This window comes from Streptomyces sp. NPDC025806, from assembly GCF_055558275.1.
The window spans coordinates 85,588-197,013 of the sequence record NZ_JBVHMU010000001.1 but is presented as its reverse complement, the minus strand read 5'-3'; the positions used below and the strand labels follow the sequence as shown (position 1 = coordinate 197,013).

The following is a 111,426-nucleotide window of genomic DNA, read 5'->3' as shown; positions in this document are numbered from 1 at the left end:
ATGACGGCCCGCAACCGCGTCTGGCTGGCCCGCCGCCGCCTCCCCCTCCCCCTCATCCCCCTCTACCTGACGACCTGGACCCTCCTCACCCTGGCCCGCACCCGCTCCCTCGGCGGCCTGCGCGCCTGGGCGGCGGGCTTCGTGGAGGGCGTCCGCACCTCGGCGGGCGAACGGAAGCCGATGCGATGGCGCACGGTATGGCACATGACCCGCCTGGGCCGTCCCCCACTGATCTGACGGCTTCCCCACGCCGTCTCCCGCCCCGTGGACGATCACGGCCCGGCCGTGCTTCGCTGACGCCATGGAAGTAGTCGCCACCAGCCTCGTCGCGATCCTCGGAACGCTGCTCGGCTCCTCTCTGACGTACGTGCTCCAGCGGCGCACCGCGCTGCGCGCCGAGCAGTTCACGCGCGGGGAGCGGCTGCGCCAGGAACGGATCGACGCCTACAGCGCGTTCGCGGGCGCCCTCGCGAACTTCCGCCGGGGGCAGATGGATTACTGGTTCGCGAAGCACGCAGGCCGCCTGACCGACGGCGAATCCATCCACGACCTGCAACGCGAGGCCCAACGTCTGCGGGCGGCGGCCCTGGAGGCGATGTTCCGCGCCGAGATGCTGACGCCGTCGCCCGTGCTGGACGCGAAGGGCCGGCAGGCGCTGCGCGCGATCGACCTGATCCGCGAGACGGACGACCGCGACGCCCTGGCCCCGGCCCGCGACGCCTCCCGCTCCGCGATCTACGACTTCGCGGCGGCGGCCCGACAGCACATCCCGGGGCTGGTCGACTCCCGGTGAGGGTCAGCCCCCGGCGGGGAGCAGCGCCAGGATTCCATTGACCGCGGCGAGCACGGGCTGCCCCAGCGTTCCGACGGTGGCGGCGACGCCGGCGATGGCGTGGAGCGCGGAGAGCCGGGACGGGGGTTCGACGGCGCCGGTGGGTTCCACGTCCGGCAGCGCGGCGTCGAGCGTGTGACCGGTGGCGGTCGGTACGTGGAGCCGTAGTTCCCGGACCAGGGTGATCAGTTCGGCGAGCGCGACCTGCGCCTCGGGGGAGAGTTCCTGAGGGCTCGCGGTGACCCGCTTGTCGATGCCGACGTGGCCGCTCCCGCCGTGGATGCTGACCGCGTCGCCGTAGTGGTACGAGTCTCCCGCCGTCACTTTGCGACCCCCACGTTTCCGGTTCCGCCGTACATGTTCACATTGTCCCCGATGTGGTAATGCCGTGGGTTGAGTGCCATTTTCTCCACCGTCACCTGGAAGTCGGCGCCGGGATTCTCCAGCGAGTGCGAGATGCGCCCGACCAGTTGGTCCAGGTGCGCGCGGTGCGGACTCGTGACCAGCGCGGTCGACATGCCGGAGGTGTCGACGGCCAGCACGTGCAGCGGCGGGGCGCTGAACACCCGTTGGAACGTGGCCACCTCCCGCACCACGAAGAAGCCGAGCACCACGTAGATCAGCACCCCCATCACGGGGAGCGGGCCCGGCCCCTCGAGGAGCATCGCCGGGAGGAAGCCGAAGACGAGCGTCGGGACCGCCACGGACATGAACCGCCGGGCCGCCTCGCGCTTACGGGGCTGAAGGGTGGTGGCGTAGATCCGGACGACGTTCTGGAGCGGGTAGACGGCGCCGTCAACCCACAACAGCCGTCTGCTCACTCCGAGTTTGATGTCCAGGGCCGATCCGGGCGGCTGCGTGGGCATCGGCGGAAGCCCGCCGGTTCCACCGCCCTGGGCCACCACACCATGGTTGACGTGCGGCGGATCCCCCACCGCACGTCCTTGCTCCTGCATGACGAGCACCTCCTGCTCTCCGTCGGCCGGTCAGGTCCAGAAGGATCGGCGACGGCGGGAGTTGTTCGCCATGTGGCGCGTGAGCCCATAATCAATGAATCAACCTGAACGTCCGGGGCGGTGGTGGGTGTTGGCAGGCAGGCCGGGCCGTCGGGAACAGCCGCTCGACCCGCAGGCGGGTCCCTTGGAGCGCTTCGCCCTGGACCTGCGCACACTGCGCGAGGAGGCCGGCCTCACCTACGCACGGATGGCCGCCTCGGCCCACTTCTCCGCCAGCACCCTGTCCCAGGCCGCCGCCGGGCAGCGGCTGCCGACCCGCGAGGTGCTCCACGCCTACGTCACCGCCTGTGCGGGAGACCCTCATCCGTGGGAGGCCCGCCGCGCGGAGTTGTGGGGTCTGCTCTACGGCACCCCGGACTCCACTCCCGGGGACGGCCGGCCCTCCTTCGCTCCGGCGGAGTCCACGAGCTTCGTGGGCCGGGAAGCGGAACTGGCCAGGGGTGGCGCCTTGTTGGACGAGTGGCGGCTCGTCACGCTGGTCGGGGTCGGCGGGGTGGGCAAGACGCGACTGGCCCGGGAGATCCTGCGCGAGACGGCCGGGCGGTTCGCGGACAACACCTACTGCGCCGAGTTGGCCGACCTGCGCGGCGACGACGCCGTGGCGGAGGCGATCGCCTCCGCCGTCGGGGTGCAGGCGGGCGCCGACGAGGATGCGCTGCCCGCGCTCGCCGGTGCGCTGCACGGCCGCCGCGTGCTGCTCCTTCTCGACAACTGCGAGCACCTGCTGAGCGGGTGCGCCCGTACCGTCCACGCGCTGCTCACACGACTGCCCGCCTTGCACGTCCTGGCGACGAGCCGCCAGCCCCTCGACATAGGCGCCGAGCACGTCCTCCGGGTGCAGCCGCTGGGCCTGAAGGGGGCCGAGACGCCGGGCGACGCCTTCACGCCCTCGCCTGCCATGGCCCTCTTCGCGGACCGGGCCGAGGCCGCCTGCCCCGGATTCCGGGTGACGGAGGCGAACCGGGAGACCCTTGCCCGGGTGTGCCGCCGCCTGGACGGCCTGCCGCTGGCGCTGGAGATCGCCGCACGCCGCCTGCGCACACTGTCCCTCGGCGAACTCCTGGAGCGGCTCGACCACCAGTTCCGACTGCTGGGGCCCGGCGGCCGCGACCGCTCGGCGCACCCCCGGCATCAGGCGCTGCGTGCGCTCTTCGACTGGAGCTACGAGCTGTGCACCGAGGCCGAGCGCATGGCCTGGCAGCGGTTGTCGCTGTGCGCGGGCGGGGTGCTGCTGAGCGACGCCGAGCATCTGTGCGGCGAGCCCGATGCGGCGGGCGAGGCGGCCGGTGAGGCATTCGAAGCCCTCGCCGGGCTCGTGGACAAGTCCCTGCTGACCAGCGTCGAGACGGCCGGTCACAGCCGGCTGCACATGCTCGAGACCGTTCGCGCCTACGGGCGGGAACGCCTTGAGGAGAGCGGCCGGGCCGCGCTCGCCGTGCACCGCCACCGCGCCTGGTACCTCGGCCTCGCGGCCCGCGCGGGCCTCGGCTACGGCTCGTCCGGGCAGGCGGCTCTGCTGCGGCGATTACGGCCCGAGCACCCCAACCTGCGCCAGATCATCGCGTCACCGCCCCCGCCCGGCGAACCGGCCGAGACCGTACTGCGCGCCACCCTCGGATTCTGGCTGCACTGCCTGACGTCGGCCCACGTCGGCGAGGGCGCACGCTGGATGCGGGCGATCCTGGAACGACACCCCCGGCCGCCGTCCCCCGAGAGCACCCTCATCTGGTGCCGGGCGGTCTGGGTGGCCGGATTCCTCCTGCTGCTCCACGGCGACCACGAGGGCACTCACGACGCAATCCACCGCGCCGAACAGGCCCTGGCCACGGCCCCCGACTCCCCCAGCACCACCGAACTCACCGCCGCGTTCCTCCAACTGCGCGGCCTGTCCGCGCTGGTGACCGGCGACATGACGAACTCCGAGCGGTACGCACGGGCCGCGCTGTCCCAGAGCCACACGTCGGACGCCCTGCTGACCCGCGCTCAGTGCGTCGCCCAACTCGGCTTCACCGCCGTCATCCAGGGCGACCACGCCCGCTCCACCGCCCTCCTGGAACAGGCACTCGCCCTGTCCGAGGCGCGCGGCGACACCTGGCACCGCTGCTACCTCCTGTGGGCCCTCGCCATCGACCACGGCGAGGCGGGGCGCCCGGCGATAGCGCGGGAACTCCTCCATCGGGCGCTCCGGCACACCGTCGAGATCGACGAGCGCATGGGGCAGGCGTTCATCAGCGAGACCCTGGCCTGGGTGCTCGCCTCCCACGGCGAGGCCCGCGCCGCCGCCCTCGTCCTGGGCGCCGCGGACCGCGTCTGGCACCCGTCGGGCGCCCCTCGCCTCTTCGGCTTCGCCCTCATGACGGCCCATCGCGAACGCGCCCTGTGCCAGTCCCGGGAAGCACTCGGCGACACCGAGTACGCACGGGCACACGAGGAAGGGGGGCGCCTGGGACTGCGGCACGCTCTGGAGAGGACGTTCCTGGACACGAGCGGGCGCCATTGATCACCGACCAGCCCGGCAAGCTCCTTGGCCTTGCGACTGACCACGCGCAAGGGGTTGCCGTGCGTCCACCGGCGGCCACCGGGCGTGGTCTGCACCCACGTGCGTTCTCGGACGTGACCGAGCCGCGCCAGTCCTTCAGCTCGATCATGCAGGCACCACCGGGGGCGACGACCAGAGATCCACCTCACGGACGTGCCCCGTGTTCGCGGTGAAGGTGAAGTTCGACCAGGCCCGCCAGGAGTCAACGTCCGGCAGCTGCGCCCGGATCCCCTCCAGGCCACGGCGTTCGTGATCGAACTCGGACTCGGCGATCCCGAAGCCGACGGCACTCGACACGCACATCACCAACCCCTCAACTGAGCGATGCACTAACGTGGTTACAGCTGCGCACCTTCCCGGAGGGTACGTCGGCGGTGTTCCTGGTGCCGTTCCTCTGCATTGAGCGACGAGTGGTCTCCACCGCGTCGAGCACGTGGTGTGACTGCGGATGCCCGGTAGGGCGATCCCTGCCATTCCCAGCTCACGCTCAGGAGTGGAAACCGATGAACCCCGTTGAGTACAAGCTTGCACGTCGCGACCGGCTTCGTCAGATTCTGGTCGACGTCACGGTAGGAGTCACCACCAATCTGGTGGTGGCGATGCTCACCGTGGTAGCGCGCCTGGTCTTTTGACCGGCAGGTGGCGGGCCCGGGAGCCCGCCACTCCATCGACCGGCCGACGCCTCAGAAGAGAAACAGCTCACCAGGCGGAGTGCCCTTCTTCGGTCGGACCCTACGGCGGCGCCGCCCTCGGGCCGGGCGAGGCAGGTGTGGCTGCCGCGCCTGCTCAGGGAGGTTCTTCCACGTGGGTCGCAGCCCGTGGATCTCCGTCTCGCCCACGACGCTTTTCAGATACTCCCTGGTCTCCTCGTCCGTGGAATAGAGCACGGTCGCTCGGCTCGCCCTGGTCATCAGTACGTGATAGGCGTGCCGAACGAGGCGAGCGAACTCGTCGTCGTCCACACTCTTCGACCGCACCTTGGGATCGAAAGATCCGGGAACGGCGACCCGCTTGACGCCTGCAGCCTTGTCCTCACGCTCCTTGCCCCGACGGAACACCCATCGATCGCCGCGTCGCACCATGTCGTCGCCCATGATCACGCCGCACCAATCCCACTCCAGCCCCTGTGCGGTGTAGACACAGCCGATCTGACCGAGACCGTCCTCATGCACGGACCAGATCTTGGAGGGCGGGACGGTCTTGTTCTCGCAGAATGACTCACTGTCCGCGTTCCACGGCCGGTGCCACTCACCGATCCGCACGTCGGGCTCGAGCCGCTTCTCCCTGCCCTTGGGCTTCGTCCAGGGCCAGCAGTATCCGGCGACCATACGCGCGGACGCTCCGGCGCGGGCCTCGGAGCCGATGATTCGCTCCAGCTCTTCCGGACTGTCCACGACCTCGACGTGCATCAGTCCGTCCGGGGTCCACTGCTCCGGCTCTCCGCCTGACACCCCCAGGACCCCGCGCACCCACCGGATGTAGGCGTCGCTGCCGCCACACCGGAACTGTTCCCGCAGGCGGTATTCGAGAAGCTCGGCGTCGTAGCGCCGTGCCGCATCTTTTACGAGGTCGACGCTACCGACTTCTTGCGGGCGCACGGACTGCCCTTCGTCGAGAAAGAACACAGTCAACCGGGATGCGTCGAGGAGTTCGTCCACCTGTGGCTTGGTGCCCTGATCCTCGGGCTTCCAGAAGCGATTGGTGGAGCGTTCGCGCAGGCGATGAGCCTCGTCGCAGATCAGCACGTCAAGGGGCGGATCGGGCGGGGTGACGAAGCTACTGAAGTAGGTGAAACTCTCCTTGAACTCCCTGTCTCCGTAACCGACATGTTCCTGCAGGGCTCCATTGAATGCCCTGCTGCCGCTCGCGTATTTGACCGTACGACCGCCGGCCTCCAGCTCAGCCTTGAGTTGAAGGCCGATGGCGCTCTTGCCGGTACCTGCTCCGCCCGTCACCAGGAAGACGACCCGTCTCCCATCGGGGAGGAGCGCCGGCTGCACCGGGTCGGGAAGCACCTGCGCAGCCGTGTCGAGAATTTGGTCTGCGACCTTCTTCTGGCGACCACGCAGCGTGAAGACCGTGTCCTCCCCGCTGGAGCGGATCATGGCGTCGAGCAGCGGAGTGTTACGCAGCCCCATGCTCCGTAGCAGTACCTCAGCCGCCGAATCGGCGGCATCGGCGGAGAAGGTGTTCCGCAGGTCCGACAACAGTTGGTCACGGCGGTCGTTGGTGTAGACGCGGGCGTAGGAACCGGTCGGCGCATCGACGCCGACCAGCGGGAGAACAGAAGCCTCGGTCGCGTTGTGCAGATAGGCGAAGCCGCCACACTCGAACTCCAATCCGTGCAGTGGCCCCCGGACGCCCGTGAACGCCTTGTAATACTCGCGTAGTTGCAGTGCGGGATGCTTCTTCTCTCCCATCCCGGGGACGTGGACCAACTCCGCGGTGGCTCGTTCCACGCGGGTCACCATCGACCAACGCTTCAGCTCGACGAGCTGGACCGACAGGTTCTTCTCTTCGGGATGCTGCCCCACGAGGACGACGTCGATGAGCCGTGGATCCCCCGCTCGGTCGACCTCATCGAGCGTCGCCGCACACTCGACGACCATCTCGACGTTCCCGCGATCTGCGGCGACCAGATCCTCTGCAAGGTGCACCAGGCTCTCTGCCCAGGCTGAGCGTTCACTCAACGAAACATCGGTGCTGAGAAAGTGCTTCCACCGGGCAGCGAGGTGCGGCACCATACGGCGTCTTGAATTCAGGTGCAGCAGATCCCGCGCTGCCAGTTTCAGCAGGAGCATGGACACGAGGTGGATCCCCCAGGGCACGAGTGACTCGTGCGGATGGGGGCGTGTCCTCGTGAGGAAGCCCGTCGGACCGCAATGACGCCTGGGATCTTAGGGACGCGATCCCCGAACTTGATACATACGCCATGCCAGAAGGCTGGAACCGCAGGGATCATGGCCGAATATGACGCGCTCAGCGCCGCAGCTCCGAAGCCCCCGACGCAGAAGGTCGCGCCTCCACTCGGCCAGGTACCAGTTCTCGGAGTTTCTCCCTTGTCTCCGGGTCGGTCGAGTACATGACCGTGCCGACCATGCCTCTCGTCAGCAGCACCTTGTACGTGTTCCGAATGAGTCGGTCCACGTCGGCATCCGACGTGGACTTGTTGAAGACCGGGTCCTTCGACGCGGTGCGGTCCGTGATCCAGCGGTCGCCCCGCCAGACCAGGTCGGGGCCGATGATGACGCCCGACCAGTCGTACTCGAATCCCTGGGCGGTGTAGACGCAACCGATCTGCCCGAATCCCGTGGGGTCGGTGGCCCACAACGCGGATGGCGGTGCGCCTGAAACCGACCGATCTCCGCGCAGGTTCCACGGCCGCGCCCACCCGCCGATGACGACGTCGAGGGGCAACGGATCGCCGGGCTTGGGTTCGGGAGACCACCGCCAGCAATAGCCTGCGGACATCCGGGCACCGTAGAGGTCTGCACGGCGGGCACCGAGAAACGCTTCCAGTTCTCCAGGGCTGTCGGCCACCAACAGCTGCATACGGTCGTCCGGATCCCACACGACCGGCCCACCGGCCTCGAGCCCGAGGAGCCTGACCACCCAGCGAAGGTAGGCATCGCTGCCCCCGCAACGGAACTGGCTGTCCAGGGGGACGACGTGGCAGTCGATTCCTCTCCTGGAGGCAGCATCACGGATCTCCCCCACAGACCCCATCTCACCGGGGCGCACCACTTGATGCTCATCGAGGAAGAACACTGGCACGCGGGCAACATCGATGAGTTCGTCGATCTGTGCCTTGCCGGTCCGTAGTGCCGCGCGCGTGTAGCGGTTGGCGGACGTCTCACGAATGCGGTGCGCCTCGTCGCAGATGATTGCGCCCAGGCTGTTCTTCTCCGTGGTCATGAAGCTGTTGAAGTACTTGAAGAGATCCTGGACTTCTCGCTTCCGGGAGCCGGCCACCTTACGCATGGTCTTGGTGAAGGATTGTGAGCCGGTTGCGTGGACCGCGGCCACGCCTCTGCGGTAGAGCTCGCCAAGCAGCTGGAGTGCGATCACACTCTTCCCCGTACCGGGGCCACCCGTGACGATGACGACTTCCTTGTGATCGGCCCGCTTTGCGCGCTCCACGGCATTGAGGACCATGCGGTACGCGACTTGCTGCTCGTCCAAGAGGACGAACTGCTGTTGCTCCCGTACCTCCTGCGCCGCCACAGACATCAGCTGCTTCGACGGAGCGGTGACTCCCGCGAGCAGCTCGTCCGCCGCGTGAGCACCGGCGTGCCTGTCACTCAGCTGCGAACGGAGGTGGTCCAGGAACGCAGCACGGCGTTCCCCGGTGAAGAGCAGCGCCCGTCCGTCCCGTTCGATCTCCCGCAGCCCCGCCACTCCGACCTCGGTGGCATTGTGCAGAAAGGCGACTCCCTGGAGCCGGTCGCCATGCTCGGCCACGGCGCCATTGAAATTGACGAGGTAGTCGCAGTACCGCCGGACCTGCTCGATCGGGTTGAGCGTGGGATGCGTGTAAGCATCGACATGACACAGCGTGGGGTCGTCCTCGTGCGGAACCGCCTGGCTCCACTGTTTCAACTCCACGACGACGTAGGACGGCTCCTGCGTGACCGGGTGTACTCCAGCGAGAACGACGTCGGCCCGCTTGCTGTTCAGTGGGAGCGCGTACTCCAACATGACCTCGACATCACCCAGGCCGGCGTCGATGAGCGCAGCGACCAGGAGGGGAATGCTGCGTTCCCAGGAACGCAGTTCCGACACGCCGGGCTGATAGCCATGCAGGTGGACAAAGTTCTCGTTGAGATGGAGAAACAGCGAACGGTCGAGGGCCATGACGGCGACCGTTTTCGCGGACGCGCGGAACAGCAAGAACTTCCCCCCGGGCAGCACGAAAGGACTCGCGCGGGTGGGGGCGTGTCCTTCGAGACTCCACCGAGGTGGAGCGGAAGCCCGTCGGGCCGCATTGACAGTATGTTGAGGGTACCTGGCACGCTCGATGCCGGTACGAGTGGTCGCTGTCCGAGGCAGGGCCGCTCGGCTGGTTGCACAAAGGGGCAGACGAGTCGGGCTGTACGCCGGGTTCTGTTCCCCGGGACCTCGCGGTCGTCGGGGTGACGGCCATCCATCTAGGGCCGGCGTTGCCACCGGCCTCGTGCGGTCTACCCGCGGACATCGGGCGGGCAGCCCTCGGTCGTCCGCGCAGAGCCACCGAGGTGGCTCCTCTTGACCTTGCTCCAGGTGGGGTTTACCTAGCCGCCTGAGTCACCTCAGGCGCTGGTGGTCTCTTACACCACCGTTTCACCCTTACCGGCGGCCGAAGCCTCCGGCGGTCTGTTTTCTGTGGCACTGTCCCGCGGGTCACCCCGGGTGGCCGTTAGCCACCACCTTGCCCTGTGGAGCCCGGACGTTCCTCGGGAGGTTCCTGGTGGAACCCCACGCGGCCGCCCGCCCGGCTCGTCTGCCGTGCGGGCCATCTTACCCGCCGCGCTCGTCGCTACGGGACGAGAGCCGCCGTCCCCGTCCGCCAGGCGCCGCTCAGGTCGGCGCCGGGCGGAAACCGGCCGTGGATCTCCAGGACGACCATGCCGTGGGCGAAGGCCCAGGCGGCGCGGGCCCGGTCGGCGTCGCCGCCGCAGGCCCGGACGAGGGGCGCCGCGGCCCGGTCCTCCAGGCCGGCGGGCAGCGCGGCCCGGGGCAGGGGCCGCTCGGTGGCGAGGCAGTACAGGTGCGGGTGGGCGAGGGCCCAGTCGCGGTACGCCCCGGCGAGGGCGTCGAACGACCCGGGGTGCGCCCGCTCCGCCTCCTCGCAGGCCGCCGCCGACTCGTCCAGCATCTGCGCGACCAGTTCGGCCTCGACAGCCTGCTTGTCGGGGAAGTGCTTGTAGAGGGAGGGGGCCTTGATGCCGAGGCGGTCGGCGAGGGCCCGCATGGTCAGCGCCTCGGGGCCGGCTTCCTCCAGCAGGGCGCGGGCCTCGGCGGCGATCTCCGTGGCGCGGGGCGTGAGCCGCCGGCCCTCCTTCAGGTCAGGCACGCTGGAAGCCCTCCTTGGTCCGCAGTCCGTAGCCGAAGGCGCGATCGTACGAGATGTGGGCGAGCCAGCCGCACATGCCCGCGAAGGCCGGCGTCCAGTCGCCGGGCAGGACCGTGCAGACGACGGCCAGGGCGAGGGGGACCAGGGCGCGGTGCGCCAGGTTGTAGAAGGGCACGGCCTTGGGCTGGAGCTGCCCCTTCTCCAGTCGGAGCCGGTGCGCCTCGCCCGCGCCCACCGCGAACGTCAGGTCCGGGGCGATGAAGAACACCACGGCGAGGAGTCCGGCGAACCACCCGTGATTGACCGCCTCCACGATCGTGAACGCCGACCAGAACAGTGCGCCCAGCAGCCATGCGGTGCGGCGGATCACGGTGAGCGGCCTGCTTCCGGTAGGGGCGGAGGGGGCAGTGGGTGCTGTGCTCGTGCTCATGGGGGCCTCCCTGATCCGATCACTGCGGCTAACGCCGTTAGCCCGACACCGGGAGCGTATGGCTAACAGTGTTAGCCGTCAAGGGGTTCTTGACCCTCACGCGACGTCAACGTTTCTACTGAAGGCATGCGGATCGGAGAGCTGGCCGCGATCGTCGGCGTCACCACGCGGGCGGTCCGGCACTACCACCACCAGGGGCTGTTGCCCGAGCCCGAGCGACGGCCCAACGGCTACCGGGAGTACACGCTGCGGCACGCCGTCGAACTGGCGCGCATCCGGCGGCTGACCGAGCTGGGGCTCGGCCTGGCCGAGGTGCGGGACGTGCTCGCGGACGACGCGGGGCGCGACCTCGCCGAGGTGCTGGCCGAGCTGGACGCCGACCTGGCCCGGCAGGAGGCGGCGATCCATGAGCGGCGGGCCCGGCTGCGGGCACTGCTGGCCGGAGCAGAGGAGGGGGCTTCGCCGGACGACAGGTTCGCTTCGGCTGAACTCGCCGCTTTTCTCAGCGAGTTGGGGGAGGTCGAGGGCGACTCGCCGATGGCCGTGAAGGATCGGGAGATGGTGACCTTGATCGATGCGACCGCTCCGCCCGAGGCCCGCGCGGAACTGATGGCCGCGCTGACCCGGGGGTTCGCCGCGCCGGGGGCGGCGGACGCGGCCCGCGCGGTCTACGCGCGGCTCGACGCGCTCGCCGACGCGGCGCCGGACGACCCTCGGGTCGCGGAGGCGGCCCGCGCCCTGGTGGCGTGGCTGCCGGCCGACCTGCCGGCGCCGGACGGGCCGGACCGGCCCGCGCTGCTCGACGCGTTCCTCGCCGACTTCTCCCCCGCGCAGGCGCAGGCCGTCCGGCTGGCGCTGCGCCTGGCCGCGGAAGGGGGTGCCCCGTGAGGCGGGGCCGGGCGGCGCTGCCGGAGCCGGTGCGGCGGATGGCCGGGCACGAGATGCGGGTGTTCGCGAGTTTCGGGATGTGGGTGGCGCGGCGCCGGCACGGCGTTCCGGCGGGGGCGAGCGCGTTCCCGTACGCCCGGGGGCAGGCCCTGATGATGTACGCGTTCGCGTTCGTGTGCGCCGTCGAGACGTTCGGGATGTGGGCGCTGCTGCGGGACTATCCGGTGCTGCACCGGGTGACGCTGGTGCTGGACGTGTACACGGTGGTGATGGTGCTGGGGATGCACGCGGCGTCGGTGACGCGACCGCACGTGGTGACGCGCGAGGCACTGCGAGTGCGACGCGGGGCCCATGTGGACCTGCGGATACCGGTGGAGCGGATCGCGCAGGTGCGGCGCGAGAACCGGTTCACGCACACCCCGCGCGAGGGCGAACTCAGCCTGGACGTGGGCGCGCAGACCAGCCTCACGATCGAACTCACCGAGCCCGTGCGGTACTTGACGCTGCTCGGCCGCCCGAAGGAGGTCGGCGTGGTGCGGCTGCACGCCGAGGACCCGGATCAGCTGGCCCGCGCCCTGGACCGGGTCAGGCGGGGGCGAACTCGACCTTCGCCCGTCCTGGATCGGCCTGGGTGAGCCGCACCCGCAGCCGCTCCCCCAGCGGCAGCGGCGACGTACCGCCCGCGATCCGGGCGACGACGGCGGGATCGTTCAACTGGACGGTGCCGACCGCCGGTTCGCGTTCCTTGACGTCCACGACGCAGGCGTCGAAGAACTCCCCGACGCGGTGCTGCAGCAGCGCCGCCTCCACGAGGTCGATGCTCTCGCGCTCCACGGTGTTGCCGCGCCGGGTGCCCTCGGCCATCTCCTTGGGCAGGGCGGGCAGCGCCTCGGTGACCCAGCCGGGCGGGGACTGTCCGGCGCTCGCGGCCAGGCACAGTTCGGAGGCGTAGCGGTCGACGAGGCGGCGCAGCGGGGCCGTGCAGTGGGTGTAGGGGGCGGCGACGGCGGCGTGCGTGCTGAGTTCGGGCAGGTCGCCGCCGCTGAACGCGGTGTATCCGGCGCCGCGCAGCAGGGTCGTGCACTCCTGGAGGAACGCGGCGTGGTGCGGGACCCGCGGGTCGAGGGAGCGGACCAGGTCCGAGTAGGAGACGTGGTGCGGCCAGTCGATGTGCAGGGCCTTCGCGGTGCGGCGCAGCCGGCCGACGGCGCCGTCGGGGGCGGCGGGCAGGGTCCGCAGGATGCCGGTGCCGGCGGCGAGCATCAGGTCGGCGCCGGCCATGCCGGTGAGCAGGGAGATCTGCGCGTTCCAGGAGTCGGCGGGGAGCGGGGCGCGGTAGGCGAGTTCGTACGTGCCGTCGGCGGCGACGATCTCCTGCTCGGGCACGTCGAGGGAGATGCCGCCGCGCTCGATCTCCAGGGCCTCCCGGAGCCGGCCGATGTCGGCGAGCAGGGCGACGGGCTCCTCGGCGCCGCCGTCGTCGATGGCCCGCTGCACGCCCGCGTAGTCGAGTCTGGCGCGGCTGCGGACGAGGGCGCGGACGACGTCGGTGGTCTCGGTGCGGCCGTCCGCGTCGAGGTCGATCGTCCACAGGACGGCGGGGCGGATCTGGTCGGGCAGGAGACTGGCGGCGCCCTCGCTGAGCACGGTGGGGTGCAGCGGGACGCGGTCGTCGGGGAAGTAGAGGGTGGTGACGCGCCGGTGGGCCTCGGCGTCGATCGCCCCGCCGGGGCGGACGAACGCGGCGACGTCGGCGATCGCGTACCGCACCCGGAAGCCGCCGCCGGGGCGCCGTGACAGGTGCATCGCCTGGTCGAGGTCGACGGAGCCGGGCGGGTCAATGGTGAAGAACGGGATCGCGGTCTCGTCGCGGGTGGGCAGCCCGGGCGGGTCGGCGGCGGCCCGCTCGGCCTCGGCGAGCACGGCGTCCGGGAACGCCCCGGGCACGTCCAGCGTTGTACGCAGCTCGCGCAGCAGGGCGCCGAGCGGCGCCTGCGCTGCGCCGGTCACACGGAGATGGCGACGGGGCATGCATCGAGCGTAGGGCCCTCCGGGCGGGGCGGCATTGTGGGCTCGGGGTGGGCGGGGGCGGGGGCGCCGTTGCGTCTGCCCGGTGCGGGTGGTCTGGCGGGTGCCGCTTTCGTCGTGGCTGGTCGCGCAGTTCCCCGCGCCCCTGAAATGCACACCCTTCGGGTGGCATTTCCCCGATGAGGCTCGGCTCTGGGCGAACGGGCGATGGCGGGGCCGGGCTGAAGGGCAGAGTGGGCGGGGAATGTGCGTGGGCCGGAGCAGCATGATCCGTCACAGGGGAGAAGCAGCGGCATGTCGTCGAGCGTCGAGTACATCCGTTATCGCATCGCACCGGACCGGCAGAAGGAGTTCGAGGGCGCCTATCGAGAGGCGGCCTCGTCGCTCGCCGCCGCGCCCGAGTGCGTCGACTACGAGCTGACGCACTGTGTGGAGGAGCCGGAGCGGTACGTGCTGCGGATCCGATGGACCTCCGTCGAGGACCATCTGCGGGGCTTCCGCGAGGGCCCGCACTTCCCGGCGTTCCTCGCCGCCGTGCGGCCGTACATCGAGTCCATCGAGGAGATGCAGCACTACGAGCCCACGGACATCGCCGGTACCGGGGACCGCACCCCGAGCATCTTCGCGTGGGCCGGTGGCGCCGAGGCGTTCGGCCGGCTGACCGAGGTGTTCTACGGGCACGTCCTGCGCGACCCGCTCCTCGCACCCGTCTTCGCCGGGATGGACGCGGGCCACCCGCAGCACGTGGCGCTGTGGCTGGCCGAGGTCTTCGGCGGCCCGTCCCGGTACACGCAACAGCGCGGCGGGCATCCGCACATGGCCCGGCAGCATCTGGGCCGCGGCATCACCGAGGAGCAGCGCCGCCGCTGGGTGGATCTGCTGCTGGACTCCGCCGACGAGGTGGGGCTGCCGTCCGACCCGGAGTTCCGCGCGGTGTTCGTCTACTACATCGAGTGGGGCACACGGATGGCGCTGGTCTACTCGGGCGAGAACCCGCCGCCGGTCGACGCGGCGGACGTGCCGCGCTGGCACTGGGGCCAGACACCGCCCTGGCAGCCGACCACAGGCTGAACGGGCACGGAGGCGAAGGCCCGGGGGCCGTACCCTGGGCGGTCGAGATCCGACCGCCGTATGAGGAGTGCCCGTGCTTGTGCTGTTGCCGCCGTCGGAGGGTAAGGCCGCTTCCGGGCGCGGGGCGCCGCTGAAGCCGGAGGGGCTGAGCCTGCCGGGGCTCGCCGCGGCGCGGGCGGCCGTGCTCGACGAGCTGGTGGAGCTGTGCGCCGCCGACGAGGAGAAGGCGCGCGAGGTGCTCGGCCTGAGCGAGGGGCTGCGCGGCGAGATCGCGAAGAACGTGGAGCTGCGCACGGCCGGCGCCCGCCCCGCCGGGGAGATCTACACCGGGGTGCTCTACGACGCCCTGGACCTGGCCTCGCTCGACGCGGCGGCGAAGAAGCGGGCGGCGCGCTCGCTGCTGGTGTTCTCCGGGCTGTGGGGCGCGGTGCGGGTGACGGACCGGATTCCGTCGTACCGCTGCTCGATGGGTGTGAAGCTGCCGGGTCTCGGCGCGCTGGGCGCGCATTGGCGGACGCCGATGGCCGAGGTCATGCCGGAGGCGGCGGGCGCGGGCCTGGTGCTCGACCTGCGGTCGTCGGCGTACGCGAGCGCGTGGAAGCCGAAGGGCGAGCTCGCGGGGCGGACGGCGACGGTCCGGGTGCTGCACGCGCCGACCCGCAAGGTGGTCAGCCATTTCAACAAGGCGACGAAGGGCCGCATCGTCCGTTCGCTGCTGACGTCCGGTGTCGCGCCTGCGGGGCCCGCGGAACTGGTCGATGTGCTGCGCGAGCTGGGCTATGTGGTGGAGGTCGAGGCGCCCGCGAAGGCGGGGCGGCCGTGGAGCCTGGACGTCCTGGTCGACGAGATCCACTGAGGGCCGCCCCACCTGCGTTGCAGCATGCGCAATGGGCTTTGCGCATGCTGCGTCACGCGCGGCAGGATGTCCCCATGACCTCCTCCTCCGTGCTTGACCTCGCCCCCGTCGTCCCTGTCGTCGTCGTCGAGGACGCCGCCGACGCCGTACCCCTCGCGCGGGCGCTCGTCGCGGGCGGCCTGCCCGCGATCGAGGTGACCCTGCGCACGCCCGCCGCGCTCGACGCGATCCGTGCGATCGCGGACGCCGTGCCCGACGCGGTCGTCGGCGCGGGCACCGTGATCTCGCCGGCGAACGTCGCGGACGCGGTGGCCGCCGGGGCCCGGTTCCTGGTCAGCCCCGGCTGGACGGACACCCTGCTCGACGCGATGAAGGGCTCGGGCGTGCCGTTCCTGCCCGGTGTCTCGACGACCTCGGAGGTCGTGTCGCTGCTGGAGCGCGGCGTGACGGAGATGAAGTTCTTCCCGGCGGAGGCCGCGGGCGGCACGGCGTACCTGAAGTCGCTGGCGGGCCCGCTCCCGCAGGCCCGCTTCTGCCCGACGGGCGGCATCTCCCCCGCGTCGGCGCCCTCGTACCTCGCGCTGAAGAACGTCGGCTGTGTCGGCGGCAGCTGGATGCTCCCCGCGGACGCCGTCGCGGCGAAGGACTGGGCCCGCGTCGAGGAACTGGCCCGCGAGGCGAGCCGCCTCGCGGGCTAGCGCAGGTGTGCGGTGTCGTTGAAGCAGCGGACGGTCGCGTTGCCGTCCGCGTAGTACGCGACCGTCGACAGCGACGCCGCCGACAGCTCCATCCGGTACAGGGCCTCCGCCGGAGCGCCCAGCGCCAGGCGCAGCAGCGTCTTGATCGGCGTCACATGCGATACGAGGAGGAGGGTGCGGCCCCGATGGGACGCCGAGAGGCGCTCACGGGCCGCGGCGACGCGTGTGGTGACCGTGTCGAAGGACTCGCCCCCGCCGGTGGGGCCTGCGGACGGTGACGCCAGCCACACGCTGAGGTCGTCCGGGTGGCGCTCCCCGACCTCCTTGAAGGTCAGGCCCTCCCAGGCGCCGAAGTCCGTCTCGCGGAGGTCGTCGTCGACGGTCACGTCCAGGCCGAGGAGGGCGGCGGCGGCCTCGGCGGTCCGGCGGCAGCGGGCCAGCGGGGACGTGACGATCGCGTCGATCGGCGGGACGTTCCGCTTCAGGGCGTCCGCGGCGCGGGCCGCCTGCTCGCGGCCCCGGTCCGACAGTTCGGGGTCGGCCCCCCGCCCCGACCCCGAGAACCGCTTCTCGAGCGTCAGCGCGGTCTCCCCGTGCCGCAGCAGCACGAAGGTGGTGGGCGGGGACATGTCCGGGCCGGGGTTCGATTGCCGGGTCATTCGTGTCCCCCTGTGTTGGCGCGGGTCGCGCCACGCGCCGTGGCCGGCTTCGCTCTCGTTGCCGGGTGCGACACCGTCGTGGCTGGTCGCGCAGTTCCCCGCGCCCCTGAGATGCGCACTTCGTGCGCCATCTCAGGGGCGCGTCGGAACTACAGCCCGGATTCGGAAGTGCGGACCAGGATGCGGTGGCAGTTCTCGCAGCGGACGACCGCGTCGGGGGCCGCGGCGCGGACCTCGTTGAGCTCCGTGATGTTGAGCTCCAGGCGGCAGCCCTCGCAGCGGCGCTGGAACAGCTTGGCCGCGCCGACGCCGCCCTCCTTCACGCGCAGCTTGTCGTAGAGCTTCAGCAGGTCGGCGGGGATGGACCCGGCGACGACCTCGCGCTCCTTGGTGACCGTGGCGGCCTCCGCGTCGAGCGCGGAGGAGGCCTCGTCGCGCCGGGACGTCGCGTCGTCGATCTTCGCCTGGACGGAAGCGAGCCGCTCACCGAGCTCGGCGGCGCGCTCCTGCGCGGACTCGCGGCGCTCCATGACCTCGAGGACGACGTCCTCCAGGTCCCCCTGGCGCTTGGCGAGCGAGGTGATCTCCTTCTGGAGGTTCTCCAGGTCCTTCGGCGAGGTCACCGCGCCGGAGTCGAGGCGCTGCTGGTCGCGGGCGGCACGCTGGCGGACCTGGTCGACGTCCTGCTCGGCCTTGGTCTGCTCGCGGGCGCAGTCACTCTCCTCCGTCGTCGCGGCGACGTGCAGGTCCCGCAGCTGCGTGAGGTCCTTGGTGAGCGACTCGATCTCGGCGTGCTCGGGCAGCGACTTCTTCTTGTGCGCGAGCTGCTGGAGACGGACGTCCAGGGCCTGGACGTCGAGAAGGCGGATCTGGTCGGCGGGCGCGGCGTTCAGTTGGGGGCTCCAAAGGTAGAGAGTGCTGCGGGGTTGGACGCCGCGTGGGCGGTCCAGGGGTCGGTGACCGTCCGGGAGACGTGGACCCGCAGGCCCCATCCGTGACGGTCGGAGATCTCGTCGAGCTGGGCGGCGGCCAGCTCGCACCAGGGCCACTCGGTGGCCCAGTGCGCCGCGTCGAGCAGCGCGAGAGGGGCGTGTTCGCGAGCCTCGCTCGCGGGGTGGTGGCGCAGGTCGGCGGTGAGGAAGGCGTCGACGCCGGCCGCGCGGACGTCGGCGAAGAGGCTGTCGCCGGAGCCGCCGGAGACGGCGATCGTGCGGATCGTGGCGTTGAGGTCGCCGGCGACGCGGATGCCCTGGGCGGTGGCCGGGAGGCGGTCGGCGGCGCGGCCCGCGAGTTCGCGCAGGGTCAGCGGGTGCTCCAGTTCGCAGATCCGGCCGAGGCCGCGGCGGCCCGCGGGGTCGGTCGGGTCCGGCACGAGGGGGCGTACGACGCGGACGTCGAGGGCGCCGGCGAGGGCGTCGGAGACGCCCGGGTCGGCCCGGTCCGCGTTGGTGTGCGCGACGTGCAGCGCGATGTCGTTCTTGATCAGCGTGTGGACGACGCGGCCCTTGAAGGTGTCCGCGGCGACGGTCGTCGTGCCGCGCAGGTAGAGCGGGTGGTGCGTGACCAGCAGGTCGGCGCCCAGCTTCACCGCCTCGTCGACGATCTCCTGAACGGGGTCGACGGCGAAGAGGACCCGGCCGACCTCGGCGTCCGGGTCGCCGGCGACGGTACCGACCGCGTCCCATCCCTCGGCGAGGGCCGGGGACCAGAGGGCGTCGAGCGCGGCGGTGACTTCAGACAGACGGGGCACGCAGACAGGTTACCTGCGCTGCGTGCCCGAGCCCCAAGCGTGGTCAGGTCCTGCCCGGTGGGTCAGGTCGCACTCGGGTGGCCTGTGCTGCTCCGTGCCAGACCCCGCGCCCGCGACAGGACCCGCCGGGCAGGGCCTTACTTGACGAGGTCGCCTCGGAGGTCGTCGAGGACCTCGTGGGCGGCGGTGACGCCGAGGCCGAGGTACCAGGTCTCGTCCGGGACGTCCTTGGCCTGCCCGTCCTTGACGGCCTTGAGGTTCTTCCAGAGCGGGTTGTTCTCGGCGCCGGCGCGCTGGGTCTTCTTGGCGTCGCCGTAGACGCCGGTGAAGATCCAGTCGGCGTCGGCGGAGTCGATCTTCTCGGGGCTGATCTCGGTCGCCAGGTCGTCGATCTGCTGGTTCTTCGGCCGCGGGATGCCGGCGTCGTCGAGGATCGTGCCGATGAAGGAGGCCTTGGCGTAGAGGCGGATGCGGTCCGGCATGTAGCGGAGCATCGTGACGGTCGGGGCCTTGCCGCCGTTCGCCTTCTTCACGTCGGCGCCGAGCTGCTTCACGTCCTTCTCGTACGCGGCGAGGTTCGCCTCGGCCTGCGCCTTCTTGTCGAGGGCGGAGGCGTTGAGGAGGTAGTTCTCCTTCCACGTGAAGCCGGGGCGGATGGAGAAGACGGTGGGGGCGATCTTGGAGAGCTGCGGGTAGAGCTTGGCGGCGCGCAGCTCGCTGCCGAGGATCAGGTCGGGCTTGAGGTTGGCGATCGCCTCGAGGTTGAGGGCGTTGATCGTGCCGACGTTCTTCGGGCTGCCCGCTTCCTTCTTCAGGTAGGAGGGGATGCCCTCGTCGCCCTCGGTGGGGGCGTAGCCGACGGGCTTGACGCCGAGGGAGGCGACGTTGTCGAGCTCGCCGACGTCGAGGACGACGACCCTCTTGGGCTGCGCCTTCAGCTCGGTCTTGCCCATGGCGTGCGTGACGGTGCGCGGGAACTGGCCGGCCTTCGCGGTCGTGCCCATCTTCGCGGTCTGCTCGGCGGCCTTCGAGAAGTCGTCGCCGCCCTGGGCGACGGCCTTGGAGCCCGTGCCGTTGCCGTCCTTCCCGCCGGAGCCGCCGGTGTCGCCGGAACCGCAGGCGGTGAGGGTGAGGGCGGCGGCCGCGGTGACGGCGGCGGCCACGATCCGGGTGCGGTGGTGGCGTAGGGACATCTCGGCTCGGCTCCAGCGGTCACGGGGGTACGGGCGTACGGACCTCCGCACACCCACAGGGTTTGGTTAGGCAAACCTTACAACCCTGCCCGCGGCGGGCCTCTCCGGGCCCGGCCGCGCTCCGTGAGCACACCCGGCACAGCGCTCTCAGCGGATTCGCCGCTTCGCCACCCTTTGGGGTGAAGCGTCGGGCGCCCGGTGCCACGGAGGTACGTGCGAAAACTAGCTTCGACCGCGAACGACCGGAGGCGACAGAACCGGAACAGAACCGGAGGTGGCAGATCCATGACGGCCTTGGCGATCGAGCCCACGACCGGGACGCGGCCGGAGCCGCCGCGCACCGGGTGCGTGATCACGGCGGACGGGTCGTACGCGGCCCGGCTCGCGCACAACGGGGCGGACGGCGCGGCCCTCTCCTGGTTCCCCGAGCGCTGGACGCTGGACGGACCGGAGCCGTACGCGGTCCCGCTGCCGACGAACCAGCCGGAGGAACCGGACACGGCGGTGCTGCCGCTGGCCGACGGCCGGGTCCTGGTCCGGCGCCGGGCGGACGGACGTCATCTGTTCTCGCTGCTCTACCCGACGGGCCCCGGCACCGGCGAGGTGCTCCTCGGGTCCGTGGAGTGCGAGGAGCTGACCCTGCTGCCGCCCGCGCCGGACGGCCGGTGCGCGTACGCGCTCGCCCCGGGTGAGACGAGCACCGACGTGTGGCGGGTGGCGGGCGGGGCGTTCGGGCCCGAGCACGTGGCCGCGGTGCCGGGGCGCTGCTCGGGCGGCGTGTGGCTGGACCGCACCGGCCGGCTGCTCGCCCTCGACCGCGAACCGGCCGACGGGGACGGCCCGGTGAAGACGGTCGCGGTGGATCTGGACCGGGACGGCGAGGTGTCGCCGCTGCTGCAGATCACCGAGGAGAGCGAGGACCGGCTGCTGCTCGCGGACCCCGACAGCGGCCTGATCCTGCTCCGCTCGGACGCCGCCACCCCGGGCGAACTCCGGCTCGGCTGGGGCGTGTTGGGCAGTACGCTGCCGATCCGCTTCCCGCAGGCGCTGCGGCTCGCGGACTGCGCGCTGACCCCGTTCGCCGTACAGCCCGGGCAGACCCTGCTGCCCGAGAGCTGCGCGGTGGCGCTGCGCATCGACGGGCCGACCGGGACCGAGGGCGGGGCGCCGTGGCTCGGCGTGTGGCGTCCCGCCGTGTCGCACCTGCATCAACTGGCGGCGCCTGTAGGGTGGTTGGCCGGTACGGGCTTCTGGTCGCGGGACGGGGTCCTGGCGCTGCCGTACGTCACGGAGGACGTGTCGTGCGGGCTCGCGCGCATCCCCGCACCCGAGCCGCCACAGCCCCGCGAACCGGTCGCGCAGGCACCTCAGGCACCTGCGGTGCGGCGCCCGGTTCCGTTGGGGCAGGCACCCCTCGGTGGGCGCCCGGCGGTTGGTTAGACTCGCCCGGCTGTATCGAGAAGGATCTTGTCCGGGACGTGCTGTCCGGGCAGGTGTTCAGTCAACGGGGACAAGAAGTTACGGGGTGAGCTCTCCCATGACGGAAGGCAACGGTTCGAACGTCGCGGTGTGCATGCCGGAGCAGGAACGATCCGGCTCCGGGCGGCACCGTGGAGCGGTCTCGACGCCCGCGCAGAGCGACAGCCACGAGCAGTCGCAGCCGCGCGGGCGGCACCGCGGGGCGCGCGCCGACGAAGCGTAGGCGCTCCGCTTCGGTGCGGGACGCGTGACGGGCCCGGCGACATCTCGGATGTCGCCGGGCCCGTCGTCATGTGCGGGTGCGGGTGCGCTGGTGCGGGTGCGCGGGTGCGGGTGCGCGGGTGCGCGGGTGCGGTGCGCCGTCTGGGGTCAGTCGTGCTTGAGGCCGAGGATCTCCGCCGCGGCGAAGGTCTCGTTCGCGGGGCGGTCCTTGTAGTGCGGGGTGAGCAGCGCGTCCAGTTCGTCGTACGTGAACGCCTCGTGCGCGGTGTCGAACTTGGCCTGGACGCGGGGGCGGTCGACGACGGCGACGATGCCGCCGTGCACGACGAGGAGCTGGCCGTTGATGTTCGCCGCGGCGGGCGAGGACAGGTAGCCGACGAGCGGGGCGACGTGTTCGGGGGCCAGCGGGTCGAGTCCCTCGTCCGGCTCGGCGAACCCGGCGAAGACGTCCTCCGTCATCCGGGTGCGGGCCCGCGGGCAGATGACGTTCGCGGTGACGCCGTACTTGGCCAGGGCCAGGGCGGTCGAGGTGGTCAGGCCGACGATGCCGCCCTTCGCGGCGGCGTAGTTGGGCTGGCCGGCGGAGCCCGCGAGGAAGGCCTCGCTGGACGTGTTCACGATGCGGCCGTAGACCGGGGCGCCGGCCGTCTTCGAGCGCTCGCGCCAGTGGCGGGCCGCGAAGTGGGTGGTGTTGTAGTGGCCCTTGAGGTGGACGCGGATGACCGAGTCCCACTCGTCCTCGGTCATGGAGAAGATCATGCGGTCACGCAGGATGCCGGCGTTGTTGACCAGGATGTCGAGCTGCCCGTAGGTGTCGACGGCCAACTGGACGAGCTCTGCGGCCTGTTGGTGGTCGGCCACGTCTCCGGTGTGGGGGGTCGCGTCGCCTCCGGCCGCGCGGATCTCCTGGGCGACCTGTTCGGCGGGGCTGGTGTCGGCCGCGCCGGAGCCGTCCCGGCCGGGCTGGCCGAAGTCGTTGACGACGACGTTCGCGCCGAGGCGGGCGAGTTCCAGGGCCTCGGCCCGGCCCAGGCCGCGGGCACCTCCGGTGACGATTGCCGTGCGGCCCTTGAGCGGCTGGTCCATGGTGGGGCTCCTTGTCCGTGTGCCTGTGCGGGTGTCGTCGTGGCGGGGCGGGTGTCAGGGCACGGCTCAGCGCCGTGGGGGGTGTGGTGTCTCGTTGCCGGGTGCGGCTTCGGTGGGGGCTGGTCGCGCAGTTCCCCGCGCCCCTGAAGGCGCACTTCGTGCGCCCCAGGGGCGGAGCTCCTTCGGGTGGTGCCCCAGGGGCAGCGCCCCTTGAAGGGAACGGCTACAGCTCGATGCAGGTCCTCAGGGCTACGCCCGTGCGCATCTGGGTCAGGGCCTCGTTGATGTCCGTCAGGGGGACGCGGTGGGTGATCAGGGAGGCCAGGTCGATGCGGCCCGCGCGCCAGAGGGAGATCGCGCGCTCGTAGGACGTCAGGACGTCGCCGCCGCCGTACATGGAGGGCAGGATCCGCTTCTCGTCGAAGAAGAGCTCGAACATGTTGAGCTGGAGGAAGTCGTCGAGGGCGCCGGCGCCGACGACGACGAGGGTGCCGCCGCGCCGGGTCGTCTCGTACGCGGTGCGGGCCGTGGCGGACTTGCCGACGACCTCGAAGACGTAGTCGAAGCCCTCCCCCGCGGTGATCCGCTGCTTGGCGTCCGCGAGTTCGTCCGGCGCGACGGCCTCCGTCGCCCCGAACTTGAGCGCCGCCTCCCGGCGCGAGGCGACCGGGTCGACGGCGACGATCTGGGCCGCGCCCTTGAGCCGCGCGCCCTGGATCGCCGAGATGCCGACGCCGCCGCAGCCGATGACCGCGACCGACGAACCGGCCTCCACGTCCGCCGTGTTGACCGCGGCGCCGAGTCCGGTCGTCACGCCGCAGCCGATGAGCGCGGCGATGTCGAAGGGCACGTCGTCGGGGATCGGCACGGCGCACCCGGCGTCGACGACGACCTCCTCCGCGAAGGTCCCGGTCCCGGCGAAGCCGAACACGTCGCCGCCGGGCCGCTTGAAGTTGGGCGTGCCCGCGTTCATGAACCCGGCGAGACACAGCTGGGTCTGGCCGCGCTTGCAGGCGGGGCAGGCGCCGCAGGAGGGCAGCCAGCACATCAGGACGCGGTCGCCGGGCTTGACGTGGGTGACGCCGTCGCCGACGTCGAGGATCTCGCCGGCGCCCTCGTGGCCGGGGATGAACGGGGCGGGCTGCGGCAGCACCCCGTTCATCGCGGACACGTCGGAGTGGCACAGGCCCGTCGCCCGTACCCGGATCTTCACCTTGCCCGGACCGAAGCCGACCGCCTCGACGTCGTCCAGTACCTCGAGTTTGTCCTGGCCTATCTCGTGCAGTACGGCTGCTCGCATGGGTGCGGCTCCTTCGCCTGAGTACCGGGGAGGTACTGATGCCTTCTGTCAGCTGTGCTCGATGAGGGTGTCCGCGAGGACCGGCGCCTCGTCCCGCTCCACCGCCGAGACCGTCACCTGGACCCGGCCCGGCTCCTGCCACATCCGCACGCGCAGCGTCTCGCCGGGGAAGACGACACCGGCGAAGCGCGTGCCGTAGCGGGTGACGCGGGAGACGTCGCCGCCGAGCGCGTGGTCGACGACGGCCTTGAGCGTCATGCCGTACGAGCACAGGCCGTGCAGGATGGGCCGGTCGAAGCCGGCGAGCTTGGCGAACTCGGGGTCGGCGTGCAGCGGGTTCCAGTCGCCGGACAGGCGGTAGAGGAGGGCCTGTTCCTCGCGGATCGGCCGGTCGACGGTGCGGTCCGGTGCGCGGTCCGGGACCTCCAGGCGCACGGAAGGCCCGCGGTCGCCGCCGAAGCCGCCCTCGCCGCGGACGAAGATCTGCGCGTCGCTGGTCCACAGCGGGCCGTCCTCGTCGGCGACCTCGGAGCGCAGCACGAGGACGGCGGCCTTGGTCTTGTCGTAGACGGCGGCGACGCGGGAGGTGGTGGTCGCCCTGCCCTTGACGGGGATCGGCCGGTGCACCTCGATGGTCTGGCCGCCGTGCAGCACGTGGGCGAGGTTGACCTCGACGCCGGGGCCGGACAGGCCGCCGACGACTCCCATGCCGGCGCCCGCGACGGTCGCGAAGCTGGGCAGGACGTGCAGCTTCGACTCGAGGGTGTAGCGCAGCTCGTCGGGGTCGGTGGCGGGGATTCCGGCACCGAGGCCCAGGTGGTAGAGCTGGATGTCCTTGTGGTCCCAGGTGATCTCGGCGGACCGGGGCTCGGCGGCTACGGCCTTCGCGGCGTCGATGGGCATGGGGCGAGCGCTCCTCACGTCGTACGTCCCGTACGGGTACTGCTGGGTGGTGCTCGGTGGTGCGGGTGGTGAAAGACCTCGGCGCGGCCGTCCGCACCGTCGGTCGCGCCGAGGTCGTCAGGGGCCGGATCTAGAACCTGTTTCATTCCGTCCGGCGATCCTCATGTATAGCCAAGAGGGCGGGGGTTGGGAAGGGCCGGGACCCGCCTTTCTGACTGAGTGTCAGAAACTGGCCGTGACATTTGTACCGCCGATGTCCGGACAAGCGGATCTGCCGCCGGGCCGCCCCTGCTCCGTAGCGTCTTGGACATGACGACGAAGACGACACACACCGGCCCGGGCCCCGCGCCCGCCGTGTCCTTCACGGGGGCCGTCAAGACGTTCGGCGAGGTCAGGGCCGTGGCAGGGCTCGACCTGACCATCGCCCCCGGCGAGACGGTCGCGCTGCTCGGCCGCAACGGCGCGGGCAAGTCCACCACCATCTCCCTGCTGCTCGGCCTCGACGAGCCCGACGCGGGCCGGGTCGAACTGTTCGGCGGGGCGCCGCAGGACGCGGTGCGGGCCGGCCGGGTCGGCGCGATGCTCCAGGAGGGCAAGGCGGTGCCCCGGGTCACGGTGGGCGAGCTGGTCTCCTTCGTGGCCGGGCGCTACCCGGACCCGATGGACGTGGGCGAGGCGCTGCGCCTGGCCGGGATCGAGGAGCTGGCCGGCCGCCGGGTCGACAAGCTGTCGGGCGGTCAGACGCAGCGGGTCCGCTTCGCGGTGGCGCTCGCCGGGAACCCGGCGCTGATCGTCCTCGACGAGCCGACCGCCGCCCTCGACGTGGAGGCGCGGCACGCGTTCTGGGCGTCGATGCGGGCGTACGCGCGGCGCGGCCACACGGTCCTGTTCTCCACGCACTACCTGGAGGAGGCCGACGCGCACGCGGACCGGATCGTGGTGATCGACCACGGCCGGGTGGTGGCCGACGGCACGGGCGAGGAGCTGCGCCGGGCGGCGGGCGGCAGCCTGGTCTGCTTCGACCTGGCCGGACGCGGCATCGAGGGCCTCGCGCTGCTGCCGGGCGTCGTGTCCGTCGAGGTGACGGGCGAGCGGGCCCGGCTGCGCACGGAGGACCCGGACGCGACGGTCATGGCGCTGGCCGCGCTGGACGCCGTACGGAACCTGGAGGTCGCACCGGCCTCCCTCGACGACGCCTTCATGGCGCTGACCGCGGACCCCCGCGACCTGGAGCGTGTGTGACATGTGGGACTACCTGCGGCTCGAAGTGCGGCGCACCCTGCGCGACGGCCGGTTCGTGATCGGCTCGGTCGCGATGCCGGTGATGATGTACCTGCTGTTCACCAACCTCGGTGACGTGGACGGCACATGGAAGACCGGCTCGATGATCGGCATGGCGGCCTACGGGGCGCTCGGCGCGGCGCTGAACACGGCGGGCGGGGTCGCCGAGGACCGGGCGATCGGCTGGCTGCGACAGCTGCGGATCACGCCGATGACCCCGCGTCAGGGCGTGATCGGGCGCGCCCTGACCGGCGCGGTGACGGTGCTGCCCGCCATCACGGCGGTGATGCTGGCCGGCGCGCTGGTCAACGGCGTACGGCTCGACTGGTGGAAGTGGCCGGTGATCGCGCTCGTGCTGTGGCTGGGCTCGCTGCCGTTCACGATGCTGGGCCTCGGCAACGGCTACCGGATGACCTCGCAGGCCATGGGCGGCATCAACATGCTCTGCTATCTGGGCCTCGCGGTCCTCGGCGGGCTGTGGTTCCCGGTGACCCTGTTCCCGGACTGGCTCCAGCGGGTCTCCTCCTTCACGCCCACGAACCGCTTCTCGCAGCTCGGCACGGCCGTCGCCGACGGGCACGTGCCCTCGCTCGCGGCGCTCGCCGTCCTGACCGCCTGGCTGCTGGCCTTCGGTTCGTACGCTGTGGTCTCGTACCGCAGGGCCGCGCGCACCATCTGATCGATCGACACGGGGAGTCGGACACATGGCCGGGACGAGGATCCGCCGGGGCTGGGCCGAGTGGCGGCGGTCGCTGGACCTCTGGAAGACCGAGCACGCCTACGCGAAGGCGGAGCTCAAGCGGGCGAAGGCCGAGGGGCGGGGGAAGCGGGAGCGGCTCCCGGAGGAAATGGCTCCGGCGCCGAACGGGTTCTCGCTGCTGCCCTGGCTGCTGATGGGCATGGGCGCGCTGTCCAACCTCTTCTCCGACCAGGCGACCGACCCGGTCATCGGCGGTCTGGGCCTTCTGACCTTCAACTCCCTCTACATCTTCGTCGTGTTCCGCGCCTTCAGGACCCAGTCCCGCGAGGCGCTGTCGACACGGCTCGCGCTGGTCGCGATGACGCTGTTGACCTGCGCTCTGGCCGGCGTCTACGGGGGCAGCTGGCTGGCGTTCTTCCCGCTGCTCGGCCTCGCCGTCGGCGCGGTCGCCCGGGGCCCGCACCTGGGCAGGATCGGTCTCGCCCTGACGGTCCTGTCGGCGGTGGTCGGCGGGCTGCGCGACGGCTGGGGCGCGATCGGCGTCGCGTACGGCACGTTCCTGTCGACGATGGTGACCGCCGCGATCCTGTCCCTGTCCGAGGCCGTACGGGAACTGCGGGCGGCCCGCGAGGAACTGGCGCGGCAGGCCGTGGAGAAGGAGCGGCTGCGCTTCTCGCGCGACCTCCACGATCTGCTCGGACACACCCTGTCGGTGATCGTCGTGAAGGCGGAGGCGGCCCGGCGGCTCGCCCCGCACGGCCTCGACGCGGCCCTGGAGCAGGTCTCCGACATCGAGGCGGTCGGCCGGCAGGCGCTCACCGAGATCCGCGAGGCGGTCACCGGGTACCGCGAGGGCAGCCTCGCCACCGAACTGGACCGGGCCCGCTCGGCGCTGACCGCGGCCGGGATCGAGCCCGTCGTACGGCAGTCGGGGGCGCCGCTGTCCGCGCAGAACGAGGCGCTGCTCGGCTGGGTCGTGCGGGAGGCGGTCACCAACGCGGTGCGGCACAGCAGGGCCGGGCGCTGCACCATCACCGTCGACAGTCCCGGCGAGCGGGTGCGGGTGCGGGTCTCCGACGACGGGGTGGGCGAGGCGGCCCCCGCGCCGGGCGCCGTCGGCGGGACCGGGCTCAAGGGGCTCACCGAGCGGCTCGCGACGGCGGGCGGTTCCCTGGAGGCCGGGCCCGGTCCGCGCGGCGGGTTCGTCGTACGGGCCGAACTCCCGGCCGGTGAACCGGAGTCGGCGCCGGACGCGGCGCTGGCGGAGCGGGCTTGACCGCGCCGGGCGCGCCCCGGGCCCGTAATCTCTCCCCTGTGACCGAGATGCCGCAGGACCACCGGCCCGCCAAGAGCGTGCGGGTGCTGCTCGCCGAGGACCAGGGCATGATGCGGGGCGCGCTGGCGCTGCTGCTCGGCCTGGAGCCGGATCTGGAGGTCGTGGCGCAGGTCGCGGCCGGTGACGTCATCGTCGACAAGGCCCTGGAGTGCCGGCCGGACGTGGCGCTCCTGGACATCGAACTGCCGGGCCGCAGCGGGCTCGACGCGGCGGCCGACCTGCGCGAGGAGGTACCCGACTGCCGGGTGCTGATCCTCACGACGTTCGGGCGGCCCGGGTATCTGCGCCGGGCGATGGAGGCGGGCGCCGCCGGGTTCCTCGTCAAGGACGGGCCGGTGGAGGAGCTGGCCGAGGCGATCCGGGCGGTGCTGCGGGGGGAGACCGTGGTGGACCCGGCGCTCGCCGCGGCGGCGCTCTCCGCGGGGCCCAGTCCTTTGACGGCGCGCGAGGCGGATGCGCTCCGCGCGTCCGTGGATGGTGCGACCGTGTCGGACATCGCCGGGAAGTTGCACCTGTCGGAGTCGACGGTGCGGAACTATCTCTCGTCGGCCATCGGGAAGACCGGGACGCGGAATCGGATGGAGGCGGTCAGGGAGGCACGCCAGAGGGGGTGGCTCTGACCGTCGGCCGCCGCGCCCCCGGTGGGGGCTGGTCGCGCAGTTCCCCGCGCCCCCAGAGGCGAACGGCTTCGCCGTTCAGCCTCTATCGGGGAAATGCGACCCGAAGGGTCTGCATTTCAGGGGCGCGGGGAACTGCGCGACCAGCCACACTCAACCCGCGGACTGCGACGCACGCGCCCGCGGCAGCCCCGCGATCAGAATGACCAGCGCCACCAGCAATATGGACCCACCCCACTGGAACGCCCCCGCATACCCATGGGTGAGGCCCGCCGGATCCGACCGACCCGCGGAGCGACTCGCCGCGACCGTCGACAGCACCGAGAGCCCCAACGCCCCACCCAACGTGCGGGACGTGTTGACGAGCCCGGAGACGAGCCCCGCGTCGGAGGCCGCCGCCCCCGACGTGGCCAGCGAGGCGAGCGGCGTCATGGCGAGCCCGGCGCCGGCCATCATCGCGATCCCGGGCAGCATGATCGTCGTCACGTACACCCCGTGCTCCGTCATGGTCGACTGCCAGAAGAACCCGGCGACGGTGACGGCGACCCCGAGCGCGGCCACGTTCCGCGCCCCGATCCGCCGCATCAGGCGCGGCGCGAGCTTGGAGCCGGCGACGACCGCGAGGGAGCTGGGCACGAGGGCGAGCCCGGCCTCGATCGGGGTGTACCCGAGCACGTTCTGCGCGTAGAGGGTCATGAAGAACCACATGGCGAAGCTGCCCATGCCGCACACGAACATCGCGGCGTTGGCGACGGCCACGGGCCGTACCCGGAACAGGGCGAGCGGCATCAACGGCACCTTCGTACGGGCCTCGACGAGGAGGAACGCCGCGATGAGCAGCACGCCGACCGCCAGGGGCACGAGCGTGCCGGCCGCGCCCCAGCCCTCCGCCTCGGTCTGCACGATGCCGTACGCGAGGACGGCCGTGCCGGCGGTGACGAGCACCGCGCCGGGCAGGTCGAGCCGGCGGGCGCCACCGGCCCGGGACTCGCGGATCCAGCGGGCGGCGGCCGCGAGGACGACGGCGCCCAGCGGCACGTTGATCAGCAGGACCCAGCGCCAGTCGAGCGCCTCGGTGAGGACGCCGCCGACGAGTCCGCCCGCGGCCCCGCCGCCCGCGCCGACGGCGGTCCAGGTGGCGATGGCGCGGGCGCGGGCGGCGCCCTCGGGTACGGCGGCGGTGAGCAGGGTCAGGGTGGAGGGGGCGAGGACGGCGGCGCCGAGGCCCTGCACGGCGCGGGCCACGAGCAGCTGCCAGCCCTCCTGGGCCAGCCCGCCGCCGAGCGAGGCCAGCGTGAACAGGCCGAGCCCGACGAGGAACATCCGCTTGCGCCCGTAGAGGTCGCCGGCCCGGCCGCCGAGCAGCATGAATCCGGCGAAGGCGATCGAGTACGCGTTGACGACCCATTGCAGACCGCCGGCGCTGAGCCCGAGGTCGGCGCGCATGGACGGGAGGGCGACGTTCACGACGGACACGTCGAGGACGACGAGGAACTGTCCGGCACAGGCCACGGCCACGACCAGCCAGGCGGGCGGGGCGGGCCTGGCCGCGCGTATCTCGGTCTCGGAGCCGGTGGAGCCGGCGGGCGTTCGCAGCATGAGTGTCATGGTCCCAGGCCGCCGACGCCCCGTACATCAGGATTTCGGTGCACCTGGCATGGGCCACCGGTCATACGTCCCGGGACCTAGGTCCCGGTCCTGACGTGCGTGTCCTTAGGGTGTCCCGGTGATCTCCACCACCGAACTCTCCGAACTCCCCGAACTCTCCGAACTGGCCGCCGGGAAGCCCGGCGCCGCCTGGCTGGAGTCCTGCTTCGGCGCGGGCAGCCTGTGGCGCCCCTCCCCCGCCGACCTGCCCGCCGCGCTGACCCACGAGCCGACCCGGGCCTTCCTCACCGAGGTCGGCGTCCCGGCGGTGCGGCTCGACGCCGTCGACTACGACTCGGCGAAGCTCACCGACGAGGGCATGTGGGAGGCGGACCCGGGCGAGCTGTTCGGCGAGCGCACCCCGGACGATGACTCGCCGCCGAGCCGCTACTCGTACTGCATCGGCACCGGTTGGGGGGTGCTGCACCTCATGGTGTCCGGTGACAGCGGCACCGTGGAGGTGTACGACCCGGACGGCTGGGACCACGCGGCGGGCTACGGCGGCTACGCGGCGGACTCGCTCCCCGAGTTCCTGGTCGCGCTCGGGGTGGTCGTCCTGTACCGGCGGAAGTTCGAGGACGCGGAGCCGCAGGCGGCACTGGACGGCCTGGACGAACTGGCCGCGGTGCTCGACCGGTTGCGGCAGGGCCCGGAGTTCTCCGACTTCTGGGAGACGCGCCTGGAGGAGCTGCGCGAGGACCTCGAGTGCGAGCTGGACGACTGAGCCCGGCGCGCGGGGTCGGTCGTCATTCTGTGGCCGGGCCCGCGTCGCCTCGGCCAGAATGCGCCGGATGACGACTCCCGCGGAGACCGCCTTCACCCACAAGCCCGTGCTGACCGGCGAGAAGGTGTTGCTGCGCCCGTTCACCGAGGAGGACGCGGTCGTGATGGCCGGGGTCATCACCGACCCGGAGGTCGAACGGTTCACGGGCGGCGGCACGTTCACGCTGGAGCGGCTGCGCGCCTGGTACGGCTCGCGGGCCGCGCAGACCGACCGGCTCGACCTGGCCGTGACCGATCGCGCGACGGGCGAGCTGGTCGGCGAGGTCGTCCTCAACGAGTGGGAACCGGAGCACCGCTGCGCCACGTTCCGTACCGCGATCGGGGCGCGCGGCCGGGGCCGCGGGCTCGGCTCGGAGGCCCTGCGGCTCGTCGTCCGGTACGGGTTCGAGTCGGCCGGGCTGCACCGGATCCAGCTGGAGGCGTACGCGGACAACGAGCGGGCCCTGCATGTGTACGCGAAGGCCGGTTTTCTCGTCGAGGGCGTACGCCGGCAGGCCGAGCGGTGGGACGGGCGTTGGCGGGACGCGGTGCTGATGGCGGCCCTCGCCGACGAGTGGCCCGGGACGGCCTGAGGCCTGCCGCGGGTCAGGGGCGGCGCAGGAGGGTGACGACCGCGGCGCCGCCGAGGCCGATGTTGTGGGCGAGTCCGACGCGCGCGCCCTCGACCTGGCGGGCTCCGGCGGTGCCGCGCAGCTGCCAGGTGAGTTCGGCGGCCTGGGCGATGCCGGTGGCGCCGAGCGGGTGGCCCTTGGAGATCAGTCCGCCCGACGGGTTGACCACCCAGCGGCCGCCGTACGTCGTGGCGCCGGACTCGACGAGCTTGCCGGACTCGCCGGGGGCGCACAGGCCGAGGGCCTCGTAGGTGAGGAGTTCGTTGATGGAGAAGCAGTCGTGGAGCTCGATGACGTCGAGGTCCTCGGGGCCGAGGCCGGAGGCGGCGTAGACCTGGCGGGCGGCCTCGCGGGACATCGGCTGACCGACGACGTCGATGCAGGAGCCGGACGCGAAGGACTCCTCGGTGTCGGTGGTCATGGCCTGCGCGGTGATCTCGACGGCCTGGTCGCCGAGGTCCCGCTCCTCGACGAAGCGTTCGGAGACGACGACGGCCGCGGCGGCGCCGTCCGAGGTCGGGGAGCACTGGAGCTTGGTGAGCGGCTGGTGGATCGTCTTCGCGGCGAGGACCTCGTCGACGGTGTACGCGTCCTGGAACTGGGCGTAGGGGTTGTTCACCGAGTGGCGGTGGTTCTTGGCGCCGACGGCGGCGAGCTGGGCGGCCGTCGTGCCGTACTTCTCCATGTGCTCGCGGGCCGCGTCGCCGAAGATCTGGGCGGTGGGCGGGCTCATCTCGAAGCCGTGGCGGGCGGCCATGATGCCGTAGTGACGGGCGACCGGCGAGGTCTTGAAGTCCCCGCCGTCGGCCCCTCCGCCCAGCGCCCCGCGCTGCATCTTCTCGAAGCCGAGGGCGAGGACGCAGTCGTCGACGCCGCTCTCGACGAACTGGCGGGCGAGCATCAGGGCGCTCGATCCCGTCGCGCAGTTGTTGTTGACGTTGTAGACCGGGACGCCGGTCAACCCGAGTTCGTAGACGGCCCGTTGGCCGGCCGTCGACGCCTGGAAGCAGTACCCGACGGGCACCTGCCGCACGTCCTCGTACGCGACCCCGGCATCGGCGAGCGCGGCCTCCCCCGCCTCCTTCGCCATGTCCCAGTACTGCCAGTCGCGACTCTCCGGCTTCTCGAACTTGGTCATACCGACGCCGACTATGTACGCCTTCATGGCTACGGTTCCCTCCGGACTACCAGTACCTGACGGACCGTCAGATACTGACACCCCGAGCCCGCCATGTGAAGGGGCCCGCACCCGCGAGCGCCGCGGCCTCCTGCCGGGGGCACGATTCTGTTCCTCTGCAGTGCGGGACGGTGCGCCTGTGCGGAGCGGCACGGTGCGCCCGTGCGGAGCTGGACGGTGCGCCCATGCGGGGCGGCACGGTACGCCCATGCGGGGCGGCACGGTACGCCCATGCAGGGCGGCACGGTACGCCTATGCGGAGCCGCACGATGCTCCTCCGCGGAGCGGCACGGTACGCCCATGCCCGCGCCTTTCCCGCGCCCCGATCCCACCCACCCGCCCCCTCCGGGGGCGTCGGCCCGGCACCGGGGCGCGGCACTGGATCGATCGGCGCCTCCGCAGCGCGGGCGCGATCAAGGTGAGGGCAGATGCGCCCCGTCAAGGGCGCGGGGCTGTATCGGCATGCGGCTCCGCCACGTGCACGCGACCAGCCACGACGGCGCTGCAGCCGGCGACGATGTTCGAGCCCTGCGGCGGGTCGTAGCAGCCGGGGCTGACCACGGGGCCGCACTCGGCGCCGGGCGCTACCCATCGGCCCAGCCCCGCTCCCACCCACCCGCCCCCGCCGGGGGCGTCGGCCCGGCACCGGGGCGCGGCAACAGGACGAATCAGCGGCTCCGCCACCGGGAGCGATCACGGCGGGCGTAGATGTACCCCGCGAGGGTCACGGGGCTGTGCCGCCGGCAACGATCAGGGCGGGGTCGGCATACCCCGTCAGGGGGGCACGGGACCGTGTCCACATGCGGCTCCGCCGCGTGAGCGCAATCAAGGCGAGGGCAGGTGCGCCCCGGCAGGGGCGCGGGACTGTATCGACATGCGGCTCCGCCACGTGCGCGCGACCAGCCACGACGGCGCTGTATCCGCCGACGGCGTTCGGGCCCTACGGCGGGGCCAGTAGCCGAGGCCACTGGAACGCGCACCCGGCACCGGGGTGCCGCCTTGCCCACCCGTGCCGCCCCAGGCGGCAGACTGCCTAAGACTAGGTCGACCAGAACGCGCGCCCAGGGCTGGGCGCACTGCTTGAGGCCGGGCGCCGGGCCCGACGCCCCCGGAGGGGGCGGGTGGTGGGAGAAGGGGGCAGGCCACGAGAGAGACGCCGGGTCGGGTGGGAAGAGGCTCCAAGTCGCAGGGAGAGGCGCCAGGGCAAGTGCGCCCCGTCAGGGGCGCGGGGAACTGCGCGACCAGCCACGACGGCGCCGCATCCGCCGACGGCATCCGGACGGCCCAAGGCGGCGCAACCAGAACGCACGCCGGGGGCCTGCGTGTTGCCCGAGGCCGGGCGCCGGGCCGACGCCCCCGGAGGGGGCGGGTGGGTGGGAGCAGGGGCCGGCGATGGGCGGCACCCGGCGCCGAGTACTGCTCATGGGGCGGAAGGCGGGCGCAGGTGCGCCCCGTCAGGGGCGCGGGGAACTGCGCGACCAGCCACGACGGCGCCGCATCCGCCGACGGCATTCGGACGGCCCAAGGCGGCGCAACCAGAACGCACGCCGGGGGCCAGCGTGTTGCCCGAGGCCGGGCGCCGGGCCGACGCCCCCAGAGGGGGCGGGTGGGTGGGAGCAGGGGCCGGGCTATGGGAGAGGCTCCCCGCGCCGGAGGCGGGAGGCGCCCAAGACGGAAGGCGCCGGAGGCGGAAGGTCCCGGGCGCGGGAGGTGGGACCCGGGAGGGCCCTGGGCGGGACGGCCCGGCGGGGGCCAGGGTGGGGTGTGGGTGGCCCCCGCTCGGACCCGGCGGGGGCAGGGCCCGGTCAGCGGAAGGCGGCGTGGCCCGTCAGGGCCTGGCCCAGGGACAGGGTGTGCATCTCCGTGGTGCCTTCGTAGGTGAGGACCGATTCGAGGTTGTTGGCGTGGCGGATCACGGGGTACTCGAGCGAGATTCCGTTGGCGCCGAGGATCGTACGGGCGGTGCGGCAGATCTCGATGGCCTCGCGGACGTTGTTCAGCTTGCCGAAGCTGATCTGGGCCGGGTGGACGCCGGCGTCCGAGTCCTTCAGCGCGGAGAGGTGCAGCGCGGTGAGCGTCGCCTTGTGGAGTTCGAGCGCCATGTCGACGAGCTTCTGCTGCGTGAGCTGGAACGCGGCGATCGGCTTGCCGAACTGCTCCCGCTGGAGGGCGTAGTCGCGCGCCGACTGCCAGGCCGAACGGGCCGCGCCGGTGACCCCCCACACGATGCCGTACCGGGCCTCGTTCAGGCAGGTCAGCGGCGCACCGACACCCCGCGCCCCGGGCAGTTGCGCGGAGGCCGGCAGCCGTACCCCGTCCAGGACCAGCTCACTGGTCACCGACGCCCGCAGCGACATCTTGTGCTTGATGAGCGGCGCGGAGAAGCCGGGCGAGTCCGTCGGCACGACGAAACCGCGGACCCCGTCCTCCGTCCGCGCCCAGACGACGGCGACGGCGGCCACCGACCCGTTCGTGATCCACATCTTGCGGCCGTCGAGGATCCAGTCGTCCCCGTCGCGCCGGGCCCGCGTCGTCATGGACGCCGGGTCCGAACCGTGGTCGGGCTCGGTCAGTCCGAAGCAGCCGATGGCCTCGCCGGAGGCCATCCGCGGCAGCCACTCCTGCTTCTGCTCCTCCGAGCCGAAGCGGTGGATGGCGAACATGGCGAGGGAGCCCTGCACGGAGACGAAGGAGCGCAGCCCGGAGTCGGTGGCCTCCAGCTCCCGGCAGGCGATGCCGTACGCGCGGGCCGACATGCCGGCGCAGCCGTAGCCCTCCAGGTGCATGCCGAGCAGCCCCATCTTGCCGAACTCGCGGGCGAGTTCGGGCAGCGTGGGCATCTCGCCGCTCTCGAACCACTCGGCGATGTGCGGTTCGACCTTGTCGTCGAGGTACTGGCGCACGGTGTCGCGCACGGCGCGCTCCTCGTCGGTGAGGAGGGCTTCGAGGTTCAGCGGGTCGACGGGGTCGAGTGCGGGGAACGGCATGAGGGTCTCAGACTCCTTGCGGGTGACGGCTGGTGAAGACTGGTGACGGATGGTGAAGGCCGGTGACGGCTGGTGACGGCTGGTCAAAGCTGGTTGCGGTCGTCGTCGTGCTGGCCGAGCAGGGGCGGTGCGGTGCGTACGGCGGGGCGTACGCCGTCGAAACTCACAGGGAATGCGACCTGGCGCAAGCGCCCGGCGGTGGGATGGTCCACCTCCTGGACCATGCCGAGCGCCTCGGTCTGCGGGCAGGCGTACACCTCGTCGAGGTGCCGGATGGGCGCGACGGGCACGCCCGCCGCCTTGAGCCGCTCGCACCAGCCGGCGACGGTGTCACCCTTCAGCGCGCGGCCCAACTGCTCGTTGAGTTCGGCCCGGTTGACGACGCGGGCGGCGTTCGTCGCGTAGCGCGGGTCGTCGGCGAGCGCGTCCAGACCGAGCGCCTCGCCCAGGCGGCGGAACAGCGCGTCGTTGCCGACGGCGATCACGAAGTGCCCGTCGGACGCCTCGTACGCCTGGTACGGGACGAGGCTCGGGTGCCCGGAGCCGAGCCGGGTCGGCCGCTCCCCCGTGGCGAAGTGGGCGGTGGCCCAGTTGGCGTGCAGGGCGAGCTGGGTCTCGTACAGAGACGTCGTGACGTACTGGCCGCGTCCGGTGCGGGCGCGCTCCACGAGGGCGGAGGTGACGCCGATCAGGCCGAAGAGGGCGGCGCCGAGGTCGCCCATCGCGAAGCCCGCCTTGACGGGCGGGCCGTCCGTCTCGCCGGTGAGGGACATGAGGCCGGCGGCGGCCTGGGCGACCATGTCGTAGCCGGGTTCGTCGCGCAGCGGGCCGCTCTCGCCGAAGGCGGAGATGTGCAGGACGACCAGGCGCGGGTGGCGGGCGGTGAGTTCGCGGTAGTCGAAGAGGCGGGCGAGGCTGCTGCCGGGGCGGAAGTTCTCGACGAGGACGTCGGCGTCGGCGAGCATCCGGTGCACGGCCGCCTGCCCGTCCGCCGACTTGAGGTCGAGGGTGACGGAGCGCTTGTTGCGGTTCGCGGCGAGGTAGTAGGTGGCGTCCTCGCCCTGGAACGGCGGGCCCCAGCGGCGGGTCGGGTCGCCGCCCTCGGGGTGCTCGACCTTGGTCACGTCGGCGCCGAGGTCGGCGAGGGACATGGTGGCGTACGGCCCGGCGAGGATCTTGGACAGGTCGACGACCTTGATCCCGGCGAGCGGCGCGGCGGGCTGCCGTACCTGCGTCTGGGGCTGCTGCGGCTGCGGATCGGGCATGGCGTTCACTCTGCCCCGGGGATTAAGTGCTGTCCAAGACCGATTCCGGACCGCAGTGTGCCGCTACGCCACATAATCCGCCGGGGTCGGGAGCACGCGCTCGGCGATCTCCAGGACGGCGGCGAGGGCGGCGCTGTCGTTGCCGGTGCGCCAGGCGAGCGCGATCGGCAGGACGGGCACGCCCGGGCCGACCAGCGGCCGGAAGACGACGTGCTCCAGATGGATCGAGCGCGCGGAGCCGACGACGACGGCGACCCCGACCCCGGCGCCGACCAGGGCGAGCAGGTTGTACGAGTCCGGGGCCTCCTGCGCGATGCGCGGGGCGAACCCGGCGTCGTGGCAGCCCTGCACCATGGCCTCGCGCACGGCGGAGCCGCGGGCGACGGGGAAGGTGACGACGCGCTCGTCGGCGAGGTCGGCGAAGGTCACCCCGTCCCGGGCGGCGAGCCGGTGGTCCTCGGGCAGGGCGCAGACGAGGGGCTCGGCGCGGACGACGCGGGCGGTGATGCCGCGGCGTACGGGCAGGGCGGCGACGCCGAGGTCGATGGTGCCGTCGGTGAGCCGGGCGAGTGCCTCGCCGGTGAAGATCTGGCCCTCCAGGACCAGTTCGACGCCGGGGAGTTCTGCGTTCACGGCACGGGTCAGGGCGGGCAGCGCGGCGTAGGCGCTGGCGCCGCCGAAGCCGACGGTGACCCGGCCGGTCTCGCCGTGCTGGGCGGCGCGGACGGTGCGGCGCAGGGCGGCGGCGTCGGCGAGCAGCCGCCGGGCCGGTTCCACGAGTGCCTGCCCGGCGGAGGTGAGCCGCACGGTCCGGGTGGTCCGCTCGAAGAGCCGCACCCCGAGGTCCCGCTCCAGCAGCCGGATCTGCTGGCTCAGCGGTGACTGGGCGATGTGCAGCCGCTCGGCGGCCCGCCCGAAGTGCAGTTCCTCGGCGACGGCGACGAATCCGGTGAGGTGTCTGAGCTCCACGGGTGCGACGATACGGCCCGGCCGGTGCCGCCGCCCGTGGGCCCGGGGTGCCGCCCGGGCGACGGTGGTCGGCCCGTGGTACTACGCGGAGGTCCCACCGTGCGCCGACGACCCGGCCCTACCACGGGGCCTATCTTCCCCTGCATGACGACTAGTTCGCGCCGGTCCGCCGTGACCGTGGCCCTCGCCCTCGCCCTGTCCGTGCCGCTTCTCCCGGCCGCCGCGACCGCGGCCACGCCCCCGTCCCCGTCTCCGTCCCCGTCGCCCGGGGTCCGCGCGTCCGCCCCGGCGCCGGACGCCGCCGTACCGGAACTGCCGGTTCCCGGCGGCGCGCACCCGGTGGGGCGCCGCACGCTGCATCTCGTCGACCGCAGTCGTCAGGACCTCTGGGTGCCGACGGCGCGGGGCCGGGAGCTGATGGTGTCCCTGTCCTACCCGGCCCGCGCCGCCGAGGGCGCGGCGGCGCCGTACATGACCGTCGACGAGGCCCGGCTCCTGCTGGCGGCGCGCGGTCTCGGCGGTCTGGTGCGGGCCGAGACGGTCGCGGGGACGCGCACGCACGCGTACCGGTCGGCGGCGCCCGCGCCGGGGCGCTTCCCGCTGGTCCTGCTCTCGCCCGGCTTCTCGATGCCGCGCACCACGCTGACCTCGCTCGCCGACGAGCTCGCCAGTCGCGGCTACGTCGTCGCGACGGTGGACCACGCGTACGAGTCGGTCGGCACGGAGTACCCGGGGCACCGCGTCCTGCCGTGCGCGGCGTGCGAGCCGGTCGACAACGACCCGGTGGCGCGGGCGGCCGCCGTACGGAACCGGGCCGCCGATCTGTCCTTCGTGCTCGACGAACTGGCGGATCCGCACCGGGCGGGCGCCGTGTCCCGCATGATCGACTTCCGGCGGGTCGGGGCCGCCGGGCACTCGATCGGGGGCGCGTCCGCGGCGGCGACGATGGCCGCCGACGACCGGGTGCGGGCGGGGGTGAACCTGGACGGCGACTTCTACCTGCCCGAGCCGGGTGCCGGGCTCGGCCGGCGCCCGTTCCTGATGATGGGCACCGCGGACACCCACGCCCCGGGCTCACCGGGCACGGACTGGCCCGCCGCCTGGACCCGCCTCGGCGGCTGGAAGCGGTGGCTGACGGTGACCGGCTCCGGCCACTACACGTTCACCGACCTGCCCTACGTGGCGGAGCGGCTCGGGCTGCCGGACCCGTCGGTGCCGCTGTCGGGCACGCGCAGTTGGCAGATCACCAGCGCGTACGTCGCCGCCTTCTTCGACCTCCAGCTGCGGGGCAGGTCCGCCCCGCTGCTCGACGGCCCCACGGCGGCGAACCCGGAGGTCGCCTTCCGGCGCCCCGCGGCCTGACGGCCCGGACCGCTCAGCCTCCGGCCGGGCCGAGCAGTCCGTCGACGAAGGTCCGCAGCCCCTCGGGGTACGTGTCGCGGGCGGAGAGGGCGGCCCAGCGGGGGGCGACGGCGGCGAGGTGCGGGACCCGGCCGGCGTCGAAGGTCTCGCGGAAGGCGGCCGGGGTGCGGTCGGCGCGGCGGTGCGGGGAGTGGGCGCGGACGAGGATCTCGCCGACCGTGTAGTACCAGAGGTGCCGGAAGATCTCGACGGAACGGTCCGGGGTGCAGCCGTGGTCCTGGGCGGCGGCGAGGACGGCCTCGACCATCCAGAGCGCGGACTCGTCGAGCAGGCCGATGAAGCCGTCGGCGGTGAGGATCTCCGCGGCCCAGGGCCAGGCCGCGAGCGCGTCGTGCATCGCGGCGGCTGCCGCGACGACGCGCTCGCGCGGGTCCTCCGGCAGAGGCGGGCGCTCGATCCGCTCGACGTAGTGGTTGAGCAGGAGGACGAGCAGGTCGTCCTTGCCCTCGATGTGGTGGTAGAGGGTCGTCGCGCCGATGCCGAGCTCCGCGGCGAGCCGGCGCATGGAGAGCTTCTCCCAGCCGTCCTCGTCGATGAGCCGGCGGGCCGCCGCGACGATCTGCTCGCGCGAGGTGACACGGGGGCGGCCCGTTCGGGCCCCTCGCGGGGCGGTTGCGGGTGTCTCGGGCGCGGGCGTTGCGGACATGGGGCCATCATGCCCCGCTCCGGCCGCCGGGCGGCTGTCGGAGCGACGGGTCCGGTCGACAGCCGTACGCTCGCGCGCTACTTTAGGAACGCGTTCCGAAAGTCGGATGGTGTTCTACGGACGGAGGCTCCGTCATGCTCGACAGCACGTGGGAACAGAGGAGTTCGGCCAGGAATCCGGGGTGGACGCTCGCCGTCGTGGCGGTCGTGCAGTTCATGGTGTCGCTCGATCTGTCGGTGGTGAACGTGGGGCTCCCCCGCATCGCCACGGGCCTGGGCTTCAGCCCCTCCGGCCTGACCTGGGTGATCCACGCCTACGCCCTCACCTTCGGTGGCCTGCTCCTGCTGGGCGGCAAGGCGGCCGACCGTCACGGCCGCGGCCGCACCCTCCTGACCGGCCTCGCTCTGTTCGGACTCGCCTCGCTCGCCGGGGGATTCGCCCAGGACCCGGCCCAACTCGTCGCCGCCCGCGCGGCCCAGGGAGTGGGGGCCGCCCTGCTCGCTCCGGCCGCGCTCGCCCTGCTGACCGAGGCCTACCCGTCGGGCCGCGCCCGGGTGCGGGCCTTCGGCGTGTGGAGCGCGATGAACGCCGCCGGGGGCGCGCTCGGCGTCCTGGCCGGCGGCCTGCTCACGCAGTACGCGGGCTGGCGCTGGGTGATGTTCGTGAACGTGCCGATGGCCGCGACCGCCCTGCTGCTCGCCCGGCGCGGCATCCCGCTGGCCCGGCCCGCCGAGCGCGGCGAGCGCCCCGACGTGCTCGGTGCGGTCCTGGCCACGGGCGGCACGGCCCTGCTGGTCTTCGGGGTCGTGCGCACGGACACGTACGGCTGGACCTCGGCGGTCACGCTCACCACCCTCGCCGTCGCCGCGCTGCTCCTGGCCGCCTTCGTCCAGGTCGAGCGGACCACACGGCGCGAACCCCTCGTCCGGCCGGGCCTGTTCAGGAACCCGTCGGTCGCCGGGGCGAACGCCTTCAACCTGCTGGTCGGCGCCGCGATGGCCGCCGCGTTCTACTTCGCCTCGCTCCACCTCCAGCACGTGCTGGGGGCGAGCCCGGCGCGGACCGGCGTCATGTTCGTCCCGTTCGCGCTCGGCGTGATCGCCGGCTCGGTGCTCGCCGTGAAGCTCGGCTACCGGCACGCGCCCCGCACCGTCCTCATCGCCGGCGGGCTGCTGACCGCCGCCGGGTTCGCCTGGTTCGGGCAGATCAGCCCGGGCGGCACCTACCTGGGCGACGTGCTCGGCCCGTCGCTCGCGGCCGGAACCGGCTTCGGGCTCTGCCTCGCCCCCGTGGTCTCGCTCGCGACGGCCGGCGTCGCGCCCGGCGAGACCGGCACCGCCTCGGGCCTGCTCAACAGCTCCCGCCAGATCGGCGCCTCGCTCGGCCTGGCCGCACTCGGCACCGCCGCCGAACACCGCACCGGCGCCTCCCGCAGCATCGCGTCCCTCGACGCGGGCTACGCGCTGGGCCTGACCCTGTGCGCGGCACTGCTGCTCGGCGCGGTCCTCGTCGCGGTCACGGTCCTGCGCGGCCGCACGCGGACACCGTCGGAGGCGACGGCGACGGAGACGGAGACGGAGACGGCACTGTCACAGGCCCGTGCTCAAATCTCCTCATGAACGCACCTGATGTGGCCCGCCGGCTGCCCGACATCCCGGCCCTCCGCGCCCGCTGCCGCGCCGTCGCGGCGGCGGAGGCCCTGGTCAACCCGTCCGGCGAGTACAGCTACCACGCGTACGAGACCGGCTGGGGCGGCGCCGGGGAGGACGTGTTCCTCGTGGTCGACGGGTCGGGCGACGACGCCGCGGTGGTCTTCTCGCCGGCTGGCGTCTACATCCGGGTGTTCGACCACGAGTCGTGGATGAGCCCGTACACGACCGACGACGAGGGGCCGTGGCCGGGCGTGCTCGACTCCGTCCCGGACGTCTTCCGGCCGTACGTGGACGAGCCCGCGTTCCGCGACGAGCACATCCCGCTCGTGACCGCCTGCATCTGGCGCGAGACCGGCGACTCCCGCTGGCACACGGGCGACATCACCTTCCCGGAGGGCGCGCCGGGCTCCGACGGCGCGGCCTGGCTGCTCCGCCTGCTCGTCGACGGCACCCCGGAGGCGTTCCGCGACTGGGCGCAGGACTACTACGAGCGGCCGGTGGACCTGGCGGCGATACGGGAGGTGTTCGCCGCCGGCGCCCAGGACCTCAGTCGCGGGGCAGGCCCAGGATCCGTTCCGCCACCACGTTGAGCTGCACCTGTGTCGTGCCGCCCGCGATCGTGAGGCAGCGGGACATCAGGAAGCCGTGCAGGGCCCGCTGCCCGGGCCCCTCGCGCAACGCGCCTGCGGGGCCGAGGAGTTCGAGGGCCAGTTCGGCGACCTGCTGCTGGTGCGGGGTCTGGACGAGTTTGCGGACGGAGGCGCCGGGGCCGGGCCCCTCCCCCGCGACCTGCTGGAGCGTCGTGCGCAGCCCGATGCAGGCGAGCGCGTGGGCCTGGGCGGCGAGCGAGCCGATCCGGGCCCGGTAGGAGCCGTCGAGATCGCCGGCCCGCGCGAGGAGGGCCTCCAGTCCGGTGTCGAAGGTCAACTGGTCGGCCATGTGGACGCGTTCGTTGCCCAGGGTGTGCCGGGCGACCCGCCAGCCGTCGTCGACCTCGCCGACCACCGCGTCGGCGGGCAGGACGGCGTCGTCGAAGTACACCTCGTTGAAGAGGGCGTCGCCGGTGATCTCGCGCAGCGGGCGGACGTCGATGCCCTCCGTGTTCTTCATGTCGACGAGGAAGTACGTGAGCCCCTTGTGCTTGGGGGCGTCGGGGTCGGTGCGGGCCAGCAGGATGCCGTGGTCGGCCCACTGGGCGGCGCTCGTCCACACCTTCTGCCCGTTGATCCGCCAGCGCCCGTCGGGCAGCCGCTCGGCGCGGGTGCGCAGGGACGCGAGGTCGGATCCGGCGCCGGGTTCGGAGAACAGCTGGCACCACAGGAGTTCTCCGCGCAGGGTCGCGGGGAGGTAGCGGTCGCGCTGCTCCTGGGTGCCGTGGGAGAGGAGCGAGGGGACGACCCAGGTGGCGATGCCGAGGTCGCTCACCTTGATCCCGGCGGCGGCCAGCTCCTGCTGCACGGCGAGCTGCTGGAGGGGTCCGGCGCCGAGTCCGTACGGGGGCGGGAGGTGCGGGGCGGCGTATCCGGTGGGGGCGAGGGCGTGGCGGGCGGCGCGCGGGTCGAGTCCGCGGGCGGGGGCGAGCGCTTCGCGGGCGCTGTCGCGGTGGGCCTGGGCCTCGGGGGGCAGTTCGAGGCGGAGTTCGCGGCGGGCGCCGGTCTCGGCGAGGCGGACGGCGCGCAGCCGGTGGGCGTCGCCGGCGCCGAGCAGCTGCCGGGCGACGACGGCGCGGCGCAGGTAGAGGTGGACGTCGTGTTCCCAGGTGAAGCCGGTGCCGCCGAGGATCTGGATGCAGTCCTTGGCGCAGGTGTACGCGGTGTCGAGGGCGGTCCCGGCGGCGAGCGCGGCGACGAGGGCCGCGGCCTCCGGGGCGGTGTGCTCCTCACCCAGGGCGCGGGCCGCGTCCCACACCAGCGCGCAGGCCTGTTCGACGCGCACGAGCATGTCGGCGCACAGGTGCTTGACGCCCTGGAACTGGCCGATGGGCCGCCCGAACTGTTCGCGCACCTTGGCGTGTTCGGCGGCGGTGGCCAGCGCCCAGGCGGCGCCGCCGCACGCGTCGGCGGCGAGCAGCACGGCCGCGAGGTCGCGGACGAGCCCGGCGTCGACGGCGAGGACGCGGTCGGCGGGGACGGCGGCGCCGCTCGCGGTGATCTCGGCGGTGGGCCGGGTCGGGTCGGCGCTGTCGTGGGCGCGCACGGTGAGCCCGGGGGTGGCGGTGTCGACGGCGAGCCACACGGTGCCGTCGGCGGTCTCGGCGGCGAGGACGAGGAGGTCGGCGTCGGCGCCGGTGAGGACGGGCGGCGCGGCGCCGTCCAGGACGAGTCCGTCGGGTCCGGTGACGGCGGTGAGTCCGCCGGGGCCGAAGGCGACGGCGCCGATCCGCTCCCCGGCGGCCAGCGCGCCCGCGAGCTCGTACACCCCGGCCCGGCGCAGCACCTCGACCGCGAGGGCGCTGCCGAGGAAGGGGCCGGGCAGCGCGGCCCGGCCGGCCTCCTCGACGGCCACGGCGAGGTCGAGCAGGGTGCCGCCTCCGCCGCCGCGGTCCTCGGGCAGGTGCAGGCCGAGCAGGCCCTGGGCGGCGAGGCCGTCCCAGTGCGGCGGCCGGACGCCCGGGGCGGCCGGGGCGTCAAGCAGTTTGCGCACCTCGTCGGGCGGTACTGCGCGTGCGATCCAGCCGCGTACGGAGTCCGCGAGTTCCCGCTGTTCCTGCGTGATGGCGATGCCCATGCGGCGCACGGTAGAACACGTTCCAGTAGAGCGGAAGACCACATCTGACGTTGCGTCAGAAATCCCGGCGGGCGGGACCGGGGGCGGGCGGACGCGAGGGACGTAATGAAAAGGTCAAGCTTCCGGCTCGTACGACGATCGTCGGAATAGTCGCCCGAGGAAACGGGTTCGGGATACACGCAAGCGTCACGCACAGCGGTGTGCGTGACGCGCTCGCGTGACATCCGGTCCGCCACCCCGCCGCCTTGAAAACAGCAGCCCCGCATCTCGACCGAGACCGCCTCCGGAGGCCCTCCTTCATGTCCCTACCGACGACCTCGTCCCGCCGCACCGGCGGCGTCGTCCCCGTCCTCGCCTTCACCGGCATCGTCGTCGCCGTCATGCAGACCCTGCTCGTCCCGGTCATCAAGGACCTGCCGACGCTGCTGGACACCGCACCCTCCGACGCCACCTGGGTCCTGACCGCCACCCTGCTCGCCGGCGCCGTCTCCACCCCGATCATGGGGCGCCTCGGTGACCTCGCGGGCAAGCGGCGGATGCTGCTCGCCAGCCTCGCCGTCATGGTCGTCGGCTCGCTGATCTGCGGTTTCACCGACAACCTGCTCGTGATGATCGCGGGGCGCGCCCTCCAGGGCTTCGCCATGGGCGCCATCCCGCTCGGCATCGGCCTGATGCGCGACATGCTGCCGCCGGAGAAGCTCGGCTCGGCGATGGCCCTGATGTCCTCCTCGATCGGCGTCGGCGGCGGACTCGCGCTGCCGCTGGCCGCGCTCGTCGCCCAGCACGCCGACTGGCACGCCCTCTTCTTCGGCGCGGCCGGTCTCGGCGTCGTCGCGATCGCGCTGACCCTCGCCTTCGTGCCGGAGAGCCCGCTGCGCGCCCCCGGCCGCTTCGACCTCGCGGGCGCCCTCGGCCTCTCCGCCGGTCTGGTCCTGCTGCTCCTGCCGATCACCAAGGGCAGCGACTGGGGCTGGGGCTCGGGGACGACCCTCACCCTGTTCGCCGCGGCCCTCGTCGTGCTCGTCGGCTGGGGCGTCATGGAGCTGCGCCGCAAGGCCCCGCTGGTCGACCTGCGCACCAGCGCCCGCCGCGAGGTGCTGCTCACCAACCTCGCCTCGATCATGGTCGGCGTCGCGTTCTACGCGATCTCCCTGGTCCTGCCCCAGCTGCTGCAGCTGCCCACCGCCACCGGGTACGGCCTCGGCCAGTCCATGGTCGTCGCGGGTCTGTGCGTGGCGCCGCTGGGCCTGACCATGATGCTGACCGCTCCGGTGTACGCCCGCCTCTCGGCCCGCTTCGGCCCGAAGATCACGCTGATCCTCGGCATGCTGATCATCGCCGTCGGCTACGGGGCCGGGCTCGGCCTGATGAGCGCGGCCTGGCAGACCATCATCATCTCGGTCGTGATCGGCGCGGGCATCGGCCTCGCCTACTCCTCCCTCCCGGCGCTGATCATCGGCGCGGTCGACCCGTCCGAGACGGGCGCGGCCAACGGTCTGAACACCCTGATGCGCTCCATCGGCACCTCGGTGTCCTCGGCCGTCATCGGCATGGTCCTCGCCAACACCGCGGACCACGTCGGCGGCGTCGCGATCCCGACGATGCACGGCTTCCGCGTCTCGTTCCTCATCGCGACCGGTGCGGTGGTGGGCGGTGTGGTGCTCGCCCTGTTCCTGCCGGGGCGGCGCGCCGCGGCGGTGCAGCTGCGGGCCAGCAGCGAGGAGGACGCGGGTCTGGCTCGCGCCGAGGAGGCCCTCGCGGCGTTCCGCGGGCGGGTCCTCGATCCGGCCGGGGCCCCGCTGTCCCGCGCCAAGGTCACCCTGATCGACCGGCGTGGCCGGCAGGCGGGGGCGGCCCTCACGGACGCGGACGGCGGCTACTCCCTGTCGGTCCCGGACGGCGGTGCCTACGTCCTCGCCGTGACCGCGTCCGGCCACGCCCCGCACGCCTCCTCCGCCACCCACCACGGCGACCCGCGCCCGGTCGCCCTGGACCTCTCCCTGACCCCCCTCACGGAACAGGTCCGCTGACGCCCCCCGGGTGACGGGGCCGCACGACCGGCCCCGCCACCCGGCCTCGGGCAGCACCCAGCGCGCCCCGTAAGGGGCGCGGGGAACTGCGCGACCAGCCACGACGGCGCTGCAACCGGCGACGGCGTGCGCCCCTACGGTGGATGCCGTATCCGGAGCCGGATGAACAACGCCCCCGGCGCCTCCCCCCTTGGCCCGCCCCCAAATCCCACCACCCGCCCCCTCCAGGGGCGTCGGGCAGGCGGCACCCCGGCGCCGGGTGCGTCCATAGGTCGGCCTCGGCTCCAGCGCCGCCGCCGTAGGGGCCGAGCATCATCGCCGACTACAGCGCCGTCGTGGCTGGTCGCGCAGTTCCCCGCGCCCCTTACGGCGCACACCTACCCCCACCTTGATCGCGCCCACGCGGCGGAGCCGCATATGGACACAGCCCCGCGCCCCTTACGGGGCACATCCACCCCCACCTCGATCGCGCCCACGCGGCGGAGCCGCTGATTCGTGCTGTGCCGGGCCCCGGTGCCGCGTACCACCGGCCGACCCACCGTCATCGCCGGGCGCGGCGGAGCCGGAGAGCGGGCGGGCCCGCGCCCCCGGTGCGGGTGCACGTAGGCGCTTGGGGCAGCATGGGCGGCATGACCACCACAAGCGCACGTCCCGCCGCCGACGTCCTCGCCGCCTTCGAGGGCGCCAAGGGGTTCATGCCGCTCGACGAGGGGCTCGCGCTGTACGCGGCCGCCGTCGAGGCCGGTGCGCTCGGGCTGCCGCTCCTGGAGGTCGGCACGTACTGCGGGCGTTCGACGATCCTGCTCGCCGACGCCGCCCGCGCGGCCGGCGTGAGCGCCCTCACGGTCGACCACCACCGCGGCAGCGAGGAGCAGCAGCCGGGCTGGGAGTACCACGACCCGGAGACCGTCGACCCGGTCGTCGGTCTGATGGACACCCTGCCGACGTTCCGGCGCACGCTGCACGCGGCGGGCCTGGAGGACCACGTCGTCGCGCTGGTCGGGAAGTCGCCGCGGGTCGCGCAGGCGTGGGGCGGGAAGCTCGGCCTCGTCTTCATCGACGGCGGCCACACCGACGAGCACGCCACCGCGGACTACGAGGGCTGGGCGCCGCACGTCGCCGAGGGCGGGCTGCTGCTCATCCACGACGTGTTCCCCGTCAAGCACGACGAGTGGACCGGCCAGGCCCCGTACCGCGTGTACCTCAGGGCTCTGGAGTCCGGCGCGTTCACCGAGGTCTCGGTGTGCGACTCCCTGCGCGTCCTGCGCCGAACGGGCACGGGAATCTGAGGGCACGGTTAGGGTCGGGGGCGTGTCGTACGTAGGCCCGGACCCCGATGACTTCGACGAGTTCTACCGGAGCGATGCCCCGAGGGAGGGCCGTCGCTTCGGTGGCCGCCCCGTGCTCGTCGCGCTCGCCGCACTGGTGCCGACGGCCCTGGCGGGCTGGATGGTGTGGCAGGTGGTGAGCGGCCCCGGGGAGAGCGAGCCGCCGAAGGTGCTGCCCGCGCCGGGCGCCTCGTCGAGCGCGACACCGACCCCGTCGCAGGAGGAGGCTTCGCGCAAGCCGTCGCAGTCCCCCTCGAAGTCCGCTCCCGCGTCCGCCTCCGCCTCCGCGTCGAAGAAGCCCCACAAGCCCGCCGGCGGCGGCACCGGCCCCCTCAAGGGCAAGGTCGTCGTGATCGACCCGGGTCACAATCCGGGAAACTTCTCGCACCCGTCCGATATCAACCAGAGCGTGAACGTGGGCAACGGCTCGAAGGAGTGCGACACCACGGGCACGTCCACCAACTCGGGGTACACGGAGGCCCGGTTCACCCTGGATGTCGCCCGCAGGGCGCGGACGATCCTCGAACAGCAGGGCGCGACCGTGAAGTTCACACAGGACGGGGACCGCGCCTGGGGCCCGTGCGTGACCGAGCGGGCGCAGATCGGGAACGCGGCGCACGCCGACGCCGTGGTCTCCGTGCACGCGGACGGCTCCGCCGAGGGCAACCGCGGATTCCATGTGATCCTTCCCGCATCCGTGCACGCGGGCGCCGCCGACACCCGCCCGATCGTGGGCCCGTCGAAGGACCTCGGCGAACGCATCGTGGGCAAGTTCGTGCAGTTCACGGGCATGGGCCCGTCGAACTACGTGGGGGGCCACACCGGCCTCGACACCCGCAGCGACCTGGGCGGACTCAACCTGTCGACCGTGCCCAAGGTCTTCATCGAATGCGGCAACATGAGGGACTCGCAGGACGCGGGCAAGCTCATGTCCGGCTCCTGGCGCCAGAAGGCGGCCCAGGGCATCTCGGCGGGAATCGTGAGTTTCCTGCGCAGGTAGAGGTCACGCTGTGGAACCCGGCAGACACCTCCAGCTCGCGGACGATAGTGTCCCTACGATGTGGGGCCACCCCTGCGCCTTGCGTCGCCTCCACCGATGACCGGACGACTTGACCGGGCGACCGGACGACTTACGAAGGACCCTGAAGTGAATATCCGCTCCCTCACTCGAGGCGACGGCGTGGTGATCGGAGCAGCGGTGTTGCTGTTCATCGCCTCGTTCCTCGAGTTCTACTCCTACTCGGGCTCGAATTTCGGTGGCTCGGCGTCGGCGAACATCGACGGCCCCAACGCCTGGGACAACCTGGGCTACGGCCTGGGCACGTTCATGGGCGGAGTGATCGGCGCAGCTCTCATCGTCTTCAACCGGGCCCAGCCGCAGCCGCGCAAGGTGCTGGGTCTGGACCTCGGCATGGTCGGCACCGGCTTCGCCGTCCTGACGGCCTGGACGATGCTGTGGACGCTCATCGACGTCAGTGACAACCTCGACGCGGGCGCCGGCCTGATCATCGGCCTCATCGCCTCGCTCGCCCTCGCGGGCGGCGCCGTCGCCGGTTCGCTCGTCCCCGCGCTGAAGGCCCCGCTCGTCGGCGCCCCGCGTCCCGTGCAGCCGCAGCCCTACGGCGGCCAGCAGCCGCAGGGCGGCTACGGCTACCCCGGCGCCCAGCAGCAGCCGGGGCAGCCCTACGGCGCGCAGCAGGGTCAGCCCGGTCCGGGCCAGCCCTACGGAGGTCAGCCGCAGCCGCAGGCGGCCGCTCCGGCGCCGCAGGCCGCGCAGCCCGCGCAGGGCGGTCAGCCGGCCGGGGACTTCTCCCCGTTCTGGTTCGCCGTGCCGGTGCCGCGCCCGCTGTACGCGGAGGACGGTTCGCCGTCGCCGATCGCCGAACTGGCGCCGGGCACCTGGTACTTGGCCGTCGAGCAGCGCGGCCCGGGTCTGATCGCCCAGACGCAGGACGGCCGTCGCGGCGTCCTGCAGGACACGTCCGGGATCCAGCGCGGCTGATCCGGACCCTGTTCGCCGAAAGGCCTCCCGCCCGTACTTCCGGGCGGGAGGCCTTTCGCGTACAGTCACCCGGCGACAGCTGAACTGACGTACCGTCAGATCGTGAATGACGGGCGGCGGAGGGAGCGGGCAGATGCGCCTCGGAATCGCACTCGGTTACTGGGGGCGCGGCCCCGACCCCCGCCATGTCGGGCTCGTCCAGGAGGCGGAGGGGCTCGGCTACGACTCCGTGTGGACGGCCGAGTCCTGGGGCAGCGACGCGTTCACCCCGCTCACCTGGCTCGCCGCGCACACCACCCGCATCCGCCTCGGCACGGCGATCGCGCAGATGGCGGCCCGCTCCCCCACGACGACGGCGATGCACGCCCTCACCCTCGACCATCTCTCCGGTGGCCGCATGATGCTGGGTCTCGGCCTGTCCGGGCCGCAGGTGGTGGAGGGCTGGTACGGTCGTCCGTTCCCGCGCTCGCCGCTCACCGCGACCCGCGAGTACGTGGACGCCGTACGGCAGGTGCTGCGCCGCGAAGGACCCGTCGAGGTCGACGGGCGCTTCCACCAGCATCCCTACCGGGGCGAGGACGGCACCGGCCTCGGCAAGGCCCTCAAGCCGATCACGCACCCGCTGCGCGCCGATCTGCCGATCCTGCTCGGCGCCGAGGGCCCCAAGAACATCGCGCAGACCACCCGCGTCGCGGACGGCTGGCTCCCCCTGTACTGGTCCCCGACCCGCACCGACGTCTACGAGGCGTCCCTGACCGACCTCCCCGAGAACTTCATGATCGCGCCCATGGCCCGTGCCAAGGTCTGCGACGACGTCGCCGAGGGGCTGCTGCCGGTCAAGGCCATGCTCGGCTTCTACATCGGCGGCATGGGGCACGCGACCCGCAACTTCCACGCCGACCTCATGGCACGCATGGGGTACGAGGCCGAGGCGCGGCACATCCAGGAACTGTTCGCCGCCGGGCGGCGCGAGGAGGCGGTGCTGGCCGTGCCGGACGCGTTCGCCGACGAGATCTCCCTCGTCGGGCCGCGCGAGCGGATCGCCGAACGTCTTGAGCTGTGGCGCAAGGGCCCGGTGACGGATCTGCTGATCCTGTCACCGGACCCCGAGACGCTCCGCGTCCTGGCCGAGCTGAACTAGCCGCCGTCTAGGACCCGTTGGCGAGTTCCTTCGCCGAGGGGACCTTGTCCTTCACCTCGGCGCCGGCGCTCTTCCCGGCGTCCTTGACGCCGTTGATGATGTCGTCGAACGAACCGGAGACCGAGTCGACGCCGTCGCCCTTGCGCAGCTGCTTCGGCAGGTCCTTCAGCTTGTCGATCCCGGCGGTCAGCGGCGCGACCGCCTTCGCGAGCGTCGGGTCGCCCTTGGCGTTGCGCTGCGCGGCCTTGAGCCGGTTGTACGTGAACGCGCCCGCGAGGCCCGCCTTGACGAGGGCGAACTTCCGGCCCTTCGCGCCCTTCTTGAACTTCCCGGCCTTCCACGGCTTCACGATCCACTGGTACGTGGCGCCCGCGGCGAGGCCCGCGTTGGCCACGAACCGGGTCTTGGCGAGCTTCTGGCGCTCGACCGCGGGGCTGCTGCTGGCCGCCGCCGGCCTGGCCACGGCCTCGGTACTGCCGTTGCCGCCGGCGCAGGCGGTACCGCCCACGAGCAGTGCGCCGCACAACATCAGGGCGATGATTCCCCGTCGCGCCGAAAGAGACTTCCCGACCACGCACACCTCCAAGCCGATCCCCCTCCCAGCACCCTCCCCCGCGATCCCGCCCCCCGCCACTCGACCTCACCCACGGTGACCGTCCCGGGCGTGGGGCGGGCTGCTTCGATCTGCGGCTCCGGTCGCGGGGTTCGATGTGCAGCTCCGCCGCGTGGGCACGATCAGGCCGGTGGCAGGTACGCCCCGTCAGGGGCGCGGGGCTCTATCGACATGCGGCTCCGCCGCGTGGGCGCTGTAGCCGGCGACGGTGTTCGGGCCCGACGGCGGCGGCGCTGGAGCCGAGGCCGACCGATCGCGCACCCGGCACGGGATGCCCCGTACCCGCACCTCCAACGCCCAGGCCACCTCCCACCCACCCGCCCCCTCCGGGGGCGTCGGCCCGGCACGGGGGCGCGCCTCCACCACGTGGGCGCAACCAGCCACGACAGCACGGCAGTCGGCGACGCTCCTCGGTTCCCACGGTGACGGTCCGGCAGCCCGAACCCAACGAACGGGGCCCCCAGCGCCGGGGTCCCGAACCCGTACCCCCCACCCGCGCCCGTGCCCGTGCCCATGCCCACGGCTCGCCCCTTCTCCCACCCACCCGCCCCCTCCGGGGGCGTCGGCCCGGCACGGGGGCGCGGGACTGTGTCGACGTGCGGCTGCGCCGCGCGGGCGCGATCAGGGCGGCGGTAGATACGCCCCGTAAGGGGCGCGGGGAACTGCGCGACCAGCCACGACGGCGCTGTAACCGGCGACGATCCTCAGCCCCTACGACGGCGTCGTACCCGGGGGCGGGTGTACTGCCCAGGGCCGGGCGCCGGGCCAAGTCGCCCCCGGCGGGGGCGGGTGGGGGTGGGAGAAGGGCTGGGGCAACGGCCACGCAGGACGAGGCAGCCCGCACCCGCGACCCAGGCCGCACCCCCGCCCCCACCCAGGACGACAGCAACCTGTACCGAAGCCGGACGCCAGGCCGACGCCCCCAGAGGGGGCGGGCGGGGCGGGAGAGGGGCCGGGGCAATGCCCCCGCAGCGCGCGGCAGCCCGCGCCCCAGGCCGCAGCACCGCCCCCACCCAAGACGACAAGAACCCGTACCCGAGGCCAGGCGCCGGGCCGACGCCCCCGGAGGGGGCGGGTGGGTGGGAGAAGGGGGCGGGCAAAGGAAGAGGCGCCGGGCGGCAGGGGCCGGCTGAACGCCGCGGCAGACGTGCCCCGTCAGGGGCGCGGGGAACTGCGCGACCAGCCACGACGAGCCGTCAGCCACACGACGACACAGCCGGAGACGACGGAACGGGCAGCACGGCAACACAACCGGAAACGGCAGAACAGGCAGCACGGCAACACAGCCCACGACGGTGGAACAGGCAGCACGACGACACCCCACGACGGGGGGGAACAGGCAGCACGACGACACCCCACGACGGGGGGAACAGGCAGCGCGACGACACCGCCGGAGACGACAGAACAGGCAGCACGGCGACACCAGCCCACGACGGCGGAACAGGCGGGACGCGAACAAGCCCGACCTGGCGCAACCGCACGCACACCACAGCGGAGCAGCCGCCGCCCGGCGACCGCGAGGCCGCGCACCGTAAAGGGGGCACGGGAAGCCGCGACGGGGGCGGCTACGGCGAGGCGGCGCCTAGGCGGGGCAGCACCGGGGCTCGACCCCGTTGGGGAGGGACTCGCCGCCGAAGACGGCGCAGGTCGCCTCGTCGCCCCCGAGCGCGGCGACAGCCAGCAGCACGGACCCCGCGGTCCAGGACGTCAACTCCTCGGGCCAGATCGCCCGGTCCTCGAAGACGTACCCCGTCCAGTACAACCCCGTCCGCGGATCCCGCAGATGCTGGATGTCCTGGAGGATGGTGAGCGCCCGGTCGGACTGACCGACGGCCCAGAGCGCGAGCGCCAGCTCCGCGCTCTCGCCCCCGGTGACCCACGGGTTCGGGACGACGCACCGCACCCCGAGCCCGGGCACGACGAACTTCTCCCAGTCCCCGGCGATCCGGGCCGCCGCCTCGTCACCGCGCAGGGCCCCGCCGAGCACCGGGTAGTACCAGTCCATCGAGTACCGGCTCTTGTCGAGGAAGCGCTCGGGATGCCGCCGGATGGCGTGCCGCAGCGCGCCGACCGCCAACTCCCAGTCCGGCTGCGCCTCTTCGCGCTGCTCGGCGATGGCGAGCGCGCAGCGCAGCGCGTGGTGGACGGACGAACTGCCGGTCAGCAGCGCGTCGTTCACCGCCGTGCCGTCGTCCTCGCGCTTCCAGCCGATCTGCCCGCCGGGCTGCTGCAGCCGCAGCACCCACTCGACGGCGGCGCACACGGCCGGCCACATGCGGTCGAGGAACGTGTCGTCGCCGGTGGACAGGTAGTGGTGCCAGACGCCGACCGCGATGTAGGCGACGAAGTTGGACTCGCGTCCGCGGTCGGTGATGTCGTCCGCGTCGCCGTCGTGGTAGGCGGCGCACCAGGACCCGTCCGCGTTCTGGTGCCGGGCGAGCCACTCGTAGGCGCGCTCGGCGGCCTCGTGCTCGCCGGCCACGTCGAGGGCCATGGCGGCCTCGGTGTGGTCCCACGGGTCGAGGTGGTGCCGGCGGAACCACGGTATGGCCCCGTCCGGCCGCTGCACGTCGAGGATCCCGCGCACGGTCTGCCGCGCCTGATCGGCCGTCAGCACACCGTCCAGGACCAGGAGTTCGGTCCGCTCGGGGCTGCTCACGCAGTGGCCTCGGCGTCGGCGGCGGGCAGGTGCGGCTTGGTGGCGTAGGCGACGAAGCTCTTGCCGACGACGGGGTTGAGCAGCTGCTCGGCGACCCGGGTCAGGGCGGGCTTCTTCATGATGTCCCAGACCAGGAGCTTGTGGTACGCCTTCACGGGCAGCGCCTTGTCGTTGTCGACGCCGAAGGCGCACTTGAGCCACCAGTAGGGCGAGTGCAGCGCGTGCGCGTGGTGGGTGCCGTACGGCTTGAGGCCGGCCTCGCGCATCTTGCCGAGGAGTTCGTCGGCCTTGTAGATGCGGATGTGGCCGCCCTCGACCTCGTGGTACTCGTCGGACAGCGCCCAGCAGACCTTCTCCGGCCCGTAGCGCGGCACGGTGACGGCGATGCGGCCGCCCGGCTTGAGGACGCGCACCATCTCGGCGAGCACGCCCTTGTCGTCGGGGATGTGCTCCATGACCTCGCTGATGATGACGACGTCGAAGGACTCGTCGGGGAACGGCAGCGCGAGTGCGTCGCCCTCCATCGCGGTGGCGGTGGCGCCGGCCGGGGCCTCGCCGGCCTCCTTCATGGCGGCGAACCACTTGGCGACCTCGGCGATCTCCTCCGCGTTCTGGTCGAGGGCGACGACCTGGGCCCCGCGCCGGTAGCACTCGAAGGCATGCCGTCCGGCCCCGCACCCGAGATCGAGGACGCGGTCGCCCGCGGCGAGCGGGAAACGGGTGAAGTCGACGGTCAGCACGTGGCCCTGCTTTCCTGGGGGGTTTCCTGGTGCGCTTGTGCGTGCGCTTGCGAACGCGGTCGTACGGAGCCGTCGGCGGCGGGGCGCGGGGGCGCCGCGTCCATCGACTCCCGGTAGAGCTCGGCGGTGCCCTGCGCGGCCCGCGCCCAGGTGAACCGGTCGAGGACCCGGGTGCGGCCCGCGGCGCCGAGCCGGGTGCGCAGCGCGGGGTCGTCGAGCAGTCGGGTGAGCGCGGCGGCCAGGGCGCCGGCGTCGCCGGTCGGCACGGCGAGGCAGGTCTCCCCGTCGGGTCCGGCGACCTCGGGGATGGCGCCGCCGGTGGTGGCGACGAGCGGGGTGCCGGTGGCCATGGCCTCGGCGGCGGGCAGCGAGAAGCCTTCGTAGAGGGAGGGCACGCAGGCGACCTGGGCGGAGCGGACGAGGTCGACGAGCTCCTGGTCGCTGATGCCCTTGACGAACTCGACGGCGCCTTCGAGGCCGTACCGTTCGATTGCCTGGGCGACGGGCCCGTCCTCGGCGCGCTTGCCGACGACGACGAGGTGCGCGTCGGGCTGCTCGGCCCGGACCTTGGCGAGGGCCTCGACGAGGTACACGAGGCCCTTGAGGGGGACGTCGGCGCTGGAGGTGGTGACGATGCGGCCGGGGACCTCGGCGATCGCCGGGTTCGGCGAGAAGAGGTCGGTGTCGGCGCCGATGTGGACGACGCGGATGCGGCCGGGGCGCACGCCGAGGTGCTCGACGATCTCGTCCCGCGAGGTGCCGGACACGGTGAGCACGGAGGGCAGTTTGCGGGCGACGCGCTTCTGCATGCGGGTGAACGCGTACCAGCGGCGCACCGACATGCGGCGCTTCCAGTCGGCGGCGGCGTCGAGTTCGAGCTGCCGGTCGACGGTGATGGGGTGGTGGATGGTGCTGACGAGCGGGGCGCCGAGGTCGCCGAGCAGGCCGTAGCCGAGTGTCTGGTTGTCGTGGACGACGTCGAAGTCGCCGCGGCGGGCCCGCAGATGGCGGCGGGCGCGCAGCGAGAAGGTGAGCGGCTCGGGGAAGCCGCCGGTCCACATGGTGCCGACCTCGAGCGCGTCCACCCAGTCGCGGTACTCGTCGCGCTTCGGCGTGCGGAACGGGTCGGGGCTGCGGTAGAGGTCCAGGCTGGGCAGTTCGGTGAGGCTCAGCCCGTCCAGGTCCTCGCCCTCGTCGAGGACGGGGTAGGGCTGGGAGCCGATGACCTCGACGCGGTGGCCGAGGCGGGCCAGCTCACGGGAGAGATGTCGTACGTACACGCCCTGGCCACCGCAGAACGGGTTGCCCTTGTACGTGAGGAGAGCGATGCGCAACGACTCCGCGGTCACTCCAGGCCACCCTTCTCTCCTGCTTGCCCGTGGACATCCCGGCCTGCCCCCTGGGGACCGCCGACACTACGTGGGGACGCTAATCTAGAACAAGTTTCAGACTTGATCGTTCAAGCAGCACCGAATCTACCGGCAGGTAGCCACGCTGTGACCGGTGGATCAGGTGATTCACGCCACGGCCACGACGGAAGCGGACAGATGACAGCTCCGGACGCGAGAACCAGCACGCACGGCACTCCCGCGCTCACCGAGCGCCAGGAGGCCAGGCGCCGTCGCATCCTGCACGCGAGTGCGCAGCTGGCGGCGCGCGGCGGGTTCGACGCGGTGCAGATGCGTGAGGTCGCCGAGTCCTCGCAGGTGGCCCTCGGCACGCTGTACCGGTACTTCCCGAGCAAGGTCCATCTGCTGGTCGCGACGATGCAGGACCAGCTCCAGCACATGCACACGACGGTCCGCAAGCGCCCGCCCTCCTCGGACACCCCCGCCGAGCGGGTCGCCGACACCCTGATGCGGGCGTTCCGCGCGTTGCAGCGGGAGCCGCATCTGGCCGACGCGATGGTGCGGGCGCTGACCTTCGCGGACCGCAGCGTCAGCCCCGAGGTCGACCAGGTGTCGCGCCAGACGACGGCGATCATCCTGGACGCGATGGGCCTCGACGACCCGACCCCCGAGCAGCTCTCGGCGGTCCGGGTCATCGAGCACACCTGGCACTCGGCCCTGATCACCTGGCTGTCGGGCCGGGCCTCGATCGCCCAGGTGAAGATCGACATCGAGACGGTCTGCCGCCTCATCGATCTCACCGAGGAGGGCCGGAGCGCCCCGTGACGGGGGCGCGGGGCGCCTACTCCTCCGGCGGGAACACGACCTCCCCCGAGTCGGTCAGCGCCAGCGAGATCGCCTCGACGGGGCACCCTTCCGCGGCCGCGAGCACCGCCTCCCCCGCGTCGACGTCGCCCTCGATCGGCCGGGACTGCCGCGCCGAGTCCAGCCGGAAGGCCCCGGGCGCGTGGTTCACGCACATCCCGGACCCGATGCAGACCCCGCGGTCGACCTCCACATGCCACCGGTCACCCAAGACTCAGCCCTCCCAGCCGGCCGGCAGATGGATCATCTTGTGTTCGAGGTACGCCCCGAACCCCTCGGGCCCGAACTCCCGCCCGAGGCCGCTGTTCTTGTAGCCGCCGAACGGCCCGAGCATGTCGAGGCTGAACGTGTTGACGTTGTACGTGCCGGTCCGCACCTGCCGGGCGACGTCGATGCCGTGGGCGACGTCGGCGGTCCAGACGCTGCCGCTGAGCCCGTAGTCGGAGTCGTTCGCGATCTTCACGGCCTCGTCCTCGTCCCCGTACGGGAGCAGGCAGATGACCGGGCCGAAGATCTCCTCGCGGGCGATGCGCATGCCGTTGTGGACGTCGCCGAAGAGGGTCGGCTCGACGTACGCGCCCCGCTCGTGGCCCTTCGGGACTCCGCCGCCGGTGAGGATCTTGGCGCCCTCGTCCTGTCCGATGCGGATGTAGTCGAGGCTGCGCTGCTGCTGGCGCTTGGCGACGAGCGGACCGACCTGGGTGGCCGGGTCGAGCGGGTCGCCGACGACGAGGGCGGACGCGGCGGCGGTGAAGGCCTCGGCGAACTCGTCGTAGCGGGAGCGGGGCAGCAGGATGCGGGTCTGGGCGACGCAGGCCTGCCCGTTGTTCATCCAGGCGGCGGGGACGACCCCGGCCACGGTGGACTCCAGGTCGGCGTCCGGCAGGACGACGGCGGCGGACTTGCCGCCCAACTCCAGGGTCACGCGGGTGAGATGGCGTGAGGCCACCTCCATCACGCGCTTGCCGGCCGCGACCGATCCGGTGAAGGAGATCTTGTCGATGCCGGGATGCCCGACGAGGTACTCGCTGACCTCGCGGTCGGCGGGCAGGATGGACAGGACGCCCTCGGGGAGCCCCGCCTCCTTCGCGATCTCGCCGAGCAGGTACGCGTCGAGCGGCGACTCGGGCGAGGGCTTGAGGACGACGGTGCAGCCGGCGAGCAGCGCGGGCGCGAGCTTGGCGGCGGCGACGAACTGCGGGACGTTCCAGGGGACGACGGCGGCGACGACCCCGACGGGCTCGCGCCGGACGAGCAGCTTGCCGAGGGCGCCGTCGCGGGTCTCCTCGTAGGTGAAGCCGCGGGCGACGTTGATGGCGCTGTCCCAGACCATCATCGCGCCGAGGGCCTGTGCGAGGACGGACCAGGAGTAGGGGGAGCCGTTCTCCTGGGAGATGACCTTGGCGATCTCCTCGTGGCGGACGGCGATGGCGTCCTTGATGCGGCCGACGACCTCGATGCGCTCGTCGAGGGTCATGCGGGGCCAGGGGCCCTCGTCGAAGGCGCGGCGGGCGGTGGCCACGGCGCGGTCGACGTCGGCGGGCGCGGCGTGCGGCACCCGCCCGAAGACCTCGCCGGTGTGCGGGGAGACGACCTCGATGACGTCCTTGCCGAGGGGATCGGTCAACTCCCCGCCGATGAACAGCTGTCCGTGTTCCACGAGCTCGGGCATGGCGACTTCCGCTTCCGTGAGGCGTGTTCGCTTTCTGACGGTGTTTCAGAACCGTGTTTCAGAACTGATACCAGTTCTAGTTCCGATGCGGAAGGGTGAGGAGGGCGGCGGAACCGGTTTGCCGGGGCGACCATTGAAACAAGTTCTAGGTGTTCCCTACAGTGCCCCGTGGCGGCGATCGTGGTGATCGCGGCGGAGAGGCGGAGCCATGACGCAGGTGACCGACCACGGCGGCGGTGTGCACAGCATCCGCGTCCCGATCCCCGACAACCCGCTCGGCCACACCCTCGTCCACCTCCTGGACACCGACACGGGCCCGGTCCTGATCGACACCGGCTGGGACGACCCCGAGTCCTGGGACACCCTGGCCACCGGCCTGACCGCCTGCGGCACCGACGTCCAGGACATCACCGGAGTCCTGATCACCCATCACCACCCGGACCACCACGGCCTGTCGGCGAAGGTGCGCGACGCGTCGGGCGCGTGGATCGCGATGCACGAGGCGGACGCGGCGGTCGTGCGCCGCACCCGGGAGAACCCGCCCTCGCGCTGGTACGCGTACATGGCGGCGAAGCTGGTGGCCGCCGGGGCGCCCGAGGCGCACGTGGCCCCGCTGATCGCGGCCCGGGACGCGGGCCGCCCCCGCAAGCTGCCGGGCCTGGACCCCGCGCTGCCCGACCGCACGATCACCCCCGGCGACATCCTCGACCTGCCCGGCCGCCGGCTGCGCGCCATCTGGACCCCCGGCCACACCCCCGGCCACGTCTGCCTCCACCTGGAGGAGGACCACCCCCTCCAACTCCCGGGCCGGGGCCGCCTGTTCTCCGGCGACCACGTCCTGCCCGGCATCACCCCCCACATCGGTCTCTACGAGGACCCCGACGACGCCACCGTCACGGACCCCCTGGGCGACTACCTGGCCTCGCTCGAACTGATCGGCGCCCTGGGCCCGGCCGAGGTCCTGCCCGCGCACCAGCACCCGTTCACCGACGCCCCCGCCCGCGTCGCCGAACTCCTCGAACACCACGAGGCCCGCCTCGCCGACCTGCGCGCCCTCCTCGCCGCCCCGCTCACCCCGTGGCAGCTCGCCGAACGCATGGAGTGGAACCGCCCCTGGGCCGACATCCCCTACGGCTCCCGCAACATCGCGGTCTCCGAGGCCGAGGCCCACCTGCGCCGACTGGTGAAACTGGGACACGTGGAAACGGTCCAGGGCAGCGATCCGGTGACATACGTGGCGACGGGTTGACGGGGACGGCGACGCGGCGGCGGTCTTTGCCGCCCGGTGATGGTTCGGGGGGTCCGGGCGGGCGTATGGTCTGGCTCTCAGGGCTCTCACGAGCCGGAACGACAAGGGGGCGGCCGCCGATGGCGCCGGACGAGGCCGTGGTCGGCTGTACGGGGAGACTGCTCATCGGCACCCGGGGGCCCGCGGGCCCCGGCGAGGTGCTGGTGCGCGTCAGGGGCGGGACCGAGACGTTCCTCGCATGGTCGGAGGCTCCGCTGGAGCAGGGTTCGACCGTGCTGGTCATCGAGTCCCGCGGCACCCGGCAGGTCGAAGTCATCGCCTGGACCGATCCGTTGCTCGGCGACGGCACCGGCGACGCCCGCTAAGGAGACGTGAGCATGTTCGGTTATCGCGTTCCCGCACCCGACGAGGCGATGCTGATCTCGGGCGGCAGGCGGGGACTTGGGGGAGCGCCGTTCCGCGTCGTCACCGGGCACGGGAAGTTCGTCCTGCCCGTGTTCCGCAAGACCCGCTTCCTCTCGCTCGCGATGATGGAGTCCGAGGTCGTCGAGAAGTGCGTGACCAAACAGGGCATCGCGCTGACCGTCCGGGCCGTCATCGCCTTCAAGGTCGGCAACGACCACGAGTCGATCGTCAACGCCGGTCAGCGCTTCCTGTCCGACCAGGAGCAGATGTCCGTCCTCACCGGGCGGATCTTCGCCGGTCACCTGCGCTCCATCATCGGCTCGATGACCGTCGAGGAGATCGTCACCGAGCGGCAGAAGCTCGCCACCGAGGTCCTCGACACGTCGAAGTCCGAGATGGCGAAGATCGGGCTGCACGTCGACTCGCTGCAGATCCAGTCCATCGACGACGGCAACACCGGGTACATCGAGGCCATGTCCCGGCCCCACAAGGCGGCCATCCAGCGCCAGGCGCAGATCGCCCAGGCGCAGGCCACGCAGGCCGCCGCCGAGGCGGAGCAGGCGGCGGCGCGCAAGCAGGCCGAGTACGCGCGGCAGACCGCGGTCGTGCAGGCCGAGTACAACGCCGAGGTCGACCGGGCCAAGGCGCACGCCGACCAGGCGGGGCCGCTCGCGATGGCGCACGCCCAGCAGGAGGTGCTCGCCGCGCAGACCGAGCTGGCGCTGAAGCAGGCCGAGCTGCGGGAGAAGCAGCTGATCGCCGAGGTCGTGAAGCCGGCGCAGGCGGACGCGGAGCGGATCCGGGTGCTGGCCCTCGCCGAGGCCGAGCGCATGAAGATCCAGGCGGAGGCGGCGGCGTCCTACGACCGGGTCGCGCTGGACCGGATGCTCATCGATCAGTTGCCGCAGATCGTGAAGGAGGCGTCGGCCGGCCTGGCCGGGGCCAACGTGAACGTGCTGAACGGGGCCGACGGGCTCGGGGAGATCGCCGCCGGCCTGGTCGGGCAGGGGCTCACCATTCTCGACTCGGTGCGGAAGAACCTCGGCGGTGAGCCTGTGGGGTCGGATGTGGAGCCGTATCGGGGTTCGGGTGAGCGGAACGATGACGGGCCCGTCGATATTCGGTGACGCGTCTGCCCCTTTCGGGTTCGTTGCCGACTGCAGCAGCGTCGTGGTTGCTCGCGCCGTTCCCCGCGCCCCTGAAGGCGCACTCCGTGCGCCCCAGGGGGCGGGGAGCGCTCCAGGACCGGCCGGTAAGGTAGGGGGGTCGTCATTGTGCGTGTGTGAGGGGAAGCCGGTGGGAGTCCGGCGCTGACCCGCAGCCGTAGAGCCGGAATGCCTCACGCCCGTAGTGATCGGCTCGGAACCGTCGAGGCATACGGAGCCGGAGCCGCCCGGCGCCGACGCGTGCCGCGCCTCCCGGCCCCCCGCAGGGAGAGGCACCCGCCCCACCATGAACATTCGCCGCAGCGCCGCGCTCGTCGCCGCGACCGTCGTGATCGGCGCGGCCGCCGCGCCGGCCGCCGTCGCGGACGGTGCCTCCCCCTCGCCGAAGGTCGTCACGCCCTCGGGCCTGTACGGCAAGGGCGACCCGACGTACGACGGCGTGTGGCGGCAGTCGCTGGCCTTCGTCGCGCAGGACACCGTGGGCGTGAAGCCCGCCGCGAAGGCCGTGGACTGGCTGGCCGGGCAGCAGTGCGAGAACGGCGGCTTCGCCGCGTTCCGTGCCGAGCCGGGCAAGGCCTGCGACAAGAAGACGGTCGTCGACAGCAACAGCACGGCCGCCGCCGTGCAGGCCCTCGTCGCGGTCGGGGGCCGGGACGGCGAGGTCGCGAAGGGCGTCGACTGGCTGAAGAAGAACCAGAACGGCGACGGCGGCTGGGGCTACAACCCCGGCGGCGCCAGCGACGCGAACTCCACCTCCGTCGTGCTCGGCGCGCTCGCCGCCGCCGGTGAGAAGCCCGCCGACGTGAAGTCGGGCCCCGGCAAGTCCGGGATCGACGCCCTCGCCTCGCTCGCCCTGCCCTGCTCCGCGGGCAAGGACGGCGGCGCGTTCGCCTACCAGCCCGACAAGAAGGGCAAGCTCGCGGCGAACGCCGACGCGACGGCCGCCTCGGTCCTCGGTGCGCTCGGCTCCGGGTTCGCGCCCGGCAAGGGCGACGCCCCCGACGCGTACACCTGCGAGGGGGGCGAGAAGCCCGCGGACCTCGCGCACAACGGCGCCGTGTACCTGCAGAACCAGCTGAACACCCACGAGTACCTGAAGTCGCAGCTGGCCGGCGCCGAGGACCAGCCCGACTTCGGCAACACGGCCGACGCGGTGGCCGCCGTCGCCGCCGCGGAGGGCGTCAAGTACACGAAGGACCCGTACGCCTGGCTGGAGAAGAACGCGGGTGACTGGGCGAAGCAGTCCGGGCCCGCCGCCTACGCCCAGCTGATCTTCGCCGCGCACGCCACGGGCAACGACCCGCGCGACTTCGGCGGCACCGACCTCGTGAGCGCCCTGAACGAGACGGGTCCCGCGCCCGCCTCCGCGAAGTCCGGCGACAGCGCGTCCGACGAGAAGAAGAAGGACGACGACAAGGGCGGGTTCGGCACCTGGTGGATCGTCGGCGTGATGTTCGTCGCGGCCGTCGGCGCCGGGTTCCTGCTGAGCGGCCGCAAGAAGCAGCAGCTGTGACCCGCGGCAGATGCGCGGGCCTCGTGCTCGCGCTGCTCGGCGCGCTGCTCGCGGTGACGGTCGCCCCGGCCCAGGCCGCCGGCTACCGGTACTGGTCGTTCTGGGAGCGGGACGGCAAGGCGTGGTCGTACGCGTCCACGGGTCCCTCGCAGACGAGGCCGTCGGACGGTGACGTGCAGGGCTTCCGGTTCGCGGTGAGCGCCGACTCGGCCGACGCCACGCAGCCGCGCGGCGCCGCCGACTTCGACACGATCTGCGCGGACACGCCCGCGAAGGACGGCAGCAAGCGCATCGCGCTCGTCATCGACTTCGGCACGGCGAAGGACGCGCCGTCCGCCGGGGACCATCCGCCGCAGCCGCGTCAGGCCTGCGCGCTGGTGGACGAGGACGCGACGACGGCGGACGCGCTCGCCTCCGTCGCCGAGCCGCTGCGCTACAACAGCAACGCGCTGCTGTGCGCGATCGCCGGGTACCCGTCGACGGGCTGCGGCGAGCAGGTGTCCGGCAGCGGTGCGGACGAGCCGGCGAGCTCGGCGGACGCCGCCCCGAAGTCCACCGGTTCCTCCGGCGCGCACGGGCCGTCCGCCGGCGTGATCACCGCGGTCGTGCTCGTCGCCGCGCTCGGGGTCGGCGCCGTCTGGCAGGCGCGGCGCCGCCGCGGCTGAGCGGCTCGTCACCATGGATTCCGGCCGTACCCTGCGGGCCCCGAGGGCCCACCGTGCCAACTCCGTGCATCCCGGCGCCTGGTGGATCTGGGCGCTGGGCCTCGGCACGGCCGCGTCCCGCACCACGAACCCGCTGCTGCTTGCGCTGCTGATCGGCGTGGCCGGTTACGTCGTCGCGGCGCGCCGCACGGAGGCGCCGTGGGCGCACTCGTACGGGGCGTTCGTGAAGCTGGGGCTCGCCGTGCTCGGGATCCGGCTCGTCTTCGCGGTGGTCCTCGGTTCGCCGATTCCGGGCACGCACGTGCTGGTGACGCTGCCGGAGGTGCCGCTGCCGGACTGGGCGCAGGGCGTGCGGATCGGCGGCCGGGTCAGCGCGGAGGGACTCGCCTTCGCGCTGTACGACGGTCTGAAGCTGGCGACGCTGCTGATCTGCGTCGGCGCGGCGAACGCCCTCGCGTCCCCGTCCCGGCTGCTGAAGTCGCTGCCGGGCGCCCTGTACGAGGCGGGCGTCGCGGTCGTCGTGGCGATGACGTTCGCGCCGAACCTGATCGCGGACGTGCGCCGGCTGCGGGCCGCGCGGCGGCTGCGCGGGCGCCCCGACAGCGGGCTGCGCGGGCTGCTCCAGGTCGGCCTCCCGGTGCTCGAAGGGGCCCTGGAGCGGTCCGTGGCGCTGGCCGCCGCGATGGACGCGCGCGGCTACGGGCGGACGGCCGAGGTGCCGCGCGGGGTGCGCCGGGCCACGGCCGTGCTGACGCTCGGCGGGCTGATCGGCGTCTGCGCCGGCACGTACGGGCTGCTCGCCGCGTCCGGTGCCGGGTACGGGCTTCCGGTGCTGCTCGGCGGGGTCGCCGCCGCGCTCGGCGGGCTGTGGCTGGGCGGGCTCCGCTCGGTGCGGACCCGGTACCGGCCCGATGTGTGGGGCGTGCGGGCCTGGCTCGTCGCCGCGTCCGGGGTCGTCGCCGCGGCCGTGATGATCGTCAGCGGGGTGCGGGATCCGGGCTCGCTGCAGCCGTCCGTGGTGCCGCTGACGATGCCCGTACTGCCCCTGCTGCCGGCGGCGGGCGTGCTGGTCGGGCTGCTCCCGGCGTTCGTCGCTCCCGTGCCCGCCCCTCGTACCGATCCCGTTCCGTCCGCCGCCGTACCCGTGGAGGCCTCGTCATGATCCGCTTCGAGGACGTCTCGGTGACGTACGAAGGAGCCTCCGGGCCGACGCTGCGGAACGTCGAGCTGCACGTGCCGGAAGGCGAGCTGATGCTGCTCGCCGGTCCTTCCGGGGTCGGCAAGTCGACCCTGCTCGGCGCGGTCAGCGGGCTCGTGCCGCACTTCACCGGGGGGACGCTCGCGGGGCGGGTCACGGTCGCCGGGCGCGACACCCGTACGCACAAGCCGCGCGAGCTCGCCGATGTCGTCGGCACGGTGGGGCAGGATCCGCTCGCCCACTTCGTGACCGACACCGTCGAGGACGAGCTGGCGTACGGGATGGAGTCGCTGGGGCTCGCGGCGCCGGTGATGCGGCGGCGGGTCGAGGAGACGCTCGATCTGCTGGGGCTCGTCGAGCTGCGGGACCGGCCGATCTCGACGCTGTCGGGCGGGCAGATGCAGCGGGTCGCGATCGGGTCCGTACTCACTCCGCATCCGCGGGTGCTGGTGCTCGACGAGCCGACGTCCGCGCTCGATCCGGCCGCGGCGGAGGAGGTGCTGTCCGTCCTCCAGCGGCTCGTGCATGACCTCGGGACGACCGTGCTCATGGCCGAGCACCGGTTGGAGCGGGTGGTGCAGTACGCGGATCAGGTGGCGCTGCTCGGGGGGCGCGGGGAGTCTTTGCTGGTCGGGGATCCGGCGGCGGTGATGGCCGTGTCTCCGGTGTTTCCTCCGGTGGTGGGGTTGGGGAAGGTGGCCGGGTGGTCGCCCTTGCCGCTCACGGTTCGGGATGCGCGGCGATCGGCTGCGGGGTTGCGGGGGCGTCTTGCCGGGCTGGGGTCCGATTCCGGGCGCGGCGCCGTCGTGGCTGGTCGCGCAGTTCCCCGCGCCCCTGAAGGCACGCTCCGCGTGCCCCAGGGGCGCTTGGATCAGCCTGCGCCGGGGAGGCTCGGGCTTCGGCTGAGCCGGTCGCGCCACGCGGCGGAGCCGCACGTGTCACAGTCCCGCGCCCCTGAAGGCGCACCTCGTGCGCCCCAGGAACCCGCTGCCTCCGTTCGGAAGCTGGGGGTTCGGCGGGGGCGGGTTGAGGTGCTTCGGTGGGTGGAGCTGGAGGTGCGTGGGGGTGAGGTCGTCGCGCTCATGGGGCGGAACGGGGCCGGGAAGTCCACGCTGCTCGGGGCGCTCGTCGGGATGGTGAAGGTCGGGGCGGGGGACGTGCGGGTCGGCGGGGTGGATCCTCGGCGGGTCAAGCCGCGTGAGCTGATCCGGAAGGTGGGGCTCGTACCGCAGGAGCCGCGCGATCTGTTGTGCGCGGACACCGTGGGGGCCGAGTGCGTCGCCGCCGACCAGGACGCGGGCGCCGAGCCCGGGACCTGTCGTGCGCTGCTGACCGAGCTGCTGCCCGGGATCGACGACGCCACCCATCCGCGCGACCTGTCCGAGGGGCAGCGGCTCACGCTCGCGCTGGCGATCGTGCTGGCCGCCGCCCCTCCCCTGCTGCTGCTCGACGAACCGACCCGGGGTCTGGACTACGCGGCGAAGGCCCGGCTCGTCACCATCCTGCGGCGGCTCGCCGACGCGGGGCACGCCGTGCTCATGGCGACGCACGACGTGGAGCTCGCGGCCGAGCTGACCGACCGGGTGGCGATCCTCGCGGACGGCGAGATCGTCGCGGACGGGCCGACCCCGGAGATCGTCGTGTCGTCCCCGTCGTTCGCCCCGCAGGTCGCGAAGATCCTCGCCCCGCAGGAGTGGCTCACGGTCGCGCAGGTGCGGGAGGCGCTGGCATGAGCGGCGACCGGCAGGTGCGGGCGGTCCGGCTCGGGCCGCGTTCGGTGGCGGCTCTGCTGCTCGTCGGCGCCGTGGGGCTCGTGGCGATCGGCTGGCCGCTGATCACCGGCCCCGGGTCGGAGGTGAACGCGCACGCGCAGGACGCCCCGTGGCTGTTCGCCGGGCTGCTCGTGCTGCTCGTGGCCGTCGTCGCGGCGACGATCTCGGAGTCCGGGATGGGCCCGAAGGCGGTCGCGATGCTCGGGGTGCTCGCCGCGGCCGGCGCCGCGCTGCGGCCGATCGGAGCCGGCACGGCGGGCCTGGAGCCGATGTTCTTCCTGATGGTGCTGAGCGGGCGGGTGCTCGGGCCCGGGTTCGGGTTCGTGCTCGGCTCGCTCAGCATGTTCGCGTCGGCGCTGCTGACCGGCGGGGTCGGGCCGTGGATGCCGTTCCAGATGCTGTCGATGGGCTGGTTCACGATGGGCGCAGGTCTGCTGCCGGGGCCGCACCGGCTGCGCGGGCGGGCCGAGCTGCTGATGCTCGCGGCGTACGGGTTCCTGGCCGCGTTCGCGTACGGGACGCTCATGAACCTGGCCGGGTGGCCGTTCATGAACGCGCTGGCCTCCTCGGTCGCGTACCAGCCGGACGCGGCGCTGCACGACAATCTGGCCCGGTTCCTCGCGTACTGCCTGGCGACGTCGCTGGGCTGGGACCTGGGGCGGGCGGCGCTGACCGTGGTGCTGACGCTCGTCGCGGGCGGCGCCGTCCTGAAGGCGCTGCGGCGGGCGACGCGGCGGGCCGCCTTCGAGGCGCAGGTCACTTTCGACGGGCCGCGCCCGTGAACCGGCCCACATGACCCAGCTCACGTACTAGGCGCGATCGTAGGCGGCGCCGGGCGGGACGGGCGGGGTCGCACCCCCTCTGACCTGGGCTTTGCGACCCACGTCACAGAGCAGACATTTCGCCCTGATGCGACGTCCACTAGTAAAGGGGGCATTGCGCGGGGTTCTTCGGGCTGTTTCTGTGGAGGAGTCGCACGGCGCCGAAGCCCCCGCCAGGGCCCGGCGCCGACGTACGCCCCCCGTCCCCCACGGAAGGTTCCGCCTTGACCGCCACGCTCCTGCGCCGCATCGCCAGCCCGAAGAAGGCCCTCGCCGGTGCCGCGCTCGCCGCCGCCACGACCGGCCTGATCTTCTCCTCGGCCTCGGCCCAGGCCGCCGCGCCGACCTCGGCCAAGGCGATCGCGCAGCAGAAGATCGCGGACTCGGCGCAGTTCTCCTGCTTCGACAAGATCGTGTCGCACGAGAGCGGCTGGAACCCGAAGGCCACGAACACCTCCAGCGGTGCGTACGGCCTGGTGCAGGCGCTGCCGGGCAACAAGATGGCGTCCGCCGGGTCCGACTGGAAGACGAACCCCGAGACGCAGATCAAGTGGGGGATCGACTACATGAAGGACCGGTACGGGAGTGCCTGTGGCGCTTGGGCGCACTGGCAGGCCAACGGTTGGTACTGAGCGGGACCTTTTTGCGGGCGGCACCTTCGGGTGCCGCCCGCCCTTTTTGGGTTGTCGTCACAGTGCGGGCCCGGTGGGGGCTGATCGCGCAGTTCCCCGCGCCCCTGAAATGCATGCCCTTCGGGCGCATTTCCCCGACGCCCTGGCGCCCGATGAGATCGCGCACGAAGTGCGCATCTCTAGGGGCGCGGGGAACTGCGCGACCAGCCCCCACCGGGGCCGCGGGTTCAGGACGTCCTGTTGAACCACTTCGTGATCTTGGGGGCGGCCGCCTTGAAGCTGCCGAAGTGGTCCGTCGGGCCCTGATTGAAGATCGGGGCCCCAGAACCCAGCTGAGCCGCGCAGCTCTCCGCGTTGCCGATCGGGACATCCGTGTCCCCCTCGGCCGCGTACAGGCGGACCGGCACCGAGGGCTTCCAGGCACAGGCCCCGTCATTCGCGGCGATCGCCTCCCGCAGGGCCCCCGTGGGGTGCTGCATGCGGGCGTAGAACTCGGGGGTGAGGAGTTCCTTCACGGTCGCGGGAAGCGCCGCGACGATGTCCTCCTCGCCGTGCTCCCCGTCGAAGAGCGCCTCGACGCGGTCCGCGTAGGGCGCGCGGAAGACCTCGGCGGGGTCTTTGTAGATCGGGTGGAGGCGGTTCTGGGCGACGAGGAAGTACGCGGTGTAGAAGAGGCCGCTCGTGTCGTTGACGCGGCCGTCGTAGAGCGCGGGGATCTCCTGCCCCGAGAGGTCGTAGGGGCCGCTGACGGGCGCGAGGGCGCGGAGCCTGAAGTGGTGGTCGGCGCCGGATTCGAGGGCCTTGCCGAGGGCCATCGCGACCTGGCCGCCCTGGGAGAAGCCGGTCGCGTAGACGTCGCCGGTGAGGGGCCGGCCGAGTCGGGCGGACGCGTGCCGGGCGGCGCGCAGCATGTCGAGGGAGGCGGTGACGGAGGACGCCGTGTCCATGTAGGGGTGGACGCCGGGGCCCTTGCCGAGGCCGAGGTAGTCGGGCGCGGCGACGGCCTTGCCGGCGGCGGCGTTGAGGTAGGCGGGGACGCGGCCGAAGTCGGTGGTGACGGAGGGCGCGTAGTCGCGGTGGACCATCGTGCCGTGGGTGTCGGAGACGAGGTCGAGGCGGCGCGGGCCGCCGGCCGGGAGGGCGAGCAGGCCGGTGGCGGTGGTGGGGCGGCCGTAGGCGTCGACGGTGCGGTAGGTCAGGCGGTAGGCGCGCACACCGTGGCGGACGGTGCCGGTGTCCATGGCGCGGTCGGCGAGCCAGCGGGTGACCCCGGCCCGGTCGAGCCCGTCGAGCGAGGTCACGGCGACGAGGGCGCCGCGGGCGGCCGGGGCGCGGTCGGCGCGCGAGGTGGACGCCGCGGCGGCCGGGGCGGCGAGGGCTCCGGCGAGGAGCAGCGCGGCGGTCGCGGCGAGGCCTCTGCGCAGGCGTGAAGTCGTCGTACGGGCACGGGAGTTGTCCGGGTTGGAAGTCATGGGACGACCGTAGGGAGCGGGGCCCGTGCGGCGACATCCGAGGCGCCCCCTGGTGCGGGGTGGTGTTATGTCCACCCCGCGCCGGAGGGCGCCCCCGGGTGGCGGGTCAGAGCCGCTGGATGATCGTGCCGGTGGCCAGGGCCCCGCCCGCGCACATGGTGATCAGGGCGAACTCCTTGTCCCTGCGCTCCAGTTCGTAGAGGGCGGAGGCGATGAGGCGGGCGCCGGTCGCGCCGACGGGGTGGCCGAGGGCGATCGCGCCGCCGTTCACGTTGACCTTCTCCAGGTCCTGTTCGAAGACCTGGGCCCAGCTGAGGACGACCGAGGCGAAGGCCTCGTTGATCTCGACGAGGTCGATGTCCTTGAGGGACATGCCGGCCTTGCCGAGGACGGCGCGGGTCGCGTCGACGGGTCCGTCGAGGTGGTAGTGCGGGTCAGCGCCGACGAGGGCCTGGGCGACGATGCGGGCGCGCGGCTTGAGCTTGAGGGCGCGGGCCATGCGCTTGGAGGCCCACATGATGGCGGAGGCGCCGTCGGATATCTGGGAGGAGTTGCCCGCGGTGTGGATGGCGGTGGGCATGACGGGCTTGAGGCGGGACAGGACCTCCATGGTGGTGTCGCGCAGGCCCTCGTCGCGGTCGACGAGCCGCCACATGCCGTGGCCCGCGGCCTGCTCCTCCTCGGTGGTGGGCACCTGCACGGCGAAGGTCTCGCGCTTGAAGCGCTCCTCGGCCCAGGCGGCGGCGGCCCGCTCCTGCGAGATGAGGCCGAGGGAGTCGACGTTCTCGCGGGTCAGTCCGCGACGCCGGGCGATGCGTTCGGCGGCCTCGAACTGGTTGGGCAGGTCCACGTTCCACTCGTCGGGGAACGGTTTGCCGGGGCCGTGCTTGGAGCCGGAGCCGAGCGGGACGCGGGACATGGCCTCGACGCCGCAGGAGATCCCGACGTCGATGACGCCGGCCGCGATCATGTTGGCGGTCATGTGCGAGGCCTGCTGGGAGGAGCCGCACTGGCAGTCCACGGTGGTGGCCGCGGTCTCGTAGGGCAGGCCCATGGTGAGCCAGGCGGTGCGCGCCGGGTTCATGGACTGTTCGCCCGCGTGCGTGACGGTGCCGCCGATGATCTGCTCGACGCAGTCCGCCTGGATGCCGGTGCGGCCGAGGAGCTCGCGGTAGGTCTCGCCCAGCAGATACGCGGGGTGGAGATTGGCCAGCGCGCCACCGCGCTTGCCGATCGGAGTACGTACGGCTTCGACGATGACGGGTTCCGCTGCCATGACCTTCGTCCCTCCACACAATCCCGGACCACCGGACCGACGGGCGACGCGCAAAACTAGAACGCGTACCAGTTCCAGGTGCAGTCTCGACTCGCTTACCCCGGGTACGCAAGGGGCGTGCACGGACATCGCACGGAACCGACACCGACACAGGCCTTGCCACTTCTAGAACCGGTTACTACCTTTCGAGCCAGAACTGACGGATCGTCAGAACCAACACGGGAGTGACTCATGCCGTGCCCCGCGCTGCCCGACGGGTTCGACTTCACGGACCCCGATCTGCTGCAAGACCGTGTGCCGTACCCCGAGTTCGCCCAGCTGCGGCAGGCCGAACCGGTTCGCTGGATACCGCAGGAGCCCGGGATCTCCGGCTTCGCGGACGCGGGCTACTGGGCGGTGACCCGGCACGCGGACGTCAAATACGTCTCCACGCACCCGGAGCTCTACTCCTCCAACACCAACACCGCGGTGATCCGCTTCAACTCCTCGATCCAGCGTGACCAGATCGAGGTCCAGAAGATGATCATGCTGAACATGGACCCGCCGGAGCACACCCGGGTGCGCCAGATCGTGCAGCGCGGCTTCACCCCGCGCTCGATCCGCTCCCTGGAGGAGAAGCTGCGCAGCCGGGCCCTCGACATCGTCGCCAAGGCCCTGGAGCGGGACTCGAGCGACGGCGGCTTCGACTTCGTCACGAACGTCGCGGTGGAACTGCCGCTCCAGGCCATCGCCGAGCTCATCGGCATCGCCCAGGAGGACCGCGCCAAGGTCTTCGACTGGTCGAACAAGATGGTGGCGTACGACGACCCGGAGTACGCGATCACCGAGGAGATCGGCGCCGAGGCGGCGATGGAGATCGTCTCCTACGCGATGAACCTGGCCGCCTCCCGCAAGCAGTGCCCGGCCCAGGACATCGTGAGCCAGCTGGTCGCGGCCGAGGACCAGGGCAGCCTGTCCTCCGACGAGTTCGGCTTCTTCGTCATCCTGCTGGCCGTCGCCGGCAACGAGACGACCCGGAACGCGATCACGCACGGCATGCACGCCTTCCTCACCCACCCCGAGCAGTGGGAGATCTACAAGCGGGAGCGCCCGAGCACCACCGCCGAGGAGATCGTGCGCTGGGCGACACCCGTGGTCTCCTTCCAGCGCACCGCCACCCAGGACACCGAGCTGGGCGGCCAGAAGATCAAGGCGGGCGACCGGGTCGGCCTCTTCTACTCCTCCGCCAACCACGACCCCGAGGTCTTCACGGACCCGGACACCTTCGACATCAAGCGCGACCCGAACCCGCACCTCGGGTTCGGCGGCGGCGGACCGCACTTCTGCCTCGGCAAGTCCCTCGCGGTCCTGGAGATCGACCTCATCTTCAACGCCATCGCGGACGCCATGCCGAACCTGCGGCTGGCCGGCGACCCGCGCCGGCTGCGCGCCGCCTGGCTCAACGGCGTGAAGGAACTCCAGGTGTCCACCTCGGCACCCTGAGTGACGCGGGGGCCGTAGGATCGGTGCCCGTGGCCACGGTCGAACTGCCCTTCTTACTCCTCCGCCGTTTCACCCTGACCGCGTCCCGGCGGACGGCACTGTGCGCGACGGCGCCGGTGCTGCCGCTGTACGCGGTGTGGACGCTGCTCCTCGCGACGGGCGGCGGCGATCTCGCGGCCCAGGAGGCCTGGGCCGGATTCGCCGCCGAGCACGGCGGTTCGGCGTACAACCTGTTCTGGTACGGAGGCACGCACACCGCCAACTACTCCGTCCTGTCGCCCTACTTGATGGCGTGGGCCGGGGTGCGGACGGTGACCGTGCTGTCCGGGATCGCGGCGTCGTGGCTTGGCGCCGTGCTGCTCGTGCGCTGCGGGGTGCGGCGCCCGGTCCTGCCCGCCGTCCTCCTCTCGCTGGCGCTGTGGTGCGACGTGGCGTCGGGCCGTACGACGTTCGCGCTCGGGGTCGCGCTCGGACTCGGCGCGTGCGTGGCGGTCACCGGGCGGCGCCAACGCGCGGAGGTCGCGGCAGGCGCGGTGGGTGCGGCCCTCGCCACGCTCGCGTCACCGGTCGCCGGACTCTTCCTCGCCGTCGTCGGCGCCGGTCACATCCTCGTACGGAGAGGGGGTCCGGCGGCGGCGCTGGCGTTGCCGCCGGCCGCCGTCGTGGGCGTCACGACGCTTCTCTTCCCTTTCCGGGGCGAGCAGTTGATGCCGGTGGACCGGATCTGGCCACCGTTCCTTTTCGCGCTCGCGCTGGTGGTGGCGGGGCCCGCGCACTGGCGTGCGGCGCGCGGGGCCGCCGCCGTGTACGCGCTCGGCACGGTCCTCACGTATCTGATCCCCTCCCCCGTCGGCACGAACGTGGAGCGGCTCGCCGAACTGGCCGCGCCCGCCGTCCTCCTGGCGGCGCTGCGCGCCCCCGGCCTGCGCCGCCTCCAGGTGCTCGTCCTCGCGGTGGCGCTCGTCTGGTCCTCGTACTGGGTCGGGCAGAAGACGCTCGACGACCTGAAGGTGTCGACGCGGGTGCCCGCCTGGGCGCGGCAGACCGGCGGTGTCGTACGGGAGTTGGAGCGGCTCGGCGCTGACCGTACGCGCGTCGAGGTGGTCCCCGCGCGCAATCACCGTGAGGCGACGGTGCTGGCCCCGCACGTGAACATGGCGCGTGGCTGGAACCGGCAGCTGGACGTGGAGCGCGGACGCCTCTTCTACGACGGCTCGTTCTCGGCGGCGACCTACCGGGCCTGGCTGGACCGGTGGGCCGTCGGGCTCGTGGTGCTGCCCGAGGGGAGGCCGGACGGGCCCGCCGAGCAGGAGGCCGCGCTCGTGCGGCGCGGGGCGCCCTATCTGGAGCCGGTGTGGCGGGACGCGCACTGGCGGGTCTACCGGGTGCGGGACACAGTGCCGCTCGTGTCCGCACCCGCGTCCGTGGTGGACGCGGACGCGGCGCGGGTCACGGTGCGGTTCGCGCGGGCGGGCACGGCGACGCTCCGGGTCGCGTACTCGCCGTGGCTGCGGGCCGAGCACGGATGCCTGCGGGTGCGGCGGCGCGGCGAGTTCACCGAGCTGACCGCGCCCGCCGCCGGGACGTACCGCGTCGGCTCGGCGATGAAGGACCCGTCGAAGGGGCCGTCAGGCGCCGGGTGCGGTGCAGGGTGACGGGCTCTCCGTCGGGCCCTCGGTGGGGGTGTCGGTGGGGCTGGGGCTCGGGGAGTCGGTCGGGCTCGCGCTGTCGGAGGGGCAGTCGGTCGGGGTGCCCGGGTCGGTGGGCGTGCCGGTCGGACCGTCGGTGGGGTCACCCGTGGGACCACCGGTGACGGGCGGCGTGGTGGGCGGCTCCGTCGTGGGCGGCGGCGCGCTGTCCGAGGGACCCGGGCTGGGGCTCGGCCCTTCCGTGGGACGGCCGGACGGGCGCGGTGTGCCGGGGGTGCGGGTCGGCTCGGGGCCGATGACGATGCCGCCGCCCCCGCCCTTGCCGCCGTCGGAGCCGCCGTCCCGGCCGTCGCCGACGGGTTTGGTCGCGGGCGTCTTCGACCCGGCGCCGGGGCTGACCGGCACGACGCCCTTCCCGTCCGGCACCTTGTGGACGCCGCTGCGGTAGAACTCCATCCAGTACAGGACGAGCCGCACGTAGTCGCGCGAGTAGTTGTAGCTGAGGATGCCGCGCTCCAGGCCGCGCGCGGTGCCGAGGTCCCGGTTCCCGGCGCACAGGTAGTGCCCGGCGCCGAGGGCCGCGTCGAAGATGTTGTTGGGGTCGGCGCGGCCGTCGCCGTTGCCGTCGGCGCCCCAGCGGCGCCAGGTGCCGGGCAGGAACTGCATGGGGCCCACGGCCCGGTCGTAGACGGCGTCGCCGTCCCAGGCGCCGCCCTCGGTGTCCCGGATCAGGGCGAACCCCTTGCCGTTCAGGGGCGGTCCGGTGATCCGGTGCCGGGTCGTCCCGTCGGCGGTGACGTCACCGCCGCGGGCCTGCCCGGACTCGACCTTGCCGATCCCGGCGAGCAGCTGCCAGGGCAGCCGGCAGCCCGGGTCGGTGCGGCCGACGGACGCCTCGGCGCGGCGGTAGGCGGCGAGGACGGTCGCCGGGATGCCGGCCTCCGCCCGCACCTGCTCGCGGGGGAACGTGGTGCCCGGGGCGTCCGGCGCCTTCAGCGGCGGGAGTTCGGTGTGGTACGAGTCGTCGCCCTGCGAGGCGACGGGCGGCAACGGCTCGTCGAGCACGGCGAACGGGTCGCTGCGGCCCGCCTTCTCGGCGCCGGAGCCCGCGTCGCCGAGCAGCTCAGGGGCCTGGGACGCGGTGAGCAGGGCGGTGGCGGCGACGGCCACGGCGGTGCCGCGCAGGCCCCGGCTCAACCGGGTGGCGCGGCGCGGACGGCGTCGGATACGCAGGGTGCTGCGCGGGGTGCGCAAGGGGTGCCCCTCTCGTTCGTCGCGTACGGGTCGGTGGGTGCCGGTCAGTTGCCGAAGGTGTCGATGCCGGACACGAGCCAGCGCCCGTCCTTGCGGACGAGGTCGACGGCGAGCATGGCGCCCGCGTAGTTCGCGGCGGTGTCGGACTTGGCGGCGGTGCCGGTGCTGCTCTGGTCGGCGAACACGAGGACGCGGGCGCGGGGGCCGTCGATCCGCTCGACGGCGCTGTCGGTGACGGTCGTCGTGACGACCGTCTTCTGCTTCTCGGCCTGCGCGAGCACCGGTGCGAGCAGCGTGCGGTGCTGCTCGACCGCCTTCCCGGTCAGCAGCCGCTCGGCCGCCTTGCGCGCCGCGCCGGGATCCGCCTGGTCGTACGAGAACAGCGCCTCGACCGCCTTCTCCGCCTGTCCCTTGACCTCGCTGGTCCGGGCGGGATCGGACAGCGCGGCGTTCCGTGTCGCGGCCCCTGCGTCGAGGCTCTGCGCGCGGTGGAACGCCCAGCCGGCGAAGGCGCCCAGCAGGAGGGTGAGCAGGCAGAGGGCGACGAGGGCCTTCGGGACGCGGGGCGCCGGGCGCGCGGGCTCGGTCCGTACGGCCTTCTTCGGCACGGTCTTCTTCGGTACGGCCTTCTTCAGGTCGGACTTCGTCAGCTCGGGCTTCTTGAGCTCGGGCTTGTCACGTACCGGCGTCTGCGCGGGCACCGCGGCGAGGCGGCGCTGCCGGTTGAGGTGGTGGCGGGTGGTGTGGCGCGTCGTGGACATCGGGGTCCGCTCCCAACGGTTCGGGGGTCGGTCAGTCGGTGGTCGCGCTGTCGCCGACCGGGGCCTGGCCGAGGGCGCTGAGCTTCCAGTGGCCGTCGGTGCGGGTGAGTTCGCCGAGCATGCGGCTGTCCTTCTGCGAGGACTTGCCGCCGGAGGCGGTGACGGTGACGCGCAGGGCGACCATGACGCGGGCGCGGCCGGCCCGTTCGTCGAGCTCGGTCAGGGCGCCGTCGAGGACCTTCGCGGTGCTGACCGTGCGGGCCTCGCGGACCTGCTTCTCGAACGCGGAGCGTCCTCCGGCGAGTTGGGTGTGCAGTTCGCCGGTGGTGGACGACTCCCACAGGTCGAGGCCGTGCGCGAGGTTCTTGTGGTCGAGGGTGTTGAGGTTCTGCACGGCCTGCTCCCCGGCCTCCAGGGCGTCGTCGCGGGCGGTGGCGTAGGCGGCGGTGTCGTCGTGCGCCGCGCCGTACCAGGACCAGCCGGCCCAGGCGGCGAAGGCGCCCGCGACGAGGGTCAGGGCGAGCGCGGCGAGCAGCAGGGGCCGTCCGATGCGGTCCATCCGGGTTCCTTTCAACGGCCGTTCACCGGGCCTTGATGTCGACGATGCGCCAGACGTCGTCGCGCAGTTCGGCGGTGACGGACAGCTGGGCGGCGGACGTCGTGGGTTTCTTGGTGCCGCGCCGGGCGGTCTGGTCGAGGAACACGAGCAGGTGCGCGGTGCGCCCGCGCAGGCTGACGGTGCCGACGCGCACGGCCTGCGTGGACAGGGTGACCTTCTGGTCCCGTACGTCGGCCCGGACCCGCGCGAAGAGCTGCGCGTACTGCTCCGCGGCGCGCCCGGACAGGGTGGCCCGCGCGGACCGCTCGGTGGCCTCGGTCCCGTCGGGCGTGTACGAGAACACCTTGCCGAGCGCGTTGCTCACGTCCCCGTTGACGCGTGCGGTGGCCGCGGCGTCGGTGAGCGCGTGGTCGCGGGCGTACGGGGCGCTGCGCAGGGCGTGCGCCTGGAACAGCAGCAGGCCGCCGGCGAGGGCGAGGAGCACGCCGAGGGTGACGACCCCGATCGCCGCGCGGCTCCCACCTCTCGGCGGGGACTCGGTCTCGGGGGCGTCCGCTTCCTCGGGCTCGGCTTGCAGGACGGGCCCGACGGCCTCGCTCTTCGTGTCGCTCATCCGCCCACCGCCGTCACCGGGATCGCGTTCAGGGCGCGTACCTTCCATGTGCCGTCGGAGGCGCGGGACAGCGTCGCCTCCAGTCGTTTGCGGTCGGTCGTCGGGGACTTGGCGCCCTTCGGGGTGGTCTCCACGCGGAGGGTCGCGATGAGTTTGGCGGTGCCGGCGTGATCGTCGAGGGCGGTGAGGGCCGCGTCGGTGACGACTCCGCGGGAGGACGGGCCGGTGGCCGGGGCGAGGCGGGCGAGCTCGGTGCGCAGCGGGCCGGAGGTGACCGACTTCCAGGTGCCGATGCCGGCCTTGGCGCGGGCCGTCGACGACGCGTCCAGGGTGGAGAGCGTCGCGACGGCGGCCCGGCCGTCGTCCAGCGCGGCGTCCCGGGCCCGCGCGTACGCGAGGTCGTCGTCGCCGCGGGCCTGCGCGTACGACCAGGTGCCCGCCCCGCACAGGGCGACGGCCGCGGCGAGCCCTGCTCCCGCGAGGGCCCGCCTCATGAGCCGTTCCCCGTTCCGCTCAGGCCGAGCAGACCGGCCATGTCCCCGGAGGAACCGTCGGCGCCGCTCTCCTTGAGGGAGGGCAGGTTCAGCGCGCCGGGCCGGGCGGGCTTCGGCACGGGGCCGCCGCCGGGGGCGTGCGCCGAGCCGCGGACGCCGACCCCGCTGGACGCGGGTGCGGTGCAGCGGGCCTTGGTGTTGAGCGCGGGCGCGGGGCCGGTGTCCGTACCGAGGCGGTAGCGGGTGCCTCCGTAACCGGCCGTGCACGGGAGCGGCTTGAAGAAGGTGACCGTCATGCCGAAGTTGACCTTCTTTCCGTCGACGGCCGTGGCGCCGGCGGCGACGGCCCGGGGCAGCTGCACGAGCAGCTCCTCGGTGCCGCGCTGCCGGGTGACGGCGACCTCGGACGTGGTGAGCAGATTGGCGAGGACGACGCTCAGGTCGGGGTCCATGTCCCGCAGCAGCCCGCTGACCTGTGTGGCGGCGTCCGGTGCGGCCATGACGAGGCGGCGCAGGTCCGCGTCGGAGCCCTTGAGCGTGGCGGCGAGGTCCTTGGCGCCGGAGGCGAAGTCGCGGATGGCCTTGCCCTCCTCGGCCTGGGTGCGGAGCACGACCGCGCCGTCGTTCATGAGGGTCGTGGTGCTGGGCAGGGCCCGGTCGGCGGCCCGCACGAAGTCGGTGCCGTTGTCGAGGAGGACCTGAAGGTCCTCGCCACGTCCCTCGAAGGCCTTGCCGAACTCGTCGACGACGGTGCGCAGGTCGTCGAGCGGTACGGAGGTGGTGAGGTCGTCGACGCTCGCCAGCACGTCGGTCACGGGCCGCGGCACGGCGGTCCGGCTCGCGTCGATCCGCGAGCCGTCCTCCAGGTACGGCCCGTCCCCGCGCTTGGGCCGCAGGTCGATGTACTGCTCGCCGACCGCGGAGAGGCTGGCGACGACGGCCTGGGTGTCGTCGGGGATGGCGGGTGCGGACTTCTTGATGCGCAGTTCTGCCTCGACCCCGTCCGAGGTGAGCCCGATCGGTCCGACCCGCCCCACGGACACGCCCCGATAGGTGACGTCGGAGTGAGTGAACAGGCCGCCCGTACGCGGGAGTTGGACCGTGACGGTGTAGTAGTCGGCGGCTCCGACGTACCGTCCCAGGTCGGCGTACCGGATGCCGAGGAAGGCGAGGACGAGGACGGCGATGACGAGGAACGCGAGGTTCTTGAGGCGGATGGCGAGCGTGATCACTGCCCCTCACCCCCTGAGGCCGACGCGGACGCCGACGCGGACGTGGGCGTGGACGCCGACGGGCCGGGGGCCGAGGTCGCGGGCAGCGGCAGCGCGGGCCGGCTCGCACCACTGGACGCCTTCTTCTGCCGCTCCTTCTGCTGCTGCGTCTGCTTCTGCGGGGTCGGCGTCGGTGCGGGCGAGCCCTCGGTGAGCGGCGGGACGAGCTGGGTGCCCGACGGCGCCGTCATGCTCAGGTAGACGTTGAGGTAGTCGCCCTTGACCCCGCGCAGCACCTCGTCCGTGAACGGGTAGGTGAGCAGCACCTGGAGCGAGTCGGGCAGGTTCTTGCCGGAGTCGGCGAGCGCCTTGAGGGTGGGGGCGATGGCCTTGAGGTCGGCGACCATGTCGGCCTTGCCCCGGTCGACGGTGTCGACGGCGACGCCGCTGAGCCGGTCGAGGGAGCGCAGCATCGTCATGAGCGAACCCCGCTGGTCCTCCAGGGTCTTGAGGCCGGGCGACAGATCGGTGAGCACGGTGGCCACGTCTTCCTTGCGGTGGGCGAGGGTCGCGGAGAGCCGGTTGACGCCGTCGAGCGCGGCGGTGATGTCGCCGCGGTGGGTGTCGAGGTTCGTGACGAGGGTGTTGACGCGGCGCAGCGTGGAGCGGACCTCGCTCTCACGGCCGCCGAGTGCGGCGTTGAGCTCCTTGGTGATGGTCTTGAGCTGGTTGACGCCGCCGCCGTTGAGCAGCAGGGAGAGGGCGCCGAAGACCTCTTCGACCTCGGAGTTGCGTCCGGTGCGGGAGAGCGGGATGCGGTCGCCGGCGTTCAGGGCGCCGGTGGCGCCCTGCGTGGGGGCGACGAGCTGGACGTACTTCTCGCCGAGGAGGCTGGACTGTTCGAGCCGGGCCCCGGTGTTGGCGGGCAGGTCGACGTCGCCGTTGATGCTCATGGTGACGCGGGCGTTCCAGTTCCTCCCGCTGCCGAGGCGGATCTTGGTGACGCGTCCGACGGCGACGTCGTTGACCTTGACCGCGGACTGCGGGACGAGGCTGAGCACGTCCTTCATGTCGGCGGTGACGGTGTAGGGGTGGTCGCCGAGGTCGGCGCCGCCGGGCAGCGGCAGGTCCTCGATGCCGCCGAAGGAGGGGGTGGGCAGGGTGACGACACCGAGGGTGAGGCAGAAGGCGACGGTGACGGAGACGGCTCCGCCGATGAGCAGGCCTCGCCGCATGACTACTCACCCCCCACGGCGGGCAGCGGCAGCAGGGGCCCGCCCAGGCTGAGCTCGTTCAGGTTGGCCCGCCCGTCCAGGGTCCGGGTCCGCGGGTTGTAGGCACTGACGACGTTCTGCGCGGCGAGCGGGGCGACGTCCAGCGCCTCGGCGAGGGAGGCCCGCTGCTCGACCAGCGCCCGGGTGAGGGGCACGAGCTTGCGGACGTTCTTGCGCAGCTCCCCCCGGTTGTCCTTGATGAACTTCTTCACCTGGCCGAGCGCGATGCCGAGCTCCTTCAGAGCCCCGGCGAGATCGTCCCGGTTGTCGGCGAAGTAGCCGGTGACGTCGTCGAGGTTCTCCTGCGCGGTGCGCACGCCGCCGTCCTTCTTCTTCAGCATGGTCGTGAACGCCTGGAGTTGGCTGAGCGTGGTGAACAGGTCGTCGCTGCGTCCGTCGAGCGTCTTGGCGGCCTTGCCGAACTGCTCGATGCTGTCGCCCATGGCGGCGCCGTTGCCCTTCAGGTTCTTCGCGCCGGTGCCGAGGAGGTCGGACAGGGCGCCCTTCTCGTTGGCGCCGCCGGGCCCGAGCGCCTTGCTCAGCTCGGTGACGCTGTCGTAGAGCTGGTCGACCTCGACGGGGGTGCGGTTGCGGGACGCGGGCAGCTTCGCCCCGTCCTTCAGCTGCGGCCCGCTCGCGTACGCGGGCGTGAGCTGCACGTACCGGTCGGCGACGACGCTCGGCGCGACGGCGACGGCGCGCGCCCCGGCGGGGATCTTCACCCCGTCGTCGACGGCGAGGACGACCCGCACGCGGGTGCCCTGCGGCCGCACCTCGGCGACCTTGCCGACGCGGACGCCGAGGACGCGCAGGTCGGAGCCGGCGTAGATGCCGACGGCCCGGTCGAAGTACGCGGTGATCCGCATCCCTCCGGAGTCCGCGGCGCGGACGCCGACGACGCCGGCCGCGACGAGCACGGCGAGGGCGACCCCGCCGACCAGCAGCTTCCACTTGACGGACAGGCCTGCGGATGTCACCGGCCCCCACCCTTCACGTCGTACGTCCCGTTCTTGGGCGGCACGCAGGAGGTCTTCGGCAGCGAGGTCTCCGGCAGGTAGTTCCGGGGCACGACGCCGCACAGGTAGCTGTCGAACCAGCGGCCGTTGCCGAGGGTGTTGCCGATCAGCCGGTAGTAGGGCCCGACGAGCGCGAGGGTGCGGTCGAGCTTCTTCTTGTTCTTCTCCAGGACGGTGGTGACGCGGCCGAGCGCCTGGAGGGTCGGCTTCAGCTGCTGTTCGTTGTCGTCGACGAGCCCGTCGAGCTGGACGCCGAGCGCCTTGCTGCCGGTGAGCAGCGCCTTGATGGCCGTACGCCGCTTCTTGAGCTCGCCGAGCAGGGAGCCGCCGTCGTCGATGAGGGTCTCGAAGCTCGACTTCTTCGTCTTGAGCGTCTTGGTCAACTGCTTGCTGCCCGCGAGGAGTTCGGCGAGCTGCGTGTCGCGCGAGGAGACGGTCTTCGACAGGGCGGACAGGCCCTTCACGGCGGCGCGCACGTCGGGCGGCGAGTCCTTGAAGGTCTCGGAGATCGTCTCGAAGCTCTCGGCGAGCTGCTGGGTGTCGATCTCGTCGATGGTCCCGCTGAGGTCCTCGAAGGCCTCCGTCACGTCGTACGGGGAGGTGGTGCGGCTGAGCGGGATGCGGGACCCGGGGTCCTGCTTCCCGCCGCCGAGCGGGTCGAGGGCGACGTACTTCTCGCCGAGCAGCGTCTTGATGGCGATGGCGGCGGTGGTGCGGTCGCCGATCCAGGTGCTGTCGTCGTCGACGCGGAAGGCCACCTTGACCTTGGGTCCGTCGAGGCTGACGGAGGTGACCTCGCCGACCTTGACGCCGGCGATGCGCACCTCGTCGCCGTCGCCGAGTCCGGCGGCCTCGCTGAAGTCGGCGCTGTAGTCGGTGCCGCCGCCGACGAGGGGCAGGCTGCTGACGTTGAGGGCGGCGAGGGCCAGCAGCGCGAGGACGAGGAGTCCGGCGAGGGCGACGGCGACGGGGTTGCGTTCCTGGACCGGTTTGATCTCGGTGAACCGGGGCCGTTTCACTGGCACCTCGCTTCTTCGACGACGATGCCGGTGGGGGGCTTCGACCCGTCGGACATGGTGACGCCGTCGACCTTGGCCCGGCACAGGTAGAGGTTGAACCAGGAGCCGTAGGACGAGAGGCGGGACAGGGCGGTCATCTTGGCGGGCGTCTTGTCGAGGAAGTTCTCGATCTGCGGGATGCCGTCGCCGAGGGTGCCGGAGAGCCGGCCGAGCTGCTTGATGTCGTCCTTGAGGGGCGCCCGGGAGTCCTGGAGGAACCCGGCGGTGACGGTCGTGAGGTCGCCCATGGCCTGGACGGCGTCGCCGAGCGGCTTGCGGTCCTCGTTGAACCCGGAGACGAGGCGGGTGAGGGTGGTGACGAGGTCGTCGAACTTGTCCTCGCGGTCGTTGATCGTCTTCAGGACCTCGGTGAGGTTGCCGACGACCTGCCCGATGACCTGGTCCTTCGCGGCGACGGTCGTGGTGAGGGAGCCGACGTGCTGGATGAGGCTGTCGACGGTGCCGCCCTCGCCCTGGAGGACCTTGACGATGGAGCCGGCGAGCTCGTTGACGTCCTTCGGGGAGAGGCCTTCGAAGAGCGGCTTGAAGCCGTTGAAAAGGAGGGTCAGGTCGAGGGCGGGACGGGTGCGGGTGAGCGGGATGGTGGCACCGGGGTCGAGATCCCCCGTGTCGTCCCCGGTGCCACGTTCGAGGGCCACGTACCGCTGGCCGACCATGTTGAGGTACTTCACGGCGGCCGTGGTGGTCCGGGGCAGTTCCCGGCCCTTCTCGACGGTGAAGGTGACCTGGGCGGTGCGGTGGTCGACGACGCGCACGTCGGTGACCTCGCCGACCTTGACGCCGGAGATCCGCACGCCGTCGCCGTCGATGAGCCCGGTGACGTCGGTGAACAGGGCGCGGTAGGTGGTGGTGTCGGTGCCCACCCCCGTGTTGGCGATGGACAGGCCGAGCAGGGCGGTGGCCAGCGCGGTGACGACGAGGAAGACGAGGGACTTGATCAGCGGTCCGGCGACGGACCGCCGCCGCACGTGCGCGAACTCGGTGTCTTCTGCGGTCACTTGAGCTTCACCTCCGTCCCCCGGTAGACGGGTCCGGCGAGCAGGCTCGACCAGTCGGGCAGGTCGCCCGGCACGGTCTTGGCGGCCGGGGCGATGAGCTCGTTCACCAGGTCGTTCTCCTGCGGCGAGTTGGCGGGCCCGAGGTTCTGCTCGGCGGAGGCCGTGGCGGTGACGGGCGCGCGGGCGGAGGTGCCGAGATACGGGACGGGGTAGCAGTGGGGTCCGCCGCCGGTGGAGTACGTGGGGGTGTCGCGGCCGGGCACGTAGTTGCCGCGCGAGGCGACGGTGGTGACGTCGACGTGCAGCCCGGGTTCGTCGGTGCCCTTGCCGAGCGCCTTGTCCATGCGGGGCACGAACTCGGCGAGGGTGCGCAGGGTGCACGGGAACGAGGGCGAGTACTTGGCGAGGATCTGGAGTGTGGGCCGTGAGGTGGCGGACAGCCGGATGATGTTGTCCTGGTTGGCCCGCAGGAAGGCGTCGAGGTCCTCGGCGGTGCGCGTCGTGGCGCCGTAGGCCGAGGCGAGGTCCTGCTCCTTCTCGGCGATCGTGCCGCTGGTGGTGGTGAAGTCGGTGAGCGCGTCGAGGATGCCGGGGGCGGCGTCCGCGTAGACGTGCGAGACCCTGACCAGCTGCTTGAGGTCCTCGTTGAGGGTCGGCAGGTTCGGGTTGAACTTCTTCAGGTGCGCGTCGAGCGTGCTGAGCGTCTCGCCGATCCTGCTGCCGCGCCCTTCGAGCGCCTGCGAGACGGCGGACAGCGTCGACGACAGTTTCTGCGGCTGTACGGCGGTGAGCATCGGCAGGACGTCGTCGAGGACCTGCTGGAGCTCGATGGCGTTGGCAGAACGGTCCTGCGGGATGGTGGCCCCGGCCGGCAGCATCCGCGTACTGGGCGTGCTCGGCGGGACGAGCGCGACGTACCGCTCGCCGAACAGGGTTGTCGGCAGCATCTGGGCGCGCACGTCGTCGGGGACGTGGTCGAGGGCGCCGGGTTTCAGCGCGAGGGTGAGGCGGGCCCCGGTGTCGGTGGCGTCGATGGCGCGCACCTCGCCGAGGACGACGCCCCGCAGTTTGACCTCGGCCCCGAGGTGCATCTCGTTGCCGACGCTGCCCGTCTCGACCACGACTTCGTCCGAGTCGACGAAGTCCTTGTCGTAGACGGCGACGGCGAGCCAGATCAGCAGGGCGGGCACGACGAGGAAGACGATGCCGGCGAGCCGGCGGCGCAGGGTCTCCATGGGTCAGCCCGCCACCTTCACGGTCGTCGTGGCGCCCCAGAGCGCCAGCGAGAGGAAGAAGTCGGTGACGGAGATCAGCACGATGGCGTTCCGCACGGACCGCCCGACCGCGATCCCGACCCCGGCCGGTCCCCCGCTCGCCCGGAACCCGTAGTAGCAGTGGGCGACGATCACCATCACGCTGAAGATCAGCACTTTCAGCACCGACAGGATCACGTCCGTGGGCGACAGGAAGAGGTTGAAGTAGTGGTCGTACGTGCCCTGCGACTGCCCGTTGAAGACGGTGGTGACGAGGCGGGAGGCGAGGTAGGAGGAGAGCAGGCCGATCGCGTAGAGCGGGATGATGGCGACGACGCCGGCGATGATCCGGGTGGTCACGAGGTACGGCATGGACCGCACGCCCATCCCTTCGAGCGCGTCCACCTCCTCGTTGATCCGCATGGCGCCGAGCTGCGCGGTGAAGCCGGCGCCGACGGTGGCGGACAGGGCGAGTCCGGCGACGAGCGGGGCGATCTCGCGGGTGTTGAAGTACGCGGAGACGAAGCCGGTGAAGGCGGCGGTGCCGATCTGGTCCAGGGCGGCGTAGCCCTGGAGGCCGACGACGGTGCCGGTGGCGGCGGTCATCGCGATCATCACGCCGATGGTGCCGCCGATGACGCCGAGTCCGCCGGAGCCGAAGGCGACCTCGGCGAGCAGCCGCTGCACCTCCTTGGTGTAGCGCCGCAGCGTGCGCGGGATCCACACCAAGGCCCGTATGTAGAAGAGGAGTTGGTCGCCACCACGGTCGAGCCAGACGAGGGGGGAGGTCATGACGGGCTCAGCCTCCCTTCGGCGGAACGATCTGGAGGTAGATGCCGGTCATCACGGTGTTCACGAAGAAGAGCAGGATGAAGGTGATGACGACGGACTGGTTCACGGCGTCACCGACGCCCTTGGGTCCGCCGCGTGGATTGAGCCCCCGGTAGGCGGCCACGATCCCGGCGATGAACCCGAAGATGAGGGCCTTCAGCTCGCTGATGTAGAGGTCGGGCAGCTGGGCGAGCGCGGAGAAGCTCTGGAGGTACGCGCCCGGGGTGCCGCCCTGAAGGACGATGTTGAAGAAGTACCCGCCGAGGGTGCCGACGACGGAGACCATGCCGTTGAGCAGCACGGCGACGGACATGGTGGCGAGGACGCGCGGCACGACGAGCCGCTGCACGGGCGAGACGCCCATGACGGTCATGGCGTCGAGCTCCTCACGGATCTTCCGCGAGCCGAGGTCGGCGCAGATGGCGGATCCGCCGGCGCCGGCGATGAGCAGGGCGACGATGAGCGGGCTGGCCTGCTGGATGACGGCCAGCACGCTGGCGCCGCCGGTGAACGACTGGGCACCCAACTGCTGGGTGAGCGAGCCGACTTGGAGCGCGATGACGGCACCGAACGGGATCGACACGAGCGCCGCCGGCAGGATCGTCACACTGGCGACGAACCAGAACTGCTCGATGAACTCCCGGAATTGGAACGGCCGCCGGAAGACAGCCCGCGCGACCTGAAGCGCGAGCGCGAACAGCCGGCCCGTCTGGCGCAGAGGGGAAAGCAACACACTCATGCCATCAGCCCCGTAAGGGGCGCGGGGAACTGCGCGACCAGCCACGACGCACGCGTCACCCGCGCACGAGACCTCGACCCGCTACGGCGATGAGGCATCAGACAGCCCCCTTCGCCCCGGGCAGTACCACGGTCGGCTCAAGCGGCTCCGCCCCGTACGTGGCCCGAATCGCCGCCTGCGCGGTTTCCGGCAAGCTGGGCAGCATCTTCAGCACCCGCTCCCGGCGCCGGGCGACGGCCGCCCGCTCCCCGAGCCCGGGCGAGGGCTGGAGCTGCGGCACGAGCTCGCGCGGCGCGCTGCTCTGGACGGCCCCCTCAGCGGCCAGCGTCGCGGCGTCCTTCTCCTCGGACATGCCGATCGGCCCGACCACGTCCGCGGTGAGGAACTGCCGGACCACCGGCTCCTCGCTGGTCAGCAGAACCTCCCGCGGCCCGAAGGTGACCAGGTTCCGCCGGTAGAGCATCCCCATGTTGTCGGGCATGGTCGCCGCGATGTCGAGGTTGTGGGTGACGACGAGCATGGTCGCGTCGATCTGTGTGTTCAGGTCGATGAGCAGCTGCGAGAGGAAGGCGGTCCGCACGGGATCGAGCCCGGAGTCCGGCTCGTCGCAGAGGATGATCTGCGGGTCGAGCACGAGGGCCCGGGCGAGCCCGGCCCGCTTGCGCATGCCGCCGCTGATCTCACCGGGGAGCTTGCCCTCGGCGCCCAACAGGCCGACCACGTCGATCCGTTCCATCACGATGCGACGGATCTCGGACTCCTTCTTCTTCGTGTGCTCGCGCAGCGGGAACGCGATGTTGTCGAAGAGGTTCATGGAGCCGAACAGGGCGCCGTCCTGGAACATGAGCCCGAACAGCTTGCGGGCCTCCATGATGTCCCGTTCGGGGCTGCGGGCCATGTCCACGCCGTCGACCAGGACCCGGCCGCGCTCGGGCTTGAGCAGCCCGATCAGCGACTTCAGGAAGACGGTCTTGCCGGTACCGGAGGGCCCGAGCATGACGCTGACCTCACCGGCGGGCAGGGTGAGGCTGACGTCCTGCCAGATGTTCTGCCGGCCGAAGGACTTGGTCAGCCCTTCGACCTTCACTTCGATTCCCATCGCTTCTCACCTTCAGCGAGCGAACTCGGCAGCGCACGGTAATTCGCTTCATACGTGCCGGACAAGATCTCGGAGCGGCCGCCCCGAATCTTCCTGGAAACTTGTCATCCAGTGACAAAGGGAGGGTTCTCCTCGCGTTCTCCTCTGTCGGAGGATGAGTGAAAAAGTGGATCACGGCGGGACCCCGGTCCATCGGGGGTACGGTGGAATTCGAGGCCCCGCCGCGCATACGCCGGCCGAGAAGGATTTCGGCGTTACGGCCCAGTAACCTCGGGGAGCAATACCGGTTCGCCAAGTTTCCCGAGAATTGCCGTCCGACCGCGGATCACTTGACCGCGGAGTGCCAGTACTGGGAGAAGACCTTGCCCTGGTTCGGTGCGGCGGCGCCCGGGTCGTTCAGGGTGCCGAGGTAGGTCGAGGCGCTGTTGAGGACGACGCGGTTGGTGCCCGAGGCCGCGGGGAGGCCGGACTTGAGGTTGACGGCCCAGTTGAACGCGCCGACGCCCAGGGGGCCGCAGCCGCTCGCGCCCGGCGCGGCGAAGGTGACGTCCTGCTGGTTCGCTCCGGTCAGGGCGAGGCGGCCGAACGGACCGGCGGGGTCGGGTGTCCCGTCGGAGGCGGCGCTGTCGGCGCCGACGGTCGGCACGGCGGCGTTCGCGGGCTTCAGCACGATGGGCGCGGACTTGGTGCCGATGTAGCAGTTGCTGCCGAGGAACGGGTTCTGGAGGTGGATGCGGACCGGGATCGAGATGATCGGCTGCCCCTCCGAGACCCCGGCGAGCAGCTGGAAGTCGGAGGGGGTGCCGACGGATTCGACGGTCGCGACCACCCGGTTCAGGGTGTTGTCGGTGATCTGCCCGCAGACCTCACTGATGACGGGGATGCTGCTCGGGCACATCAGGCCGAGCAGGCCGCCCGGCAGCTCGGCGGGGTCGGCCACGAGGGCGCCGTCCGCCGGGGCGATCACCGTGTTGGTGCCGTCGGCGTGCGTGATGATGCCGGCCTGGAGGTCGGTCTTCCCGGTCGGTACGACGGAGCTGCCGAGCTTGATGACTCCGGCGGCCGAGCTGGAGGAGATGCACGTCGCCTGGTTGTCGATGCCGTCGGCGGCCAGCATGGCGGCGTTGTCGACGGGGCAGCGGCTGAACGGCGCCCAGTTCCCGTTCAGCTGGGTGCCGGCCGCGGAGGAGGTGCCGATGGAGGCGATCGTGGCCAGGGCCGCCGTCGCGCCGACGACGGACGCGCGTCTGAGAATGGCCATGCCGGTTTCCCTTCTCGTAGGGGATGCGAGCCCGGACGTTACTGACGGGAAACCTTTCGCACAATGGGCCTTGCTGACAGTTCTTCAACTACCTGCGCGTTTGTCAGTGAGTGAGTGATTCCGCTCGGCACGTGCTCACTCGGCGAGCGTTTGACCCCGCCTGCCGGGAAATCCTCACTCGCGAACAAGAGAAATGACGCGTCCTGTATCCGCGGAGACAAGAAAGGCGGCCTATTCAGATCCTTACGAGGAACCTCGGACTTTCCCATTGCGGCCGTCGGTTACTTGCTCGTAACGTCCGTTGCCGTAGTTGCGTCACGGTCGCGTCGCCGCCCTGCGGCCACGCTCAGTCCGACCCACCCTCGCCCGTTCTTCCGGAGGAACTGCTGTGCGCAGAATCGTCCGCAACACCGCCCTGGCCACCGCCGCGCTCGCCTCGGCCCTCGGCCTCTCCATCTCATCGGCCTCGGCGACCGCCCTGGCCACATACACGGTCACGCCCGGCGGGACCTTCACGGCCAACGCCACCAGCCCGAAGCTGAAGGTCGGCACCACCACCCTGACCTGTGCCTCGTCGCAGGCGACGGGCACCCTGAAGAGCGGTTCCGGCCTCGCCGGTGCCCAGATCGGCTCCATCACCGGCCTGACCTTCACCAACTGTGCGGTCGCCGGTATCCCGTTCACGGTCGCCAGTGCGGCGTCGACCACCACGCCGTTCTACATCAACGCCACGGGCACGACGCCGAACCACATCGACGGCGACATCAGCAACATCAACGCCACGATCAGCGGCACCGGCTGCAAGGCGACGTTCGCCGGCACCACCACCGGCTACTACGAGAACACCTCGAACTCGCTGAACATCGTCGGCGGCGGCACCCTCGCCGCGCAGGCGGGCGCGAGCTGCCTCGGTCTGATCACCGCCGGCGCACACGCCGACTTCCTGGCGAAGTACGTGCTCACCAGCGGGCAGACGATCACCTCTCCGTGACCCCGTAGCCCCTCTCAGCCCGCCGCCGGGCCCTCACTCGGCGGCGGGCGCGCACGCGTTCCGCGGGGCAGGGCCGGCGTCGGGTGACAGAACAGGACTTCAGGAGGCAGGGACCAGATGAAGGTGATCGGAGAGGGGGCCCGGCCCCGCACCCGGCGCACGGTGCGGGTGGCGTCCGTCGCCTCGGCCGCGCTGGTCGCCGGGCTGCTGTCCGGCTCCGGCTCACAGGCCGACGAACAGCCGCCCGCCGCCGTCGAGTTGGCCTACGCGTGCGATCTGCCTCCGGCCGCGGGCGCCGACGCGACGGCCGCGCCGAAGAAGCTGGACGTCACGGTGAAGGTCTCCACCCAGCTGCCGAGAACGGCCGTCACGGGGCAGCCGATCAAGGCGGGCCCCGTGCAGGTGCAGACGACACTTCCGCGCGCCGAACTGGCCGGACTGCTGCCCGCCGGCAGCCGGCTTTCGAGCGAGGCGTCCCTCGGCGTCGAGGTGCGGCAGAACAAGGACACGGCGGATGCCACGTGGTCCGGCCTCGGCGCACGGGCCACCATGCCCGCGGAGGGCGACGATCTGGTGCTGACGCACACGGGCGATGTTCCGTCCGTCACGGTCGGCTCACCGGGGGACATCGAACTGGCCGCGGGCGGCCTGCTCCTGACCGTGACCCCCGAGTCCGGCAGCCCCGTCACCGCCACCTGCTCACCGGCCGAGGACACCGATCCCCTCCTGGCCCGCGTCGCCGTCCCCGGGGACCCGTCGGCGGACCCTGACGCCCCCTCACCCTCGGGGTCCCCCTCCGGGCCAGGGCGCGAGGACGCTAGCGGCGGCGTCACCGTCGAACCGCAGGACAAGCCGAAGGCGGCCGCGGCCACGTGCGGGGAACGGCCGACCGGCGACCCGGACCTCAGCCAGGTGCCGATGCCCCCGGGCGAGCCGTTCGTGACCCCCCTGCCCGGCTTCCGCGGCTGCGCCTACGCCGTCGGCCTGGCCACGGTCCGCAAGCAGAACGGCTCGATGATCATCAACGCCCCGACCGCGTCACCCGCTCTGATGAACGTCGCCGGCGCCATCCAGGTCTCCAGTTACGTGGATCCGGACACGGAAAAGAACTACATCCGTCTCGACTCCGTCGGCGAACTCAAGCTCCCGGAAGCGGATTCGACCTTCCTGGGCTTCGGCTTCGCCCCCGTGTCGGCGAAGGTGGCGTTCGAGACCGGCCTGGTCACGATCGGCACGGGCAACCTGAACGCGCCATTCGAGGCGTTCGCCGTGGTGACGTTCAAGCAGTCCCTCCACATCCGCTCGGTGAAGGTCAACGGGACCACGCTCCCCGTCGGCCCCGACTGCCGTACGGAGAAGCCGTTCCGCGTCACCCTGCGTGGCACCTTCGCCGAGGACGGCTCCGGCACCTACACCAATGTGTACGAGGGCGGCCTCCTGACCGGCAAGGTCTCGATCCCCGCCTTCACCGGTTGCGGAACCGGCGGCGAGAACCTCAACGCCCTGTTCACCGCGTCCATCAGCGGGCCGGACAACCTCATCAGCATGAATCAGGCCCCGTTGTGCGCCCCCGACCCCGACATGAACTTCGGCTGCCCGCCGGTCGTCCCCGCCCTCCCCCCGTTCAAGACGCCGTGACCGGCCGGGGGCGCACCGCCACTTCTCAGCCACATCACACACCGCCGACGATCAAACGCTGCACAACTGATGTACAACGTACAGTCGTTGTTCTACCTTCATAGGCCACATTGGTACGCACCTGGCGGGCGGACGACGCACGGCGCGCCGTCCGGCCCGGCCCCCACCCGGCGCTCGGACAAGCGAGGAAAGGCGGCCATGCCCCTGCCTGCGCACATCACGGAGCCAGAGGACCCGATCGGGCCCCTGCCCCGCGAGTTCGCCGCGATCATCCGGCCCGAACTCCCGGGCCTCATCAAGGAGATCCGGGTCGAGGTCACCCGCGCCTACCCGGAGTACGCCCATCTGCTGAACGGGCCGAGCGGAGCCACCATCCGGCACGGCGTGGAGCACGCCCTGTCCGCGTTCGTCGACCGTGTCGCCGACCCCCACGCCTCCTCCGTCGTCCGCGACGAACTCCTGCGCAAGTTCGGCCGCGTCGAGGCCTACGAGGGCCGCGACCTGGAAACCCTCCAGAGCGCCTACCGGCTCGGCGCCCGCGTCGCCCTGCGCCGCGCCAAGACCATCGGCCGCCGCTACGACCTCTCCCCCAGCCTCCTCCTCACCTTCGCCGACGCCCTGTTCGCGTACATCGACGAGCTGGGAGCGCTCTCACGCGAGGGCTACATGGAGGTCCAGTCGAAGTCCGGCTCGGCCCTCGAAACACTCCGAAGACGGTTACTCCATCTTCTCCTCGCCGGCACCCCGCTCACCCACGCCACCATCAACGAGCTGTGTGACCAGGCCCGTTGGCCGCTCCCCGAACAAGCCACCCTCGTCGCCCTGCGCGCCCCGGCGCCGCACTCCATCCAGGCCGACCTGCACCCCGACGTCCTCGCCGACCTCGGCGCCCCGCAGCCGCATCTCCTGATCCCCGGCCCGCTCACCCCCGAGCGCCGCGCCATGCTGGAATCGGCCACGTACGGCACCCCGATCGCGATCGGCCTCCCGCTCGCCACCGCACAGGCCGCCGACTCTCTCCGCTGGGCCCGCCGCACCCTTCAGCTCGTCGACGACGACATCGTTGCCGACGCCCCGGTCCTCGACACGGCCGACCACCTCGTGACCCTGTGGCTGCTCTCCGACCCGGCCCTCGTCACCGAGATCGCGACCCGCGAACTGGCCCCGCTCGACAAGTCCACCGGCACCCGCCGCGCCCGCCTCGTGGAGACCCTCCACGCCTGGCTCACCACCCGCGGCACCGCCGAGCAGGTGGGCGACACCCTGGGCGTCCACGCCCAGACGGTCCGCTACCGCCTCCGCAACCTGGAGGCCCACTTCAACGGTCAACTCGACGACGCCGACCGCCGGTTCGCCATGGAGGCGGCGCTCCGGGCGCTGCACCTCAACGACAAGGGCACCCCGGCTCAGCCCACGAAGGCGCCCCGGTCACTGTCCGACCGCGGCTCCGGCTGAGCCGGGCGGGCCCTGACCGTTCTGGCGCGGGGCCCTTGAAGCACGTACGTCAGAAGGAAGCCGAGGCCCACGACCACCGCGCCGCCGACCGCGTCGAGGACCCAGTGGTTGCCCGTCGCGACGATCGCGGACACCGTGAACAGCGGGTGGAGGAGGGCGAGCGCCTTCAGCCACCACTGACGGGCCAGGATCGCGATCACGATGCCGCACCACAGGGACCAGCCGAAGTGCAGCGACGGCATCGCGGCGTACTGGTTGGTGAGCTGCGTGAGGGTGCCGTAGTCCGGCTTGGTGAAGTCCTGGACGCCGTGGACCGTGTCGATGAAGCCGAGGCCCGGCATCAGGCGCGGCGGGGCGAGCGGGTAGGCCCAGAAGCCGATCAGGGCGAGGAGGGTCGCGAAGCCGAGCGCGGCGCGGCCCCAGCGGTACTCGGCGGGGCGGCGCACGTACATGAAGCCGAGGACCGCGAGCGGGACGATGAAGTGGAAGGTCGTGTAGTAGAAGTTGAAGAAGTCCTTCAGCCAGGGGAGTTGCGTGGCGACCGTGTGGTTGACGGCGTGCTCGACGTCGAGGCCGAGGAACTTCTCGACGGTGTGGACCTGGCCGCCGTGGGCCTCGGCGGTCGCACGGCCGCCGGAGATCGTGCCGCCCGTCGCGGCGAGGCGGACCTGCTGGTAGGCGGAGTAGCCGACGCGGATCAGGATGAGTTCGAGGATCAGGTTCGGGCGGTCCACGACCCGGCGCAGGAACGGCAGGAGCGGGACGTGCTTCCAGCGGGCCGGGGCCTGGGCGGCGTACTCGACGGGGGCGGGGGTCGCGTACAGGGGTGAGGTGCGCGGGAGGAAGGGGACCGCCACGGCCGCGGCGAGGGCGGCGATCAGGACGACGTTGTCCCGGACCGGCTCCAGGAACGTCATGTTCGGCAGCATCATCGTCGCGGGCAGGGTGAGCGCGAGGACGACGAGGACCGGCCACATGTAGCGGTCCGAGGCCCGCTTGCCGACACGGCCGACGACCGCGAGCAGGACCCACAGGAGCTGGTGCTGCCAGGTCGTCGGCGAGACGGCGACCGCGACGCAGCCGGTGACGGCGACCGCGAGCAGGAGCTGCCCGTCGCGGGCGTACCGGACGGCGCGGCGCAGGCCGAGGACGGTGACGGCGGCGCCGAGCGCGAGGAAGAGGGCGATCTCGCCGGGACCCTCCAGGCCGAGGCGGAGCAGCATGCCGTGCAGGGACTGGTTCGCGGTGGCGGCCGGGTCTGCGGCGAGTCCGGCGCCGGCGATGTGGTGGATCCAGTACGTCCAGGAGTCCTGCGGCATGACAGCCCAGGCGAGGAGCGTGGCCGCGCCGAACGTGCCGAGGGTGGTCGTGGCGGCCTGCCGGCGGCCGGTGAACCAGAGCAGCGGGGCGAAGAGGAGGACCGTCGGCTGGAGTGCGGCGGCGGCGCCGATGAGGACGCCCGAGGCCTTCTCGCCGGGGACGACGAAGCAGCCGAGCAGCACGAGGAGGACCGGGATGATGCTGGTCTGGCCGGTGGTGAAGGTGTTGCGGACCGGCAGGGACAGCATGAGGAGACTGATCGCGACGGGGGCCGCGAGCAGGGAGGTGCGGCGGGCGACGGGCTGCGGGAGGGCGCGGGCGGCGATCAGCCCGAGGGCGACGACGAGCGCGAGGGAGCCGAAGGTCCAGCCCCAGCCGAGGGCCTGTTCGGCGGCGATGGAGAAGGGCCTGAGGACGAGCCCGGAGAACGGGGTGCCGGTGAAGCGGTCGGTGCCGTCGGCGCCTTCGTAGAGGGAGCCGCTGACGTGCAGGACGCCCTCGGGGCCGATCCAGGTCTCCAGGTCGGTGAGGCGTTCGCCGCGCGGGGTGGACAGGACGGCGACGAGCTGCCGGGTCGCGAGGAGTGCGGCGAGCAGCCACAGGAGGGCGCGGGCGGCGGTGAGCCGGCCCGTGTCGTCGGTGATGCCGGCCGGGAGGGCGGTGGCGCCGGGTCTGCCGAGGGCGCCGGAGGTGCCCTGGGGGCCTGGGGAGCCGTGGGTACCGCCCGCCGGTCCCGTTCCGCGCCCTGTGATCCGTCGTCCTGCCCGCTCCGCGTTCGCCACGTGCCGTCGGCCTCCAGCCGCCTGTCTCGGCACCCGCGCACGGCGAGCGCCCGTTCCGTCCTTGAATCCTCCTCCGTGGACCTTTCGGCGTCCTCTTCAGAGGTTCGCACCGTCCCGTACCGAGAGACGCGGGCTGCCGCCGTTTCACCTGACTTCGACCTGTTTCCGGCCGGAAGGCGGCACTTCGGGCCCGATTCATGGCGTGCGGATCGCGTGGTGATTGCGTGCCACATCACGCGCTAATTGCGTGCTACATGGATCGGTTCCGCGACAAACCTCACAGGAAGCCTGATCGCGAAGGCGCGCCCGCTCCCGCGTTTCCCCAGGCCAGGCCGGTTATCACCACGGAGCGCTGCGGAGCGAACACTACCCGTTACCGCCCGGTGCGCCCCTATCGTCCCTTCAGGGCCGTTCCACGTGAACGGCCTTTGCCCTTGTCCCCCACGAAAGGCAGGCGAGCGAGACCTTGTCGTCCACTCTCTCCGTCGCCCCCGGTACCAGCAGGTCCGGAGCCTCCCCGGCACCGGACCGCCGCACCACCGCCGAGCAGCAAGACGTCACCGTCACCGACCCGTCCCTCGTCAAGCGGGCGGTCAAGGCGGCAGCGCTCGGCAACGCGATGGAGTGGTTCGACTTCGGTGTCTACGGCTACCTGACCGCGACCCTGGGGCACGTCTTCTTCCCGACGGCGTCCAGCACCGCGCAGGTCCTGTCCACGCTCGGCACCTTCGCCGCGGCCTTCCTGGTCCGCCCCATCGGCGGCGCCTTCTTCGGCCCGCTCGGCGACCGCATCGGCCGGCAGCGCGTCCTCGCCATCACCATGATCATGATGGCGGCGGGCACCTTCGCGATCGGCCTGATCCCCTCCTACAACACCATCGGCGTGTGGGCGCCCGTGCTGCTGATCGTGGCGCGCATGGTGCAGGGCTTCTCGACGGGCGGTGAGTACGGCGGCGCGTGCACCTTCATCGCCGAGTACGCGCCCGACAAGCGCCGCGGCTTCTTCGGCTCGTTCCTCGAGTTCGGCACGCTCATCGGCTACGTGGCGGGCGCGGGCCTGGCCACCGCCCTGACGACGCTCATGTCCTCCGGCGACCTGTACGGCTGGGGCTGGCGCATCCCGTTCCTCATCGCCGGTCCGATCGGCCTGGTCGGCCTGTACGTGCGGATGAAGCTGGAGGAGACCCCGGCCTTCCAGAAGCTCGCGGAGGAGGCCGAGGCCAAGCAGAAGGCGCAGCCCAAGCCGAAGCTGCGCGAGATGTTCGTCGGCAAGGGCGCGGGCAACGCCATGATGCTGTGCATCGCGCTGGTCCTCGTCTTCAACGTCACCGACTACATGCTGCTGTCGTACATGCCGACCTTCCTCAGCGAGGAGCTGGGCTACGACGCGACGCACGGCACGCTGATCCTCATCGGCGTGATGGTCCTGATGATGTGCGTGCAGATCCCGATGGGCGCCGCCAACGACCGCTTCGGTCACCGCAAGGTCATCGGCGCGGCCTGCGTCGGCTTCGTCCTGCTGTCCGTCCCGGCCGTCCTGCTCATCCGCGCCGGTTCGACCTGGTCCATCGCGCTCGGCCTCGCGGCACTGGGTCTGCTCCTGGTCGGCTTCACGTCCTCGATGCCGTCGGCGCTCCCGGCCCTCTTCCCGACGAAGGTCCGCTACGGCTCCCTGTCGGTCGGCTTCAACATCTCCGTGTCCCTGTTCGGCGGCACGACCCCGCTGGTCGCCGCCGCGCTCATCGCGGCCACGGGGAACCTGATGATCCCGGCGTACTACATGATGGCCGCGGCCGTCATCGGCGGCATCGCGGCCTGGCGCATGCGCGAAAGCGCAGGCAAGCCGCTCCCGGGTTCGGCTCCGGCGGTCTGATTTCGGCTGGGGTAATGCGCCCCGAAGGGGGCGCGGGGAACTGCGCGCTCAGCCACGACGAGAGCCGCAGACGCATCTGCTCATGACCACGCAGACGCGTCTGCGGCTTTTCTCGCCTACCCGCGGAGCGCTCCGCAACAGCCCCGTAACGACGGGAACCCGCCCCGACGATCACTCCGTCGGAACGGACATGCAGACCAACCGGGCCCGAGCCGCACTGATCATCGTGGCCGCACTGATGTTCCAGCTCCTAGCGGTGAGCGCCCCCGCAAATGCGTGCGGCTGCGGAGCCATGGTCCCCAGCCGAGGCCAGATCTCCGTGGACGACGAGACCTCGGTGCTCCGCTGGGACGGCCGCACGGAACAGATCGTGATGCGCCTCGCGGTCCACGGCAGCGCCCACGACGCGGCGTGGGTGATGCCCGTCCCGCACCGCGCCACCGTGAAGCTCGGCGACGTCGCCCTGTTCGACGACCTGACCCTGGCGACCGCCCCCGAGGTCCGCACCCGGCACTACTTCTGGCCCCGCGACGACGACTGGCCCTTCGACGGCGGCGCCGGAGACGGCGCCGCCGCCACCCCGTCCGCCGCCGGTTCCGGCGTCGGCGTCGTGGGCCGCGAGCGCCTCGGCCCCTTCGACGTCGCCCGGCTCACCGCCACCGACCCGGACGCGCTGGCCGACTGGCTGCACGACAACGGCTTCGAACTGCCCGCCCGCCTCGACCGCGCCCTGCGCCCCTACGTCGACCAGGGCTGGGAGTACGTGGCGGTCCGCCTCGCCCCGGCCACCGCCGACCACCTCCCGATGACCGGCCGCCTCGACCCGCTGCACCTGACCTTCGCCAGCGAGCGCCCCGTCTACCCGATGCGGCTGTCCCGCCTGGCCCGCACCGAACAGCACCTCAACCTGTACGTGCTCGCCGGCCACCGCATGGAGCCCCGCTCGGCGATCGGCGGCGCCGCACCCCGGATGACGTACGCCGGGAAGGTCACGAACGTCCAGGGCCCGCTCGCCGAGTTCGCCACCGGCACCCCGTACCTGACCGCGTACACCCAGGACTTCCCGACCCCGTCGGCGATCGACGGCGACCACGAGCTGCGCCGCGCCGCCGACGACACCCCGTACCGGCAGGTCGAGTACGAGGACGAGCTGCTCACCGTCGGACCGGACCTGCCCGTGTGGCTCCTGACCGTGCTCGGCGGACTCGCCGCGGTCGCGACGACGGTGATCCTGCTCGTGGTCCGCGCCCGGCGCCGGCGACCCGTCGTCCCGCCTGCCCCCGTGCAGGCGCCGCCGCCCCTACGCTGACGGACATGACGACAGACTCCCCGGCAGCCCGCCAGCCCGATGTCGCAACCGCTGTCGACGCCTACCTCAGCGAACTCCTCGCACCCGCCGACGAGACCCTCGCCGCGGCCCTCGCCGACAGCGAGGCCGCCGGTCTCCCCCGGATCAACGTCTCGGCCACCAACGGAAAGCTCCTGCACCTGCTGGCCCTCACCCAGGGGGCCCGGCGCATCCTGGAGATCGGCACGCTCGGCGGCTACAGCACCATCTGGCTGGCCCGCGCGCTGCCCGCCGACGGTGCGCTGATCAGCCTGGAGTACAGCGCGAAGCACGCGGAGGTGGCGCGGACCAACCTGGCCCGCGCCGGCCTCGACAAGACGGTCGAGGTGCGGGTCGGCGCGGCGCTCGACTCGCTGCCGGTGCTCGCCGACGAGGGCCACGTCTTCGACCTGGTCTTCATCGACGCGGACAAGGCGAACAACCCGAACTACCTGGAGTGGGCGGTGAAGCTGACCCGCCCGGGCAGCCTGATCGTCGTCGACAACGTCGTGCGCGGCGGCCGCGTCGTCGACCCGGACGACACGGAGCCGGACATCACCGGCACCCGCGCCGCTCTCAAGTTCCTCTCCGAGCACCCGAAGCTGGACGCGACCGCGATCCAGACGGTCGGCGTGAAGGGCTACGACGGCTTCGCGCTGGCCCGCGTGAAGGACTGACGCCCGATCAGTTCTCCTGGTAGAAGCCCACGTTGACGCTGCGCGGCCCGCTCCGGTCGAGGACGACGACCTCACCGGACGCGCCGCGCGGCAGCTCGACGGCCCCGCCGTACGGGACGGGCTGCCCGGGCCCCTGCGGGCTGCCGAACCGCACCCGCACCTCCGACGCCGGGTCGTCCTGCGAACCGCGCAGCCACTCCACGCACCACTCGCCGCCGGGCCCGCACCGGAACTCCAGATGCACCCGCGACACGAACAGCCAGTCGTCGGGCGTCAGGAGCCGGCACTGGGCGGCGTCCCGCCCCACGCGCAGCACGGCACCCGGCACACTGTCCGCCTCGGCCATCACCATCCCGGCCGTGGCCCCCGCGTCCGCGCCACCCACCGTGGCCATGGTCAGTTCGAGCACCGCACTCCCCCAAGCGTTCCGCACTGTTCCGCCCGGCCTGATGTTCGGCCGGGACGCCGCGCATCATAGGCCGCCGGCGCCGCCTCTGGGACACTGTTCCCATGACCGAACGCAAACCACCCGGCGTCAGCTTCGAGTCATTCGTCGACCAGCAGATCCGTGCCGCGGAGCGACGCGGTGACTTCTCCTCGCTGCCCGGCGCCGGCAAGCCGCTCGACACCTCGCCCGACACCCTCTACGACGAGAACTGGTGGGTGAAGCAGAAGCTCGCCCGCGAGGGCTTCTCCGTCCTGCCACCCTCCCTGGAACTGCGCAAGGAAGCCGAGGACACCCTGGCCGCGATCATGTCGGCCCCCTCGGAGCGCGTCGTGCGCACCCGCATGACGGAACTCAACGACAAGATCCGCGACATGATGTTCAAGCCGCCGCCGGGCCCGCCCCTCGGCCTGAAGCCCTACGACGTGGACGAGATCGTGGAGCGCTGGCGGCAGGCCCGCGGCTGACGCGTCCGGCGGGTGCGGCAGGATGACGCCATGAGCGTAGTGAAGATCAACGTCCTGACCGTCCCCGCCGAGCAGCGCGAGGTCCTGGAGAAGCGGTTCGCGTCGCGGGCCGGTGCCGTGGAGAACTCCGACGGCTTCGAATGGTTTGAGCTCCTCCGTCCCATCGAAGGGACTGACGATTACCTGGTCTACACGCGCTGGCGTGACGAGGAGTCGTTCCAGGCCTGGATGGAGGGCCCGATGAAGGCCGCCCACCAAGGCGGCCCGCAGGGCGGCGGCGAGCGCCCGAAGCCCGCCGCGTCCGGTTCCACGGTGTGGTCCTTCGAGGTCGTGCAGCAGGCGGCACCGAAGAACCAGGCCTGACGGTCTAGCCGCTGGTCTCCGACTCCAGCATGGCCCGCGTCGCGGCGTCGTACGCGCCCGGCGTACGGGTCTGGATGCCCCGGGCCACCTGGTAGCGGCGCACGGCCCATTCCGTCGGGCTGTTGTAGTTGCCGTTCGGCTCGCCCGTGTAGAGGTTGAGCTGCTGGAGGCGGCGCTGGAGTTCGGAGACCTCCGGGCCGCGGTCGCCGCGGCTGAGGGTGCCGGACCCGGCGCCCCACTCCTCCCGCTCGGAGCGGGAGGGGCTCGGCGCGGTGCTGGTCCGCTCCTCGCCCGGGGTGGGGCTCGCACTGGTGCGGCTCGGGGTCGGTGACGGCGACGCCGAGGCGCTCACCGAGGCCGACGCGGAGCTGGAGGCGGAGGCGGACGCCGACGGCGCGGAGGACTCCGGGGACGGCGCCCCGGACGTCGTACCGGGAGCGGACGAGGCGACCAGGTCCGACGGATGCGTCTCGTCGGCCGTGACCTTCGAGGAGTCACCGCCCGAGGTGACCAGCACCGTGACGAGCGCCGCCACACTCAGCACCCCCGCCACGGCGGCGAGCAGCGCCACGGGCGCCTTGCGGCGCTGCGGCTCCTCCGGTTCCGGATCGTCGCGCTCCGCGTCCGGCACCGCGCGCTGCGGCGGCAGCGGCGCGGGCGTGTACGGGACGGACGCGCGCGGCGGCGCGGGCTCCTCCGGCTCGGGCAGCGTGACGTAGGGGCGTACCCGCAGCGGACCGAATCCTTCCGCCTCCCCCAGGTCCTGCCCCGGGCCGGTGCCCGGGTGGTTCGTCTCTTCGTGGTCGTTGCCGAACTGGTCGCTCACCGTGCTGTTCCCCATCCCCTGAGCGTTGTCCGCATTATGCAGACCGTATGGAGAACGTGTGGTGTCGGTCCGGGGAAGACGGACACCGCACCTTGGACTCAACAGGCCAAAACAGGGCACAGCCACCAGGATGGAGGAGTCAGCTCTCCGGCCGGTCCGGGCCGAAGGGCCCGTGGAGGTGGCCATGAGCACCCAGGACAGCGGCACTCAGGACGGTGAAACTCGCGGCGGCGCCACCGCCACGGGCGGGGCCCGTACGCACGGGCCCGTCCCGGACGACACGGCGAAGAGCGGCAGCGTCCTGGTGTCCATCGGCGCGCTGCTCCTCGGGATGCTGCTCGCCGCGCTCGACCAGACGATCGTCTCCACCGCCCTGCCGACCATCGTCAGCGACCTCGGCGGCCTCGACCATCTGTCCTGGGTGGTCACCGCGTACATGCTCGCGTCGACGGCCGCGACCCCGCTGTGGGGCAAGCTCGGCGACCAGTACGGGCGCAAGAAGCTCTTCCAGATCGCGATCGTGATCTTCCTGATCGGTTCGGCCCTGTGCGGCGTCGCGCAGAACATGCCGCAGCTCATCGGCTTCCGGGCGCTCCAGGGGCTGGGCGGCGGCGGCCTGATGGTGCTGTCGATGGCGATCGTCGGCGACATCGTGTCGCCGCGCGAACGCGGCAAGTACCAGGGCCTGTTCGGCGCGGTCTTCGGTGCGACGAGCGTCCTCGGCCCGCTGCTCGGCGGACTGTTCACGGAGCATCTGAGCTGGCGCTGGGTGTTCTACGTGAACCTGCCGATCGGGGTCGTCGCGCTCGCCGTGATCGCCGCAGCGCTGCACATCCCGGTCCGCGCCCGCAAGCACCGCATCGACTACCTCGGCACGTTCCTCATCGCGTCCGTCGCGACCTGCCTCGTGCTCGTCGCCTCGCTGGGCGGCACCACGTGGGACTGGGGTTCGGCGCAGATCGTCGGGCTCGCCGTGCTGGGCGTGCTGCTCGCGGTCGTGTTCGTGTTCGTCGAGTTCCGGGCGGCGGAGCCGGTGCTGCCGATGAAGCTGTTCCGGGTGCGGACGTTCACGCTGTCCGCCGTGATCAGTTTCGTGGTGGGCTTCGCCATGTTCGGCGCGATGACGTACCTGCCGACGTTCCTCCAGGTCGTGCACGGGGTGTCGCCGACCATGTCGGGTGTGCACATGCTGCCGATGGTGTTCGGGCTGCTGATCGCGTCCACCGGCTCCGGGCAGATCGTCAGCCGCACCGGCCGCTGGAAGGTCTTCCCCGTCGTCGGCACCGCCGTCACCGCGCTCGGCCTGCTGCTCCTGCACAACCTCGACGAGAACAGCTCGACCCTGGAGATGAGCGGCTACTTCCTCGTCTTCGGCTTCGGGCTCGGCCTCGTCATGCAGGTGCTCGTCCTGATCGTGCAGAACGCGGTCCCGTACGAGGATCTGGGCGTCGCCACCTCGGGCGCCACGTTCTTCCGCTCCATCGGCGCCTCGTTCGGCGTCGCGATCTTCGGCACGATCTTCACCAACCGGCTGGCCACGAAGCTCACCGACGCCCTGGCCGGACAGCCGCTGCCGCCCGGCGTGAGCCCCGAGTCGCTCGGCGCGGACCCGCGCGGCATCGCCGGCCTGCCGCCCGCGCTCCAGCCCCAGGTCCTGCACGCCTACTCGTCGTCGATCACCGACGTCTTCCTGTACGCGGCGCCGGTCGCGCTGCTCGCGTTCGTCCTGTCCTGGTTCCTGCGCGAGGACAAGCTCCGCGCCTCCGTGACCGCCCCCGACACCACCGAGACCCTCGCCTCCAACCCCGTGGAGCGGTCCTCGTACGACGAGTGCGCGCGGGCGCTCTCCGCGCTCGGGACGCGGGAGGGGCGCCGGGCCATCTACGAGAAGATCACGGCCCGCGCGGGCGAGGACCTGCTGCCGGCCGCGAGCTGGCTGGTGCTGCGGATCAACCGGTACGGCTGGGCCGAGCCGTCCGCGCTCGCCGAGCGCAGTCGCGTGCCGCTCCCGGTGATCATCGCGGCGGCCCGGCAGGTCGAGGAGCGGCGCCTCGCGCGGCGCGAGGGGCTCGACCTGGTGCTGACCGAGCAGGGCCGCGAGGTCGCGGGGCGGCTGGCGAAGGCCCGCGAGGAGTCCCTCGCGGAGCTGCTCGGCGACTGGTGGGGCCCGGAGCGCCCGACCGACCTCGACCGGCTCGTCGCCGAGCTCAACACGGAGATGTGCGGCTCGGACGAGGAGCGGCCGCACGACGGGCGGCAGGAGCGCGGGCGGGCCGGGCTGGCCGCCTGACCTCCGCCGCGCTCACGCCGCGCTCACGCCGCGCTCACGCCGCGCGGAGATCCTTGCTGAACCAGTGCTCGGCGTAGAGGGCGTCGTTGAACGCCTCGGTCTCCGCGTACCCGAGCCGGGCGTACAGGGCGCGGGCCTCCACCAGGTCGGTGCGAGTATCGAGCCGGATCAGCTCGGCACCCAGGTCGCGGGCCGCGTCCTCGGCGGCGGCCACGAGACGGGCGGCGCCGCCGGTGCCGCGCAGGTCCGCGCGCACGTAGACCCGGGTCAGCTCGGCCGTGCCGGCGTCGGCGAGCCACACCCCGGCCATACCGGCGGGCTCGCCCCGGTACCGGCCCACGAGGAGCCGGCCCTTCGGCGGCGTCAGATGGTCACCGGGGTCGGCGGCGATCTCCCGCTCCAGCTCGTCGGCGTCCGTGTCGCGGCCCTCGTACCGCTGGTACCAGCGGTCGCTCACCTCGGTGTAGTACGCGCGCCAGAGCGCGAGCGCGTCGGGCGAGTCATGGGGCTCGGCGGCGATGGTCCAGCTGGCGTCAGGCATCCCCGATGATGTTCCGCCCCCGGGGTGTCCCCGCAACCGGTTATTCCGGCCCCGGCACCGAGAACTCAGGTCAGTCGAGACAGAACTCGTTGCCCTCGATGTCCTGCATCGTCAGGCACGACTCGTTCTCCTCGTCGGCCAGCTGAAGCAGCACGCGCGTCGCCCCGAGCTTCTCCAGACGGGCCTCCTCGGCCAGGATCACGGCGAGCCGCTCCTCACCGACGAGCCCCTTGCCGACCCGGACGTCGAGGTGCACGCGGTTCTTGACGACCTTGCCCTCGGGGACGCGCTGGAAGTACATGCGCGGGCCCTGTCCGGTGGGGTCGGAGGCCGCGGCCCAGGAGTCGTCCCCGTCCTCGTCGACCGTCGGCACGTACCCCATCACCTCGCACCAGAACCGGGCTACGCGCACCGGCTCGGCGCAGTCGAAGGTGACCTGGATTTCCTTGATCGACGTCATCGGGCCATCGTAGGAGCGCGCCCGGCGCCCCGACACCCCATTTTTTTCTCAGCCCACGTGCAGCAGGATCTCCCCGTCGGCGCCTGCCTCGACGCGTACGGAGGTCAGGTCGTCGACCTGGACGGTGGGGCCGTGCTCGGCGGCCCGGGGTCCGATCCCGACGACCCGCATGCCGGCGGCGAGGCCCGCCGCGATGCCCGCGCCGGAGTCCTCGAAGACGACGCAGTCGGCGGGGTCGACGCCCAGCTCGGCGGCGCCCTTGAGGAAGCCCTCGGGGTCGGGCTTGCTGGCGCCCACGCTCTCGGCGGTCACCCGGACCGCCGGGTAGGGCAGGCCCGCGGCGGCCATCCGGCCGGTCGACAGGGCGACGTCGGCCGAGGTGACCAGGGCGTGCGGGAGGTGGCCGGTGATCAGCGCGTCGAGGAAGACGGCCGCGCCCGGCACGGGCACGACGCCGTCCATGTCGGCGGTCTCCTCGGCGAGCATGCGGGCGTTGTCCGCGTGGTTCTCGGCCATGGGGCGGTCGGGCAGCAGCAGCGCCATCGACGCGTAGCCCTGGCGGCCGTGCACGACCCGCATGACCTGGTCCGGGTCGAGCCCGTGACCGGCGGCCCAGCGGAGCCAGCAGCGTTCGACGACGGCATCGGAGTTGACGAGGGTGCCGTCCATGTCGAGCAGCAGGGCGCGTGCGGACAGAACGGTGGGCGTGGCCGTCATCGGGGGGCTCCAGGGAACGGAGGCGGGGGTGCGGGTCCAAAGCGGGCCCCGCCCGCCGGTCAGGGAGACGGGCGGGAACCACTTTGTTCCCCCACGGTACAAAGCGGGCCCGGGATATCCAAATCCGCCCCGATCAGGGCGCCCGCCGGGGTACGGAAACCCGCCCGACCAGCCATGACGGCGCCCCACCCGGCACCGGGATCCCAACTGGCCGCAGGGCGGGCCTGATTGACCCCTTGTCGAACCGCCCACTTGACGCGACCCTGTCACCCAATGGACGCCCATCCGCAACCCCACTCGGCCACCATCCGAACCGACCGGCGTCCGAACGGCCCCCCACACCCAGGGAGTTCACATGCCCAGCCGCACCTTCTACGCGCGTCGACGCAAGGCCCTGATCACCGCCGGAGCAGCGACCGCCCTCCTCACGGCGCTGACCGCCACCCCCGCGCAGGCGTCCCCGCCCACCCCCGTCAGCGCCGCCACCGCCCGCACCTACCTCTCCGAACTGACCGTCAAGGCCGAGGGATCGAGCGACGGCTACAGCCGCGACAAGTTCCCTCACTGGATCACCCAGTCCGGCACCTGCAACACCCGCGAGGTCGTCCTCAAGCGTGACGGCACGAACGTCGTCACCGACTCCAACTGTGCGGCCACCTCGGGCCGTTGGTACTCGGAGTACGACGGCGCCACCTGGACCGCCGCCTCGGACCTGGACATCGACCACGTCGTCCCGCTGTCCGAGGCCTGGAAGTCCGGCGCCAGCTCCTGGACGACGGCGCAGCGCCAGGGCTTCGCCAACGACCTGACCCGCCCCCAGCTCATCGCGGTCACCGACAACGTGAACCAGTCCAAGGGCGACCAGGACCCGGCCGAGTGGATGCCCTCGCGCACCGCGTACACCTGCACCTACCTGCGCATGTGGGTCCAGGTGAAGCACTACTACAACCTCACGGTCGACTCGGCGGAGAAGAGCGCGATCCAGTCCGGCCTCAGCGGCTGCTGACCGCCGCCGGGACGAGAAATCCCGGAACCGCAGGGCCCGCCTCCGGCGTTCCAGTGCTACAAAGCGCGGCGGGGAATGCCGGAGGACGAGCGGAGGCGATCACGTGGCGGGACTGCGCCTGGGCCCATTGCTGCGGTACGTGGACGAGGACACGGCGACGGTCTGGGTGGAGACGGCCCGGCCGGCGCTCGCCGAGGTCCGCTGCGCGGACGGCGCGTGGGGCAGCGCCCGCACGTTCCAGGTCGAGGGGCACCACTACGCCCTGATACCGGTCACGGGTCTCATCCCGGGCGGCGAGACCTCGTACGAGGTGCGGGTCGACGGCCGCCGCGTCTGGCCCGAGCCGGACTCTCCCTTCCCCGCGAGCACCATCCGCACCCCGGACCACGGCGCCCCCTCGCCCGCCCCCTTCCGCGTCACGTTCGGCTCCTGCCGCTGGGCCGCGCCGCCCGCCGGCGGCCACGACCCGGCGGGGCCGGACGCCCTGGACACGCTCGCGGCGCACCTCGCCGCCGATCCCGGGGCCGACCGCCCCGACGTCCTCGTCCTGCTCGGCGACCAGGTCTACGCGGACGAGACGTCCCCGGCGACGCGCGCCTGGCTGGCCCGCCGCCGCGAGCTCGCGGACCCGCCGGGAGCGCAGGTCGCGGACTACGAGGAGTACACCCACCTCTACTACGAGTCCTGGCGCGACCCCGAGGTGCGCTGGCTGCTCTCCACCGTGCCCAGTTGCATGATCTTCGACGATCACGACCTGATCGATGATTGGAACACGAGCGCGGCCTGGCTCGCCGACCTGCGCGCGACCCCGTGGTGGCGCGAGCGGCTGCTGAGCGGGCTGATGTCGTACTGGGTGTACCAGCATCTGGGGAACCTGACGCCCGCCGAGCTCGCCGCCGACCCCTTGTACGAGGAGGTGCGAGCGACGCCGGACGGGACGGACGCGCTGCGTGCCTTCGCCGCGCGGGCCGACGCCGATCCGGCGCACGTCCGCTGGAGCTACCGGCGCGATTTCGGCCGCACCCGGCTGCTGATGGTCGACACCCGCGCCGCCCGCGTCCTCGACGAGCCGCACCGGGCCATGCTCGACCCGGACGAGGCCGGCTGGCTGCGTGACCAGGCCCTCGACACCGGCCAGGACTGCGACCACCTGCTGATCGGCACGTCCCTGCCGTGGCTGCTGCCGCATCTGATCCACGACGTGGAGCGGTGGAACGCGGCGCAGTGCTCGGGCGAACGCGGCCCGCGCCGGGCCCGGTTCGGGGAGTCGTTGCGGCGGCGGGCCGACCTGGAGCACTGGGCGGCGTTCCCCGACTCGTTCGACGCGCTGACGGAGCTGATCGCCGAGGCCGGCTCGGGCCCGGCGGCCCCGGCGACGGTCTGCGTCCTGTCCGGGGACGTGCACCACGCCTACGTCGCCGAGCCGCACTGGCCCGAGGACTTCCCGGCGGGCGTGCCCAGCGCCCGCGTCGTGCAGCTGACCTGCTCCCCCGTGCACAACTCGATCCCCGCCTCGATCCGGCTGGGCTTCCGGCTGGGCTGGAGCCGGCCCGCCCGCGCCCTGGGCGCACGGCTCGCCCGGCGCCTGCGCGCGAGCGGATCCGGAATCGACTGGCGGCGCACGGGCGGCCCCTGGTTCGGGAACCAGCTGATGACGCTGACCCTGCGGGCACGGGCCGCCGAGCTGACCCTCGATCAGGCGGACGCGCGGCGCGGACTGACACGCGTCACCGAACGGAACCTGAGCTGAAGCCCTCCGGAACGGCGAGCGAGGCGCCGGGTTTGGCTAAATGTTGAACTTGCAAGTTCAAGTAAGGTTCCCCTAATCTCTGGGCTCCCCCAACATGAGGAGTCCCCACCATGACTGGACGTCTGAACAGCGCCCAGCCCTACGCCCTCGGCCTGTTCCGCATAGTCGTCGGCCTGCTCTTCGCCTGCCACGGCACCGCTTCCCTCTTCGGCTACCCCGAGAGCCCGATGGGCGGAGCCGCTCCCGCCGTCGGCGCCTGGCCGGGCTGGTACGCCGGAGTCATCGAGATCGTCTGCGGCGCCCTCGTCCTGATCGGCCTCGGCACCCGCGCGGCCGCCTTCCTGGCCTCCGGTGCGATGGCCTACGCCTACTTCGACGTCCACCAGTCGATGGCCCTGTGGCCGATCGCCAACGGCGGCGACGCCGCGGCGCTCTTCTGCTGGGCGATGCTGCTCCTCGTCTTCACCGGCTCGGGCGCCCTCGGCCTGGACCGGCTGTTCGCGGCGCGCGGTGCGCGCACGTCCGGGGAGCAGAGCCCCGAGCGCGAGAAGGTCGCGGCCTGACCGCCTCCCGCACCCCACGCACCACCCGCTCCACTCGCTCCATCCGCACGACGCGTCCGGCCGTCAGGTCAGCGACGCGAAGGGCACCGTGAAGCAGGCCACGCGGTTCCCCGCCCCGCCGGGCGCGTCGTGCAGCACCACCGAATTGGCCTCGCCCCGGCGCAGCCCCCACGCCTTGTGCACGACGGCCCGTCCGTCGCCCGCCCGGTCGGTGGTGAAGTCCAGCCAGAGCTCGTTCGCGGCGTCCGCCCGCCCCGGGTCCTCCTCGTGCCGATAGTGGCCGCCCGCCGCCTCCGGGTCGGCCCCGCAGGGCTCACGGTGGACGTGCGCCCCGTAGGCGCGGCCCGGCTCAAGACCCTCGACGGCGAGCCGTACGGTCATGTCGCCCCGGCCGCCCTCCTGCTCGACCTCGATCGACGCGCCCGGCGGGACGAGCCGGTCGTCGTAGGTGACCGCGGCCGACGGCACGAACGCCGTCGGCGGCGCGAAGCGCGCCTCGACGCGCAGCCAGTACGCGTCCGATCCGCCGCCGCCCGGCGCACCGCTGCTCGCACCGCCTGCGCCGCCCGCCGCCAGCACGGCCGCCGCGAGGACGCCGCTCACCATTCCTGTGACCATCACCGGTTCCTCCTCGTACCCCCCGCATCCCTGGTCCGTTGGTACGGGACACCGGCCTTCGGCGCCCGGTCCGACACGGCGATCGAGTGAACGTGACGTGGGGAACATCTGTACCCCTTGCGTCACTTCAGCAACACTCGAGGCGTACGCTGTACAGCTGTCATCAGCCGCTCCCAGCCCGGAGGAACGGTCGGAGGAACATCACGAAAACGGTCGTACGGGTCGACGTACGGGGAGTGGACACGCGGTGTTGGAGAGTGTGGGGTCGCTGACCGGCAGTCCCTGGATCTACGTGATCGTCGCCGTCTCGGTCCTCTGCGACGTCTTCCTGCCGGTGCTGCCGAGCGGCGTCCTCGTGATCACCGCGGCGACCGCGGCGGCGGCCGGTACGGGCGCGGCCACCGGGGAGGTCCCGCACGGGGTGCCCGATCTGCTGGCGCTCACGCTGAGCGCGGCGACCGCCTCCGTCCTCGGCGACCTCGTCGCCTACCGGCTGGCCTGGCGCGGCGGCGACCGCCTCGACCGCGCCATCGCCCGCTCCCGCCGGCTGTCCACCGCGCAGGAACGTCTCGGCGGGGCGCTCGGCCGCTCCAGCGGCGGACTGCTCGTGATCATCGCCCGGTTCGCGCCCGCGGGCCGCTCGGTGGTCTCCTTCGCGGCCGGCACGGCGCACCGCCGGGTCCGCGAGTTCCTGCCCTGGTCCGCCCTGGCGGGCTTCGCCTGGGCCGCGTACAGCGTCGCGCTCGGCTACTTCGGGGCGCACTGGCTCGGCGCGGGCTGGATGTCCACGCTGGTCTCGCTGCTCGCCCTGGTGGGCGCGGGCTTCGTCGCCGCCTACGTGATGCGCCGCCCGGCCCCGCGGGCTCAGGAGGCCTGAGCGGCCTCGGCGGGCCTCGGGTGCGCGCCGCGTACCTCCAGGTTGTCGAGCAGGGCGGCGGTGGCGCGGGCGATCTCGTCCACGGCGCGGTCGAACACCTCGCGGTTGTGCGCGGCCGGGGCCCGGAAGCCGGACACCTTGCGCACGTACTGGAGGGCGGCGGCCCTGATCTCGTCCTCGGTCGCCTCTTCGGGCTGGGCGGGCGGGCGGAGCGTCTTGATGCTGCGGCACATGTCTTCAGTCTGACGCGCCGGGGAGCGCCTGTCAGACGTACACACGTTCGCGTGAACCGGGCCGAGTCGCTCGCTTCACTAAATCGAACAGACGTACCATTGGCGGGTGGCAGCGAACGATGACTCCGCCCCCGACTTCGACTACCCGAGCGATCTCCTCGCCGGTCAGGAGGAGCTGCACCAGGTCCGGGCCGATCTCCAGGCCCTCCTCAAGCGGCTCCCCTGGTCCGTGGAGCCCCTCGACGCCGTGAACGACACCCAGGGCTGGCGCAAGCTGGAGCGCCCGGCCTCCCCGGGCTGGACCGGCGACGAGCAGGCGGAGGTCGAGAAGCTCCGGCAGCGCGAGCTGGAGCTGGCCGTCTTCGTGACGTGCCACCGCTACTGGTCCGGGCTCAGCGGCACCGAGGCGGTCCGCGCCCGCGCCCGCCTCAAGCACCTCCACGAGCGCCCCGGCACGGACGAGCCCGGCTGACCGAGGCCCGTTCTCGCCCCGAGCACGACGAAAGCCCCCTCACCGGCCGTGGTGAGAGGGCTTCGTACGAAGGGGAACCGGTGGGCGCGGACGGTTTCGAACCGCCGACATCCTGCTTGTAAGGCAGGCGCTCTACCCCTGAGCTACGCACCCGGCAGCCTGGCGCTGTGACCAGGACGAGCCGACAGCCTACCTTGCCGACGGCCGTGCCCCGCAAACCCGTGGCGGGCCGGTCCGCTGCGGGGGTTTACCCCACCCGGGATCCGGTGGCCGGCCGGATCCCGCCCCGGCCGCTCCCCCCGTACGTTCATGACGGGCCGGACGCCGAGGCGGCCCGCACCAGCCGTCGCCCCAGGGGGAGTTCACCATGACCGTCCGCCGTCCGCACCGCACCGCCCGCGTGCTCGCCGTCACCGCCACCACCGCCGCCCTCGCGGCCGGCGTGACGGCCTGCGGTGCCGACGCCCGCGACGACACCCGGCCCGAACACCGCTCCTTCGCCCTCCAGGGCCGCACCCTCACCGTCGACTCCGACGACTCCGCGCTCGACCTCGTCCCCGCCGACGGCGACGAGGTGAAGGTCACCCGGTGGTTCCAGGGCTCCACCGTGATCGGCTCCGATCCGAGGACCACCTGGCACTGGGACGGCGGCGCGGACCGGCTGACGCTGCGCCTCGACTGCTCCGGCTTCATCGCCGACTGCTCGGCCCGGCACCGCGTCGAGGTGCCGCGCGGCGTCAGGGTCGTCGTACGGGACGACGACGGCAGCGTGC

At 72.3% G+C, this 111,426-nt stretch carries 104 protein-coding genes, 1 tRNA gene, 1 other RNA gene and 1 pseudogene (2 of these 107 cut by a window edge); 52 read left to right on the top strand and 55 right to left on the bottom strand.

Annotated features, from left to right (window positions below; all coding sequences use genetic code 11):
• Together ACZ4E1_RS00900 and ACZ4E1_RS00895 are read left to right on the top strand one after the other, a co-directional pair.
• On the top strand, positions 1-237 hold the 3' end of the coding sequence (locus tag ACZ4E1_RS00900; protein ID WP_467534573.1) for a glycosyltransferase family 2 protein. 669 nt of this gene lie to the left of the window's left edge; 237 of the gene's 906 nt are visible here — the last part of the coding sequence; its start codon lies off the left edge, out of view; the stop codon is at positions 235-237.
• A 64-nt stretch (positions 238-301) separates the two neighbouring features.
• Positions 302-793, top strand: a complete 492-nt coding sequence (locus tag ACZ4E1_RS00895; protein WP_467534571.1) for a hypothetical protein — start codon at positions 302-304, stop codon at positions 791-793.
• A 3-nt stretch (positions 794-796) separates the two neighbouring features.
• Here ACZ4E1_RS00895 and ACZ4E1_RS00890 read toward each other — a convergent pair whose 3' ends face one another.
• Both ACZ4E1_RS00890 and ACZ4E1_RS00885 read right to left on the bottom strand, forming a co-directional pair.
• Positions 797-1,156, bottom strand: a complete 360-nt coding sequence (locus ACZ4E1_RS00890; RefSeq protein WP_467534570.1) for a hypothetical protein — start codon at positions 1,154-1,156, stop codon at positions 797-799.
• Complete coding sequence (locus tag ACZ4E1_RS00885; RefSeq protein WP_467534569.1) at positions 1,153-1,788, bottom strand: DUF6232 family protein; 636 nt, start codon at positions 1,786-1,788, stop codon at positions 1,153-1,155. The genes ACZ4E1_RS00890 and ACZ4E1_RS00885 overlap by 4 nt, the downstream gene beginning before the upstream one ends.
• 184 nt (positions 1,789-1,972) lie before the next feature.
• Between ACZ4E1_RS00885 and ACZ4E1_RS00880 the strand changes: the two genes are divergently transcribed.
• The gene (locus tag ACZ4E1_RS00880) at positions 1,973-4,348 is read left to right on the top strand and encodes an ATP-binding protein (protein WP_467534568.1); all 2,376 of its coding nucleotides are present in this window, start codon (positions 1,973-1,975) and stop codon (positions 4,346-4,348) included.
• A 5-nt stretch (positions 4,349-4,353) separates the two neighbouring features.
• Here ACZ4E1_RS00880 and ACZ4E1_RS00875 read toward each other — a convergent pair.
• A pseudogene (locus ACZ4E1_RS00875) lies at positions 4,354-4,690 on the bottom strand (nuclease-related domain-containing protein); the annotation flags it as partial.
• Between the two features lie 200 nt (positions 4,691-4,890).
• On the opposite strand from ACZ4E1_RS00875, the gene ACZ4E1_RS00870 reads away from it, so the two are divergent.
• Positions 4,891-5,019: a DUF6408 family protein gene (locus ACZ4E1_RS00870; RefSeq protein WP_467534566.1), complete on the top strand. Its 129-nt coding sequence runs from the start codon at positions 4,891-4,893 to the stop codon at positions 5,017-5,019.
• Between the two features lie 51 nt (positions 5,020-5,070).
• Here the strand turns inward: ACZ4E1_RS00870 and ACZ4E1_RS00865 are convergent, their stop codons facing one another.
• The 5 genes from ACZ4E1_RS00865 to ACZ4E1_RS00845 all read right to left on the bottom strand — a co-directional run bounded on the left by ACZ4E1_RS00865 (position 5,071) and on the right by ACZ4E1_RS00845 (position 10,869).
• Positions 5,071-7,188 carry a DUF2075 domain-containing protein gene (locus ACZ4E1_RS00865; protein WP_467535382.1) on the bottom strand — a complete coding sequence of 706 codons (2,118 nt, stop codon included), beginning with the start codon at positions 7,186-7,188 and terminating at the stop codon, positions 5,071-5,073.
• Between the two features lie 178 nt (positions 7,189-7,366).
• A complete protein-coding gene (locus tag ACZ4E1_RS00860) occupies positions 7,367-9,277 on the bottom strand; it encodes a DNA/RNA helicase domain-containing protein (RefSeq protein ID WP_467534564.1) in 1,911 nt (636 codons plus the stop codon).
• Between the two features lie 186 nt (positions 9,278-9,463).
• Positions 9,464-9,865: RNase P RNA component class A (gene rnpB / locus ACZ4E1_RS00855), an RNA gene on the bottom strand.
• Between the two features lie 37 nt (positions 9,866-9,902).
• Positions 9,903-10,430, bottom strand: a complete 528-nt coding sequence (locus ACZ4E1_RS00850; protein WP_467535380.1) for a TetR/AcrR family transcriptional regulator — start codon at positions 10,428-10,430, stop codon at positions 9,903-9,905.
• Between the two features lies 1 nt (position 10,431).
• The gene (locus ACZ4E1_RS00845; protein ID WP_467534563.1) at positions 10,432-10,869 is read right to left on the bottom strand and encodes a DUF4260 family protein; all 438 of its coding nucleotides are present in this window, start codon (positions 10,867-10,869) and stop codon (positions 10,432-10,434) included.
• A 126-nt stretch (positions 10,870-10,995) separates the two neighbouring features.
• Between ACZ4E1_RS00845 and ACZ4E1_RS00840 the strand changes: the two genes are divergently transcribed.
• A complete protein-coding gene (locus ACZ4E1_RS00840; protein WP_467534561.1) occupies positions 10,996-11,757 on the top strand; it encodes a MerR family transcriptional regulator in 762 nt (253 codons plus the stop codon).
• Positions 11,758-11,795: 38 nt separating this feature from the next.
• Positions 11,796-12,392 carry a hypothetical protein gene (locus ACZ4E1_RS00835; RefSeq protein WP_467535378.1) on the top strand — a complete coding sequence of 199 codons (597 nt, stop codon included), beginning with the start codon at positions 11,796-11,798 and terminating at the stop codon, positions 12,390-12,392.
• Here the strand turns inward: ACZ4E1_RS00835 and ACZ4E1_RS00830 are convergent.
• On the bottom strand, positions 12,343-13,788 hold the full coding sequence (locus ACZ4E1_RS00830; RefSeq protein ID WP_467534559.1) for an RNB domain-containing ribonuclease: 1,446 nt from the start codon (positions 13,786-13,788) through the stop codon (positions 12,343-12,345). The genes ACZ4E1_RS00835 and ACZ4E1_RS00830 overlap by 50 nt on opposite strands.
• Positions 13,789-14,079: 291 nt before the next feature.
• On the opposite strand from ACZ4E1_RS00830, the gene ACZ4E1_RS00825 reads away from it, so the two are divergent.
• From ACZ4E1_RS00825 to eda, 3 genes are all read left to right on the top strand, one after another.
• On the top strand, positions 14,080-14,856 hold the full coding sequence (locus ACZ4E1_RS00825) for a globin domain-containing protein (RefSeq protein WP_467534557.1): 777 nt from the start codon (positions 14,080-14,082) through the stop codon (positions 14,854-14,856).
• Between the two features lie 73 nt (positions 14,857-14,929).
• A complete protein-coding gene (yaaA, locus tag ACZ4E1_RS00820; RefSeq protein WP_467534556.1) occupies positions 14,930-15,712 on the top strand; it encodes a peroxide stress protein YaaA in 783 nt (260 codons plus the stop codon).
• A gap of 74 nt (positions 15,713-15,786) precedes the next feature.
• Positions 15,787-16,410, top strand: a complete 624-nt coding sequence (gene eda / locus ACZ4E1_RS00815) for a bifunctional 4-hydroxy-2-oxoglutarate aldolase/2-dehydro-3-deoxy-phosphogluconate aldolase (protein WP_399125859.1) — start codon at positions 15,787-15,789, stop codon at positions 16,408-16,410.
• Here the strand turns inward: eda and ACZ4E1_RS00810 are convergent.
• From ACZ4E1_RS00810 to ACZ4E1_RS00795, 4 genes are all read right to left on the bottom strand, one after another.
• Complete coding sequence (locus ACZ4E1_RS00810) at positions 16,407-17,069, bottom strand: histidine phosphatase family protein (RefSeq protein WP_467534555.1); 663 nt, start codon at positions 17,067-17,069, stop codon at positions 16,407-16,409. The genes eda and ACZ4E1_RS00810 overlap by 4 nt on opposite strands.
• A gap of 149 nt (positions 17,070-17,218) precedes the next feature.
• Complete coding sequence (locus ACZ4E1_RS00805) at positions 17,219-17,962, bottom strand: zinc ribbon domain-containing protein (protein WP_467535375.1); 744 nt, start codon at positions 17,960-17,962, stop codon at positions 17,219-17,221.
• A complete protein-coding gene (locus ACZ4E1_RS00800) occupies positions 17,959-18,819 on the bottom strand; it encodes a Nif3-like dinuclear metal center hexameric protein (protein ID WP_467534554.1) in 861 nt (286 codons plus the stop codon). Before ACZ4E1_RS00800 ends, ACZ4E1_RS00805 begins: the two co-directional genes overlap by 4 nt.
• Positions 18,820-18,956: 137 nt before the next feature.
• Entirely contained in the window at positions 18,957-20,012 is a 1,056-nt protein-coding gene (locus ACZ4E1_RS00795) for an ABC transporter substrate-binding protein (protein WP_467534552.1), read from the bottom strand.
• Between the two features lie 285 nt (positions 20,013-20,297).
• Between ACZ4E1_RS00795 and ACZ4E1_RS00790 the strand changes: the two genes are divergently transcribed.
• Together ACZ4E1_RS00790 and ACZ4E1_RS00785 are read left to right on the top strand one after the other, a co-directional pair.
• Entirely contained in the window at positions 20,298-21,452 is a 1,155-nt protein-coding gene (locus ACZ4E1_RS00790) for a hypothetical protein (protein WP_467534551.1), read from the top strand.
• A 97-nt stretch (positions 21,453-21,549) separates the two neighbouring features.
• Entirely contained in the window at positions 21,550-21,714 is a 165-nt protein-coding gene (locus ACZ4E1_RS00785; protein ID WP_467534549.1) for a hypothetical protein, read from the top strand.
• A gap of 146 nt (positions 21,715-21,860) precedes the next feature.
• Here the strand turns inward: ACZ4E1_RS00785 and ACZ4E1_RS00780 are convergent, their stop codons facing one another.
• The 3 genes from ACZ4E1_RS00780 to ACZ4E1_RS00770 all read right to left on the bottom strand — a co-directional run bounded on the left by ACZ4E1_RS00780 (position 21,861) and on the right by ACZ4E1_RS00770 (position 25,002).
• The gene (locus tag ACZ4E1_RS00780; protein ID WP_467534548.1) at positions 21,861-22,799 is read right to left on the bottom strand and encodes a 3-oxoacyl-ACP reductase; all 939 of its coding nucleotides are present in this window, start codon (positions 22,797-22,799) and stop codon (positions 21,861-21,863) included.
• A 223-nt stretch (positions 22,800-23,022) separates the two neighbouring features.
• Positions 23,023-24,099 carry a Zn-dependent alcohol dehydrogenase gene (locus ACZ4E1_RS00775; RefSeq protein ID WP_467534547.1) on the bottom strand — a complete coding sequence of 359 codons (1,077 nt, stop codon included), beginning with the start codon at positions 24,097-24,099 and terminating at the stop codon, positions 23,023-23,025.
• 48 nt (positions 24,100-24,147) lie between these two features.
• Positions 24,148-25,002: a MaoC/PaaZ C-terminal domain-containing protein gene (locus ACZ4E1_RS00770; protein WP_467534545.1), complete on the bottom strand. Its 855-nt coding sequence runs from the start codon at positions 25,000-25,002 to the stop codon at positions 24,148-24,150.
• Between the two features lie 309 nt (positions 25,003-25,311).
• On the opposite strand from ACZ4E1_RS00770, the gene ACZ4E1_RS00765 reads away from it, so the two are divergent.
• From ACZ4E1_RS00765 to ACZ4E1_RS00750, 4 genes are read left to right on the top strand one after another with little or no spacing between them, the layout of a single operon-like run.
• Positions 25,312-26,244, top strand: coding sequence for an ABC transporter ATP-binding protein (locus ACZ4E1_RS00765; RefSeq protein WP_467534543.1), 933 nt, complete (start codon positions 25,312-25,314; stop codon positions 26,242-26,244).
• Between the two features lies 1 nt (position 26,245).
• The gene (locus ACZ4E1_RS00760; RefSeq protein WP_467534541.1) at positions 26,246-26,962 is read left to right on the top strand and encodes an ABC transporter permease; all 717 of its coding nucleotides are present in this window, start codon (positions 26,246-26,248) and stop codon (positions 26,960-26,962) included.
• Between the two features lie 25 nt (positions 26,963-26,987).
• On the top strand, positions 26,988-28,259 hold the full coding sequence (locus tag ACZ4E1_RS00755; RefSeq protein ID WP_467534540.1) for a sensor histidine kinase: 1,272 nt from the start codon (positions 26,988-26,990) through the stop codon (positions 28,257-28,259).
• A 47-nt stretch (positions 28,260-28,306) separates the two neighbouring features.
• The gene (locus ACZ4E1_RS00750) at positions 28,307-28,939 is read left to right on the top strand and encodes a response regulator (RefSeq protein WP_399126219.1); all 633 of its coding nucleotides are present in this window, start codon (positions 28,307-28,309) and stop codon (positions 28,937-28,939) included.
• 150 nt (positions 28,940-29,089) lie between these two features.
• Here ACZ4E1_RS00750 and ACZ4E1_RS00745 read toward each other — a convergent pair whose 3' ends face one another.
• A complete protein-coding gene (locus tag ACZ4E1_RS00745; protein WP_467534538.1) occupies positions 29,090-30,535 on the bottom strand; it encodes a DHA2 family efflux MFS transporter permease subunit in 1,446 nt (481 codons plus the stop codon).
• Positions 30,536-30,662: 127 nt separating this feature from the next.
• On the opposite strand from ACZ4E1_RS00745, the gene ACZ4E1_RS00740 reads away from it, so the two are divergent.
• Both ACZ4E1_RS00740 and ACZ4E1_RS00735 read left to right on the top strand, forming a co-directional pair.
• Positions 30,663-31,307 (top strand): SUKH-4 family immunity protein, encoded by a 645-nt coding sequence (locus tag ACZ4E1_RS00740; RefSeq protein WP_467534536.1) that lies wholly within the window; start codon positions 30,663-30,665, stop codon positions 31,305-31,307.
• Positions 31,308-31,374: 67 nt separating this feature from the next.
• The gene (locus ACZ4E1_RS00735; protein WP_467534534.1) at positions 31,375-31,938 is read left to right on the top strand and encodes a GNAT family N-acetyltransferase; all 564 of its coding nucleotides are present in this window, start codon (positions 31,375-31,377) and stop codon (positions 31,936-31,938) included.
• A gap of 13 nt (positions 31,939-31,951) precedes the next feature.
• Here ACZ4E1_RS00735 and ACZ4E1_RS00730 read toward each other — a convergent pair whose 3' ends face one another.
• The 4 genes from ACZ4E1_RS00730 to ACZ4E1_RS00715 form a co-directional block, all read right to left on the bottom strand.
• Positions 31,952-33,142, bottom strand: a complete 1,191-nt coding sequence (locus ACZ4E1_RS00730; RefSeq protein ID WP_467534533.1) for a lipid-transfer protein — start codon at positions 33,140-33,142, stop codon at positions 31,952-31,954.
• A gap of 1,817 nt (positions 33,143-34,959) precedes the next feature.
• Positions 34,960-36,141, bottom strand: coding sequence for an acyl-CoA dehydrogenase family protein (locus ACZ4E1_RS00725; RefSeq protein ID WP_467534531.1), 1,182 nt, complete (start codon positions 36,139-36,141; stop codon positions 34,960-34,962).
• 83 nt (positions 36,142-36,224) lie between these two features.
• Entirely contained in the window at positions 36,225-37,406 is a 1,182-nt protein-coding gene (locus tag ACZ4E1_RS00720) for a CaiB/BaiF CoA transferase family protein (protein WP_467534530.1), read from the bottom strand.
• A 63-nt stretch (positions 37,407-37,469) separates the two neighbouring features.
• Positions 37,470-38,375 (bottom strand): LysR family transcriptional regulator, encoded by a 906-nt coding sequence (locus tag ACZ4E1_RS00715; protein WP_467534529.1) that lies wholly within the window; start codon positions 38,373-38,375, stop codon positions 37,470-37,472.
• Between the two features lie 144 nt (positions 38,376-38,519).
• On the opposite strand from ACZ4E1_RS00715, the gene ACZ4E1_RS00710 reads away from it, so the two are divergent.
• Positions 38,520-39,737 carry an alpha/beta hydrolase family protein gene (locus ACZ4E1_RS00710; protein ID WP_467534527.1) on the top strand — a complete coding sequence of 406 codons (1,218 nt, stop codon included), beginning with the start codon at positions 38,520-38,522 and terminating at the stop codon, positions 39,735-39,737.
• A 13-nt stretch (positions 39,738-39,750) separates the two neighbouring features.
• Here ACZ4E1_RS00710 and ACZ4E1_RS00705 read toward each other — a convergent pair whose 3' ends face one another.
• A complete protein-coding gene (locus ACZ4E1_RS00705; RefSeq protein ID WP_467534525.1) occupies positions 39,751-40,443 on the bottom strand; it encodes a TetR/AcrR family transcriptional regulator in 693 nt (230 codons plus the stop codon).
• A gap of 134 nt (positions 40,444-40,577) precedes the next feature.
• On the opposite strand from ACZ4E1_RS00705, the gene ACZ4E1_RS00700 reads away from it, so the two are divergent.
• A complete protein-coding gene (locus ACZ4E1_RS00700; protein ID WP_467534523.1) occupies positions 40,578-42,062 on the top strand; it encodes an MFS transporter in 1,485 nt (494 codons plus the stop codon).
• Complete coding sequence (locus ACZ4E1_RS00695) at positions 42,059-42,685, top strand: hypothetical protein (RefSeq protein ID WP_467534521.1); 627 nt, start codon at positions 42,059-42,061, stop codon at positions 42,683-42,685. Before ACZ4E1_RS00700 ends, ACZ4E1_RS00695 begins: the two co-directional genes overlap by 4 nt.
• On the opposite strand, the gene ACZ4E1_RS00690 is transcribed toward ACZ4E1_RS00695, so the two are convergent.
• A complete protein-coding gene (locus ACZ4E1_RS00690; RefSeq protein ID WP_467534519.1) occupies positions 42,642-44,822 on the bottom strand; it encodes an acyl-CoA dehydrogenase in 2,181 nt (726 codons plus the stop codon). The two genes, ACZ4E1_RS00695 and ACZ4E1_RS00690, sit on opposite strands and share 44 nt — an antisense overlap.
• 299 nt (positions 44,823-45,121) lie before the next feature.
• Here ACZ4E1_RS00690 and ACZ4E1_RS00685 point away from each other — a divergent pair, with 299 nt between their 5' ends.
• From ACZ4E1_RS00685 to ACZ4E1_RS00665, 5 genes are all read left to right on the top strand, one after another.
• On the top strand, positions 45,122-46,852 hold the full coding sequence (locus tag ACZ4E1_RS00685) for an MFS transporter (protein WP_467534518.1): 1,731 nt from the start codon (positions 45,122-45,124) through the stop codon (positions 46,850-46,852).
• A gap of 620 nt (positions 46,853-47,472) precedes the next feature.
• Positions 47,473-48,141 (top strand): class I SAM-dependent methyltransferase, encoded by a 669-nt coding sequence (locus ACZ4E1_RS00680; protein WP_467534516.1) that lies wholly within the window; start codon positions 47,473-47,475, stop codon positions 48,139-48,141.
• Positions 48,142-48,163: 22 nt separating this feature from the next.
• Positions 48,164-49,180, top strand: a complete 1,017-nt coding sequence (locus ACZ4E1_RS00675; RefSeq protein ID WP_467534514.1) for an N-acetylmuramoyl-L-alanine amidase — start codon at positions 48,164-48,166, stop codon at positions 49,178-49,180.
• A gap of 147 nt (positions 49,181-49,327) precedes the next feature.
• On the top strand, positions 49,328-50,182 hold the full coding sequence (locus tag ACZ4E1_RS00670; protein ID WP_467534513.1) for a hypothetical protein: 855 nt from the start codon (positions 49,328-49,330) through the stop codon (positions 50,180-50,182).
• A gap of 133 nt (positions 50,183-50,315) precedes the next feature.
• Entirely contained in the window at positions 50,316-51,323 is a 1,008-nt protein-coding gene (locus ACZ4E1_RS00665) for an LLM class F420-dependent oxidoreductase (RefSeq protein ID WP_467534511.1), read from the top strand.
• 7 nt (positions 51,324-51,330) lie between these two features.
• Here ACZ4E1_RS00665 and ACZ4E1_RS00660 read toward each other — a convergent pair whose 3' ends face one another.
• From ACZ4E1_RS00660 to ACZ4E1_RS00645, 4 genes are all read right to left on the bottom strand, one after another.
• Entirely contained in the window at positions 51,331-51,852 is a 522-nt protein-coding gene (locus tag ACZ4E1_RS00660) for a hypothetical protein (protein ID WP_467534509.1), read from the bottom strand.
• 1,666 nt (positions 51,853-53,518) lie between these two features.
• Positions 53,519-54,595 carry a prenyltransferase gene (locus tag ACZ4E1_RS00655; RefSeq protein WP_467534507.1) on the bottom strand — a complete coding sequence of 359 codons (1,077 nt, stop codon included), beginning with the start codon at positions 54,593-54,595 and terminating at the stop codon, positions 53,519-53,521.
• Positions 54,592-55,335 carry a class I SAM-dependent methyltransferase gene (locus tag ACZ4E1_RS00650; RefSeq protein ID WP_384623146.1) on the bottom strand — a complete coding sequence of 248 codons (744 nt, stop codon included), beginning with the start codon at positions 55,333-55,335 and terminating at the stop codon, positions 54,592-54,594. The genes ACZ4E1_RS00655 and ACZ4E1_RS00650 overlap by 4 nt, the downstream gene beginning before the upstream one ends.
• The gene (locus ACZ4E1_RS00645; protein ID WP_467534504.1) at positions 55,329-56,684 is read right to left on the bottom strand and encodes a glycosyltransferase family 4 protein; all 1,356 of its coding nucleotides are present in this window, start codon (positions 56,682-56,684) and stop codon (positions 55,329-55,331) included. The genes ACZ4E1_RS00650 and ACZ4E1_RS00645 overlap by 7 nt, the downstream gene beginning before the upstream one ends.
• Before the next feature lie 198 nt (positions 56,685-56,882).
• On the opposite strand from ACZ4E1_RS00645, the gene ACZ4E1_RS00640 reads away from it, so the two are divergent.
• Complete coding sequence (locus ACZ4E1_RS00640; protein ID WP_467534502.1) at positions 56,883-57,509, top strand: TetR family transcriptional regulator; 627 nt, start codon at positions 56,883-56,885, stop codon at positions 57,507-57,509.
• A 16-nt stretch (positions 57,510-57,525) separates the two neighbouring features.
• On the opposite strand, the gene ACZ4E1_RS00635 is transcribed toward ACZ4E1_RS00640, so the two are convergent.
• Positions 57,526-57,759, bottom strand: a complete 234-nt coding sequence (locus tag ACZ4E1_RS00635; protein WP_467534500.1) for a ferredoxin — start codon at positions 57,757-57,759, stop codon at positions 57,526-57,528.
• 3 nt (positions 57,760-57,762) lie between these two features.
• Complete coding sequence (locus tag ACZ4E1_RS00630) at positions 57,763-59,220, bottom strand: aldehyde dehydrogenase (RefSeq protein WP_467534498.1); 1,458 nt, start codon at positions 59,218-59,220, stop codon at positions 57,763-57,765.
• A gap of 208 nt (positions 59,221-59,428) precedes the next feature.
• On the opposite strand from ACZ4E1_RS00630, the gene ACZ4E1_RS00625 reads away from it, so the two are divergent.
• The 9 genes from ACZ4E1_RS00625 to ACZ4E1_RS00585 all read left to right on the top strand — a co-directional run bounded on the left by ACZ4E1_RS00625 (position 59,429) and on the right by ACZ4E1_RS00585 (position 68,641).
• Complete coding sequence (locus ACZ4E1_RS00625) at positions 59,429-60,469, top strand: MBL fold metallo-hydrolase (protein WP_467534497.1); 1,041 nt, start codon at positions 59,429-59,431, stop codon at positions 60,467-60,469.
• Positions 60,470-60,588: 119 nt separating this feature from the next.
• Positions 60,589-60,834, top strand: coding sequence for a hypothetical protein (locus tag ACZ4E1_RS00620; RefSeq protein WP_467534496.1), 246 nt, complete (start codon positions 60,589-60,591; stop codon positions 60,832-60,834).
• Between the two features lie 12 nt (positions 60,835-60,846).
• Positions 60,847-62,001: a flotillin family protein gene (locus tag ACZ4E1_RS00615; RefSeq protein ID WP_467534495.1), complete on the top strand. Its 1,155-nt coding sequence runs from the start codon at positions 60,847-60,849 to the stop codon at positions 61,999-62,001.
• Between the two features lie 325 nt (positions 62,002-62,326).
• Positions 62,327-63,553 (top strand): prenyltransferase/squalene oxidase repeat-containing protein, encoded by a 1,227-nt coding sequence (locus ACZ4E1_RS00610; RefSeq protein ID WP_467534494.1) that lies wholly within the window; start codon positions 62,327-62,329, stop codon positions 63,551-63,553.
• Positions 63,550-64,218 (top strand): SCO2322 family protein, encoded by a 669-nt coding sequence (locus ACZ4E1_RS00605; RefSeq protein ID WP_467534493.1) that lies wholly within the window; start codon positions 63,550-63,552, stop codon positions 64,216-64,218. The genes ACZ4E1_RS00610 and ACZ4E1_RS00605 overlap by 4 nt, the downstream gene beginning before the upstream one ends.
• 13 nt (positions 64,219-64,231) lie before the next feature.
• Positions 64,232-65,380 (top strand): energy-coupling factor transporter transmembrane component T, encoded by a 1,149-nt coding sequence (locus ACZ4E1_RS00600; RefSeq protein WP_467534492.1) that lies wholly within the window; start codon positions 64,232-64,234, stop codon positions 65,378-65,380.
• A complete protein-coding gene (locus ACZ4E1_RS00595; protein WP_467534491.1) occupies positions 65,377-67,149 on the top strand; it encodes an ABC transporter ATP-binding protein in 1,773 nt (590 codons plus the stop codon). The genes ACZ4E1_RS00600 and ACZ4E1_RS00595 overlap by 4 nt, the downstream gene beginning before the upstream one ends.
• The gene (locus ACZ4E1_RS00590; protein ID WP_467534489.1) at positions 67,146-67,970 is read left to right on the top strand and encodes an ECF transporter S component; all 825 of its coding nucleotides are present in this window, start codon (positions 67,146-67,148) and stop codon (positions 67,968-67,970) included. Before ACZ4E1_RS00595 ends, ACZ4E1_RS00590 begins: the two co-directional genes overlap by 4 nt.
• Before the next feature lie 263 nt (positions 67,971-68,233).
• Positions 68,234-68,641: an aggregation-promoting factor C-terminal-like domain-containing protein gene (locus tag ACZ4E1_RS00585; protein ID WP_467534488.1), complete on the top strand. Its 408-nt coding sequence runs from the start codon at positions 68,234-68,236 to the stop codon at positions 68,639-68,641.
• Between the two features lie 227 nt (positions 68,642-68,868).
• Here the strand turns inward: ACZ4E1_RS00585 and ACZ4E1_RS00580 are convergent, their stop codons facing one another.
• On the bottom strand, positions 68,869-70,113 hold the full coding sequence (locus ACZ4E1_RS00580; RefSeq protein WP_467534487.1) for an alpha/beta hydrolase: 1,245 nt from the start codon (positions 70,111-70,113) through the stop codon (positions 68,869-68,871).
• A 106-nt stretch (positions 70,114-70,219) separates the two neighbouring features.
• Positions 70,220-71,389, bottom strand: a complete 1,170-nt coding sequence (locus tag ACZ4E1_RS00575; protein ID WP_467534485.1) for a steroid 3-ketoacyl-CoA thiolase — start codon at positions 71,387-71,389, stop codon at positions 70,220-70,222.
• Between the two features lie 231 nt (positions 71,390-71,620).
• On the opposite strand from ACZ4E1_RS00575, the gene ACZ4E1_RS00570 reads away from it, so the two are divergent.
• Both ACZ4E1_RS00570 and ACZ4E1_RS00565 read left to right on the top strand, forming a co-directional pair.
• The gene (locus ACZ4E1_RS00570) at positions 71,621-72,871 is read left to right on the top strand and encodes a cytochrome P450 (RefSeq protein WP_467534483.1); all 1,251 of its coding nucleotides are present in this window, start codon (positions 71,621-71,623) and stop codon (positions 72,869-72,871) included.
• Between the two features lie 29 nt (positions 72,872-72,900).
• Positions 72,901-74,526 (top strand): hypothetical protein, encoded by a 1,626-nt coding sequence (locus ACZ4E1_RS00565; RefSeq protein WP_467534482.1) that lies wholly within the window; start codon positions 72,901-72,903, stop codon positions 74,524-74,526.
• Here the strand turns inward: ACZ4E1_RS00565 and ACZ4E1_RS00560 are convergent.
• From ACZ4E1_RS00560 to ACZ4E1_RS00490, 15 genes are all read right to left on the bottom strand, one after another.
• Positions 74,500-75,774, bottom strand: coding sequence for a lytic transglycosylase domain-containing protein (locus ACZ4E1_RS00560; RefSeq protein WP_467534480.1), 1,275 nt, complete (start codon positions 75,772-75,774; stop codon positions 74,500-74,502). The two genes, ACZ4E1_RS00565 and ACZ4E1_RS00560, sit on opposite strands and share 27 nt — an antisense overlap.
• A gap of 44 nt (positions 75,775-75,818) precedes the next feature.
• Complete coding sequence (locus tag ACZ4E1_RS00555; RefSeq protein WP_467534479.1) at positions 75,819-76,535, bottom strand: hypothetical protein; 717 nt, start codon at positions 76,533-76,535, stop codon at positions 75,819-75,821.
• Positions 76,536-76,566: 31 nt separating this feature from the next.
• A complete protein-coding gene (locus ACZ4E1_RS00550) occupies positions 76,567-77,094 on the bottom strand; it encodes a nuclear transport factor 2 family protein (protein ID WP_467534477.1) in 528 nt (175 codons plus the stop codon).
• Positions 77,095-77,116: 22 nt separating this feature from the next.
• The gene (locus ACZ4E1_RS00545; RefSeq protein WP_467534475.1) at positions 77,117-77,707 is read right to left on the bottom strand and encodes a hypothetical protein; all 591 of its coding nucleotides are present in this window, start codon (positions 77,705-77,707) and stop codon (positions 77,117-77,119) included.
• Positions 77,704-78,201 (bottom strand): hypothetical protein, encoded by a 498-nt coding sequence (locus ACZ4E1_RS00540; RefSeq protein ID WP_467534474.1) that lies wholly within the window; start codon positions 78,199-78,201, stop codon positions 77,704-77,706. The genes ACZ4E1_RS00545 and ACZ4E1_RS00540 overlap by 4 nt, the downstream gene beginning before the upstream one ends.
• Positions 78,198-79,433 carry an MCE family protein gene (locus tag ACZ4E1_RS00535; RefSeq protein ID WP_467534472.1) on the bottom strand — a complete coding sequence of 412 codons (1,236 nt, stop codon included), beginning with the start codon at positions 79,431-79,433 and terminating at the stop codon, positions 78,198-78,200. Before ACZ4E1_RS00535 ends, ACZ4E1_RS00540 begins: the two co-directional genes overlap by 4 nt.
• A complete protein-coding gene (locus tag ACZ4E1_RS00530) occupies positions 79,430-80,647 on the bottom strand; it encodes an MCE family protein (RefSeq protein WP_467534470.1) in 1,218 nt (405 codons plus the stop codon). The genes ACZ4E1_RS00535 and ACZ4E1_RS00530 overlap by 4 nt, the downstream gene beginning before the upstream one ends.
• Before the next feature lie 2 nt (positions 80,648-80,649).
• Positions 80,650-81,663 carry an MCE family protein gene (locus ACZ4E1_RS00525; protein WP_467534468.1) on the bottom strand — a complete coding sequence of 338 codons (1,014 nt, stop codon included), beginning with the start codon at positions 81,661-81,663 and terminating at the stop codon, positions 80,650-80,652.
• Positions 81,660-82,721: an MCE family protein gene (locus ACZ4E1_RS00520; protein ID WP_467534467.1), complete on the bottom strand. Its 1,062-nt coding sequence runs from the start codon at positions 82,719-82,721 to the stop codon at positions 81,660-81,662. Before ACZ4E1_RS00520 ends, ACZ4E1_RS00525 begins: the two co-directional genes overlap by 4 nt.
• Positions 82,718-83,779 carry an MCE family protein gene (locus tag ACZ4E1_RS00515; protein ID WP_467534465.1) on the bottom strand — a complete coding sequence of 354 codons (1,062 nt, stop codon included), beginning with the start codon at positions 83,777-83,779 and terminating at the stop codon, positions 82,718-82,720. The genes ACZ4E1_RS00520 and ACZ4E1_RS00515 overlap by 4 nt, the downstream gene beginning before the upstream one ends.
• Positions 83,776-85,014 carry an MCE family protein gene (locus ACZ4E1_RS00510; RefSeq protein WP_467534463.1) on the bottom strand — a complete coding sequence of 413 codons (1,239 nt, stop codon included), beginning with the start codon at positions 85,012-85,014 and terminating at the stop codon, positions 83,776-83,778. The genes ACZ4E1_RS00515 and ACZ4E1_RS00510 overlap by 4 nt, the downstream gene beginning before the upstream one ends.
• Positions 85,015-85,017: 3 nt before the next feature.
• On the bottom strand, positions 85,018-85,824 hold the full coding sequence (locus tag ACZ4E1_RS00505) for an MlaE family ABC transporter permease (protein ID WP_467534462.1): 807 nt from the start codon (positions 85,822-85,824) through the stop codon (positions 85,018-85,020).
• A gap of 7 nt (positions 85,825-85,831) precedes the next feature.
• Entirely contained in the window at positions 85,832-86,602 is a 771-nt protein-coding gene (locus ACZ4E1_RS00500; protein WP_467534460.1) for an MlaE family ABC transporter permease, read from the bottom strand.
• Positions 86,603-86,699: 97 nt separating this feature from the next.
• Entirely contained in the window at positions 86,700-87,701 is a 1,002-nt protein-coding gene (locus tag ACZ4E1_RS00495) for an ABC transporter ATP-binding protein (RefSeq protein ID WP_467534458.1), read from the bottom strand.
• Positions 87,702-88,026: 325 nt separating this feature from the next.
• Positions 88,027-88,962: a hypothetical protein gene (locus tag ACZ4E1_RS00490; protein ID WP_467534456.1), complete on the bottom strand. Its 936-nt coding sequence runs from the start codon at positions 88,960-88,962 to the stop codon at positions 88,027-88,029.
• 388 nt (positions 88,963-89,350) lie between these two features.
• Here ACZ4E1_RS00490 and ACZ4E1_RS00485 point away from each other — a divergent pair, with 388 nt between their 5' ends.
• The 3 genes from ACZ4E1_RS00485 (at position 89,351) to ACZ4E1_RS00475 (ending at position 93,046) form a co-directional block, all read left to right on the top strand.
• Positions 89,351-89,953 (top strand): hypothetical protein, encoded by a 603-nt coding sequence (locus ACZ4E1_RS00485; protein ID WP_467534454.1) that lies wholly within the window; start codon positions 89,351-89,353, stop codon positions 89,951-89,953.
• A 117-nt stretch (positions 89,954-90,070) separates the two neighbouring features.
• Positions 90,071-91,591, top strand: coding sequence for a DUF6801 domain-containing protein (locus ACZ4E1_RS00480; protein ID WP_467534452.1), 1,521 nt, complete (start codon positions 90,071-90,073; stop codon positions 91,589-91,591).
• 198 nt (positions 91,592-91,789) lie between these two features.
• Positions 91,790-93,046, top strand: coding sequence for a PucR-like N-terminal domain-containing protein (locus tag ACZ4E1_RS00475; RefSeq protein ID WP_467534450.1), 1,257 nt, complete (start codon positions 91,790-91,792; stop codon positions 93,044-93,046).
• On the opposite strand, the gene ACZ4E1_RS00470 is transcribed toward ACZ4E1_RS00475, so the two are convergent.
• Positions 92,998-95,010 (bottom strand): bifunctional glycosyltransferase 87/phosphatase PAP2 family protein, encoded by a 2,013-nt coding sequence (locus ACZ4E1_RS00470; protein WP_467535373.1) that lies wholly within the window; start codon positions 95,008-95,010, stop codon positions 92,998-93,000. The genes ACZ4E1_RS00475 and ACZ4E1_RS00470 overlap by 49 nt on opposite strands.
• 604 nt (positions 95,011-95,614) lie before the next feature.
• Between ACZ4E1_RS00470 and ACZ4E1_RS00465 the strand changes: the two genes are divergently transcribed.
• The 3 genes from ACZ4E1_RS00465 to ACZ4E1_RS00455 all read left to right on the top strand — a co-directional run bounded on the left by ACZ4E1_RS00465 (position 95,615) and on the right by ACZ4E1_RS00455 (position 99,025).
• A complete protein-coding gene (locus tag ACZ4E1_RS00465) occupies positions 95,615-97,021 on the top strand; it encodes an MFS transporter (protein ID WP_467534448.1) in 1,407 nt (468 codons plus the stop codon).
• A gap of 190 nt (positions 97,022-97,211) precedes the next feature.
• Positions 97,212-98,330 (top strand): DUF2330 domain-containing protein, encoded by a 1,119-nt coding sequence (locus tag ACZ4E1_RS00460; RefSeq protein ID WP_467534446.1) that lies wholly within the window; start codon positions 97,212-97,214, stop codon positions 98,328-98,330.
• Between the two features lie 5 nt (positions 98,331-98,335).
• Positions 98,336-99,025, top strand: coding sequence for an O-methyltransferase (locus ACZ4E1_RS00455; protein WP_467534444.1), 690 nt, complete (start codon positions 98,336-98,338; stop codon positions 99,023-99,025).
• 7 nt (positions 99,026-99,032) lie between these two features.
• On the opposite strand, the gene ACZ4E1_RS00450 is transcribed toward ACZ4E1_RS00455, so the two are convergent.
• The gene (locus ACZ4E1_RS00450; RefSeq protein ID WP_467534442.1) at positions 99,033-99,434 is read right to left on the bottom strand and encodes an FHA domain-containing protein; all 402 of its coding nucleotides are present in this window, start codon (positions 99,432-99,434) and stop codon (positions 99,033-99,035) included.
• Positions 99,435-99,535: 101 nt separating this feature from the next.
• Here ACZ4E1_RS00450 and ACZ4E1_RS00445 point away from each other — a divergent pair, with 101 nt between their 5' ends.
• Together ACZ4E1_RS00445 and ACZ4E1_RS00440 are read left to right on the top strand one after the other, a co-directional pair.
• Complete coding sequence (locus ACZ4E1_RS00445; protein WP_467534440.1) at positions 99,536-99,937, top strand: DnaJ family domain-containing protein; 402 nt, start codon at positions 99,536-99,538, stop codon at positions 99,935-99,937.
• Positions 99,938-99,967: 30 nt separating this feature from the next.
• Positions 99,968-100,300 carry an antibiotic biosynthesis monooxygenase family protein gene (locus ACZ4E1_RS00440; protein ID WP_467534438.1) on the top strand — a complete coding sequence of 111 codons (333 nt, stop codon included), beginning with the start codon at positions 99,968-99,970 and terminating at the stop codon, positions 100,298-100,300.
• Between the two features lie 4 nt (positions 100,301-100,304).
• Here the strand turns inward: ACZ4E1_RS00440 and ACZ4E1_RS00435 are convergent, their stop codons facing one another.
• Positions 100,305-101,141 carry a peptidoglycan-binding domain-containing protein gene (locus ACZ4E1_RS00435; protein WP_467534436.1) on the bottom strand — a complete coding sequence of 279 codons (837 nt, stop codon included), beginning with the start codon at positions 101,139-101,141 and terminating at the stop codon, positions 100,305-100,307.
• A gap of 169 nt (positions 101,142-101,310) precedes the next feature.
• On the opposite strand from ACZ4E1_RS00435, the gene ACZ4E1_RS00430 reads away from it, so the two are divergent.
• The gene (locus tag ACZ4E1_RS00430; protein ID WP_467534434.1) at positions 101,311-103,416 is read left to right on the top strand and encodes a DHA2 family efflux MFS transporter permease subunit; all 2,106 of its coding nucleotides are present in this window, start codon (positions 101,311-101,313) and stop codon (positions 103,414-103,416) included.
• Between the two features lie 34 nt (positions 103,417-103,450).
• Here ACZ4E1_RS00430 and ACZ4E1_RS00425 read toward each other — a convergent pair whose 3' ends face one another.
• The 3 genes from ACZ4E1_RS00425 to ACZ4E1_RS00415 all read right to left on the bottom strand — a co-directional run bounded on the left by ACZ4E1_RS00425 (position 103,451) and on the right by ACZ4E1_RS00415 (position 105,134).
• Complete coding sequence (locus ACZ4E1_RS00425; RefSeq protein ID WP_467534432.1) at positions 103,451-103,957, bottom strand: GNAT family N-acetyltransferase; 507 nt, start codon at positions 103,955-103,957, stop codon at positions 103,451-103,453.
• Between the two features lie 70 nt (positions 103,958-104,027).
• Positions 104,028-104,417: a VOC family protein gene (locus tag ACZ4E1_RS00420; protein ID WP_467534430.1), complete on the bottom strand. Its 390-nt coding sequence runs from the start codon at positions 104,415-104,417 to the stop codon at positions 104,028-104,030.
• Positions 104,418-104,465: 48 nt separating this feature from the next.
• Positions 104,466-105,134, bottom strand: coding sequence for an HAD-IA family hydrolase (locus tag ACZ4E1_RS00415; RefSeq protein ID WP_467534428.1), 669 nt, complete (start codon positions 105,132-105,134; stop codon positions 104,466-104,468).
• A gap of 355 nt (positions 105,135-105,489) precedes the next feature.
• Here ACZ4E1_RS00415 and ACZ4E1_RS00410 point away from each other — a divergent pair, with 355 nt between their 5' ends.
• From ACZ4E1_RS00410 to ACZ4E1_RS00400, 3 genes are all read left to right on the top strand, one after another.
• Positions 105,490-106,140 (top strand): HNH endonuclease family protein, encoded by a 651-nt coding sequence (locus ACZ4E1_RS00410; RefSeq protein ID WP_467534426.1) that lies wholly within the window; start codon positions 105,490-105,492, stop codon positions 106,138-106,140.
• Between the two features lie 103 nt (positions 106,141-106,243).
• Positions 106,244-107,890: an alkaline phosphatase D family protein gene (locus tag ACZ4E1_RS00405; protein ID WP_467534423.1), complete on the top strand. Its 1,647-nt coding sequence runs from the start codon at positions 106,244-106,246 to the stop codon at positions 107,888-107,890.
• 110 nt (positions 107,891-108,000) lie between these two features.
• Positions 108,001-108,453, top strand: a complete 453-nt coding sequence (locus tag ACZ4E1_RS00400) for a DoxX family protein (protein ID WP_467534421.1) — start codon at positions 108,001-108,003, stop codon at positions 108,451-108,453.
• A 63-nt stretch (positions 108,454-108,516) separates the two neighbouring features.
• On the opposite strand, the gene ACZ4E1_RS00395 is transcribed toward ACZ4E1_RS00400, so the two are convergent.
• Positions 108,517-109,071, bottom strand: a complete 555-nt coding sequence (locus tag ACZ4E1_RS00395) for a superoxide dismutase family protein (RefSeq protein ID WP_467535372.1) — start codon at positions 109,069-109,071, stop codon at positions 108,517-108,519.
• 247 nt (positions 109,072-109,318) lie between these two features.
• On the opposite strand from ACZ4E1_RS00395, the gene ACZ4E1_RS00390 reads away from it, so the two are divergent.
• Entirely contained in the window at positions 109,319-109,948 is a 630-nt protein-coding gene (locus tag ACZ4E1_RS00390; RefSeq protein WP_467534418.1) for a DedA family protein, read from the top strand.
• Here ACZ4E1_RS00390 and ACZ4E1_RS00385 read toward each other — a convergent pair.
• Entirely contained in the window at positions 109,936-110,181 is a 246-nt protein-coding gene (locus tag ACZ4E1_RS00385; RefSeq protein WP_467534416.1) for a DUF2277 domain-containing protein, read from the bottom strand. The two genes, ACZ4E1_RS00390 and ACZ4E1_RS00385, sit on opposite strands and share 13 nt — an antisense overlap.
• A gap of 106 nt (positions 110,182-110,287) precedes the next feature.
• Between ACZ4E1_RS00385 and ACZ4E1_RS00380 the strand changes: the two genes are divergently transcribed.
• Entirely contained in the window at positions 110,288-110,653 is a 366-nt protein-coding gene (locus ACZ4E1_RS00380) for a hypothetical protein (RefSeq protein WP_467534415.1), read from the top strand.
• A gap of 81 nt (positions 110,654-110,734) precedes the next feature.
• On the opposite strand, the gene ACZ4E1_RS00375 is transcribed toward ACZ4E1_RS00380, so the two are convergent.
• Positions 110,735-110,806 (bottom strand) — tRNA-Val (locus ACZ4E1_RS00375).
• A 214-nt stretch (positions 110,807-111,020) separates the two neighbouring features.
• On the opposite strand from ACZ4E1_RS00375, the gene ACZ4E1_RS00370 reads away from it, so the two are divergent.
• Positions 111,021-111,426, top strand: the 5' portion of a protein-coding gene (locus ACZ4E1_RS00370; RefSeq protein ID WP_467534413.1) for a DUF4097 family beta strand repeat-containing protein. It continues 377 nt past the right edge of the window; 406 of the gene's 783 nt are visible here — the first part of the coding sequence; it begins with the start codon at positions 111,021-111,023; its stop codon lies beyond the right edge, outside the window.

Bases quoted from the DNA above. Each gene is read 5' to 3' on its own strand.
- eda (WP_399125859.1), top strand. From the start codon at position 15,787: ATGACCTCCTCCTCCGTGCTTGACCTCGCCCCCGTCGTCCCTGTCGTC.
- ACZ4E1_RS00680 (WP_467534516.1), top strand. From the start codon at position 47,473: ATGGGCGGCATGACCACCACAAGCGCACGTCCCGCCGCCGACGTCCTC.
- ACZ4E1_RS00610 (WP_467534494.1), top strand. From the start codon at position 62,327: ATGAACATTCGCCGCAGCGCCGCGCTCGTCGCCGCGACCGTCGTGATC.
- ACZ4E1_RS00500 (WP_467534460.1), bottom strand. From the start codon at position 86,602: ATGAGTGTGTTGCTTTCCCCTCTGCGCCAGACGGGCCGGCTGTTCGCG.
- ACZ4E1_RS00705 (WP_467534525.1), bottom strand. From the start codon at position 40,443: ATGTCCGCAACGCCCGCGCCCGAGACACCCGCAACCGCCCCGCGAGGG.
- ACZ4E1_RS00530 (WP_467534470.1), bottom strand. From the start codon at position 80,647: ATGCGGCGAGGCCTGCTCATCGGCGGAGCCGTCTCCGTCACCGTCGCC.
- ACZ4E1_RS00480 (WP_467534452.1), top strand. From the start codon at position 90,071: ATGAAGGTGATCGGAGAGGGGGCCCGGCCCCGCACCCGGCGCACGGTG.
- ACZ4E1_RS00425 (WP_467534432.1), bottom strand. From the start codon at position 103,957: ATGCCTGACGCCAGCTGGACCATCGCCGCCGAGCCCCATGACTCGCCC.
- ACZ4E1_RS00410 (WP_467534426.1), top strand. From the start codon at position 105,490: ATGCCCAGCCGCACCTTCTACGCGCGTCGACGCAAGGCCCTGATCACC.
- ACZ4E1_RS00600 (WP_467534492.1), top strand. From the start codon at position 64,232: ATGGATTCCGGCCGTACCCTGCGGGCCCCGAGGGCCCACCGTGCCAAC.
- ACZ4E1_RS00420 (WP_467534430.1), bottom strand. From the start codon at position 104,417: ATGACGTCGATCAAGGAAATCCAGGTCACCTTCGACTGCGCCGAGCCG.
- ACZ4E1_RS00510 (WP_467534463.1), bottom strand. From the start codon at position 85,014: ATGGAGACCCTGCGCCGCCGGCTCGCCGGCATCGTCTTCCTCGTCGTG.
- ACZ4E1_RS00395 (WP_467535372.1), bottom strand. From the start codon at position 109,071: ATGGTCACAGGAATGGTGAGCGGCGTCCTCGCGGCGGCCGTGCTGGCG.
- ACZ4E1_RS00625 (WP_467534497.1), top strand. From the start codon at position 59,429: ATGACGCAGGTGACCGACCACGGCGGCGGTGTGCACAGCATCCGCGTC.
- ACZ4E1_RS00720 (WP_467534530.1), bottom strand. From the start codon at position 37,406: ATGCCCGATCCGCAGCCGCAGCAGCCCCAGACGCAGGTACGGCAGCCC.
- ACZ4E1_RS00540 (WP_467534474.1), bottom strand. From the start codon at position 78,201: ATGAGGCGGGCCCTCGCGGGAGCAGGGCTCGCCGCGGCCGTCGCCCTG.
- ACZ4E1_RS00595 (WP_467534491.1), top strand. From the start codon at position 65,377: ATGATCCGCTTCGAGGACGTCTCGGTGACGTACGAAGGAGCCTCCGGG.
- ACZ4E1_RS00790 (WP_467534551.1), top strand. From the start codon at position 20,298: ATGACGGCCTTGGCGATCGAGCCCACGACCGGGACGCGGCCGGAGCCG.
- ACZ4E1_RS00475 (WP_467534450.1), top strand. From the start codon at position 91,790: ATGCCCCTGCCTGCGCACATCACGGAGCCAGAGGACCCGATCGGGCCC.
- ACZ4E1_RS00700 (WP_467534523.1), top strand. From the start codon at position 40,578: ATGCTCGACAGCACGTGGGAACAGAGGAGTTCGGCCAGGAATCCGGGG.
- ACZ4E1_RS00745 (WP_467534538.1), bottom strand. From the start codon at position 30,535: ATGCTGCGAACGCCCGCCGGCTCCACCGGCTCCGAGACCGAGATACGC.
- ACZ4E1_RS00840 (WP_467534561.1), top strand. From the start codon at position 10,996: ATGCGGATCGGAGAGCTGGCCGCGATCGTCGGCGTCACCACGCGGGCG.
- ACZ4E1_RS00630 (WP_467534498.1), bottom strand. From the start codon at position 59,220: ATGCCCGAGCTCGTGGAACACGGACAGCTGTTCATCGGCGGGGAGTTG.
- ACZ4E1_RS00775 (WP_467534547.1), bottom strand. From the start codon at position 24,099: ATGCGAGCAGCCGTACTGCACGAGATAGGCCAGGACAAACTCGAGGTA.
- ACZ4E1_RS00545 (WP_467534475.1), bottom strand. From the start codon at position 77,707: ATGAGCGACACGAAGAGCGAGGCCGTCGGGCCCGTCCTGCAAGCCGAG.
- ACZ4E1_RS00845 (WP_467534563.1), bottom strand. From the start codon at position 10,869: ATGAGCACGAGCACAGCACCCACTGCCCCCTCCGCCCCTACCGGAAGC.
- ACZ4E1_RS00770 (WP_467534545.1), bottom strand. From the start codon at position 25,002: ATGCCCATCGACGCCGCGAAGGCCGTAGCCGCCGAGCCCCGGTCCGCC.
- ACZ4E1_RS00765 (WP_467534543.1), top strand. From the start codon at position 25,312: ATGACGACGAAGACGACACACACCGGCCCGGGCCCCGCGCCCGCCGTG.
- ACZ4E1_RS00685 (WP_467534518.1), top strand. From the start codon at position 45,122: ATGTCCCTACCGACGACCTCGTCCCGCCGCACCGGCGGCGTCGTCCCC.
- ACZ4E1_RS00885 (WP_467534569.1), bottom strand. From the start codon at position 1,788: ATGCAGGAGCAAGGACGTGCGGTGGGGGATCCGCCGCACGTCAACCAT.
- ACZ4E1_RS00590 (WP_467534489.1), top strand. From the start codon at position 67,146: ATGAGCGGCGACCGGCAGGTGCGGGCGGTCCGGCTCGGGCCGCGTTCG.
- ACZ4E1_RS00835 (WP_467535378.1), top strand. From the start codon at position 11,796: ATGGCCGGGCACGAGATGCGGGTGTTCGCGAGTTTCGGGATGTGGGTG.
- ACZ4E1_RS00615 (WP_467534495.1), top strand. From the start codon at position 60,847: ATGTTCGGTTATCGCGTTCCCGCACCCGACGAGGCGATGCTGATCTCG.
- ACZ4E1_RS00445 (WP_467534440.1), top strand. From the start codon at position 99,536: ATGACCGAACGCAAACCACCCGGCGTCAGCTTCGAGTCATTCGTCGAC.
- ACZ4E1_RS00435 (WP_467534436.1), bottom strand. From the start codon at position 101,141: ATGGGGAACAGCACGGTGAGCGACCAGTTCGGCAACGACCACGAAGAG.
- ACZ4E1_RS00495 (WP_467534458.1), bottom strand. From the start codon at position 87,701: ATGGGAATCGAAGTGAAGGTCGAAGGGCTGACCAAGTCCTTCGGCCGG.
- ACZ4E1_RS00460 (WP_467534446.1), top strand. From the start codon at position 97,212: ATGCAGACCAACCGGGCCCGAGCCGCACTGATCATCGTGGCCGCACTG.
- ACZ4E1_RS00760 (WP_467534541.1), top strand. From the start codon at position 26,246: ATGTGGGACTACCTGCGGCTCGAAGTGCGGCGCACCCTGCGCGACGGC.
- ACZ4E1_RS00780 (WP_467534548.1), bottom strand. From the start codon at position 22,799: ATGGACCAGCCGCTCAAGGGCCGCACGGCAATCGTCACCGGAGGTGCC.
- ACZ4E1_RS00695 (WP_467534521.1), top strand. From the start codon at position 42,059: ATGAACGCACCTGATGTGGCCCGCCGGCTGCCCGACATCCCGGCCCTC.
- ACZ4E1_RS00385 (WP_467534416.1), bottom strand. From the start codon at position 110,181: ATGTGCCGCAGCATCAAGACGCTCCGCCCGCCCGCCCAGCCCGAAGAG.
- ACZ4E1_RS00490 (WP_467534456.1), bottom strand. From the start codon at position 88,962: ATGGCCATTCTCAGACGCGCGTCCGTCGTCGGCGCGACGGCGGCCCTG.
- ACZ4E1_RS00430 (WP_467534434.1), top strand. From the start codon at position 101,311: ATGAGCACCCAGGACAGCGGCACTCAGGACGGTGAAACTCGCGGCGGC.
- ACZ4E1_RS00795 (WP_467534552.1), bottom strand. From the start codon at position 20,012: ATGTCCCTACGCCACCACCGCACCCGGATCGTGGCCGCCGCCGTCACC.
- ACZ4E1_RS00505 (WP_467534462.1), bottom strand. From the start codon at position 85,824: ATGACCTCCCCCCTCGTCTGGCTCGACCGTGGTGGCGACCAACTCCTC.
- ACZ4E1_RS00660 (WP_467534509.1), bottom strand. From the start codon at position 51,852: ATGTTGTGCGGCGCACTGCTCGTGGGCGGTACCGCCTGCGCCGGCGGC.
- ACZ4E1_RS00895 (WP_467534571.1), top strand. From the start codon at position 302: ATGGAAGTAGTCGCCACCAGCCTCGTCGCGATCCTCGGAACGCTGCTC.
- ACZ4E1_RS00830 (WP_467534559.1), bottom strand. From the start codon at position 13,788: ATGCCCCGTCGCCATCTCCGTGTGACCGGCGCAGCGCAGGCGCCGCTC.
- ACZ4E1_RS00730 (WP_467534533.1), bottom strand. From the start codon at position 33,142: ATGAAGGCGTACATAGTCGGCGTCGGTATGACCAAGTTCGAGAAGCCG.
- ACZ4E1_RS00735 (WP_467534534.1), top strand. From the start codon at position 31,375: ATGACGACTCCCGCGGAGACCGCCTTCACCCACAAGCCCGTGCTGACC.
- ACZ4E1_RS00640 (WP_467534502.1), top strand. From the start codon at position 56,883: ATGACAGCTCCGGACGCGAGAACCAGCACGCACGGCACTCCCGCGCTC.
- ACZ4E1_RS00710 (WP_467534527.1), top strand. From the start codon at position 38,520: ATGACGACTAGTTCGCGCCGGTCCGCCGTGACCGTGGCCCTCGCCCTC.
- ACZ4E1_RS00620 (WP_467534496.1), top strand. From the start codon at position 60,589: ATGGCGCCGGACGAGGCCGTGGTCGGCTGTACGGGGAGACTGCTCATC.
- ACZ4E1_RS00400 (WP_467534421.1), top strand. From the start codon at position 108,001: ATGACTGGACGTCTGAACAGCGCCCAGCCCTACGCCCTCGGCCTGTTC.
- ACZ4E1_RS00455 (WP_467534444.1), top strand. From the start codon at position 98,336: ATGACGACAGACTCCCCGGCAGCCCGCCAGCCCGATGTCGCAACCGCT.
- ACZ4E1_RS00725 (WP_467534531.1), bottom strand. From the start codon at position 36,141: ATGCCGTTCCCCGCACTCGACCCCGTCGACCCGCTGAACCTCGAAGCC.
- ACZ4E1_RS00415 (WP_467534428.1), bottom strand. From the start codon at position 105,134: ATGACGGCCACGCCCACCGTTCTGTCCGCACGCGCCCTGCTGCTCGAC.
- ACZ4E1_RS00665 (WP_467534511.1), top strand. From the start codon at position 50,316: ATGCGCCTCGGAATCGCACTCGGTTACTGGGGGCGCGGCCCCGACCCC.
- ACZ4E1_RS00785 (WP_467534549.1), top strand. From the start codon at position 21,550: ATGACGGAAGGCAACGGTTCGAACGTCGCGGTGTGCATGCCGGAGCAG.
- ACZ4E1_RS00755 (WP_467534540.1), top strand. From the start codon at position 26,988: ATGGCCGGGACGAGGATCCGCCGGGGCTGGGCCGAGTGGCGGCGGTCG.
- ACZ4E1_RS00750 (WP_399126219.1), top strand. From the start codon at position 28,307: ATGCCGCAGGACCACCGGCCCGCCAAGAGCGTGCGGGTGCTGCTCGCC.
- ACZ4E1_RS00865 (WP_467535382.1), bottom strand. From the start codon at position 7,188: ATGCTCCTGCTGAAACTGGCAGCGCGGGATCTGCTGCACCTGAATTCA.
- ACZ4E1_RS00580 (WP_467534487.1), bottom strand. From the start codon at position 70,113: ATGACTTCCAACCCGGACAACTCCCGTGCCCGTACGACGACTTCACGC.
- ACZ4E1_RS00690 (WP_467534519.1), bottom strand. From the start codon at position 44,822: ATGGGCATCGCCATCACGCAGGAACAGCGGGAACTCGCGGACTCCGTA.
- ACZ4E1_RS00575 (WP_467534485.1), bottom strand. From the start codon at position 71,389: ATGGCAGCGGAACCCGTCATCGTCGAAGCCGTACGTACTCCGATCGGC.
- ACZ4E1_RS00825 (WP_467534557.1), top strand. From the start codon at position 14,080: ATGTCGTCGAGCGTCGAGTACATCCGTTATCGCATCGCACCGGACCGG.
- ACZ4E1_RS00550 (WP_467534477.1), bottom strand. From the start codon at position 77,094: ATGGACCGCATCGGACGGCCCCTGCTGCTCGCCGCGCTCGCCCTGACC.
- ACZ4E1_RS00555 (WP_467534479.1), bottom strand. From the start codon at position 76,535: ATGTCCACGACGCGCCACACCACCCGCCACCACCTCAACCGGCAGCGC.
- ACZ4E1_RS00870 (WP_467534566.1), top strand. From the start codon at position 4,891: ATGAACCCCGTTGAGTACAAGCTTGCACGTCGCGACCGGCTTCGTCAG.
- ACZ4E1_RS00440 (WP_467534438.1), top strand. From the start codon at position 99,968: ATGAGCGTAGTGAAGATCAACGTCCTGACCGTCCCCGCCGAGCAGCGC.
- ACZ4E1_RS00570 (WP_467534483.1), top strand. From the start codon at position 71,621: ATGCCGTGCCCCGCGCTGCCCGACGGGTTCGACTTCACGGACCCCGAT.
- ACZ4E1_RS00810 (WP_467534555.1), bottom strand. From the start codon at position 17,069: ATGACCCGGCAATCGAACCCCGGCCCGGACATGTCCCCGCCCACCACC.